The organism is Streptomyces sp. NPDC006259 (genome assembly GCF_042870975.1).
In the GTDB taxonomy this organism is placed as follows: domain Bacteria; phylum Actinomycetota; class Actinomycetes; order Streptomycetales; family Streptomycetaceae; genus Streptomyces.
In genome coordinates this window covers 54,925-153,661 of sequence record NZ_JBIAHY010000001.1, presented here as the reverse complement: position 1 = coordinate 153,661, position 98,737 = coordinate 54,925, and the positions used below count along the sequence as shown (strand labels likewise).

The 98,737-nt window shown below is 72.5% G+C and carries 89 protein-coding genes and 1 riboswitch; of the genes, 54 read left to right on the top strand and 35 right to left on the bottom strand.

Annotated elements, in window-relative coordinates; all coding sequences use genetic code 11:
* Positions 1-168: 168 nt before the first annotated feature.
* Both ACFYO5_RS00730 and ACFYO5_RS00725 read left to right on the top strand, forming a co-directional pair.
* Positions 169-525 (top strand): hypothetical protein, encoded by a 357-nt coding sequence (locus ACFYO5_RS00730; RefSeq protein ID WP_388702645.1) that lies wholly within the window; start codon positions 169-171, stop codon positions 523-525.
* A gap of 79 nt (positions 526-604) precedes the next feature.
* Positions 605-1,711, top strand: coding sequence for an amidohydrolase family protein (locus tag ACFYO5_RS00725; RefSeq protein WP_356568026.1), 1,107 nt, complete (start codon positions 605-607; stop codon positions 1,709-1,711).
* Between the two features lie 91 nt (positions 1,712-1,802).
* Here ACFYO5_RS00725 and ACFYO5_RS00720 read toward each other — a convergent pair whose 3' ends face one another.
* The 4 genes from ACFYO5_RS00720 to ACFYO5_RS00705 all read right to left on the bottom strand — a co-directional run bounded on the left by ACFYO5_RS00720 (position 1,803) and on the right by ACFYO5_RS00705 (position 5,628).
* The gene (locus tag ACFYO5_RS00720; protein WP_388704665.1) at positions 1,803-2,813 is read right to left on the bottom strand and encodes a heme A synthase; all 1,011 of its coding nucleotides are present in this window, start codon (positions 2,811-2,813) and stop codon (positions 1,803-1,805) included.
* A 61-nt stretch (positions 2,814-2,874) separates the two neighbouring features.
* Complete coding sequence (locus ACFYO5_RS00715; RefSeq protein ID WP_388702644.1) at positions 2,875-3,645, bottom strand: ABC transporter permease; 771 nt, start codon at positions 3,643-3,645, stop codon at positions 2,875-2,877.
* A gap of 180 nt (positions 3,646-3,825) precedes the next feature.
* Positions 3,826-4,749, bottom strand: a complete 924-nt coding sequence (locus tag ACFYO5_RS00710) for an ABC transporter ATP-binding protein (RefSeq protein WP_388702642.1) — start codon at positions 4,747-4,749, stop codon at positions 3,826-3,828.
* 81 nt (positions 4,750-4,830) lie between these two features.
* On the bottom strand, positions 4,831-5,628 hold the full coding sequence (locus ACFYO5_RS00705) for an aminoglycoside N(3)-acetyltransferase (RefSeq protein WP_388702641.1): 798 nt from the start codon (positions 5,626-5,628) through the stop codon (positions 4,831-4,833).
* 161 nt (positions 5,629-5,789) lie between these two features.
* Here ACFYO5_RS00705 and ACFYO5_RS00700 point away from each other — a divergent pair, with 161 nt between their 5' ends.
* The 8 genes from ACFYO5_RS00700 (at position 5,790) to ACFYO5_RS00665 (ending at position 12,349) form a co-directional block, all read left to right on the top strand.
* The gene (locus tag ACFYO5_RS00700) at positions 5,790-6,536 is read left to right on the top strand and encodes a metalloregulator ArsR/SmtB family transcription factor (protein WP_356568034.1); all 747 of its coding nucleotides are present in this window, start codon (positions 5,790-5,792) and stop codon (positions 6,534-6,536) included.
* Positions 6,533-7,954, top strand: coding sequence for a Fe-S cluster assembly protein SufB (sufB, locus tag ACFYO5_RS00695; protein WP_356568036.1), 1,422 nt, complete (start codon positions 6,533-6,535; stop codon positions 7,952-7,954). Before ACFYO5_RS00700 ends, sufB begins: the two co-directional genes overlap by 4 nt.
* A gap of 61 nt (positions 7,955-8,015) precedes the next feature.
* Positions 8,016-9,197, top strand: a complete 1,182-nt coding sequence (sufD, locus tag ACFYO5_RS00690) for a Fe-S cluster assembly protein SufD (RefSeq protein WP_388702639.1) — start codon at positions 8,016-8,018, stop codon at positions 9,195-9,197.
* Positions 9,197-9,514 carry a non-heme iron oxygenase ferredoxin subunit gene (locus tag ACFYO5_RS00685; protein ID WP_356568040.1) on the top strand — a complete coding sequence of 106 codons (318 nt, stop codon included), beginning with the start codon at positions 9,197-9,199 and terminating at the stop codon, positions 9,512-9,514. Before sufD ends, ACFYO5_RS00685 begins: the two co-directional genes overlap by 1 nt.
* 7 nt (positions 9,515-9,521) lie before the next feature.
* Entirely contained in the window at positions 9,522-10,286 is a 765-nt protein-coding gene (gene sufC / locus ACFYO5_RS00680; RefSeq protein ID WP_356568042.1) for a Fe-S cluster assembly ATPase SufC, read from the top strand.
* Complete coding sequence (locus tag ACFYO5_RS00675; protein ID WP_388702637.1) at positions 10,283-11,539, top strand: cysteine desulfurase; 1,257 nt, start codon at positions 10,283-10,285, stop codon at positions 11,537-11,539. Before sufC ends, ACFYO5_RS00675 begins: the two co-directional genes overlap by 4 nt.
* 10 nt (positions 11,540-11,549) lie before the next feature.
* Positions 11,550-12,020: a Fe-S cluster assembly sulfur transfer protein SufU gene (gene sufU, locus ACFYO5_RS00670; protein WP_356568046.1), complete on the top strand. Its 471-nt coding sequence runs from the start codon at positions 11,550-11,552 to the stop codon at positions 12,018-12,020.
* Complete coding sequence (locus tag ACFYO5_RS00665) at positions 12,017-12,349, top strand: metal-sulfur cluster assembly factor (RefSeq protein ID WP_086772100.1); 333 nt, start codon at positions 12,017-12,019, stop codon at positions 12,347-12,349. Before sufU ends, ACFYO5_RS00665 begins: the two co-directional genes overlap by 4 nt.
* 94 nt (positions 12,350-12,443) lie before the next feature.
* Here ACFYO5_RS00665 and ACFYO5_RS00660 read toward each other — a convergent pair whose 3' ends face one another.
* A complete protein-coding gene (locus ACFYO5_RS00660) occupies positions 12,444-13,280 on the bottom strand; it encodes an AbfB domain-containing protein (RefSeq protein ID WP_388702634.1) in 837 nt (278 codons plus the stop codon).
* A 626-nt stretch (positions 13,281-13,906) separates the two neighbouring features.
* Between ACFYO5_RS00660 and dapD the strand changes: the two genes are divergently transcribed.
* Positions 13,907-14,890: a 2,3,4,5-tetrahydropyridine-2,6-dicarboxylate N-succinyltransferase gene (dapD, locus tag ACFYO5_RS00655; RefSeq protein ID WP_388702633.1), complete on the top strand. Its 984-nt coding sequence runs from the start codon at positions 13,907-13,909 to the stop codon at positions 14,888-14,890.
* 57 nt (positions 14,891-14,947) lie between these two features.
* Here the strand turns inward: dapD and dapA are convergent, their stop codons facing one another.
* Positions 14,948-15,880, bottom strand: a complete 933-nt coding sequence (dapA, locus tag ACFYO5_RS00650) for a 4-hydroxy-tetrahydrodipicolinate synthase (protein WP_388702631.1) — start codon at positions 15,878-15,880, stop codon at positions 14,948-14,950.
* Between the two features lie 163 nt (positions 15,881-16,043).
* Between dapA and ACFYO5_RS00645 the strand changes: the two genes are divergently transcribed.
* On the top strand, positions 16,044-16,463 hold the full coding sequence (locus ACFYO5_RS00645) for a phage holin family protein (RefSeq protein ID WP_356568055.1): 420 nt from the start codon (positions 16,044-16,046) through the stop codon (positions 16,461-16,463).
* A complete protein-coding gene (locus ACFYO5_RS00640; RefSeq protein WP_388702630.1) occupies positions 16,460-16,993 on the top strand; it encodes a DUF3618 domain-containing protein in 534 nt (177 codons plus the stop codon). The genes ACFYO5_RS00645 and ACFYO5_RS00640 overlap by 4 nt, the downstream gene beginning before the upstream one ends.
* A gap of 172 nt (positions 16,994-17,165) precedes the next feature.
* Here the strand turns inward: ACFYO5_RS00640 and ACFYO5_RS00635 are convergent, their stop codons facing one another.
* Positions 17,166-18,992 (bottom strand): endonuclease/exonuclease/phosphatase family protein, encoded by a 1,827-nt coding sequence (locus ACFYO5_RS00635; RefSeq protein ID WP_388702629.1) that lies wholly within the window; start codon positions 18,990-18,992, stop codon positions 17,166-17,168.
* Between the two features lie 250 nt (positions 18,993-19,242).
* Here ACFYO5_RS00635 and ACFYO5_RS00630 point away from each other — a divergent pair, with 250 nt between their 5' ends.
* From ACFYO5_RS00630 to ACFYO5_RS00610, 5 genes are all read left to right on the top strand, one after another.
* On the top strand, positions 19,243-20,670 hold the full coding sequence (locus ACFYO5_RS00630) for a hypothetical protein (RefSeq protein ID WP_388702628.1): 1,428 nt from the start codon (positions 19,243-19,245) through the stop codon (positions 20,668-20,670).
* A 203-nt stretch (positions 20,671-20,873) separates the two neighbouring features.
* A complete protein-coding gene (locus ACFYO5_RS00625; protein ID WP_388702626.1) occupies positions 20,874-22,367 on the top strand; it encodes an alkaline phosphatase PhoX in 1,494 nt (497 codons plus the stop codon).
* Positions 22,368-22,532: 165 nt separating this feature from the next.
* Positions 22,533-23,186, top strand: coding sequence for a GntR family transcriptional regulator (locus ACFYO5_RS00620; RefSeq protein WP_388702624.1), 654 nt, complete (start codon positions 22,533-22,535; stop codon positions 23,184-23,186).
* Between the two features lie 19 nt (positions 23,187-23,205).
* Positions 23,206-24,222, top strand: coding sequence for a 1-aminocyclopropane-1-carboxylate deaminase (locus ACFYO5_RS00615; RefSeq protein ID WP_388702623.1), 1,017 nt, complete (start codon positions 23,206-23,208; stop codon positions 24,220-24,222).
* A gap of 68 nt (positions 24,223-24,290) precedes the next feature.
* Complete coding sequence (locus ACFYO5_RS00610; RefSeq protein WP_388702621.1) at positions 24,291-24,863, top strand: TetR/AcrR family transcriptional regulator; 573 nt, start codon at positions 24,291-24,293, stop codon at positions 24,861-24,863.
* Positions 24,864-25,103: 240 nt separating this feature from the next.
* On the opposite strand, the gene ACFYO5_RS00605 is transcribed toward ACFYO5_RS00610, so the two are convergent.
* Together ACFYO5_RS00605 and ACFYO5_RS00600 are read right to left on the bottom strand one after the other, a co-directional pair.
* Complete coding sequence (locus ACFYO5_RS00605; RefSeq protein ID WP_388704663.1) at positions 25,104-26,300, bottom strand: TerD family protein; 1,197 nt, start codon at positions 26,298-26,300, stop codon at positions 25,104-25,106.
* A 242-nt stretch (positions 26,301-26,542) separates the two neighbouring features.
* On the bottom strand, positions 26,543-27,352 hold the full coding sequence (locus ACFYO5_RS00600) for an NAD-dependent epimerase/dehydratase family protein (protein ID WP_388702619.1): 810 nt from the start codon (positions 27,350-27,352) through the stop codon (positions 26,543-26,545).
* A gap of 260 nt (positions 27,353-27,612) precedes the next feature.
* Between ACFYO5_RS00600 and ACFYO5_RS00595 the strand changes: the two genes are divergently transcribed.
* The 22 genes from ACFYO5_RS00595 (at position 27,613) to ACFYO5_RS00490 (ending at position 53,233) form a co-directional block, all read left to right on the top strand.
* Entirely contained in the window at positions 27,613-28,554 is a 942-nt protein-coding gene (locus ACFYO5_RS00595) for a 5-dehydro-4-deoxyglucarate dehydratase (protein WP_388702617.1), read from the top strand.
* The gene (locus tag ACFYO5_RS00590) at positions 28,551-29,714 is read left to right on the top strand and encodes a hypothetical protein (protein ID WP_388702615.1); all 1,164 of its coding nucleotides are present in this window, start codon (positions 28,551-28,553) and stop codon (positions 29,712-29,714) included. The genes ACFYO5_RS00595 and ACFYO5_RS00590 overlap by 4 nt, the downstream gene beginning before the upstream one ends.
* A 191-nt stretch (positions 29,715-29,905) precedes the next feature.
* Entirely contained in the window at positions 29,906-30,511 is a 606-nt protein-coding gene (locus tag ACFYO5_RS00585) for a TIGR03086 family metal-binding protein (RefSeq protein ID WP_388702614.1), read from the top strand.
* Positions 30,512-31,156: 645 nt separating this feature from the next.
* The gene (locus tag ACFYO5_RS00580; RefSeq protein ID WP_388702612.1) at positions 31,157-31,906 is read left to right on the top strand and encodes an MBL fold metallo-hydrolase; all 750 of its coding nucleotides are present in this window, start codon (positions 31,157-31,159) and stop codon (positions 31,904-31,906) included.
* A gap of 134 nt (positions 31,907-32,040) precedes the next feature.
* Positions 32,041-32,697 carry a GntR family transcriptional regulator gene (locus tag ACFYO5_RS00575; protein WP_356568079.1) on the top strand — a complete coding sequence of 219 codons (657 nt, stop codon included), beginning with the start codon at positions 32,041-32,043 and terminating at the stop codon, positions 32,695-32,697.
* Positions 32,694-33,605: a dihydrodipicolinate synthase family protein gene (locus tag ACFYO5_RS00570; protein ID WP_356568081.1), complete on the top strand. Its 912-nt coding sequence runs from the start codon at positions 32,694-32,696 to the stop codon at positions 33,603-33,605. The genes ACFYO5_RS00575 and ACFYO5_RS00570 overlap by 4 nt, the downstream gene beginning before the upstream one ends.
* Positions 33,602-35,338 (top strand): L-arabinonate dehydratase, encoded by a 1,737-nt coding sequence (gene araD / locus ACFYO5_RS00565; protein ID WP_356568083.1) that lies wholly within the window; start codon positions 33,602-33,604, stop codon positions 35,336-35,338. Before ACFYO5_RS00570 ends, araD begins: the two co-directional genes overlap by 4 nt.
* A 200-nt stretch (positions 35,339-35,538) precedes the next feature.
* Positions 35,539-36,474: a sugar ABC transporter permease gene (locus ACFYO5_RS00560; RefSeq protein WP_356568085.1), complete on the top strand. Its 936-nt coding sequence runs from the start codon at positions 35,539-35,541 to the stop codon at positions 36,472-36,474.
* Complete coding sequence (locus ACFYO5_RS00555; protein WP_388702609.1) at positions 36,471-37,373, top strand: carbohydrate ABC transporter permease; 903 nt, start codon at positions 36,471-36,473, stop codon at positions 37,371-37,373. The genes ACFYO5_RS00560 and ACFYO5_RS00555 overlap by 4 nt, the downstream gene beginning before the upstream one ends.
* A complete protein-coding gene (locus tag ACFYO5_RS00550) occupies positions 37,370-37,951 on the top strand; it encodes a hypothetical protein (protein WP_388702607.1) in 582 nt (193 codons plus the stop codon). Before ACFYO5_RS00555 ends, ACFYO5_RS00550 begins: the two co-directional genes overlap by 4 nt.
* Entirely contained in the window at positions 37,948-39,198 is a 1,251-nt protein-coding gene (locus ACFYO5_RS00545) for a Gfo/Idh/MocA family protein (protein ID WP_388702606.1), read from the top strand. Before ACFYO5_RS00550 ends, ACFYO5_RS00545 begins: the two co-directional genes overlap by 4 nt.
* Positions 39,198-40,049, top strand: coding sequence for a PmoA family protein (locus ACFYO5_RS00540; RefSeq protein ID WP_356568093.1), 852 nt, complete (start codon positions 39,198-39,200; stop codon positions 40,047-40,049). The genes ACFYO5_RS00545 and ACFYO5_RS00540 overlap by 1 nt, the downstream gene beginning before the upstream one ends.
* Positions 40,050-40,093: 44 nt before the next feature.
* Positions 40,094-41,680 (top strand): family 43 glycosylhydrolase, encoded by a 1,587-nt coding sequence (locus ACFYO5_RS00535; protein ID WP_388704661.1) that lies wholly within the window; start codon positions 40,094-40,096, stop codon positions 41,678-41,680.
* A 33-nt stretch (positions 41,681-41,713) separates the two neighbouring features.
* Complete coding sequence (locus ACFYO5_RS00530; protein ID WP_388702604.1) at positions 41,714-43,699, top strand: pectinesterase family protein; 1,986 nt, start codon at positions 41,714-41,716, stop codon at positions 43,697-43,699.
* Between the two features lie 66 nt (positions 43,700-43,765).
* Positions 43,766-45,106 carry a sugar ABC transporter substrate-binding protein gene (locus tag ACFYO5_RS00525; protein ID WP_356568097.1) on the top strand — a complete coding sequence of 447 codons (1,341 nt, stop codon included), beginning with the start codon at positions 43,766-43,768 and terminating at the stop codon, positions 45,104-45,106.
* Positions 45,107-45,238: 132 nt separating this feature from the next.
* Positions 45,239-46,033, top strand: a complete 795-nt coding sequence (locus ACFYO5_RS00520; protein WP_356568099.1) for a rhamnogalacturonan acetylesterase — start codon at positions 45,239-45,241, stop codon at positions 46,031-46,033.
* A gap of 31 nt (positions 46,034-46,064) precedes the next feature.
* Positions 46,065-47,384: a polysaccharide lyase family 1 protein gene (locus tag ACFYO5_RS00515; protein ID WP_356568101.1), complete on the top strand. Its 1,320-nt coding sequence runs from the start codon at positions 46,065-46,067 to the stop codon at positions 47,382-47,384.
* A 95-nt stretch (positions 47,385-47,479) separates the two neighbouring features.
* Positions 47,480-48,607, top strand: a complete 1,128-nt coding sequence (locus ACFYO5_RS00510) for a pectinesterase family protein (RefSeq protein WP_388702601.1) — start codon at positions 47,480-47,482, stop codon at positions 48,605-48,607.
* 1 nt (position 48,608) lies between these two features.
* On the top strand, positions 48,609-49,649 hold the full coding sequence (locus ACFYO5_RS00505; protein WP_388702599.1) for a pectinesterase family protein: 1,041 nt from the start codon (positions 48,609-48,611) through the stop codon (positions 49,647-49,649).
* Positions 49,636-50,769, top strand: a complete 1,134-nt coding sequence (locus tag ACFYO5_RS00500; RefSeq protein ID WP_388702597.1) for a dienelactone hydrolase family protein — start codon at positions 49,636-49,638, stop codon at positions 50,767-50,769. The genes ACFYO5_RS00505 and ACFYO5_RS00500 overlap by 14 nt, the downstream gene beginning before the upstream one ends.
* A 61-nt stretch (positions 50,770-50,830) precedes the next feature.
* Positions 50,831-51,943, top strand: a complete 1,113-nt coding sequence (locus tag ACFYO5_RS00495; protein WP_388702595.1) for a chondroitinase-B domain-containing protein — start codon at positions 50,831-50,833, stop codon at positions 51,941-51,943.
* 135 nt (positions 51,944-52,078) lie between these two features.
* Positions 52,079-53,233: a right-handed parallel beta-helix repeat-containing protein gene (locus ACFYO5_RS00490; protein ID WP_388702593.1), complete on the top strand. Its 1,155-nt coding sequence runs from the start codon at positions 52,079-52,081 to the stop codon at positions 53,231-53,233.
* Positions 53,234-53,325: 92 nt separating this feature from the next.
* Here the strand turns inward: ACFYO5_RS00490 and ACFYO5_RS00485 are convergent, their stop codons facing one another.
* The 3 genes from ACFYO5_RS00485 to ACFYO5_RS00475 form a co-directional block, all read right to left on the bottom strand.
* Positions 53,326-54,156 carry a pectate lyase gene (locus ACFYO5_RS00485; RefSeq protein WP_388702591.1) on the bottom strand — a complete coding sequence of 277 codons (831 nt, stop codon included), beginning with the start codon at positions 54,154-54,156 and terminating at the stop codon, positions 53,326-53,328.
* Positions 54,157-54,276: 120 nt separating this feature from the next.
* Positions 54,277-55,146: a hypothetical protein gene (locus ACFYO5_RS00480; protein WP_388702589.1), complete on the bottom strand. Its 870-nt coding sequence runs from the start codon at positions 55,144-55,146 to the stop codon at positions 54,277-54,279.
* On the bottom strand, positions 55,143-55,712 hold the full coding sequence (locus tag ACFYO5_RS00475) for a SigE family RNA polymerase sigma factor (RefSeq protein ID WP_356568115.1): 570 nt from the start codon (positions 55,710-55,712) through the stop codon (positions 55,143-55,145). The genes ACFYO5_RS00480 and ACFYO5_RS00475 overlap by 4 nt, the downstream gene beginning before the upstream one ends.
* A gap of 273 nt (positions 55,713-55,985) precedes the next feature.
* Between ACFYO5_RS00475 and ACFYO5_RS00470 the strand changes: the two genes are divergently transcribed.
* Complete coding sequence (locus tag ACFYO5_RS00470) at positions 55,986-57,437, top strand: NCS2 family permease (protein WP_388702587.1); 1,452 nt, start codon at positions 55,986-55,988, stop codon at positions 57,435-57,437.
* 220 nt (positions 57,438-57,657) lie between these two features.
* Here ACFYO5_RS00470 and ACFYO5_RS00465 read toward each other — a convergent pair whose 3' ends face one another.
* Entirely contained in the window at positions 57,658-58,128 is a 471-nt protein-coding gene (locus ACFYO5_RS00465) for a GNAT family N-acetyltransferase (RefSeq protein ID WP_388702586.1), read from the bottom strand.
* A 3-nt stretch (positions 58,129-58,131) separates the two neighbouring features.
* Positions 58,132-58,905, bottom strand: a complete 774-nt coding sequence (locus ACFYO5_RS00460; protein WP_264931833.1) for an IclR family transcriptional regulator — start codon at positions 58,903-58,905, stop codon at positions 58,132-58,134.
* Between the two features lie 144 nt (positions 58,906-59,049).
* On the opposite strand from ACFYO5_RS00460, the gene ACFYO5_RS00455 reads away from it, so the two are divergent.
* The 4 genes from ACFYO5_RS00455 (at position 59,050) to ACFYO5_RS00440 (ending at position 63,731) form a co-directional block, all read left to right on the top strand.
* On the top strand, positions 59,050-60,579 hold the full coding sequence (locus ACFYO5_RS00455; protein WP_388702584.1) for an aldehyde dehydrogenase (NADP(+)): 1,530 nt from the start codon (positions 59,050-59,052) through the stop codon (positions 60,577-60,579).
* 42 nt (positions 60,580-60,621) lie between these two features.
* Positions 60,622-61,230: a DUF1349 domain-containing protein gene (locus ACFYO5_RS00450; protein ID WP_388702583.1), complete on the top strand. Its 609-nt coding sequence runs from the start codon at positions 60,622-60,624 to the stop codon at positions 61,228-61,230.
* 603 nt (positions 61,231-61,833) lie between these two features.
* On the top strand, positions 61,834-62,550 hold the full coding sequence (locus ACFYO5_RS00445) for a DsbA family oxidoreductase (protein WP_388702581.1): 717 nt from the start codon (positions 61,834-61,836) through the stop codon (positions 62,548-62,550).
* Positions 62,551-62,678: 128 nt separating this feature from the next.
* The gene (locus ACFYO5_RS00440; protein ID WP_388702580.1) at positions 62,679-63,731 is read left to right on the top strand and encodes an aminotransferase class V-fold PLP-dependent enzyme; all 1,053 of its coding nucleotides are present in this window, start codon (positions 62,679-62,681) and stop codon (positions 63,729-63,731) included.
* Between the two features lie 156 nt (positions 63,732-63,887).
* Here the strand turns inward: ACFYO5_RS00440 and thpD are convergent, their stop codons facing one another.
* From thpD to ACFYO5_RS00415, 5 genes are all read right to left on the bottom strand, one after another.
* Positions 63,888-64,790: an ectoine hydroxylase gene (gene thpD, locus ACFYO5_RS00435; RefSeq protein WP_388702578.1), complete on the bottom strand. Its 903-nt coding sequence runs from the start codon at positions 64,788-64,790 to the stop codon at positions 63,888-63,890.
* Between the two features lie 7 nt (positions 64,791-64,797).
* Positions 64,798-65,202 (bottom strand): ectoine synthase, encoded by a 405-nt coding sequence (locus tag ACFYO5_RS00430; protein ID WP_388702576.1) that lies wholly within the window; start codon positions 65,200-65,202, stop codon positions 64,798-64,800.
* 46 nt (positions 65,203-65,248) lie between these two features.
* A complete protein-coding gene (ectB, locus tag ACFYO5_RS00425; RefSeq protein ID WP_388702574.1) occupies positions 65,249-66,520 on the bottom strand; it encodes a diaminobutyrate--2-oxoglutarate transaminase in 1,272 nt (423 codons plus the stop codon).
* Positions 66,521-66,617: 97 nt separating this feature from the next.
* A complete protein-coding gene (gene ectA / locus ACFYO5_RS00420) occupies positions 66,618-67,127 on the bottom strand; it encodes a diaminobutyrate acetyltransferase (RefSeq protein ID WP_388702572.1) in 510 nt (169 codons plus the stop codon).
* Between the two features lie 449 nt (positions 67,128-67,576).
* On the bottom strand, positions 67,577-68,677 hold the full coding sequence (locus ACFYO5_RS00415) for a pyridoxal-phosphate-dependent aminotransferase family protein (protein ID WP_388704658.1): 1,101 nt from the start codon (positions 68,675-68,677) through the stop codon (positions 67,577-67,579).
* Between the two features lie 174 nt (positions 68,678-68,851).
* Between ACFYO5_RS00415 and ACFYO5_RS00410 the strand changes: the two genes are divergently transcribed.
* From ACFYO5_RS00410 to ACFYO5_RS00390, 5 genes are all read left to right on the top strand, one after another.
* The gene (locus ACFYO5_RS00410; protein WP_388702570.1) at positions 68,852-69,703 is read left to right on the top strand and encodes a transporter substrate-binding domain-containing protein; all 852 of its coding nucleotides are present in this window, start codon (positions 68,852-68,854) and stop codon (positions 69,701-69,703) included.
* Positions 69,700-70,536, top strand: a complete 837-nt coding sequence (locus ACFYO5_RS00405) for an amino acid ABC transporter permease (protein ID WP_356568140.1) — start codon at positions 69,700-69,702, stop codon at positions 70,534-70,536. Before ACFYO5_RS00410 ends, ACFYO5_RS00405 begins: the two co-directional genes overlap by 4 nt.
* Complete coding sequence (locus tag ACFYO5_RS00400) at positions 70,533-71,321, top strand: amino acid ABC transporter ATP-binding protein (protein WP_356568142.1); 789 nt, start codon at positions 70,533-70,535, stop codon at positions 71,319-71,321. The genes ACFYO5_RS00405 and ACFYO5_RS00400 overlap by 4 nt, the downstream gene beginning before the upstream one ends.
* A gap of 14 nt (positions 71,322-71,335) precedes the next feature.
* Positions 71,336-72,433, top strand: coding sequence for an amidohydrolase family protein (locus ACFYO5_RS00395; RefSeq protein ID WP_388702567.1), 1,098 nt, complete (start codon positions 71,336-71,338; stop codon positions 72,431-72,433).
* Positions 72,434-72,555: 122 nt separating this feature from the next.
* Complete coding sequence (locus tag ACFYO5_RS00390) at positions 72,556-73,485, top strand: SCO1860 family LAETG-anchored protein (protein WP_388702565.1); 930 nt, start codon at positions 72,556-72,558, stop codon at positions 73,483-73,485.
* 58 nt (positions 73,486-73,543) lie between these two features.
* Here ACFYO5_RS00390 and cobC read toward each other — a convergent pair whose 3' ends face one another.
* From cobC to cobM, 6 genes are read right to left on the bottom strand one after another with little or no spacing between them, the layout of a single operon-like run.
* A complete protein-coding gene (cobC, locus tag ACFYO5_RS00385) occupies positions 73,544-74,599 on the bottom strand; it encodes an Rv2231c family pyridoxal phosphate-dependent protein CobC (RefSeq protein ID WP_388702563.1) in 1,056 nt (351 codons plus the stop codon).
* Complete coding sequence (locus ACFYO5_RS00380) at positions 74,589-75,521, bottom strand: sirohydrochlorin chelatase (protein WP_388702561.1); 933 nt, start codon at positions 75,519-75,521, stop codon at positions 74,589-74,591. The genes cobC and ACFYO5_RS00380 overlap by 11 nt, the downstream gene beginning before the upstream one ends.
* On the bottom strand, positions 75,518-76,120 hold the full coding sequence (locus tag ACFYO5_RS00375) for a precorrin-8X methylmutase (RefSeq protein WP_388702559.1): 603 nt from the start codon (positions 76,118-76,120) through the stop codon (positions 75,518-75,520). The genes ACFYO5_RS00380 and ACFYO5_RS00375 overlap by 4 nt, the downstream gene beginning before the upstream one ends.
* Entirely contained in the window at positions 76,117-77,799 is a 1,683-nt protein-coding gene (gene cobJ, locus ACFYO5_RS00370; RefSeq protein WP_356568154.1) for a precorrin-3B C(17)-methyltransferase, read from the bottom strand. Before cobJ ends, ACFYO5_RS00375 begins: the two co-directional genes overlap by 4 nt.
* Positions 77,796-79,046, bottom strand: coding sequence for a precorrin-6y C5,15-methyltransferase (decarboxylating) subunit CbiE (gene cbiE / locus ACFYO5_RS00365; RefSeq protein WP_388702556.1), 1,251 nt, complete (start codon positions 79,044-79,046; stop codon positions 77,796-77,798). The genes cobJ and cbiE overlap by 4 nt, the downstream gene beginning before the upstream one ends.
* Positions 79,043-79,861 (bottom strand): precorrin-4 C(11)-methyltransferase, encoded by an 819-nt coding sequence (cobM, locus tag ACFYO5_RS00360; protein WP_388702554.1) that lies wholly within the window; start codon positions 79,859-79,861, stop codon positions 79,043-79,045. Before cobM ends, cbiE begins: the two co-directional genes overlap by 4 nt.
* Before the next feature lie 95 nt (positions 79,862-79,956).
* Between cobM and ACFYO5_RS00355 the strand changes: the two genes are divergently transcribed.
* Positions 79,957-80,721 (top strand): ZIP family metal transporter, encoded by a 765-nt coding sequence (locus tag ACFYO5_RS00355; protein ID WP_388702552.1) that lies wholly within the window; start codon positions 79,957-79,959, stop codon positions 80,719-80,721.
* Positions 80,722-81,281: 560 nt separating this feature from the next.
* Here ACFYO5_RS00355 and cobI read toward each other — a convergent pair.
* From cobI to ACFYO5_RS00310, 9 genes are all read right to left on the bottom strand, one after another.
* Positions 81,282-82,031, bottom strand: coding sequence for a precorrin-2 C(20)-methyltransferase (gene cobI / locus ACFYO5_RS00350; protein WP_388702550.1), 750 nt, complete (start codon positions 82,029-82,031; stop codon positions 81,282-81,284).
* Positions 82,028-83,413, bottom strand: coding sequence for a cobyrinate a,c-diamide synthase (locus ACFYO5_RS00345; protein WP_388702548.1), 1,386 nt, complete (start codon positions 83,411-83,413; stop codon positions 82,028-82,030). Before ACFYO5_RS00345 ends, cobI begins: the two co-directional genes overlap by 4 nt.
* Positions 83,410-84,009, bottom strand: coding sequence for a cob(I)yrinic acid a,c-diamide adenosyltransferase (gene cobO / locus ACFYO5_RS00340; protein WP_388702546.1), 600 nt, complete (start codon positions 84,007-84,009; stop codon positions 83,410-83,412). The genes ACFYO5_RS00345 and cobO overlap by 4 nt, the downstream gene beginning before the upstream one ends.
* Positions 84,009-86,024 (bottom strand): putative cobaltochelatase, encoded by a 2,016-nt coding sequence (locus tag ACFYO5_RS00335; RefSeq protein WP_388702544.1) that lies wholly within the window; start codon positions 86,022-86,024, stop codon positions 84,009-84,011. The genes cobO and ACFYO5_RS00335 overlap by 1 nt, the downstream gene beginning before the upstream one ends.
* Entirely contained in the window at positions 86,021-89,677 is a 3,657-nt protein-coding gene (cobN, locus tag ACFYO5_RS00330; protein ID WP_388702542.1) for a cobaltochelatase subunit CobN, read from the bottom strand. The genes ACFYO5_RS00335 and cobN overlap by 4 nt, the downstream gene beginning before the upstream one ends.
* Positions 89,674-91,206 carry a cobyric acid synthase gene (locus tag ACFYO5_RS00325; protein WP_356568172.1) on the bottom strand — a complete coding sequence of 511 codons (1,533 nt, stop codon included), beginning with the start codon at positions 91,204-91,206 and terminating at the stop codon, positions 89,674-89,676. The genes cobN and ACFYO5_RS00325 overlap by 4 nt, the downstream gene beginning before the upstream one ends.
* Positions 91,203-92,171 carry a cobalamin biosynthesis protein gene (locus tag ACFYO5_RS00320; protein WP_388702541.1) on the bottom strand — a complete coding sequence of 323 codons (969 nt, stop codon included), beginning with the start codon at positions 92,169-92,171 and terminating at the stop codon, positions 91,203-91,205. Before ACFYO5_RS00320 ends, ACFYO5_RS00325 begins: the two co-directional genes overlap by 4 nt.
* A 99-nt stretch (positions 92,172-92,270) precedes the next feature.
* A riboswitch (cobalamin riboswitch) is annotated at positions 92,271-92,405 on the bottom strand.
* A 142-nt stretch (positions 92,406-92,547) separates the two neighbouring features.
* Positions 92,548-92,769 (bottom strand): hypothetical protein, encoded by a 222-nt coding sequence (locus tag ACFYO5_RS00315; protein WP_356568176.1) that lies wholly within the window; start codon positions 92,767-92,769, stop codon positions 92,548-92,550.
* Between the two features lie 34 nt (positions 92,770-92,803).
* Entirely contained in the window at positions 92,804-94,051 is a 1,248-nt protein-coding gene (locus tag ACFYO5_RS00310; RefSeq protein ID WP_388702538.1) for an anion permease, read from the bottom strand.
* Positions 94,052-94,272: 221 nt separating this feature from the next.
* Between ACFYO5_RS00310 and ACFYO5_RS00305 the strand changes: the two genes are divergently transcribed.
* The 3 genes from ACFYO5_RS00305 (at position 94,273) to ACFYO5_RS00295 (ending at position 98,041) form a co-directional block, all read left to right on the top strand.
* Positions 94,273-94,971 carry a class II aldolase/adducin family protein gene (locus ACFYO5_RS00305; RefSeq protein WP_356568180.1) on the top strand — a complete coding sequence of 233 codons (699 nt, stop codon included), beginning with the start codon at positions 94,273-94,275 and terminating at the stop codon, positions 94,969-94,971.
* A gap of 328 nt (positions 94,972-95,299) precedes the next feature.
* On the top strand, positions 95,300-96,433 hold the full coding sequence (locus ACFYO5_RS00300; protein ID WP_388702536.1) for an alpha/beta hydrolase: 1,134 nt from the start codon (positions 95,300-95,302) through the stop codon (positions 96,431-96,433).
* A gap of 171 nt (positions 96,434-96,604) precedes the next feature.
* A complete protein-coding gene (locus ACFYO5_RS00295) occupies positions 96,605-98,041 on the top strand; it encodes a hypothetical protein (protein ID WP_388702535.1) in 1,437 nt (478 codons plus the stop codon).
* Between the two features lie 15 nt (positions 98,042-98,056).
* Here the strand turns inward: ACFYO5_RS00295 and ACFYO5_RS00290 are convergent, their stop codons facing one another.
* Positions 98,057-98,470, bottom strand: coding sequence for a VOC family protein (locus ACFYO5_RS00290; RefSeq protein ID WP_356568186.1), 414 nt, complete (start codon positions 98,468-98,470; stop codon positions 98,057-98,059).
* Positions 98,471-98,737 lie beyond the last annotated feature (267 nt).

Genomic DNA, 98,737 nt, shown 5'->3' with positions numbered 1-98,737 from the left:
TTGGTGCTTTTGTTCAAACCACCTTGTTGGGGTTGTTGGGGGGGGGGGGGGGGGGCCCCCCGGGGGGGGGGGGGGGGGGCCCGGGCCCGGGGGGGGGGGGGGGGGCGCCCCACCCCCCCCCCCCCCCGGCCGTCGCCGTTTGATCTACCCGTCGGTAGCATCCTGGACATGGCAGACACCAAGCAGGTTGACGAGACCGCGGACGCCAAGCGGGCCGCGAAGGCCGAGCGCACCGCGGCCCGCCTCGCCAAGCGGATCGGCGCTTTCTCCCAGGCCCACGGCGGCGCCGAGGGCCAGGTCGCCCATCTCGGGGAGCGCGGCGCCCGGATCGTGCTGGTCGGCGAGGACGGCGGCTGGGGCGACCTCGTGGCGCCCAGCGTGGAGATCGCCGCCAAGGCGGTCGAGAAGTCCGGCATCACCCTCCACGAGACCTTCGACGGCGAGTTCGCCGCCAAGGTGACGACTGGGCCGTACGAGTGGACCCGGATGGCCGGCATCCAGGTCGGCGGACCGCGCAACACCTGAGCAACACCTGATGCCGGGTTCACCCGTTAGGACGTGTGAGGCGTACGCCGAGCGCACGGTCCAGCCGCGGGAGTCCCGGATGATCGAAACACCGTCCCTGGTGGACCAGTACTGCCACGGAGTCCTGAGAACGGAACTGGGCCTCGGCACGTTCGAGGCCCAGCTGGCCCGCACCGAGGGTCCGCCCGCGCCCGGCACCACCCTGTTCGACACCCAGACCGGCTTCGCGGTACGCCGCTGGTGCCCCCCGCTGCTCGGGCTGGAACCGCACTGCCCGCCCGCCCGCTATCTCGCCCGGCGCCGCGAACTCGGCGTACCGGAGGCGGGCCGACGGTTGCTGCGCGGCAGCGGCATCACCACCTACCTGGTCGACACCGGCCTGCCCGGCGACCTCACCGGCCCCGACGAGATCGCCTCCGCGGGCGACGCCGAGGCCCGCGAGATCGTGCGGCTGGAACTCCTCGCCGAACAGGTCGCCGACACCTCCGGCACCGTGGAGTCCTTCCTCGCCAACCTCGCCGAGGCCGTGCACGGAGCCGCGGCGACGGCCGTGGCCTTCACCTCCGTGGCCGGCGTGCGCCACGGTCTCGCCCTCGCGCCCGAGCCGCCCGGACCGGGGGAGGTCCGCGGCGCGGCGGGCCGCTGGCTCGCCGGTCGCAGGGTCGGCGGGGAACTGAGCGACCCGGTGCTGCTGCGGCACCTGCTGTGGATCGCCGTCGCCTCCGGGCGGCCTCTGCAACTGCACGCCGGACTCGGCGAGCCGGGCCTGCGCACCGACCGCACCGACCCGGTCCTGCTGACCGACTTCGTCCGCGCCACCGCCGGCCTCGGCACCGACCTGGTCCTGCTGCACGGCTACCCCTACCACCGGCACGCCGCCCACCTCGCGGGCGTCTTCCCGCACGTCTACGCAGACTCCGGGGCCGCCCTGGTCCGCACCGGTGCCCGCGCCGCGACGGTCCTCGCGGAGATCCTGGAGCTGGCCCCCTTCGGCAAGATCCTCTTCTCCAGCGGGGCCCGCGGCCTGCCCGAGCTGCACGTCGTGGGCGCCCGGCTGTTCCGCGAGGCCCTGGGACGGGTGCTGGGCGGTTGGGTGGCGGAGGACGCGTGGTCGCTCCCGGACGCCCAGCGGGTGGCGGGGCTGGTCGCGGCGGGCAACGCACGGCGGGTCTACGGGCTGGGCTGAGCGAAGCCCGCACCGACCGGAGCGCGCCGTACCGGTCGCGGGTCCACGGCAGGGAGTCGGGGACCTACGGCGGGGACGGATCGCGGCGGCGTCAGACGCGGGCGCCGACCGTCGCCTCCGTCGCGGGGTCCGGCACCTCGATGCCCGGCTCGGGCCGCTCGCGCAGCGCCAGCAGCACGCGGAGCACCGCGATCCACACCAGCGCCGACCCGAGCATGTGCGCACCGACCAGGAGTTCCGGGAGATCCGTGAAGTACTGGACGTACCCGATCACGCCCTGCGCGAGCAGGACCAGGAACAGGTCGCGGGTGCGGTGCAGCGGTCCCGGGGGGGAGTCGACCGCCTTGAGGACGAACCACAGGGCGAAGGTCAGCGTCACCACGATCCAGGCCAGCACCGCGTGCGCCTTGCTGACGGTCTCCCAGTCCAGCGGCATCCGCTCGACCTCGCTGGAGTCGCCCGCGTGCGGGCCCGCGCCGGTCACCACCGTGCCGACCAGGATCAGCAGGACCGTGGCCGCGACCAGGATCCGGACGAGCTGCTGCACGGAGCTGCCGACCACCGGACGGGACGGTGTGTCGCCCTCCCGGGTGCGCTGCCACATGACCACGGCGATCGCGATCAGCGCCGACGTCGCGACGAAGTGCGCCGCGACGGTGTACGGGTTGAGGCCCACCAGGACCACGATGCCGCCGAGCACGGCGTTGCTCATGACCACCCAGAACTGGGCCCAGCCCAGCCGGGTGAGACCGCGCCGGTACGGCTTCTGCGAGCGGGCGGCGATGATCGCCCAGCCCACCGCGGCGCACAGGACGTACGTCAGCATGCGGTTGCCGAACTCGATGGCGCCGTGCAGGCCCATCTCGCCGGTCGCGGTGAGCGAGTCGTCGGTGCACTTGGGCCAGGTCGGGCAGCCGAGGCCGGAGCCGGTGAGCCGCACGGCACCGCCGGTGACCACGATGATCACCGACATCACGAGCGCGGCGAGGGCCGCCCGCCGAACCGTCCGGGATGCGGGGGTCCAGCGTGCGGCGATGAAGGCGAGGGGGTTGCGCGCGGCCGCTACGGCGTCGGCGCGGGTCACGTTCGGCACGCCGTCCATCGTAAGGGGCCGCTTGTGCACGCTTTCACGAGGGTCCCGGACCGGGCCGCTCCCGGCGGGGTCACTCCCAGCGGAAGAACCGACCGGCGGCGGCCAGCGCGGCCACCGCCCAGACGGCGAGGATCCCCAGGTCGGCCCACGGCATCCCGGCCCCGTGCCGGAGCACCTCCCGCAGCCCGTCCGACAGCGCGGAGATCGGCAGCAGCCCGAGCACGTCCTGGACGCCCGGCGGGAACTTGTCCAGCGGCACGATCACCCCGCCGCCCACCAGCAGCAGCAGGAACACCAGGTTGGCGGCGCCGAGCGTGGCCTCCGCCCTCAGCGTGCCCGCCATCAGCAGGCCGAGCCCGGAGAAGGCGGCCGTGCCGAGGACCAGCAGAAGCAGCACGGCGAACGGGTTGCCGTGCGGCGACCAGCCCAGCGCCAGGGCGATCACCGTCACCAGGGCGACCTGGAGGACCTCCGTGACCAGTACCGCCAGCGTCTTCGCGGTCATCAGCCCCCAGCGGGGGAGCGGGGAGACCGCCAGCCGCTTGAGGACGCCGTAACGGCGCTCGAAGCCCGTCGCGATGGCCTGCCCGGTGAACGCCGTCGACATCACCGCGAGCGCGAGGATGCCGGGGGTCAGGAAGTCGACGGCCTTCCCGGCGCCGGTGTCGATGATGTCCACCGAGCTGAACAGCACCAGCAGCAGGGTCGGGATGACGACGGTGAGCAGCAACTGCTCGCCGTTGCGCAGGAGCATCTTCGTCTCCAGCGCCGCCTGGGACCTGATCATGCGGGGCAGGGGCGCGGCCCCCGGCTTGGGCGTGTAGGTGCCGGTGGTCGTCATGAGCGCGGCTCCTTGCCGGTCGACTCGGGGCTGTGTCCGTCCGGGGGGCAACCCCCGGGCCCCCGGCCGATCTCCTGGCGATCCCGGATCATGAGCGCAGCTCCTTGCCGGTCAACTCGAGGCTGTGTCCGTCCGGGGGGCAACCCCCGGGCCCCCGGCCGAGCTCCTGGCGATCCCGGATCATGAGCGCAGCTCCTTGCCGGTCAACTCGAGGAAGACGTCTTCGAGGGTGTGCCGCTCGACGGAGATGCGGTCCGGCATCACCCCGTGCTGGGCGCACCAGGAGGTCACCGTCGCCAGCATCTGCGGGTCGACCTTGCCGATGATCCGGTAGGAGCCCGGCGTCAGCTCGGCGGCCGCGCTGTCGGCGGGCAGCGCCTTGAGCAGGGAGGCCACGTCGAGGCCGGGGCGGCCGCTGAAGCGGAGGGTGTTCTCGGCGCCGCCGCGGCACAGCTCCTCGGGGGAGCCCTGGGCGATGACCCTGCCGGCGTCGATGATCGCGACGTCGTCGGCGAGCTGCTCGGCCTCGTCCATGTGGTGCGTGGTCAGAATGACCGAGACACCGTCGGTGCGCAGGTCCCGGACCAGGTCCCAGGTGGCCCGGCGGGCCTGTGGGTCCAGCCCGGCGGTCGGCTCGTCGAGGAACACCAGCTCCGGGCGGCCGACCACGGCCATCGCGAGCGCGAGGCGCTGCTGCTGGCCGCCGGACAGGCGCCGGTAGGTCGTGCGGCCGCAACCACCCAGCCCCAGCCGCTCGACGAGCGCGTCCACGTCGAGCGGCCGCGCGTGCAGCCTGGCGACGTGCCGGAGCATCTCCTCGGCGCGCGCGCCGGAGTAGACGCCGCCGGACTGGAGCATCACACCGATCCGGGGCCGCAGGTCGCGGGCCTGTCCGACCGGGTCGAGGCCGAGGACGCGGACGGTGCCCGAGTCCGGCCTCCGGTAGCCCTCGCAGGTCTCGACGGTGGTCGTCTTGCCCGCGCCGTTGGGGCCGAGTACGGCCGTCACGCCCGCCCCGGCCACCAGGTCGAGGCCGTCCACCGCGGTCTTCGTGCCGTACCGCTTCACCAGGGCCTCGATCCGGACCACGGGGTCGCTTCGCATGGTTTCAGAGTCTAGGTTCGCCGACGGGCGTCCGGACGGGCGGGGGCGAGAAGCGGCCGTCGGGCCGGGCGGGCCACGGCCTCAGATCTCGTCCTCGCGCGAGCGGTGCACCGCCAGCCACCGCTGCGCGTAGGCCACCGCGTCCGCCACCGGGAACAGCCGGGCCTCGGCCGCGCCCACCTTCGCGCGGACGACGGGGCGGTCCCGTTCGAAGTCGTGGCCCAGCTCGTCGAACCGGTCCGAGTCGATCGACACCTCGGTCACCACCTCCCAGCCCGTCGGCCCCGGGCGGCCCACCCGCACCAGCGGCGCCGGGATCCGGTACTCGGCGAGGTGGAAGCTGGTGCACGTGTCGTAGCCGGCGCCCAGGAGGAGCACCCTGGCGCCGAGCGCCTCCAGGCGGGCCAGCGGGCTCCGTTCGCCGAGCCGGCAGTCGCGCGCGTGTCCCCCGGTCACCTCCGCCGCGCGCGGGCCGAGCGCGGCGAACGAGGTCTGCGGGTGGGCGCTGCGCAGGGCGCCCGGCCAGGTCCGTACGGTCTCCGGGATCACGCCGACCCCTCGGGTCGGGGTGAGCAGGGGATCGTAGGCGGGCATGGTGGCCCGGATCGTGTCCCACCAGTCCTCGGGGACCGGCGGGTTTCCCCAGTGGGAGGGGTCCGAGAGGTCACCGGACTGGGTGGGGACCACGAGGGTGCCGTCCGGGCCGAGCGCGTCGAGCAGTCCCTGGACCACCGCGACAGCGCCTCCGCAGACCCAGCCCAGGGAGCTGAGGGAGGAGTGCGCGAGAAGGGTTTCGCCCGGTTCGACCCCCAGTGCGCGGAGGTCGGCCGCCAGGGTGTCCCGGGTGACAAGTGGGCCGGTGGGAGGGGGTGTGGACATGGTTGCGAAGTCTCTCGTACAGGGCTCGAGGACGCGACCGGTTTGATCGACGGATGATCGTTCGCGCAGGTCAGATTAGGTATGCCTAAGTGACGCAGGGCACCGGACGGTGATCCGGACGCGGCTTGCCTGCCCCCGATGAATTACGCAACAATGGCGTTGTGAAAAACGTCGGCGAGGCTCGGGAGACCCCCACGGGGACCCCCCAGGAAGAGATGGCGACCGGTGAGCGCTCCACGCGCAACCGCGTCGCGCGCTCGATCCTGGACCACGGGCCGTCGACCGTCGCCGAGCTGGCCGGACGGCTGGGGCTCACCCACGCGGCCGTACGCCGGCACCTGGACGCGCTGGTCGCCGACGACGTCGTGGAGGCTCGCGAGCAGCGGGTCTACGGAGCGCGGACGCGCGGGCGTCCCGCGAAGGTCTTCGCCCTCACCGACTGCGGGCGCGACGCCTTCGACCAGTCGTACGACAAGCTCGCCGCGGACGCCCTGCGCTTCATGCAGGAGCGGTTCGGCGGGGACGAGGCCGTCGTCGCCTTCGCCCGCGCCAGGATCGCCGAACAGGCCGCCGGGTACCGCGAGGCGGTCGAGGCGGCCGCCCCGGAACAGCGCACCCAAGCCCTGGCCAAGGCCTTGAGCGCCGACGGGTACGCTGCCACGGCGCGCAGCGCACCGGTCGGCGAGCAGCTGTGCCAGCACCACTGCCCCGTCGCCCACGTCGCGGAGAAGTTCCCTCAGCTCTGCGAGGCGGAGACCGAGATCTTCTCCAAGCTGCTCGGCACACACGTCCAGCGGCTCGCGACGATCGCGCACGGTGACGGCGTCTGCACGACGTTCATCCCCAAGATTTCCGATCACACCACCCATACCGCATCTGCAAGCACGGCCGGGAGGAACCCCGCATGACTCTCCCCACGGAGACTGCCCACCCCGAACTCGAGGGCCTGGGTAAGTACGAATACGGCTGGGCCGACTCCGACACGGCCGGCGCCTCTGCCAAGCGCGGCATCAGCGAGGACGTCGTCCGCGACATCTCGGCGAAGAAGAACGAGCCGGAGTGGATGACCAAGCTCCGTCTCAAGGGCCTGCGCCTGTTCGAGAAGAAGCCCATGCCGAACTGGGGCTCGGACCTGTCGGGCATCGACTTCGACAACATCAAGTACTTCGTGCGCTCCACGGAGAAGCAGGCGGAGTCCTGGGAGGACCTGCCCGAGGACATCAAGAACACGTACGACAGGCTCGGCATCCCCGAGGCGGAGAAGCAGCGCCTCGTCGCCGGTGTCGCGGCCCAGTACGAGTCCGAGGTCGTCTACCACCAGATCCGCGAGGACCTGGAGGAGCAGGGCGTCATCTTCCTCGACACCGACACCGCTCTGAAGCAGCACCCGGAGCTGTTCAAGGAGTACTTCGGGACCGTCATCCCGGTCGGCGACAACAAGTTCGCGTCGCTGAACACCGCGGTGTGGTCCGGCGGCTCCTTCATCTACGTGCCGAAGGGCGTGCACGTCGAGATCCCGCTCCAGGCCTACTTCCGCATCAACACGGAGAACATGGGCCAGTTCGAGCGGACCCTGATCATCGTCGACGAGGGTGCCTACGTGCACTACGTCGAGGGTTGTACGGCCCCGATCTACAAGTCGGACTCGCTGCACTCCGCGGTCGTCGAGATCATCGTCAAGAAGAACGCCCGCTGCCGTTACACGACCATCCAGAACTGGTCGAACAACGTCTACAACCTGGTCACCAAGCGCGCCGTGGCGTACGAGGGCGCGACCATGGAGTGGATCGACGGCAACATCGGCTCCAAGGTCACCATGAAGTACCCGGCCGTCTACCTGATGGGCGAGCACGCCAAGGGCGAGACCCTGTCCATCGCCTTCGCCGGTGAGGGCCAGCACCAGGACGCCGGCTCGAAGATGGTCCACATGGCGCCGAACACCTCGTCCAACATCGTGTCGAAGTCCGTCGCCCGCGGTGGCGGCCGTACCTCCTACCGTGGTCTGGTGGAGATCGGCGAGGGCGCCCACGGCTCCAAGTCCAACGTGCTGTGCGACGCGCTGCTGGTGGACACGATCTCGCGCTCCGACACGTACCCGTACGTGGACGTCCGCGAGGACGACGTGTCCATGGGTCACGAGGCGACCGTCTCCAAGGTCTCCGAGGACCAGCTGTTCTACCTGATGAGCCGTGGTCTGAGCGAGTTCGAGGCGATGGCCATGATCGTGCGCGGCTTCGTCGAGCCCATCGCCAAGGAACTGCCGATGGAGTACGCGCTGGAGCTGAACCGGCTGATCGAGCTGCAGATGGAGGGCGCGGTCGGTTAGGACCCGCCGTTCGAAGCAGTCGCCAGATTTGTTGACGTAGGAAGAGAGCAGACCGACAGCCATGGCTGAGGCTCAGAAAATTCCGGTGGGCAGCACCACCGCCGGCCAGATCGCGGTGGCCGCCGAGTCCACCGTCGCGACGCGCATGAGCGCGCCCCCGTCCTTCGACGTGGCGGACTTCCCGGTCCCGCACGGCCGCGAGGAGGAGTGGCGGTTCACCCCGCTGGAGCGACTGCGCGGACTGCACGACGGCACCGCGGTCGCCACCGGTGACGGAGTGCGGATCGACATCCAGGCCCCCGAGGGCGTCGTCGTCGAGACCGTCGGCCGCGACGACGCGCGCCTCGGCAGGGCGGGCACCCCGGTCGACCGCGTCGCCGCCCAGGCGTACTCGGCCTTCGAGAAGGCCGGGGTCGTCACCGTCCCCCGGGAGACGGTCCTCACCGAGCCGATCCGCATCACCGTGCACGGCGAGGGCGGGGTCTCCTTCGGCCACCAGGTGATCGAGCTGGGCGCCTTCGCCGAGGCCGTCGTCGTCATCGACCACACCGGTGACGCCGTCCTGGCCGCCAACGTCGACTACCTCCTCGGGGACGGCGCCAAGCTGACCGTCGTCTCCGTGCAGGACTGGGACGACAAGGCCGTCCACGTGGCCCAGCACAACGCGCTGATCGGCCGCGACGCCACCTTCAAGTCGTTCGTGGTCACCTTCGGCGGCGACGTCGTACGGCTGCACCCGCGCGTCACGTACGCCGGCACCGGCGGCGAGGCCGAGCTGTTCGGCCTGTACTTCACCGACGTCGGCCAGCACCAGGAGCACCGCCTCCTCGTCGACCACAACACCCCGCACTGCAAGTCGAACGTCGCCTACAAGGGCGCGCTCCAGGGCGAAGGCGCGCACGCGGTGTGGATCGGAGACGTGCTGATCGAGGCCAAGGCCGAGGGCACCGACACCTACGAGATGAACCGCAACCTGGTTCTGACCGACGGCGCCCGCGTCGACTCCGTGCCGAACCTGGAGATCGAGACCGGCGAGATCGTCGGCGCCGGACACGCCTCGGCGACCGGCCGCTTCGACGACGAGCAGCTGTTCTACCTGATGGCCCGCGGCATCCCCGCCGACGACGCCCGCCGTCTGGTGGTCCGCGGCTTCTTCGCCGAGCTGGTCCAGCAGATCGGTGTCGACGACATCCAGCAGCGCCTCCTCGTGAGGATCGACGAAGAGCTGGAGGCCACGGTCTGATGGCCTTCGTACGCGTCTGTGGGCTGAGCGAGCTGGCGGAGGACACCCCGAAACGGGTGGAACTCGACGGCACGCCGGTCTCGGTCGTGCAGACCGAGGGGGAGGTGTTCGCCATCCACGACGTCTGCTCGCACGCGAACGTCTCGCTCTCCGAGGGCGAGGTGGAGGACTGTCAGATCGAGTGCTGGCTGCACGGCTCCGCGTTCGACCTTCGTACCGGCAAGCCGTCCGGCCTTCCCGCGACGCGCCCCGTCCCCGTATACCCCGTAAAGATCGAAGGGGACGACGTGCTCGTCTCCCTCACCCAGGAGTCCTGAGGCACCCATGGCAACGCTTGAAATCCGAGACCTGCACGTCACCGTCGAGGCCGACAACGCCACGAAGGAGATCCTCAAGGGTGTCGACCTGACCGTGAAGCAGGGCGAGACGCACGCCATCATGGGCCCCAACGGCTCCGGCAAGTCCACCCTCGCCTACTCGCTCGCGGGTCACCCGAAGTACACGATCACCGGCGGGACCGTCACCCTCGACGGCGAGGACGTCCTGGAGATGTCCGTCGACGAGCGTGCCCGCGCCGGCCTGTTCCTCGCGATGCAGTACCCGGTCGAGGTCCCCGGCGTCTCGGTCTCCAACTTCCTGCGCACCTCCGCCACCGCCATCCGCGGCGAGGCCCCCAAGCTGCGTACCTGGGTGAAGGAGGTCCGTGAGGCCATGGAGCGCCTCCACATGGACCCCGCCTTCGCCGAGCGCAACGTCAACGAGGGCTTCTCCGGCGGTGAGAAGAAGCGCCACGAGATCCTCCAGCTGGAGCTGCTCAGGCCGAAGGTCGCGATCCTCGACGAGACGGACTCCGGCCTGGACGTCGACGCCCTGCGGGTCGTCTCCGAGGGCGTGAACCGCGTCCGCGAGACCGGTGAGGTCGGCACCCTGCTGATCACGCACTACACGCGCATCCTGCGGTACATCAAGCCCGACTACGTCCACGTCTTCTCCGCGGGCCGGATCGTCGAGTCCGGTGGCGCCGAGCTGGCCGACAAGCTCGAGAACGAGGGCTACGAGGTCTACACGAAGGGTGGGGCATCAGCGTGACACAGCTGCCGGGCCTCCTCGACACCGAGGCGATCCGCAAGGACTTCCCGATCCTGGACCGACTGGTCCACGACGACCGGAAGCTCGTGTACCTGGACAACGCGGCGACCTCGCAGAAGCCGCGCCAGGTGCTCGACGCCCTGAGCGAGTACTACGAGCGGTACAACGCCAACGTCCACCGCGGTGTGCATGTGCTCGCCGAGGAGGCCACGGCACTGTACGAGGGTGCGCGCGACAAGGTCGCGGAGTTCATCAACGCGCCCAGCCGCAACGAGGTGATCTTCACCAAGAACGCCTCGGAGTCCCTGAACCTGGTCGCGAACATGCTGGGCTGGGCCGACGAGCCCTACCGCGTGGACTCCGAGACCGAGATCGTCATCACGGAGATGGAGCACCACTCCAACATCGTGCCGTGGCAGCTGCTGTCGCAGCGCACGGGCGCGAAGCTGAAGTGGTTCGGCCTCACCGACGACGGCCGCCTCGACCTGTCCAACATCGAGGAGATCATCACCGAGAAGACGAAGATCGTCTCCTTCGTGCTGGTGTCGAACATCCTGGGCACGGTCAACCCGGTCGAGGCGATAGTGCGCCGCGCCCAGGAGGTCGGCGCGCTCGTGTGCATCGACGCCTCGCAGGCCGCGCCGCACATGCCGATGGACGTCCAGGCCCTCCAGGCCGACTTCGTGGCCTTCACCGGCCACAAGATGTGCGGTCCGACCGGCATCGGCGTCCTCTGGGGCCGCCAGGAGCTGCTGGAGGACCTGCCCCCGTTCCTGGGCGGCGGCGAGATGATCGAGACGGTGTCGATGCACTCGTCGACGTACGCCCCGGCGCCCCACAAGTTCGAGGCGGGCACGCCCCCGATCGCGGGAGCGGTCGGTCTGGGCGCGGCGATCGACTACCTGAACTCGATCGGCATGGACAAGATCCTCGCCCATGAGCACGCGATCACCGAGTACGCGGTGAAGCGGCTCGGCGAGGTTCCCGACCTGCGGATCATCGGCCCGGCCACGGCCGAGGACCGCGGCGCCGCGATCTCCTTCACGCTCGGCGACATCCACCCGCACGACGTGGGCCAGGTCCTCGACGAACAGGGCATCGCGGTCCGTGTCGGACACCACTGCGCGCGCCCCGTCTGCCTGCGCTACGGAATTCCGGCGACCACGCGAGCGTCGTTCTACCTGTACTCCACGCCTGCCGAGGTCGACGCCTTGGTCGAGGGCCTGGAGCACGTACGGAACTTCTTCGGCTGAGGGGCTGGCTGTGAAGCTGGATTCGATGTACCAGGAAGTCATCCTGGATCACTACAAGCACCCTCATGGGCGCGGTCTGCGGGACGGCGACGCCGAGGTGCACCACGTCAACCCGACGTGCGGCGACGAGATCACGCTGCGTGTGAGGTACGACGGCACGAGGATCGAGGACGTCTCCTACGAGGGCCAGGGCTGCTCGATCAGCCAGGCCTCCGCCTCCGTGCTGAACGACCTCCTCGTCGGCAAGGACCTGGCGGACGCGCGGCGCATCCAGGAGACCTTCCTGGAGCTGATGCAGTCCAAGGGCCGGATCGAGCCGGACGACGCGATGGAGGAGGTACTGGAGGACGCGGTCGCGTTCGCCGGTGTCTCCAAGTACCCGGCACGGGTCAAGTGCGCCCTCCTCAGCTGGATGGCGTGGAAGGACGCGACGGCCCAGGCGCTGGGCGCCGACGCCGACGTCGAAAGGAAGACGGCATGAGCGAGACCGTTGAGATGAAGCCGGCCTCCGAGGACGAGGTCCGCGAGGCGCTGTACGACGTCGTCGACCCCGAACTGGGCATCGACGTCGTCAACCTCGGACTGATCTACGGCATCCACATCGACGACGCGAACATCGCGACGATCGACATGACCCTGACCTCCGCGGCCTGCCCGCTGACGGATGTCATCGAGGACCAGGCGAAGTCCGCCACGGACGGCCTGGTCAACGAGTTGCGCATCAACTGGGTCTGGATGCCGCCGTGGGGCCCGGACAAGATCACGGACGACGGTCGCGAGCAGCTGCGCGCGCTCGGCTTCAACGTCTGAGATCCCTCAGCTCCCGCAGCACCGGAACGGCGGCGTCCTCGCGGACGCCGCCGTTCTTCTGTTCGGTTCTTCCGTTCCGTACGTCTGCCGGCCCCTAGGCCAGCCCCTCCACCAGCCGGAAGGCGGAGTCGGCGGCGTACTGGCCGCCGTACTGATACCGCTCCAGCTTCACCTGGAAGTCCTGGTGACGCAGGAAGTACCCGGGATAGTTCACCGACTCCAGCATGACCGCGCCGTAGGAGGAGTCGCGGGCGCAGAAGGTCGCGTCCTGCCGGAACAGTGCGGAGCCGTCGTCGCGCTCCGAGCGCAGGACGAAGTCGCGGTGGCGCAGATAGGTGCCGTCGGAGGCGCGGAACGAGTGACACGAGCCGCCCGCCAGGCCGTTCACGACGGTGAAGGTGGCGTCCTCGCGGAACTCCGCACCCCCGGCCGCCTCGATCCGCACCCGGCCGCCGCCCGACCGCCAGTAACGGTCGGGGTGGTTGACGGACTGCACCGACCGCCGCACGGTCACGGGCTTCGGTTCGGAACCGCCCCCGGCGGCCGGGGCCGACGTGGAGGGCGCGGCCGAGTGGCGCGGCGAGGAGGCGCCGTTCGGCGACGGTGAGGAAGAGGGGGAGGCCGACGCGGACGGCGAAGCGCTGTCCTTCGTGGCCGACGCCGAGGGGGTGCCGCTCACCGAGGGCGAGGCGAACGAGATCAGCCCCGACGAGGTCTCCTTGTCGGAGGTGGTCACGCCGTCGCGGGCGTCCGACCTCGCGTCAGGACGGTTGTCGGTGAGCGAGATGGTGGCGACACAGGCCACGACGGTGGCGACGGCGAGAGCGCCGGCCAGCCACAGCCGTCGCGTTCCGGGTGCCCGGCAGGTGTCCGGGGCCCAGCCGTTCTCCCAGGGATGCTCCTGCGGAGGCCGGGACTTGTTCTCTGGCATGCGCTGTTCCTCCAGCGGCGCCCGGGTGGGCGAACACGGCTCCGATGGCCCGGTAGGTGAACGGTGAAACATTAGTGGAACGTGTGACTCCCGAGCAGTCGTTTGAGTGATCGGTTTCTATAACGGTTTCCGAGTCCGCTTTCGAGTCGGCGGAGACCGGAACGGTGGGTCACGGGGCCGGGGCCGGCTCGGGCCTGCCGGACCTACCGGACCTGCCGGACCTGCCGGGTCGGCCGAGGTCGGCCGAGGTCGGCCGGGACTGCCGAGGTCGGCCCGGCAGGCCTGCCGGGTGGGTCGGTGCCTGCCGGTGCCTGCCGGGATCCGCCGGGATGGGTCGTAGTTCTCCGCCATCTTCCGGCCTGCCCTGGCCGGTTGGGCCTGCCTCAGCGGTTGGGCCTGCCTCAGCGGTTGGGCCGGGGCTTGTCGGTCGGGGCTCGGGCCTGTCGGTCGGGTCCGGGCCTGTCGGTCGGGGCACGGGCCTGTCGGTCGAGCCCACACCTGCCGGAATCCCTGGGGTGGGTCGCAACCTCCGCGCACTTCACCGCCCACCCGGCCATCCCGCCCGCCACCTGAGACATGGTCTCGCGGGTTGGCCTCCACCCGGCCCCGCCGGTTAGGTTTCCCTCATGACCGACACCACTCGCACCACCGGCGCCGCGGCCGCCGGCCTCGCCACCCTCGCCGCCGACGGCACCGTTCTCGACACCTGGTTCCCCGCCCCCCGTCTCACCGACGAGCCCGGCCCCTCCGGCACGGAGCGCCTGTCCGCCGAGAAGGCCGTGGAGCTGCTCGGCGAGGGAGCGGCCAAGGCGATCGGCCCGGACGCCCGCCGGGGCGTGGAAGTGGTCGCGGTCCGCACGGTCATCAGCTCCCTCGACGACAAGCCGATCGACACGCACGACGCCTACCTGCGCCTGCACCTGCTCTCGCACCGCCTGGTCAGGCCGCACGGCCAGAGCCTGGAGGGCATCTTCGGCCTGCTCGCCAACGTCGCCTGGACGTCCCTCGGCCCGGTCGCCGTGGACGACATCGAGAAGGTCCGCCTGAACGCCCGCGCCGAGGGCCTGCACCTTCAGGTGACGTCGATCGACAAGTTCCCGCGCATGACGGACTACGTGGCGCCGAAGGGCGTCCGCATCGCCGACGCGGACCGTGTCCGCCTGGGCGCGCACCTGTCCGAGGGCACGACGGTCATGCACGAGGGCTTCGTGAACTTCAACGCCGGCACCCTCGGCACGTCGATGGTCGAGGGCCGTATCTCGGCGGGCGTCATCGTGGGCGACGGCTCGGACATCGGCGGCGGCGCCTCCACGATGGGCACGCTCTCCGGCGGCGGCAACGTGATCATCGCCATCGGCGAGCGCTGCCTGATCGGCGCCGAGGCCGGCGTCGGCATCGCCCTCGGCGACGAATGCGTGGTGGAGGCCGGCCTCTACGTCACCGCGGGCACCCGCGTGACGATGCCCGACGGCCAGATCGTCAAGGCCCGCGAACTCTCCGGCGCCTCCAACATCCTGTTCCGCCGCAACTCGGTCACCGGCACGGTGGAGGCCCGCCCGAACAACGCGGTGTGGGGCGGCCTCAACGAGATCCTGCACAGCCACAACTGATCGCGCCGCCGGGCCGGGGCCCGCACCGCGGACCTCCGCGCCGCCGGGCCCCGGCCCCTAGGCGTCCACGTACGCCCGGTACGCCGCCAGCAGTCCGTCGACCGTCCCGCGGCCGGCGGGCCGCAGCGGTGCCCGGACGGGCCCGGCCGGCAGTCCGAGTTCCCCCAGCAGCGCCTTGGCGGTGACCGTGCCGGGCAGCCCGGAGGCCATCATCGACTCGATGAGTTCCATGGCGCGCCGCTGGAGGAGCGCGGCCCCGCCCGTGTCGCCGGTGTCGAAGGTGTCGAGGACGGCCCGGAGCCGGCGGGGTACGACGTTCGCGACCGTACTGACGTAGCCGGCCGCGCCCACCGCGTACAGGGCGAGGATCTGTTCGTCGCAGCCGGCGTAGTAGGCCAACTGGGTGCGGGCGAGCACCTTCTGGGTGCCGAGCAGGTCGTAGGAGCAGTCCTTGACGCCCACGATCCGGGGATGGTCCGCGAGCCGGATCAGCGTCTCCGGCTCGATGCGGACGCCGGTGCGGCCCGGGATGTCGTAGAGCAGGACCGGCAGCCCGGACGCGTCGGCGACCTCGCGGAAGTGCGCCTCCAGGGCGTCCTGCGGAGGGCGGCTGTAGTAGGGGCCGACCACCAGTATCCCGTCGGCGCCCGCCTTCTCGGCGTCGAGGGCCAGTCGGACGGTGTGCCGGGTGTCGGCGGTGCCCACGCCCGCCACCACCGGGACGCCGTCGCCGACCGCGGCCCGCACCGCCCGTACCAGCTCCGCCTTCTCGGCGTCCGTGGTGGTCGGCGACTCGCCCGTCGTACCGGACAGCACGAGCCCGTCGCAGCCCTCCGCCACGAGGTGCGCCGCGAGCCGCCGCGCGCCGTCGGTGTCGAGCGCCCCGGACGCGGTGAAGGGCGTGACCATCGCGCAGAGCGCGCGGCCGAAGGGAGCGGCGGGGGAGGCCGCGTTCGTGGAGGGCGGCTTCGTGGAGGCTGGGTTCGTCATGGGAGCAGTCTCGGCCCCACGATCGTGAAGCTCCACTTAAATCAGCTACGCGATACGGATAAGCATCGCTGTGACGTCGTCGCGCGAGCCCGCCGTCTCCCGCGGAGGGTAGCCGCCGACCGTGCGGGTACTCGGGTCACCACAACCGAGAGGAGGCGGACACGTGACCGGGACCACGGAGACCCGGCCCGTCCACGACGGGCACCGCACGGTCGGAGAACTCGTCGGACAGGCGAGCGAACAACTCTCCCTGCTCGTCCGGCAGGAGATGGCCCTCGCCAAGGAGGAGCTGGCCGAGAAGGGACGCCGCGCCGGTCGCGGCGGTGGCATGCTCGGGGCCGCGGGCGCGTTCGCGTACGCCGGTCTGCTCGCCCTCGCCGGCACCGGCGTCGCCGCCCTCTCGCTGGTGCTGCCGGTCTGGGCCGCGGCGCTGATCGTGACGGCGGTGCTGTTCGTGATCGCCGCCGTCCTGGGCGCGACCGGGCGCAGCCAGCTTCGGAAGGCCTCGCCCCCCACCCCCGAGGCCGCTCTCGGCAGCGTCAAGGCCGACGTCGAGGAGATCAGGGAAAGGGCGCACCGATGACGGACAGGGCAGCCGCGGACGGTGCGGCGGAACTGCGCAAGCAGATCGCACAGACCAGGAGTCAGCTCGGCAGCACGGTCGAGGAGCTGGCGGCGAAGACGGACCTCCGCGGTCGGGCCAAGGCCCGCGCGGCCGACCTCAGGGACCGCGCGGGCGCGATGACGGTACAGCTCCGCAGCACGGCGGCCCAGGCGGGCCACACGGTCCAGGAACGGGCCGGCCGCGCGGGCCACACGGTCCAGGAGAGGGCGAAGGACGCCGGGCACACCGTCCAGGACAAGGCGGGCCACGTCGGGCACACGGCCCGGACCCGGGTCATGGAGACCCGGCACCAGCTCCAGGACAAGGGCGCGCACATCGAGACGGACCCCCAGGACACGGCGTCCCGCGCGGAGCGCACCGTCCCGGCGCCACTGCGCGCACCGGTCCGGTTCGTCGTACGGCACCCGCGGCCGGTGATGATCGCCGCCGTGGCGGGCGCGGTGATCGTGACCGCCGGAGTGCTCGGCCGCCGACGGGCCGCACGCTAGCCGACAGCCGAGACCACCGGCAGCCCACCCTCGGCGGGTTCTGGACCCGGCACCCCCTCGGGTGCCGGGTCCTTTGCTGTCCGCGCGGGCCGGGACCGAGACGCGGCCCGAGGCTGAGCCGCCGGCCGTGTCCGCCCGCGAACTGCACCAGTGACGTCAACCGCTCACACGGTCACGGCTTGAACCGCAGCACCTGCGGGTCGTGGTCGCTGATCTGGTCGTGGAACTCCGAGTTGATGTGCACGCTGTCGTACTCGAAGTCGCAGCCGCGCCGGATCGACGGGCTGACCAGGATCTGGTCGAGGACCTGGCTGTTGCCCTGGTAGACGTACGAGTAACGCTCGCTGCGGGGCAGCGACTTGACCGCCGACCACAGTTCGCCGTCACCCTCGAGGAGCTTCGCGGTCCCGGAGAACTCGAAGTCGTTGATGTCGCCGAGCGCGATGACGTCCGCGTTCTTCTGGGTGTCGAGGATGTCCTTGACGAAGGCGTTGACCAGCGTCGCCTGCTGGTGGCGCTGGACCTCCGAGCTGCGCGGCACCGGCTGGTACTGCGCGGTCAGCCCCTGGTCGCCGCCCTTGGAGTTGAAGTGGTTGGCGATCACGAAGACCGTCCGGCCGCGGAAGACGAACTCGCCGACCAGCGGCTTGCGGCTGGAGTTCCAGGCCGCGTTCGCCGGGTCGATCCGGCCGGGGGAGACGGTCAGGGCCGCCCTGCCGCGCACCTCGGTGACGCCGGCCGCGGTGGTGGCGTCGCCGCCCGCGCGGTCGGTGAAGGAGACCCGCTCCGGGTTGAAGAGGAACACCTGGCGGATGTTTCCGCCCGGCTCGCCGCCGTCGGTGTTGTTCGCCGGGTCGATCGAGCGCCAGTCGTAGCGGGGACCGCCCGCCGCGACGATCGCGTCGATCAGCTTGGTCACCGTCCGGTCGGCGGCCACCGTACCGTCGTTCGTCGCGCCGTTGTTGTCCTGGATCTCCTCCAGGGACACGACGTCGGGGGACTTGAGGTTGTTCACGATGGCGGCGGCGTGGTCGGCGAACGTGGCGTCGGACGGGTCGAGGTTCTCGACGTTGTACGTCGCGACCGCCAGCTCGCCGTTCTTCTGCTTCTCCGTCGTCTCCCGCTCCACACCGGCGCTCCTGAGCGTGCCGATCCGGTTGGCGACGACGGTGTAACCGCCGAACTGGTTGTAGTCCAGCGGGCCCGCCGTGGCGCCGGCCAGCTTGTCGCCGACGTTCGCCGCCGGGAAGTCGGCGACGGCGCCGAGCGACTGGATCTGGAGCCGGCCGGTGTTCTGGGCGTCGTAGGAGCCGTAGACCGTGCCGCCGCGGCGGTTGCGGTTCTCCCACGGCTTCACCGTGACCCACAGCTCGGTGTACGGGTCGGAGGCGCCGACCACGCGGACGTCGGAGACCTGGACGTTCATGCCCTCCAGGGACTCGTAGCGGTCCAGGGCGTAGGTGCCGGGCCGCAGGGTGAGGGCATTGATCGAGTTGTTCGCGGCGGCGTCGCCGGACGGGGCGTACGCCGCCGGCACCGACTTGGCGTCGACGACCGTCGCCGCCGGGACCACGTTGCCGGCGGAGACCACGGTCACCGTCGGACGGACGATCTCCGTCACGGCCTGGTTGCCGGACGAGGTGCCGCCGGGCACGAACTCCGAGACCGTGCCGGAGACGCTGACCGCGTCCCCGACGGCGACCTTCGGGACCGAGCTGGTGAAGACGAAGACGCCCTCACTGGTGGCCGGGTCGGCGTCCGGGTTCGGATCCTGGATCCAGAAGCCCCTGGACGAGCCGTAGGCGCGCACGCCGGTGACGATTCCGGTCACGTCCGTGACCTGCTTGCCGGCGTACGGCGAGATGCGGGTGGTGCCCTGGATGTCGTGGATGCGCACCGAGTCGGCGTGCGCGGGCGAGGCGACGACGACACCCGACGCGGCGGAGCAGACGGCGGCGACGATGAGCGCGGCGAGGCGCGCGGAAGACCTGCTGGGCAAGGGATTCCCTCCGGGGACGTACATGAGCGCCGGGACGAGGGTGAGACGTGGGGCGCGGGTGACGCGCGTAGAAACCGGTGAACACCTGTCCCCCCAACTTCTACGCGCGTCAATCTCCAGCCTGGCCCGCCCAGTTGTCAAGGTTTCGGCCAGGTACGAGACCTGACCGGAAGGTGAACCGGGCGGCATGGGTCCAAATCCGTCTAGGCTGAGCGACTGAGTGGCACCACGCGTCCGAGGAGAACAGCCGATGTCAGACAGCTCCCCCCTGCCGCCGGTGCGGCTGCACCCCGAAGCGGAGCTGGCGCGCGACGCGCTGTCCACGCCGTTGCTCTCCCGGGCCGCCCGCCTCGCCCGCTGGGCCGGACCCGACACCCGTGTCGACACCGGCGGCGGACTCGTCGACGAGCAGCTGCCGGCCGCCGCCGAACTCCTCGGTCTCACCGGGGACGACGCCGCCGCCCACGCCAGTGAGGCCTGGCGGGTCGCCGTGGACGCGGGACTCGTCGAGATCACCGACGAGGAGGCCGGCACCGTCACCGCCGGCGAGGACCTCGCCCTGCTCACCGCGGGCGCCCCGCACGACGTGCTCGCCGTCTGGCTGGCCGCCCTGGAGACCGTCCTCGCCGACGCGACCGTGCCCGACCTCGACGACCTGGCCGACGCGCTGGACGAGAACGGCGAGATCGACTTCTCCCGACTGGACTGGGACCCGGAGGGCGAGGCCGCCTTCCTCGACGGCGTGCTCGGCAACCTCTACCTGCTCACCGTCACCGAGGACGGCCCCGGCGACGGCCCCGTCCCGCTGCCGGCCCTCGCCGCGTCCATGATCGTCCCCGGTGACCTGGGCGAGCCCACCAACGACATGCTGGAGCAGATCTCCGACGCCATGATGCGTCTCGACGACCAGTTCCGGCTCCTCGAGCCCATCGGACTGGTCGCCTACCAGCCCGTCGACGAGGCCCTCATGGGCGACCCCGACGAGGAACCCGCCGCCCCCCTCGACGACACCGACGTCTCCCGCTACGGCATGGTCCGCCTCACCCCGCTCGGCCTCCACGGGCTCCGCGCCCGCCTGCTGGAGGCCGGCTTCGACGCCCCCGCCGTCGGCGACCTCGTCGACAAGGGCGCCGACGCCCTCCTCGACGGCAGCTCCGGCTACGGACCGCGCGCCGCCCGAGCCGAGACCGAACAGTGGCTGGACCGGCGCGAACCCCTCGCCGCCGCCCGGGAACTGCTCGCCGCCGCCCGCGGCGCGGACGAGGGCGCGCCGCTGCGCCGACTGCGCTGCCAGCAGGCCCTGTCCCTGGTCGGCGCGCAGGCCGAACCCGCCGTCCGGGAGGTCCTCGACGACCCCGAACTCGGCGGGCTCGCCCGGGTCTGGCTGACCGAGCTGGGCGCCACCGACGTACCGCCGCCCTCCGAGGACCTCGTCTACTGGCTCACCATCGACACCCTCGCCGCCCAACTCGCCGCCGAGGGCAACTCCGAGGAACTCCAGGCCCTCGTCGAGGGGCTCGCGCAGCAGCACAGCGGCTTCTTCGCGGCGGCCTGGCGGGTCGGACACCCGGCCACCGCCGACGTCCTGGAGGCCATGGGGCGCCTGCACCCGGACAAGCGGATCGCCAAGGAGGCCCGCAAGGCCGCGTTCAAGGCGCGCTCGCAACAGGGCGGGTGACCCGGAGCCGGTGCGGGTGGGTGCGGGCCGGGTGCGCGGTTCCGCGCGCGCTCCCGGGCCGTGACGCCGACGCGGGCGGGTAGTTCTCCCGGAGCCCGGCCGGGCGCCGCTCCGTGTTCAGCCGGTGTTCAGGGGCGAGGGGGACGGTTGCGCCGACGGAGGTCCGCCACCCTCCACGGCACACCAGCGTCTCAGGAGACAACATGTCGCTCACCCGCAGGGACTTCGCCGGGAAATCCGCGGCAACCGGTGCCGGCGTCGCGCTGGCGGGCAGCGTCGGCGCGCTCGCCAGCGCACCGAACGCCCTCGCGTCCACGGACACCGGAAGCGCGGACACCGAAACCGCGGACGCCGCGGGCGCGGACGCCCGGAACGCGGGACGCGAGTCGGCGGCGCACCACGGCGGAGTCGGCTACGGACCGCTGCTCCCCGACCCGGACGGCATCCTCGCCCTGCCCGCAGGTTTCGACTACCGGATCATCACCTACAGCGGGAGGACCAGGCTGGAGTCGGGCGAGTCCACCCCCTCCAACCACGACGGCACGGCCACCTTCGACGGCCCGCGCGGCACCACCCTCCTCGTCAACAACCACGAGCTGAAGGGCCCGCGCGCCAACTGGAAGTACCCCGTGCCGCTCACCGAGGGCCTCGTCTACGACCCGGCCGCCTCGGGCGGTTGCACGGTCGTCGAGGTCCGCCCCGGCGGCCAGGTCGCCGAGTGGGTGGGCATCGCCGGCACCTCCACCAACTGCGCGGGCGGCAGCACCCCCTGGGGCACCTGGCTGACCTGCGAGGAGAACTCCGACCGGGCCGGCACCAACGGCATGACCAAGGACCACGGCTACGTCTTCGAGGTCGACCCCCGTGACCGGCGCGCCAACCGGGACCCCAAACCGCTGAAGTTCTTCGGCCGTTACGACCACGAGGCCGTCGTCATCGACCCGCGGCGCGGCCACGCCTACCTCACCGAGGACGCCGCGACCCCCAACGGCCTGTTCTACCGCTGGACCCCGCCGCGCGGCTTCGAGCACGGCCGCGGCCAATTCCGTACCCTCGCCGACGACGCCGGCGTCCTCCAGGCGCCCAGGTGCTTCGACTCCGGCGGCCAGTTCGTCGACGACCTCTCCCGCGCCACGAAGACCGGCACCGTGTACGGCGTCGACTGGGTGGACGTGCCCGACCGCGACGCCAGGACGGTCGCGGTGCGCAAGCAGTTCGGCGCCGACGAGATCACCCGCGCCCGCAAGCTGGAGGGCATGTGGTGGGGTGACGGCGGCGCGTACGTCGTCTCGTCGTACGCCCGTGCCGAGAGCCCCGTCCAGCACGACGGCCAGGTCTGGTTCTACGACCCCAGGCGCCGCACCCTCACCCTGAAGGTCCTCCTCGGCGTCAACCCCGATCCGTCGGCCGACGGCGCCTTCGACTGCCCCGACAACATCACCGTCTCCCCGTACGGCGGACTCGTCATCGCCGAGGACGGTGAGGGCGTCTCCCATCTGTTCGGTGCCACCGACAGCGGCCGCACCTACCCGATCGCCCGCAACGACCTGAACATCGGCACCGAGGAGGCGCCCGAGTACAGCGAGTTCACCGGCGTCACCTTCTCTCCCGACGGGAGGACCCTGTTCGCCAACATCCAGCAGCCGGGCGTCATGCTGGCGATCACGGGGCCGTGGAAGCGGCAGAAGCGCGGCTGACCGGCCGATCGACCGGCGCGCACCCGGCGGGCCGACCCTGTCCGGTGGTGCAGGAGCCCGCCGCCACCACGGCGCCCGAGCGACCTGAGGCCCGCACCTGACCGGTGCGGGCCTCTTGGCCTGCCGGTCTTCCCCCGCCCGCCACTGACATCTAACATTTCAGTCATGGAGCCTCTACGACCCGTGCCGCGCACCCTCCTCAGGGAGCGGGCGTACGCGGCGATCCGGGATGCCATCGTGGGCGGGGAGATCGAGCCGGGCGCGGTGGTGCGGGACGCCGACCTGGCGGAGCGGCTCGGGCTGTCGCGGGCGCCGGTTCGGGAGGCGTTCGCGCGGCTCGTGGACGAGGGGCTGCTGGAGACCAAGCCGCAGAGCTACACGAAGGTGACTCCGGTCGTGGCCGGTGACGTGCGGGACGCGGCGGCCGTGGTGGGCGCCATGCACGAGCTGGTCACGCGGGTGGCGGTGCCCCGGCTGTTCGCGGCGGACGTCGAGGCGATGCGTGCGGCCAACCAGAGGTTCGGCGCCGCCGTGGACGCCGGTGACGTCGAGGGCGCGCTGCGCGCGGACGACGACCTGCACGACGTCCTCGTCCGGGTGAGCGGCAACCGCGCGGCCGCCGCCACCGTCGCCCGTTACACCCCGCTCATCCGGCGGCTGGAGCGACGGCGCTTCGGCGAGGGCGGCACCTGCCGTTCGGCCGGGCTGCACGACCGGCTGATCGCCGCCTGCGCGGCCGGTGACGTGGACGAGGCGGTCCACGTCACGGCTGAGATCTGGCGCACCCTGGCCGATCTGGCCGGCACCGACGACGACTGACTCCGCCTCGGGAGGCGCCATGTCCCTTTCCTCGTACGAGCGTTACCCCCTCCTCTTCGGCCCGTCGCCCGTCCATCCGCTGGACCGGCTGACGGAACACCTCGGCGGCGCCGCCCTGTGGGCGAAGCGGGAGGACTGCAACTCCGGTGTCGCGTACGGCGGGAACAAGACCCGCAAGCTGGAGTACCTGATCGCCGACGCCCTCGCGCGGGGCTGCGACACCCTGGTGTCGATCGGCGGTGTGCAGTCCAACCACACCCGGCAGGTCGCGGCCTGCGCGGCCCGTGCCGGGCTCAGGTGCGTGCTGGTCCAGGAGAGCTGGGTGGACTGGCCCGACCCGGTGTACGACAAGGTCGGCAACATCCTGGTCAGCCGCCTCGCGGGGGCCGATGTCCGGCTGGTGCGGGCCGGGTTCGGGATCGGCTTCAAGGAGAGCTGGGAACTGGCGCTCCGGGAGGTCGAGGAGTCCGGTGGCAAGCCGTACGCCATCCCGGCCGGGGCCTCCGACCATCCGCTCGGCGGGCTGGGCTTCGCCGGATGGGCCTATGAGGTCGCCGAGCAGGAGCGGGACCTGGGCGTCTTCTTCGACACCGTGCTGGTGTGCTCGGTGACCGGGTCGACGCAGGCCGGCATGGTCGCCGGGTTCGCGGCGCTGGAGGAGGGGGGCGGACGGCCCCGGCGCGTCATCGGCGTCGACGCCTCCGCCAAGCCCGCCGAGACCCGGACGCAGATCGCCCGCATCGCCCAGCGCACCGGGCGACTCATCGGGGTGAACAGGGAGTTGACGGAGTCGGACGTCGAACTGGACGAGCGGTACCACGCCGGTGTCTACGGCGTCCCCGACGAGGTCACCCTGGAGGCCATGCGACTCGCCGCGCGGACCGAGGGCATGGTCACCGACCCCGTCTACGAGGGGAAGTCGATGGCCGGACTCGTCGACCTGGTCGGGCGCGGTGAGATCGGCCGCGACGCGACCGTGCTCTACGCCCACCTGGGCGGCCAGCCGGCGCTGAACGCCTACAGCGCGCTGTTCTGAGCCTGGACGGCGGCACGTCGGTCCTCGCTAAAATCGGGGGGAGTCCCCGACTGGCCAGGAGTGACCCGATGACGCAGGTCAAGCCCATGCGTGCGGACGCTCGCCGCAACTACGAGCGGTTGCTGAAGGCGGCGACCGAGGCCTTCGCCGAGCATGGGGAGGGCGCGTCCCTCGACGACATCGCCAAGCGGGCGGGGGTCGGCTCCGGCACGCTGTACCGGCACTTCCCCACGCGGCAGGCGCTGCTGGAGGCGGCGTACGTCGACCGGATCGAGGCGTTCGCCGTGCGCGCGGACGAACTCGCCGCGCGGCTGCCGCCGGGCGAGGCGCTGGTGGAGTGGCTGAACGAGCTGTGCGTCGGCACGATCCAGGTCCGCGGCATGAAGGCGCTGATGGGGTCCGCCGTCACCGACGGCGGCATCGCGGCGGTCACGGCCTGCGGTACGACCGTGCAGGGCGCGGCGACCCGGCTGGTCGAGGCGGCGCAGCGGGAGGGGACGCTGCGGGCGGACGTCGAACCCGTCGAGGTGCTGCGGCTGGCGCACGGTGTGGCGACGGCGGCGGAGCTGGCGAACGGGGGCGGGAGCGGCATCCGGCGGTACGTGTCGCTGATGACGGAGGGGCTTGGCCCCGCGCGGTGAGCCGCGAGCCGCGAGTCCTGAGCCGTGAGTCCTGAGCCGTGAGTCCTGAGCCGTGAGCCGTGAGCCGTGAGTCCTGAGCCGTGAGCCGCGAGCCGTGAGTCCTGAGCCGTGAGCCGCGAGCCGTGAGTCGTGAGTCGTGAGCCGTGAGTCGTGAGCGTGGTGGCTGTCGGACGGCCGGCGGTGGGCGCCCCTGCCGGAGGGGCGCCCACGCGCGTCGTGGGGGCCGGGAGGGCCCGGAGGTCAGAGCGACTGCGCCGCCGGCTTCACCATGTTCCGTACCGTGCGGGCCTTGACGAAATCGCCCATGGCCGTCATCTCCCACTCGCCGGTGAACTGACGGATCAGCTTGGCCATCATCACGCCCGTCTGCGGCTCGGCGCCGGTCAGGTCGAAGCGGACCAGCTCCTCACCGGTCGCGGCGTCCAGCAGCCGGCAGTACGCCTTGGCGACCTCGGTGAACTTCTGCCCCGAGAACGAGTTGACCGTGAAGACCAGACCCGTGACGTCCTGCGGCAGTCGCCCCAGGTCGACGGTGATCACCTCGTCGTCGCCGCCGCCCTCACCGGTGAGGTTGTCGCCGGAGTGCTTGATCGCGCCGTTGACGATGGAGAGCTTGCCGAAGTAGCAGCTGTCGACGTGGTTGCGCTGGGGGCCGTAGGCGATCACGGACGCGTCCAGGTCGATGTCCTTGCCGCGGTACGCCGGCTCCCAGCCGAGCCCCATCTTGACCTGCGAGAGCAGCGGGCTGCCGCCCTTCACCAGGGAGACGGTCTGGTTCTTCTGGAGGTTGACACGGCCCTTGTCCAGGTTGATCTTCCCGGCGCCGGGGGCGGGCGGTGCCGGGGGAGCGGGCGGGGCGGCCATCGGCGGGGCGGGCGGGGTGACCGCGGGCTGCGTGGTGGGCATGGGCGGGGTGGCCGGCCGGGCCGGGGCGGCCGCCGCGGGCTCCTCCACCGAGACGCCGAAGTCGGTGGCGATGCCGGCCAGGCCGTTGGTGTACCCCTGGCCGACCGCGCGGGCCTTCCAGACGCCGTTGCGCAGGTAGATCTCCACGACGACCAGGGCCGTCTCGCCGCCCAGCCGCGGCGGCGTGAACGTGGCCAGCACGGTGTTGTCGTCCGCGCCGCGGACGGTGGCCGTCGGTTCGATGCCCCGGAAGGTCTGGCCCGCGGCGTCCGGGCTCGCGGTGACGACGATCTTCTCGATGCCGGGGGGCAGCGCCGAGGTGTCGACGATGATCGCGTCCGGGGCCGAGCCGCCGCCGGAGCGGTAGGTCACGCCGGGGCCGGCCGGCTGGTTGTAGAAGATGAAGTCGTCGTCGGAGCGCACCTTGCCGTCGGCGGTGAGCAGCAGGCCCGAAACGTCGAGGCGCACGGGGGCGGCGACGTCCACCGCCACGCGGGTGACGGGGAGGGGGATGTTCGAGCCGGGGGTCATAGCTGTCATGTCGGGTGAACGAGCGAGGCCGTTTTGCCGTTCCCTTACTTTCGACGGCTTCTTCCCGCCCCCCGGGAAACCCTCGTGGCGCGACCGCGCATGCGCGGTCCTGGCCCGCCGTGAGCCGGTCGAGGACCCGCGCGACCGCGGCGCCGGAGACGGCCGGCGCGCGGACGACCGTACCCGGCGGTGGGCGGGTCCGTTCGGTGCCCGCCCGCCGCCGCGGTGCTCCCGCGGGGGTGTCAGTACGGCCAGATCGGCGGGTCGCTGACGAAGTGGCCGCCGAGGTGGGCGTGCGCGATGTTCTCGGGGTCCAGCTCGCCCTGCTCGGCGATCAGCTTCTCGGCGTACGGCTCGGAGTCGTCCCGCGGTTCGTAGCCGAGCGCCCGCGCGCTGGTCAGGTCCCACCACAGCCGGGTGTTGGCGGAGGAACCGTGGACGACCGTGTGGCCGACGTCCTCGGCGGTGAGCGCGGCGTGGAAGAGGCGGGCGCCGTCGGCCGGGCTCATCCACACCGACAGCATCCGCACACTGGTCGGCTCGGGGAAGCAGGAGCCGATGCGCACGGACACGCTCTCCAGGCCGTGCTTGTCCCAGTAGAACTGGGCGAGGTCCTCGCCGAAGGCCTTGGACAGGCCGTAGAAGGTGTCCGGGCGGTGCGGGGTCTCGACGGGGATGAGGGGGTCGTCGCCCTGGGGGCGCGGGGTGAAGCCCACCGCGTGGTTGGAGGAGGCGAAGACGACGCGTCGCACGCCCTCCTCACGGGCGGCCTCGTACAGGTGGTGGGTGCCGACGATGTTCGCGCCGAGGATCTTCTCGAAGGGGGCTTCCAGGGAGATGCCCGCGAGGTGGATGATCGCGTCGACGCCCCGCACGGCCTCCCGGACGGCGTCCCGGTCGGCGAGGTCGGCGACGATCGCGTCCGGCTCGCCCTCGATCGGCCGCAGGTCCAGCAGGCGCAGCTCGTAGCCGTACGCGGGCAGCAGCTCCCGCATCAGGGTGCCGAGGCCTCCGGCGGCGCCGGTGAGCAGGACGGTGCGCGGAGCGGGCATCCTCGGGTCTCCTTGGGGCGACGGGGTCGGCGGGTGCGGCAGCGAGTGGGCCGTCGGCCGTATGCGTGGACGGTATTCACATGCGTGGACACGCTAAGGATCTCCGGCCCGTCACGTCAAGTCTCTCCCGGACCCGAAGAATCCGCCCCTGTCTGGAGGTTTGTGCGCTTGACCGGGGCTTGGGGGCCTTCATAGGCTGAGTCCGTTCATAGATGTGGACATTAGTCAGAAGAACGCACGCGTCGTCCCAGGGAGAGCCCGTGACGCCAGCCCCGCTCGCCGCACGTCTGCGCGTCCCCACCGGACCGCTGTTCTTCCCCGTCACCGCCTACGGCCTCGACGGCTCCCTCGACCTGGACACCTTCCGCGCGCACGTCCGCCGAGGGATCGAGGCCGGAGCGGCGGCGGTCTTCGCCTGCTGCGGCACCGGCGAGTTCCACGCGCTCACCCCCGAGGAGTTCGAGACCTGCGTGCGAGCGGCGGTGGACGAGACGGCCGGGCGCGTGCCCGTCGTCGCGGGCGCCGGCTACGGCACGGCGCTCGCGGTCCGTTACGCGCGCCTCGCGCACGCCGCCGGCGCGGACGGGCTGCTCGCGATGCCGCCGTACCTGGTCGTCGCCGGCCAGGAAGGACTGCTGCGGCACTACCGGGAGGTGGCCGCCGCGACCCCGCTGCCCGTGATCGTCTACCAGCGCGACAACGTCGTCCTCACCCCCGAGACGGTCGTCGGACTGGCGCGCACGGACGGGATCATCGGGCTCAAGGACGGGCTCGGCGACCTCGACCTCATGCAGCGCATCGTCAGCGCCGTCCGCACCGAGACCCCCGGCGACTTCCTCTACTTCAACGGCCTGCCCACCGCCGAACAGACCCAGCTCGCCTACGCCGCCATCGGCGTCCCCCTCTATTCGTCCGCCGTGTTCTGCTTCGCCCCCGAGATCGCCCTCGCCTTCCACCGGGCGCTCGCCACCGGCGACGAGAGAACCGCGCACCGCCTGCTGGACGGCTTCTACCGCCCCTTCGTCGAACTGCGTGCACAGGGCCGCGGCTACGCCGTCTCGCTCGTCAAGGCGGGCGTACGGCTGCGCGGGCTCGACGTGGGCGAGGTGCGGCCTCCGCTGCACGAGCCCGGCGAGGACCATGTCAAGCAGCTCGCGCAGCTCATCGAGCGCGGGTACGCGCTGCTGGAGGAGGGGCGGTGAAGGCGTCGGCGTTCGTCTACCCCTGGGACGTCAACGGCGACCCGCGCTCACCCGGCCGCATCGCCGCCCTCGGCGTCGGGCAGGTCACCCTGGCCGCCGCCTACCACTCCACCCGCGCCCTGACCCCCCGCCACCCCCGCCACCGCATCGTCACCGCCGAACACGCGGCCGTGCTGTACCCGGTGGACGGCCGCTGGGAAGGCCGCGCCCTGCGCCCCTGCCCGGCGGGCGACTGGGCCCCCGGCGACGCGTACGGCGAGGCGGCCGACGCGCTCACCGAGGCCGGTCTGGAAGTGCACAGCTGGGTCGTCCTCGCGCACAACTCCCGGCTGGGCGCCGAGCACCCGGAGACCTCCGTGGTCAACGCGTACGGCGACCGCTACCCGTGGGCCCCCTGCATCGCGCAGCCCGCCACGCGCGCGTACCTCGTCGACCTGGCGGCCGAGGCCGCCGTACGGCCCGGCACGGCCGGCACCGAACTGGAGTCCCTCGGCTGGTACGGCCTCCAGCATCTGCACGCCCACGACAAGACCGGTGGAGTCGGGCTCGGCGAGGCCGGGCAGTACCTGATGTCGCTCTGCTTCTGCCCGACGTGCCGCGCCGGGTACGCCGACCTGGGCCTGGACGCCGACGGGCTGGCCGCGGCCGTACGGACCGCGCTGGAACCGGTGTGGCAGGGGCTGCCGGACGACGGGGGCTGGGCCGGAGTGGAGAAGCTGCTCGGCGCGGAGCCCGCGGCGGTCACCCGCGCGTGGCGTGACGCGACCGCACGCTCGCTCCAGGAGGAGGCCGTCGCGGCCGTCCGTGCCGCGGCACCCGAGGGCTTCCAGGTGCTGCTGCACGCCGACCCGGTCTCCTACCACGTGGGCGCCAACCCGGGCGTCGACCCCGCGCACATCCTGTCCGTCGCCGACGGCGTGGTGGTGCCCTGCGCGGGCGGTCCCGCCCTGCTGGCGCCCTTCGCCGAACAGCGCCGCGAGGCGGCCGTGATCGCGGCCAACCTCACCGTCGTGTCCGGCATGGGCGGCAGCCCCGGCACACTCGCCACGGACGCGGCACGCGCGCGTGAACTGGGCGCCACGGAGCTCCGGCTCTATCACGCGGGACTCGCGTCGGACGCCGACCTGGAGGCGGTCCGCGAGGGACTCGGCGCGCTCTGAGCCGGCACGGGGGAGTTCTCCTCCGCCACGCCGGTCGTCCATGTTTCCTGCGTTCCCTGCGTCGCCTGCCGGGGTGCGGGCTCACGAGCGGAATCGGTCCGGGCGGGCGGCGAACTCACCGCCCGTCCGGCGATGAGTTCGCGTCCCTCCTCCGGTCTTCCCTTCCGACAGCCCACCTGGAGGAGCGGAAGATGACCGACACCCACACCGACACGGCGATCCTCGATCTCGGACCCCAGACGCGGATCGTGGCCCTGCTCGCGGCGGGCGTGCGGGACGAGCAGCTCGCGGACCCGACGCCCTGCCCGAAGTACGCGGTCCGCAACCTGTTGGGCCACCTCACGGGTCTCGCCGTCGCCTTCCGCGACGCCGCCCGCAAGGATCTCGGTCCGACCACCGACACCCCGCCGGACACCGCCGTGCCCGACATCGGCCCCGGCTGGCGCGAGGAACTGTCCCGCGTCCTCGGCGAACTCGCCGAGGCCTGGCGCGACCCCGCCGCCTGGACCGGCACGACCCGGGCCGGCGGGGTCGATCTGCCCGGCGAGGTCGCGGCGGCCGTGGCCATCGACGAACTGGTCGTCCACGGCTGGGACCTGGCCCGCGCCACCGGCCAGGAGTACGTCCCCGACCCGGCCGCGCTCCGGGCGTGTCACGCCTTCGTGGCGGCGGTCGCCGAGGACCCGACGGGCGGCGGCATCTTCGGGCCCGCGGTGCCGGTCCCGCCGGACGCGCCCCTGCTGGACCGGGTGATCGGCCTGAGCGGCCGCGACCCGGGCTGGACCCGAGGGGCGTGATTTCGGGCGGGGCCTGCCCCGCCGCTTCGAAGGGGGCGCCCCCGCCCATGGAGGGCGTGCCCCGCCTTCTCGCAGGTGTCCCCGCCTAGGGGGAGGGAGGGGGTGCCTCGTGCTGTCGGTCGGCGTGCCCCGCCTCCTCGGAGGGGGCCCGATGCTGTCGGTCGGCGTGCCTCGCCACCGCCTCGTCGGAGGGCGTGCCCCGCCTATTCGGAGGGACCCGTGCTGCTGGTCGGTGTGCCCCGGCTCCTTGGAGGGGGCCCGATGCTGTTGGTCGGCGTGCCTCGCCACCGCCTCGTCGGAGGGCGTGCCCCGCCTATTCGGAGGGGGGTGCCCCGTGCCGTCGGACGGCCTGCCCCGTGCTGTCGGGCGGCCTGCCCCAGCGCGGTTCCCGCCGCCGGGCCCGCCGTGACCCGTACGCCCTGCTCGTCCCCGCGCGGGAAGCGCCCGCCCCTCGCCGCGCGGGAAGCATAGGGCCCCCGTGCGGGAAGCGCCCTGCCCCTCCCGCGCGGCAAGCGCAGTGCCCCCGCGAGGGAAGCGCCGGGCTCCTTCCCGTCCGAACAGCGCCGTGCGCGTCCTCACGCGGCCAACCGGGGGCGGACGTGATCCGGGCGCGGTCCGCCCGTGCGGGCTCGTACGCTCCCCACCATGTCCCTCACCCTCACCGTCCTCGGTACCGCCTCTCCGCATCCCGGACCGGACCGGCCCTGTTCCGGGTACCTCCTGCGGGGCGGAGGTGCCGAGGTCTGGGTGGACGCGGGACCCGGCACCTTCGCGGAGTTGCAGAAGCACACCGACCCGCGTCGGCTCACCGCGATCTGGATCTCCCACCTGCACGCCGATCACAGTGCGGATCTCCTCGCCGCCCTCTACGCGTTCGCCTACGGCGGCGTGACCCCGCCGGCCCCGGTCCCGGTGTACGCGCCGCGCGACTGCGCCCTGCGCCTGGCGGGCTTCCTCGGGCGGCCGGACACGCGGTTCCTGAACGGGATCCTCGACTTCAGGACGCTGTACGACGGTCACGCCGTCCGCCATGGCGACCTGCGGCTCACCTCTCGCGCGGTCGTCCACGACACCGAGGCGTACGGGCTGCGCGCCGAGTGCCGGGGCAGCGTCCTCGCCTACTCGGGGGACAGCGGACCGTGCGCCGCGCTCGCCGAACTCGCGGCGGGCGCGGACCTGTTCCTGTGCGAGGCGGACATCGACGCGCATCGCGAAGGCGAACAGCGCGTGCACCTCACCCCGGAGGACGCGGGCGCCTGCGCGAAGGGCGCGCGGCAACTGCTGGTCACCCACGTGGGGCCCACCCTCACCCGTGAGGCCGCGGCCGGCCGTGCCGCCCTGGTCTTCGGCGGGCGGACCACCGCAGCGCGCGAGGGCGACACGGTCACGATCTGAGAAGCAACACCGACTTCCTCTGTCAGAAGCATTGACGAAACACGGCGCCCCTCCTACCTTCAACCCGTCGTACTTCGTACGTCATATATGAGACGCGATACGCGAGATCAGATACGCGATACCGAGAGGCGCGCATGACCTCTGTGCCCACGCCGATCCCCTCCCGCACGCAGTACGTGCTGGAGGAGATCAAACGCCGCATCCTCACCGGGCGGCTGACGCCAGGTCAGGCGCTGGTCGAGACCGAGCTGGCCGCGCAGTTCGGGGTCTCCAAGACCCCGGTGCGCGAGGCGCTCAAGACCCTTGCCGGCACCGGACTGGTCGTCATGAGCCAGTACAAGGGCGTCACGGTGCGCATGGTGGACGCGGACATGGCGCGCGAGGTCTACGACGTGCGACTGCTCCTCGAACCCGAGGCGCTGAAGCGGGCCGTGCGGCGCGGCGCCTCCCTGGACGCCGCTCGCGCGGCGTTGACCATGGCCGACGGGGCGACCGACACCGCCGAACGCTCCCTCGCCAACCGGGAGTTCCACCGCGCCCTGTATCTGCCCTGCGGCAATCCGCTGCTCGGCCGGATGCTCGACGAGGTCCGTGACCAGGCCGCCCTGGTCTCGGCCGTGGCCTGGGCCGCCTCGCCCTCGTGGGAACGCGAGGCGGGCGAGCACCGCGAGATCCTGCGGCTCGCCCTGGACGGCGACGCCGACGGCGCGGCCCGCGCCCTGCACGACCACATCGCGTCGTTCGTTCGCAGAGCGTTCCCCGACGCCCAGGCAGAGGAAGGTCAGGAATGAGCAGCGTGGCGTTCGAGACCCAGCGTGCGGCCCTGGCCGACGTCGTGGCCATCCCGGTGACCCCGTTCGCCGAGGACGGCTCCGTCGACCAGGACGCCCACCGGGCCCTGGTGCGCCGTCTGCTCGACGGCGGGATCAGCACCCTCACCCCCAACGGCAACACCGGCGAGTTCTACGCCCTCACCCCCGAGGAGCGCCGTCTGGTCACGGAGCTGACGATCGACGAGGGCGGGGACCGCGCGGTGGTCCTGGTCGGCGTCGGACACGACGTGCCGACCGCCGTCGCCTCCGCCCGGCACGCCCGTGAGCTGGGTGCGCGGATGGTGATGGTCCACCAGCCCGTGCACCCCTATGTCTCGCAGAGCGGCTGGGTCGACTACCACCGTGCCATCGCCGAGTCGGTGCCCGAGCTGGGCGTCGTCCCCTACATCCGCAACGCGCAGCTCGCCGGCGCCCGCCTCGCCGAACTCGCCGACGACTGCCCGAACGTGATCGGCGTCAAGTACGCCGTGCCGGACGCCTCCTGCTTCGCCGCCTTCGCCCGTGACGCGGGACTGGAGCGGTTCGTCTGGGTGGCCGGTCTCGCCGAGCCGTACGCCCCCTCCTACTTCTCCGCGGGTGCCACCGGCTTCACCTCGGGGCTGGTGAATGTCGCCCCGTCCGTCTCGCTGAACATGATCGAGGCGCTGCGGTCCGGCGACTACCCGGCCGCGATGAAGGTCTGGGAGCAGATCCGCCGCTTCGAGGAGCTGCGCGCGGCCAACGGCTCCGCCAACAACGTCACCGTCGTCAAGGAGGCCCTCGCCTCCCTCGGGCTGTGCCGCCGCGAGGTCCGTCCGCCGAGCCGGCCGCTGCCCGAGGCGGACCGCGCCGAGGTCGCCGCCATCGCCGCGGGGTGGTCCATATGACCGAGCCCGTCCGCAGGCGTCCGGAGGACCTGCGCAGCCACCAGTGGTACGGCACGGAGGGACTGCGTTCCTTCAGCCACCGCGCCCGCACCCGCCAGCTCGGCTACCTGCCCGAGGAGCACCTCGGCAAGCCGGTCGTCGCGATCCTCAACACCTGGTCGGACATCAACCCCTGCCATGTGCACCTGCGTGACCGGGCGCAGGCGGTCAAGCGGGGCGTGTGGCAGGCGGGCGGATTCCCGCTGGAGTTCCCGGTCTCCACCCTGAGCGAGACCTTCCAGAAGCCGACCCCCATGCTCTACCGCAACATGCTGGCGATGGAGACGGAGGAGCTGCTGCGGTCGTACCCGGTGGACGGCGCCGTCCTGATGGGCGGCTGCGACAAGACCACCCCGGCCCTCCTCATGGGCGCGGCCAGCGTCGACCTGCCGACGGTCTTCGTGCCGGCCGGCCCGATGCTGCCGGGCCACTGGCGCGACGAGGTCCTCGGCTCCGGCACCGACATGTGGAAGTACTGGGACGACAAGCGGGCCGGCCTGATCGGCGACTGCGAGATGGCCGAGCTGGAGAACGGTCTCGCCCGTTCGCCGGGCCACTGCATGACGATGGGCACGGCGTCCACGCTGACGGCGGCCGCCGAGGCGCTCGGCGTCACCGTTCCGGGGGCCTCCAGCATCCCGGCCGTGGACTCGGGGCACGACCGGATGGCGGCGAAGGCCGGCATGACGATCGTCGACCTGGTCCACCGGGACCGCAGGCTCTCGAGCCTCCTCACCCGGGACGCCTTCGAGGACGCGGTGACGACCGTCCTGGGACTCGGCGGCTCCACCAACGCCGTGATCCACCTGATCGCGATGGCGGGCCGGGCGGGAGTGAAGCTCACCCTGGACGACTTCGACCGCATCGCCCGCACCGTGCCGGTGCTCGCCAACGTGCGGCCCGGCGGGCAGACCTACCTGATGGAGGACTTCCACTTCGCCGGCGGCCTGCCCGGGTTCCTCTCCCGGATCCCCGACCTGCTCCACCTGGAGCGGCCCACCGTGTCGTACGACACGATGCGCGAGCAGCTCGCCGGTGCGCGGGTGCACAACGACGACGTCATCCGGCCGCGGGACAACCCGGTCGCCGACGAGGGCGGGGTCGCCGTCCTGCGCGGCAACCTCTGCCCGGACGGCGCGGTCATCAAGCACATCTCCGCCGAACCGCACCTGCTCAAGCACACCGGCCCCGCGGTCGTCTTCGACGACTACCGGACCATGCAGCGCACCATCAACGACCCGGACCTCGGCATCACCGCCGACAGTGTGCTGGTCCTGCGCAACGCCGGTCCGAAGGGCGGTCCGGGCATGCCCGAGTACGGCATGCTGCCCCTTCCCGACCACCTGCTCCGGCAGGGCGTGCGGGACATGGTCAGGATCTCCGACGCCCGGATGAGCGGCACGAGTTACGGCGCGTGCGTGTTGCACGTGGCGCCCGAGTCGTACGTCGGAGGGCCGCTCGCCCTGGTCCGCACGGGCGACTCGATCACCCTCGACGTCGAGGCCCGTGCCCTCCAGCTCAACGTGGACGACGAGGAGTTGGAGCGGCGCAGGGCCGAGTGGACGCCACCGCCCACCCGGTACGAGCGCGGTTACGGCGCGCTCTACAACGAACAGGTCACCCAGGCCGACACCGGCTGCGACTTCGAGTTCCTGGCCCGTCCGGGAACGGTGCGGGACCCGTACGCGGGCTGACCGGCACCGCGGAACAACCGGCAGACCCCTGCCCATGGAGAAAGCGCTTCCTGCACGACGGGAGCGACACGCGCGACACGACGTGAGCGACGCGGCGCAAGCCCCGCGACGCGAGCCCGCGACGCACGCAAGACACCGGCACCACGCCGGCCCCGTGCCGGCACGACGTACGACGACGTACCCAGAAACGGAGAACAGTCATGGCCCAAGCCGCAGCGGTGGCGAAACCGCCCGCGCCGGCCCGGCGGCGCCGTGCCTCCGCCACGCCGCGCAGGCTGCCGTACCTGCTGATCGCGCCGGCGGCCCTGCTCATGCTGGGCTTCATCGCCTACCCGGTCATCAGCGTCTTCTACTACAGCCTGCAGAACTACAACCCCACCAAACCGTGGCGCAACGGCTACGCGGGCTTCGACAACTTCGTCCACGCCTTCACCGACGACCCGGTGTTCTGGGACACGCTGACCTTCAGCGCCAAGTGGGTGTTCGTCGAGGTCGGCCTCCAGCTCATGTTCGGTCTGGCGCTGGCGCTCATCGTCAACCAGACCTTCGTGGGCCGCTCGCTCGGCCGCGCCCTGGTCTTCTCCCCGTGGGCCGTCTCCGGCGTGCTGACCTCCGCGATCTGGGTGCTGCTCTACAACTCCCAGACGGGCATCACCCGTTACCTCGCGGACATGGGCATCGGCAGTTACGGCACCAGCTGGCTGTCGGACACCTCCACGGTGTTCCCGGCCGCGATCGTCGCCGACCTGTGGCGCGGTGTCCCCTTCTTCGCGATCCTCATCCTCGCCGACCTCCAGTCCGTCTCGAAGGACCTGTACGAGGCGGCCGAGGTCGACGGGGCCAGCAGGCTCAAGCAGTTCTGGCACATCACGCTGCCGCACCTGAAGGACGCGATCGTCCTGTCCACGCTGCTGCGCGCGGTGTGGGAGTTCAACAACGTCGACCTGCTCTACACGCTGACCGGCGGCGGACCGGCCGGGGAGACCACGACGCTGCCCCTCTACATCGCCAACACCTCAGTCGACGCCCACAACTTCGGCTACGCGTCCGCCCTGACCACCGTCGCGTTCGTGATCCTGCTGTTCTGCTCGGTGGTCTACCTGCGGCTGAGCAAGTTCGGAAGTGAGGCCAAGTGATCACCAAGGAGGCCACCGAGGTGGCGCCCACGCCCGTGAGCGTCCCCACCGCGTCCGAGCAGCGTCCGCGCGGTGGGAGGAACCGCGCCTGGGACGAGGCTCCGCGCTGGCAGATCTATCTGCCACTGTCGATCTACCTCGTCTTCACGCTGATCCCGTTCTACTGGATCCTGCTGTTCGCGCTGCGCCCGGCCGGTTCGACCTCGCTGGTGCCCTGGCCGATGACCTTCGAGCACTTCGAGAAGGTCTGGACGGACCGAAGCTTCGGCACCTACTTCCAGAACAGCCTGCTCGTCGGCGTCGCCACCCTGCTGATGACGACCGTCGTCGCCCTGGCCGGCGGCTACGCCCTGGCCCGCTTCGACTTCAAGGTCAAGCGCGCCTTCATGCTGGCCCTGCTCTGCTCCCAGTTCGTGCCGGGCGCGCTGCTCCTGGTCCCGCTCTTCGAGATCTTCGCCGAACTCCAGATGATCAACTCGCTGACCAGTGTCATCATCGCCGAGACGGTGTTCCAGCTGCCGCTGTCGATGATCCTGATCAGCAACTTCATCAAGAACGTGCCGTACTCGCTGGAGGAGGCGGCCTGGGTCGACGGCTGCAACCGCTTCACCGCGTTCCGCATCGTGGTGCTGCCGCTGCTGCGACCGGGCCTGATCGCGGTCGGCTCCTTCGCCTTCGTGCACTCCTGGAACCACTTCCTGTTCGCCCTGATGTTCCTCAACAACCAGAGCAAGCAGACGATCCCGGTCGGCCTCAACACCCTGATGAGCGCGGACAGCGTCGACCTCGGCGCGCTCGCCGCCGGCGGCATCATCGCCGCCGTCCCGGTGGTGCTCGTCTTCGCCTTCATCCAGAAGTGGCTGATCACCGGCTTCAGCGCGGGGGCGGTGAAGGGATGAGGCTCCGCCAGATCGACGTCGCGGCGGGGACGTCGGGCCCGTTCCGCGGCCCCACGCACGCGCAGGCCCGGGACATCGGCCGCGACACCCTGCCCGCGGGCGACGGCTGGGCGTCGTACGGCGGCACCACCACCGGCGGCGCGGCCGCCGACGACGACCACGTCCACACCGTCACCGACCGGGCCGGCCTGGTCCGCGCCCTCGACCACGGCAGCGACACCCCGGAGATCATCCGCATCGCCGGGACCATCGACGCCGACACCGACGACGACGGCCTGGACCGCGCCGACCACGCCACCGGCGGCTACTCCCTGAAGAAGTACCTGGCCGCCCACTCCCCGCGCACCTGGGGTTCCGCCAGCCCGACCGGCCCGCAGGAGGAGGCCCGCCAGGCGCCGGCGGCCCGGCACGGCTACCCGGGGGACCTCCTGGCGATCCGCAACGCCTACGACGGCGGCAGCGAGCGCGACCTCACGGCGGACGTCGGCTGGACACCTACCCTGCACACAGTGATCGACAGCGCCGCGGTGGCCGACCGCGAGGTGGCACGCGGCGCGGGCGCAGGGAGGATCCCATGAACACCCCCGAAGCGATGAACACCCCCGGACCGGCGAGCGGGCGCGAACCCGCGAGCGGTACCGGACGGACGAGCACCGGCGCTGCGGCGGGCGCGGGCGTCCCCGTCGTCCTGGCCGGTGCGCGCGGCCACGGCCGCTGGCACCTGGACAACATCCGCCGGCTCCAGGACAAGGGCATCGTCCGCCTCGCGGGCATCTGCGAGCTGACCCCGCTCACCCCGGACGAGATCCCGGAGGGCCTCGGCGCGCCCGAGCAGTCCGCCGACTTCGGCGCGCTGCTGGACTCCACCGGCGCCCGCGTCGCCGTCGTCTGCACCCCGATCCCCACCCACACCGACCTGGCCCTGACCGCGGCCCGCAAGGGCGTGCACCTGCTGCTGGAGAAGCCGCCGGCGCCGTCGTACGCGGAGTTCCGCCGGATGGCCGACGGGGTCGCCGAGGCGGGCGTCGTCTGCCAGATCGGCTTCCAGTCGCTGGGCTCGCACGCCGTGCCCGCCGTCCGCCGGATGATCGGCGACGGGGTGATCGGCGAGGTCGCCGGGGTCGGCGGAGCCGGTGCCTGGGCCCGCCCGGAGGCCTACTTCCGGCGCGCGCCCTGGGCCGGGAAGCGGCGGCTGAACGGCGTCGACGTGATCGACGGCGCCCTCACCAACCCGCTCGCCCACGCCGTCGCCACCGCCCTCGCGCTGGCCGGCGTCACCCGCGCCGAGGACGTCACCGGCATCGAGACCGAGCTGGCGCACGCCAACGCCATCGAGTCCGACGACACCTCCTGCGTCCGGATCACCACGGCCGCCGGGCGCCCGGTCGTCGTCGCTGCGACGCTGTGCGCCGAGGACCCCGACGACCCGTACGTCGTCGTCCACGGCAGTCAGGGCCGGATCACCTTCTGGTACAAGCAGGATCGCGTCCTGCTCCAGCGCGGCGGCCACGGCCCCGAGGAGTTCGAGTACGGCCGCACCGACCTGCTGGAGAACCTCGTCGACCATCTCACCGACGGCGCCGACCTGCTGGTCCCGCCGGCCGCCACGGAGGCGTTCATGCGGGTCGTCGAGGCGATCCGGGTCGCCCCCGACCCGCTCGAACTGCCCGACGACGCCTGGCGCCGGCTCCCCGGCGAGGACCGCCGGGTCGTCCCCGGTGTCGACGGACTGGTCGCGGCCGCCGCCGACAGCCTCGCCCTCTTCTCCGAACTGGGCGCCGCCTGGGCGTCCCCGACCGCGCATCCGAAAGAGGTGAGCACCTGATGGCACAGGCACCCGACGCACCCGTGGTGCTGCGTGTCGCGGGCCGCCCGGTCGGCCACTACGTCACCCGGCCCGAGCTGCCCGCCCGGCTCTCCCCACGCCCCTGTCTGCACCCCGTCACCACCCTGGCCGGCACGGTGGTCACCGAACTGAGCCCCGCCGACCACACCCACCACCTCGGCGTCGGTGTCGCCGTTCCCGACGTCGAGGGACACAACTTCTGGGGCGGGCGCACCTACGTCCGCGACCAGGGTCCGACCGAACTCGACAACCACGGCACCCAGCGGCACACCGGGTTCCCCCTGCGCGACCCCGACGGGTTCCTGGAGGAGCTGCGCTGGGTGGCCGCCGGTACCGAGCTGCTGCGCGAGCGCCGCACCGTGGCGGCCACCGAACTCACCGACACCGCCTGGGCGCTGGACTTCACCTTCTCCCTGACCAACGCCACCGCCGACCCGGTGACCATCGGCAGCCCGGCGACGAACGGACGCCCCGGCGCGGCCTACGGCGGCTTCTTCTGGCGGGCACGCAAGGAGGAGCGGGCCCCGGACGTGTTCACCGCCGACGCCGAGGGCGAGGCCGAGGTGCACGGCGGGTGCGCCGACTGGCTCGCCCTGACCGGCACCGACTGGAGCCTGGTGTTCGCGGGTGCCACGGACGCCACCCGCCGCGATCCCTGGTTCGTGCGCACCGCCGAGTACCCGGGCGTCGGCTCCTCCCTGGCCTCCGCCGAGCGGCTCGCGATCGCGCCCGGCGACACCGCCGTGCGCCGCGTCGTCACCGTCGTCGCCGACGGCCGCCTCGGCCGCGACGAGGCGGCCACCCTCGTCCGGAAGGCGGTCACCCAGTGACGGACCAAACAGTGACCGGCGAAGCGGTGACGGACGACGCAGCGATCGACGAGGCGGCGCACTCGGCGGCAGCCCACTCCGGGTCAGCGACCGGCGAGACGTACCGGAACCCGATCCTCGACGCCGACTGGTCCGACCCGGACGTGGTGTGCGTCGGCGACGACTTCTACCTCACCGCCTCCAGCTTCGGCCGCGCCCCCGGTCTGCCGCTGCTGCACTCACGCGACCTGGTCAACTGGACCCTGGTCGGGCATGCCCTCGAACACCTGGAACCGGCGGCCGAGTTCAGGTCCCCGCGTCATGACTGCGGGGTCTGGGCGCCTTCGCTGCGCCACCACGACGACCGCTTCTGGATCTTCTGGGGCGACCCCGACCAGGGCCTGTTCCAGGTCAACGCACCCGAGATCAGGGGTCCGTGGACGCGGCCGCACCTGGTGAAGGAGGGCAAGGGGCTGATCGACCCGTGCCCCCTGTGGGACGAGGAGACCGGCGAGGCCTATCTGGTCCACGCCTGGGCGAAGTCCCGCTCCGGTGTGAAGAACCGCCTCACCGGCCACCGCATGCACCCCGACGGCACCTCGCTCCTCGACGACGGCAAGCTGATCGTCGAGGGGGACCGCATCCCCGGCTGGTTCACCCTCGAGGGCCCCAAGCTGTACCGGCACGACGGCTGGTTCTGGATCTTCGCGCCGGCCGGGGGAGTGGACACCGGCTGGCAGGGCGCCTTCCGCGCCCGGGACTTCTTCGGCCCCTACGAGGAGAGGATCGTCCTGGAGCAGAAGGACACCGACGTCAACGGCCCCCACCAGGGCGGCTGGGTGCGCACCCCGTCCGGCGAGGACTGGTTCCTGCACTTCCAGCAGCGCGGCGCCTACGGCAGGGTCGTCCACCTCCAGCCGATGCGGTGGGGTGATGGGGGCACCTCCCGCTCGAGCGAAGCCGGGAGTGGGGGAAGCTGGCCGGTGATCGGTGACGGGGGCGCCCCCGTCGCCGTGCACCGCAGGCCCGATCTGCCGCCGCAGCCGGCCGCGGCGCCCGCCACCGACGACGACTTCCCCGGCGGACGGTTCGGCAGGCAGTGGCAGTGGACGGCCAACCCGCAGGACGGCTGGGCCACCCAGCACTCCGGAGACGGCCTGCGCCTGTCCTGCGTCCGTACGGCCGACGCGCACGACCTGCGCAAGCTGCCCCACGTGCTCACCCAGCGGCTGCCCGGCGTCCCGTCGGCCGTCGAGGTGGAGCTGGAACTGCACGGCGAGGAGCCCGGAGCGCGGGCCGGACTCGCGGTGCTCGGGGACGCCTTCTCCTGGATCGGGCTGCAACGCGGCACGGACGGCACGGTCCACCTCGTGCACCGCTTCGCCGAGGCGGTCGCCGAGAAGGAGCGGGACGCCGCCCACCCACGGCTCGCCCCGCACGGCAGGGTCCGCCTGCGCGTCGAGATCGGTGCCGGCGCCCGCTGCCGCTTCGCCTACGACCTCGGCGACGGCCCGCGGCATTCGGGCCCCGTCTTCGCCGCCACCCCCTGGCGCTGGGTCGGCGCGCTGCTCGGCCTGTTCGCCCTCGCTCCCGACGGACCGGGGCGAGCCGGGGCGGGCACGTTCACGCACTTCAGGATCAGCACCCTTTAACCCACCGCAGTCGGAAGCCTGTTGGGAGACGCAATGACGCACTTCCCGAGCAAGCGCTTGTCGAGACCAGGCGTCGTCATGGCCGCCGTGGCCGGCCTGGTCGCCGCGCTGGGCCTCGGCGCGGTCGGCGAGGCCCACGCGTCGCCGGCCGGGGCCGCGGCCACCGCCGCCGAGCCGCGCTGGTCCGACCGGGCCCACGGCTTCGCCTCCCTGGCCGGAGGCACCGGCGGCGGGGCCGGCGGCAGGGTCGTCACCGTGACCGACCAGGCCTCCCTGGCCGCCTACGCCGCGGCCGAGGAGCCGTACGTCATCCGGATCGCCGGATCGATCGCGGTCCAGCCGTTCGGCGCGAACATCGCCGTCGCCTCGGACAAGACGCTGGTCGGCGTGGGGGACACCGGTGAGATCGTGCACGGGGAGCTGCACCTTGCCCCCGGAACCCACAACGTGATCATCCGGAACCTGACGATCCGCGACTCGGCGGTGGCCGGCGACTGGGACTGCAAGGACACCGACTTCGACGGCATCCAGATGGACACCGTCGACCACGTCTGGGTCGACCACAACCGCTTCTCGAACATCTGCGACGGGCAGCTCGACGTCCGCAAGGACAGCGACCACGTCACCGTCTCCTACAACCGGTTCGAGAACAACAACAAGACGTTCGGGCTCGGTTGGACCACCGACGTCAAGACCCGGATCACCGTCGACCACAACCTGTTCGCCCACACCAAACAGCGCAACCCGTCCGTCGACAACGCGGCCCAGGCCCACCTCTACAACAACTACCTGACGGCCCAGACCGATCCGGGCGACCCGGTGTGGACCTACGGGAACTGGTCGCGCGGCCGGACGAAGATGGTCATCGAGAACAGCTACTACCGGGACGTCCAGCACCCCTACCAGGCGGACGCCACCGCCGAGCTGGTGCAGCGCGGGTCGATCCTGAGGAACACCACGGGCCGGCACGACGAATGGGGTGCCGCCTTCGAGCCGCGGGACCACTACGCGTACCGGCTGGACCCGGCGGCGGCCGTGCCCGCGCTGGTCACGAGGTTCGCGGGGCCGCGGAAACGGATCGGCGACGCGGTGACGCTGCGGGTGCCCGGTGACTACCCGACCGTCCAGGCGGCCGTGGACGCCGTGCCCGAGGGCAACTCCGTCCCCGTCACCGTCGCCGTCGCGCCGGGCACCTACCGCGAGAAGGTGTTCATCCCGGCGGGCAAGCCGAACATCTTGTTGCAGGGGACTGGACAGGACCGCTCCGACACCGTCATCGTCTACGACACGCCTGCGGAGTACGGGGGTTCGACCGGCAGTGCCACGGTCCGGATCGCGGCCCACGACGTCACCGCACGCCACCTCACCTTCAGCAACGACTTCGACGAGGCCGCGCACGAGCTGAAGGGCGAGCAGGCGCTGGCGGTGAAGACGACCGGCGACCGGATCGTCTTCGAGGACACGGCCTTCCTGGGCAACCAGGACACGCTGATGACCGACAGCCCCAAGCTGGACGTGATCAGCCGGGTCTACATCCGCGACTCCTATCTCGAGGGCGACGTCGACTTCCTCTACGGACGGGCGACGACCGTCGTCGAGCGGTCCGTGATCCGGGCGCTCAGCCGCGGGTCGGCCACGAACAACGGCTACATCACGGCCGCCTCCACCTGGACGGGCAACCCGTACGGGTTCCTGATCACCAGGTCCAGGATCGTGAGCGACGCGCCGGCCGGGAGCTTCCACCTCGGACGGCCCTGGCACCCGGGCGGTGAACCCGCCGCGGTGGCCCAGGTGCTGATCCGCGACACCGAACTGCCCGCCGCGGTCAAGGCCGCCCCGTGGACCGACATGAGCGGCTTCTCATGGCGGGACGCGCGGTTCGCCGAGTACCGGAACCACGGTCCGGGCGCGACGGTGACCGCGGACCGGCCGCAGATGAGCGACGTCCGGGCACGCACGCACACCGTCGCCGACTACCTCGGGGGCACCGACCACTGGGCTCCCCACGCCCGCCGCTGACCCCGCGCCCCCCACACACCCGTACAGCCCGTTGGATCCAGAAGAGAAGAAGAAGAGAGCCGACCAATGAAGATCAGCATCCACAGAAGCAGGCGCGCCGCCACGGCCGTAGCCCTGGGGGCCGCGCTCGCCCTGACCGCCACCGCCTGCGGTGACGACGGCAGCGGCACCGGCGGGGACAAGGGGTCCGCGGGCAGCGGAAAGGGCAAGATCGTCTTCTGGGACAACAACGGCGGTGTCCGCACCGACATCTGGAAGGAGGTCATCGCCGACTTCGAGAAGGCCAACCCGGACATCAAGGTCGAGTACGTCGGAATCGCCTCCACCGAGTACGGCTCCAAGGTCGACACCGCCATCCAGGGCGGCGGCCTGCCGGACGTCGGCGGGATCGGCGCGTCGATGGCGGCCGGAATCGCCGCCCAGGGCGCGCTGGAGCCGCTGGACGGCCGTCTCGCCAAGTCCTCCCTCAACGGCAAGCTCAACGAGTCCATGGTCGAGTCGCTGAAGTCCGCCGGCGGCGGCGACGCGCTCTACTCGATCCCGACCTCCGCCAACAACGGTGTCCTCTACTACCGCACCGACCTGTTCAAGGCGGCCGGGCTGGCGGAGCCGACCACCTGGGACGCGTTCTACACGGCCGCGGAGAAGCTGACGAACGCGGGCAAGAACCAGTTCGGGTACACCATCCGCGGCGGCGCCGGATCCATCGCGCAGGCGCTGGACGCGATGTACGGGCAGAGCGGGATCACCTCGTTCTGGAACGGTGACAAGACCACCGTCAACGACCCGAAGAACGTGGAGGCGCTGGAGAAGTACGCGGCCCTCTACAAGAAGGTCACCCCGGCCGCCGACCTCAACAACGACTTCACCAAGATGGTCGCCCAGTGGGACTCGGGCACCATCGGCATGCTGAACCACAACCTGGGTTCGTACCAGGACCACGTGAAGGCGCTCGGCGTCGACAAGTTCCGGGGCATCCCGCAGCCGATCGGCTCCTCCGGCAAGCGGGTCCAGGTGTCCAACCCGGTGGACGGGCTGGGCCTGTTCAAGAGCTCCAAGAACAAGGACGCCGCCTGGAAGTTCATCGAGTTCGCCACCTCGCAGGCGGAGAACTCGAAGTTCAACGAGTCGGCGGGGCAGGTGCCGTCGAACACCGGGGCGGCGAAGGACGCGTGGATCTCCAAGGCCGAGCCGACCAAGCTGGCCGCGCAGGCGCTGTCGGACGGGTCCACGACGATCGTGCAGCTCCCGTACTACCTGCCGGACTGGGGCACCCTGTCCAAGTCCGACAACGAGCCCAACTTCCAGAAGGTCCTGCTCGGCAAGCTCGGCGCCAAGGAGTTCCTGGACACCTTCGCCGACCAGCTGAACGCGGCGCAGGCGGAGTGGAAGGAACAGAAGGGCTAGGACCTCGGATCGTGGCGGCCGGCCGCGGGCCCTCTCCGCGGCCGGCCGTGATCCCGCGGCGCAGCCGCACCCGCGTACCGCCCCGCGCCCCCGCAGGGGCGCGGCTCTTCTCCTGGTGAAAGGCGCACTCCCGTGTCCCTTACCCGCAGACAGGTCACCTCCGCGGCACTCGCCGCCCTCCCGCTCGCCGCCGCGGCCACCGGCACCGCTCAGGCCGCGCAGCGGCCCCGCACCCTGTACATCGCCGGTGACTCCACCGCCGCCCAGAAGTTCGCCGACGCCGCGCCCGAGACCGGGTGGGGGATGGCGCTGCCGTTCTTCCTGCACAAGGACCGGCCGGTCGCCAACCACGCGGTGAACGGCCGGAGTTCCAAGAGCTTCGTGGACGAGGGACGGCTCGACGTCATCCTCGCGTCGATCAGGCCGGGCGACTTCCTCCTGATCCAGTTCGCGCACAACGACGAGAAGACCACCGACCCGGCCCGCTACACCGAACCCTGGTCGACGTACCAGGACCATCTGCGGCTGTACATCGACGGAGCGCGCTCCCGCGGGGCGCGGCCCGTGCTGGCGACGCCCGTGGAGCGGCGCCGGTTCGACGCGGGCGGCAACGCCCTTCCCACGCACGGCGACTATCCGGCCGCGATGCGCGCCGTCGCCGCGGCGGAGGGCGTCGCGCTGCTCGACCTTCAGAGCCTGTCGCTCGCGCTGTGGCAGAGGCTCGGGGTCGAGGAGACCAAGACCTACTTCAACTGGACCGACACCGAGCAGGACAACACGCACTTCAACCCGCCGGGCGCCATCGCCGTGGCCCGGCTCGCCGCCGCGGAGCTGCTGCGCCGCCGGGTGCTGTCGGCGCGGGACGTGCGCCGGCTCGACACGGAGATCCCGCAGTCCTGGATCACCTGGCCCCCGGCCACCGCGTAACCACCCTCCTTCCACGAAAGAGAGCCGCACAGTGAAGGTACAGAGATGGCATGGGCATGCCACAAAGTCCGCCGTCGTGATCGGCTGCACCGCCCTCGCCCTGACGGTCACCGGTACCACCGCCCAGGCCCACTCCGGCCGTGACGTCGCCCGGCAGACCCTGCCGGCCAACGACGGCTGGGCGGCGTACGGGACCGGCACCACCGGCGGTGCCGCCGCCGACGCCCAGCACGTGTACACCGTCACCACCTGGGCGGAGTTCAGGGCCGCCCTGGAGGCCGGCGGCAGCGCCCCCAAGATCATCAAGGTGAAGGGCGTGATCGACGCCGTCTCTGAAGGATGCGACGCCTTCGCCGCACCCGGCTACGACTTCGACGCCTACCTCGCCGCGTACGCACCCGAGGTCTGGGGCCTCGACACCGACCTGAGCGCCGAGCCCGCCGACAGCCCCGAGGGCCTGCGGCGCACCTCCGCCGCCAACCAGGACAAGGCGATCAAGGCGAACGTCCCCGCCAACACCACCATCATCGGCGTGGGCCGCAACGCGGGCATCAAGGGCGCCAGCCTCCAGATCAAGGCCGTCGACAACGTGATCATCCGCAACCTCGCCTTCGAGAGCCCCATCGACTGCTTCCCGCAGTGGGACCCCACCGACGGCTCCCAGGGCAACTGGAACTCCGAGTACGACACCGCCGTCGTCTACGGGTCGACGCACGTGTGGCTGGACCACAACACGTTCACCGACGGCTCCCACCCCGACAGCGCGGCGCCGACCTACTTCGGCATGCTCTACCAGCAGCACGACGGCGAACTGGACATCGTCCGCGGCTCCAACTACGTCACCGCCTCCTGGAACGTCTTCACCGAGCACGACAAGACGATCCTCATCGGCAACAGCGACAGCGAGTCCACCGCCGTGGGCGACCGGGGCAAGCTGAAGGTCACCTTCCACCACAACCTGTTCTCCAAGCTCGTCGAGCGCGCGCCCCGCGTCCGGTTCGGACAGGTCGACTCCTACAACAACCACTTCGTCGCCGACGCCTCCTACGCCTACACCTTCGGCATCGGCAAGGAGTCCCAGCTCGTCGCCCAGCACAACGCGTTCACCCTGCCCACCGGAGTCAGCGCGGCGAAGGCGCTGAAGAAGTGGAGCGAGGCCCCGGTCACCGCCGACGGCAACTACGTCAACGGCAAGCCCGTCGACCTGATCGCCGTGCACAACGCCGAGATCCCCGCCGAGACCCTCCGGTCCGGCGCGGGCTGGACGCCGACCCTGCGCACCAAGGTCGACCGCGCCAAGGCCGTCCCCGGCATCGTCACCGGACGGGCCGGCGCCGGAAAGATCTGCTGACACCCGCCGTACGGGCCGGGGCCCCGCGCCCCGGCCCGCACCCCCCACACAACCGAGGTCCCGTCCGCCGGAACGCGCCCCGAAGGAGCATCCGCATGCCCTCGCCCCATGTCCGACTCCCCCTTTCGAGAAGGAGTTTCCTGATGGCGGGCGCCGGTGCGGGCGCCGCCCTCGGCCTGTCGGCCGGCCCCGCGCGGGCCACCGCCCGACGGCCGTTCGGCCGCTTCGGCTCCCCGACCGCCCGCCTCACCCCGGGAACCCTGTACGTCGACGCGCGCGGACGCGGCGACCACACCTCCGTCCGGGACGCCGTGGCCGCCGCCACCGGCACCGGCCGGACCCTCGTCATCGCCCCCGGCACCTACCGGGAGACCGTCGCGGTCGACGTCACCCGCACCGGAGCGACCTGGATCGGCGCCTCCCAGAACCCCCGCGACGTCGTCATCGTGTACGACAACGCGGCCGGCACCCCCAAGCCCGGCGGCGGCACCTACGGCACCACCGGCTCGGCCACCACGACCGTGCAGGCCGACGGCTTCACCGCCCGCTGGATCACCTTCGCCAACGACTGGCTGCGCGCCGACCACCCCGGCGTCACCGGCACCCAGGCCGTCGCCATCAAGGTCCAGGGCGACCGCTCGGCCTTCCACCACTGCCGCTTCCTCGGCCACCAGGACACCCTGTACGCCGACTCCATGGCCCTCGGCACCTTCGCCCGGCAGTACTTCTCCCACTGCTACGCCGAGGGGGACGTCGACTTCGTCTTCGGCCGGGCCACCGCCGTCTTCGAGCACTGCCACTTCCGCACCCTGGACCGCACGGACCTGGCCGCCGCCCCCTACGGTTTCGTCTTCGCCCCCTCCACGGCCGGCGCCAACCCGCGCGGCTACCTGGTGACCGGAAGCCGTGTCACGAGCCAGGCCCCGGACGCCCACTACAAGCTGGCCCGGCCCTGGGTGCCCAGCTCCGACCCCACCGCCCGCCCCATGCTCACCGTCCGCTCCACCCACCTCGGCCCCGGCATCGACGCCGCCGCGCCCTACGCCACCATGTCGGCCTCCTTCCCCTGGCAGGACCAGCGGTTCGCCGAGTACCGCAACTACGGACCCGGCGCGGTGATCACCGTCCCCGAGAACCGGCCCCAACTCACCCCCGAACAAGCCCGCTCGGCCACCCGGACGGCCCACCTCGGAGACTGGACGCCGTGGAAGGAGGACTGCTGACATGCGCCGGCGCACCCTCCTGGCCGGCCTCACCGCGGGCCTGGCCGCCACCGCCGGCCCCGCCGTCGCCGCAGGTCAGGGCACGGGAGGCCGCCGCGTCCTGCACGTCCGGCCCGGCGACTCCGTCCAGGCCGCGGTGGACGCGGTCACCGGGCCCGGCTGGACGATCGTCGTGCACCCCGGCACCTACCGCGAGGTCGTCGCCGTCCCCGCCGACAAGGCGGACCTGACCCTGCGCGGCGCCTCCCCCGACCCGCGCGCGGCCGTCATCGTGTACGACAACGCCAACGGCACCAGGAAGCCCGACGGCACCACGTACGGCACCGCCGGCTCCGCTACCTTCGCCTCCGCCGCCCCCGGCCTCACCGTCCGCGGCCTCACCCTCGCCAACGACTGGCTGCGCGCCGACCACCCCGACATCACCGGCACCCAGGCGGTCGCCGCTCACGTCACCGGGGACCGCTCCCGCTTCGACCGCGTCCGCTTCCTCGCCCACCAGGACACCCTCTTCGCGGACACCACCGCCCTGGACGCCTTCGACCGGCAGTACTACCACCGCTGTCACATCGAGGGGGACGTCGACTTCGTCTTCGGACGGGCGCGGGCCGTCTTCGACACCTGCCGCCTCCACACCCTCCGGCGGGACGTCCCCTTCACCCCGAAGGGCATGGTCTTCGCCCCGGCCACCGCCCGCGCCAACCCCTACGGCTTCCTGGCCGTCCGCAGCCGCGTCACCTCCGGCGCCGAGGACGCGGCGTACAAGCTGGCCCGTCCGTGGGTGCCCTCGTACGAGACGACCGCCTGGCCCTCGCTCGTCGTGCGGGACAGCTGGATCGGCCCCGGCATCGACGCGGCCGCCCCGTACACCGACATGCGGGAGGCCTACCCCTGGCAGAGCATGCGCTTCCGCGAGTACGGCAACTCGGGCCCCGGCGCGGTGGTCCCCGAGCCGGACAACCGGCCCCAGCTGACGCCGGCGGAGGCGGCCGTCCACACCCCGCGCACCTATCTCGGGGACTGGCGGCCCCATGAGCGTCCCTGAACCGGCGGGCCGGCGCGCCCGCGGGGACGGGACGCGGGCGGGTGGAGACCGGGCGGCGGTCGTCGACGGCCCGCTGCCCGCCTTCCACCCCGTCCTCAAGGACGCCCTCACCTTCCCGCTCGCCTGGGGCACCTCCCCGATCCACGACTTCCGTGCCTGGCGCCGCGCCGCCCGCGCCAAGGTCGAGGAGACGCTCCTCGTCGACCGCGAGGACGGGACGCCGTACGCCCCGCGGTTCCACCGGCGGGCCGAACAGGACGGCTACACGAGCGAGTTGGTGACACTCTCCCTCACCCGGCACGCACGCGTCCGGGCCGCCCTGCTCACCCCGCACGGGCCCGGCCCCTTCCCGGCCGTGCTCCTGCTGCACGACCACGGCGCGAAGTTCGACATCGGCAAGGAGAAACTGGTCCGGCCCTGGTACGACGGAGCCCGGCTCGCCTCCGCGCAGGCCTGGACGGAGCGCTGCTTCAGCGGCCGGTTCGTCGGCGACGAACTGGCCCGGCGCGGCTACGTGGTGCTCGTCGCCGACGCCCTCGGCTGGGGCGACCGCGGCCCCCTCGCCTACGACCAGCAACAGGCCCTGGCGAGCACCTTCCACCACCTCGGCTCCTCCCTGGCCGGGCTCATGGCCCGCGAGGACGCCCGCGCGGCCGGCTTCCTCGCCCGGCTGGAGCGCGTGGACCGGCACCGGATCGCGGCCGTCGGCTTCTCGATGGGCGCCTTCCGCGCCTGGCAGGCCGCGGCGCTCACCGACGACGTCGCCGCCGCGGCCGCCGTCTGCTGGATGACCGGACTCAAGGAGATGATGGTCCCCGGCAACAACACCCTGCGCGGGCAGTCCTCCTTCCACATGCTCCACCCCGGACTCTCCCGCCACCTCGACTTCCCCGACGTGGCGAGCATCGCCGCACCCAGGCCGATGCTGTTCCTCGACGGCGGTCTCGACCCGCTGTTCCCCGCGGACGGCGTCCGCGTCGCCCACGCCAAGCTGCGCGCGGTCTGGCGCTCCCGTCACGCCGAGGAGCGGTTGCGCCTGCGGACCTGGCCCGACCTCGGCCATGTCTTCGTCGACCGCATGCAGGACGAGGTCTTCGACTGGCTCGACCACGTCCTGTGAACCCCCACCCGTGATCCTCCCCCCACGAGTGATCCCCCCATGAGCAGAAGGACCCCACTCCATGACCCGTCGCACCGCTCTCTCCACCGTGGCCGCCCTCGCCCTCGGCGCCGGCCTCGCCGCCCTCCCCACCCAGGCACAGGCCGCCACCGTCGTGGTGAGCAACTCCACCGGCCTCTCCGACGCGATCAGGAACGCCACCGCGGGCACCGTCATCCAGGTCCGCGGTGGCACCTACTACCCGACGGCCACCCTCCAGTCCACGGCCAACGGCACCTCGTCCGCGCCGGTCACCCTCACCGCGTACGGCTCGGAGACCGTGAAGATCGACGGCTCGAACCTCCCCGACGGCGGCTGGATCCTCAAACTCACCGCCGACTACTGGAACGTCTCGAACCTCACCTTCCAGAACTCCCCGGACAGCGCGGTCGTCTGCCAGTCCTGCACCGGGACGAACTGGAACAACATCAGGACCATCAACGGCGGCGACTCCGGCTTCACCCTCACCGGCGACGGCACGGTAGGCAACACCGTGCGGAACATCGACAGTTACGGCCACTACGACGCCGCGGGCCACGGGGAGAACGCCGACGGCATCGCCGTGAAGTTCGGCTCCGGCACCGGCAACCTCATCACCGGGGCCCGCCTCTACAACAACTCCGACGACGGCCTCGACCTCTGGTCCTTCTCCTCGCCCGTCACCGTCGAGCACACCTGGGCCTTCGGCAACGGCGCCAACCGCTGGTCCGACTCCGCCTTCGCGGGCGACGGCAACGGCTACAAGCTGGGCGGCGACGGCGAGGTCGTCGCCCACGTCGTCAACAACTCGGCGGCCTGGGGCAACGCCGGGAACGGGTTCACCGAGAACTCCAACACCGGCGCCATCGCCGTCAACCGCACCACCTCCTACGCCAACGCCAAATGGGGCTACTACTTCGCGACCGGCGCCGCCAAGCTCGGCAAGAACCTCGCCGTGAGCAACGGCGGCGGCCAGGTCGGCAAGGGTTCCCGGGTCACCTCGGCCGGAAACACCTGGGACTCCGGCACCGCGACGCCCGCCTTCCGGTCCACCGACGCGTCCAGCACGTACAACGCCCGGCGGTCCGGCGGCGCCCTGCCCGTGACCACCTTCCTGACGACGGGCAGCACCACCATCGGAGCGACGATGGACTGACCGCGGCGGGAGTGACGGCCTCTTTCGCGCGGTCGGCAACCTTTTCCGGCCAGGGCGGCGACTGGTGGGGGGAAACGGGCCGGGGCGGCCCCTCCGGTCCGTTCCCCCTCCATCCCCCTCCGAAAGGAACGCCCCGTGCGCTTGAGCACCGGCCGCCACCGCAGGACGCGCACCCTCTCGATCGCCGCAGCGGTGGCCGTCGCCTCAGGAGCGGGCGGCGTCCACCTCGGCCTGACGAACGACGGCGCCCGGGCCGCGTCGGCGACGGTGACCGTGTCGACCACAGCGCAACTGGAGGCGGCCGTCAGGGACGCCGCCGCCGGCACCGTCATCCAGGTCCGCGGCGGCACCTACCACCCGACGGCCACCCTGAGGTCCACGGCGGACGGCACCGCCACGCACCGCATCACGCTCCAGGCGTACGGCGGCGAGAAGGTGAGGATCGACGGCTCCGGGCTGCCGCCCGGCTCCTGGCTCGCCGCGATCCACGGCAGCTACTGGACCGTACAGAACCTCACCTTCCAGAAGTCCCCGGCCCAGGGCCTGGTGGTGACCTCCTCCACCGACGGCGTCTTCCGGAACCTGGTCACCGCCGACAACGGCGACACCGGTTTCACCCTGCGCGGCGACGACACCGTCGGCAACCTCGTGCAGAACCTCGACAGCCACGGCAACTACGACGCCGCGGGACACGGGCGGAACGCGGACGGCATCGCCGTCAAGTTCGGCTCCGGGACGGGCAACCGGATCACCGGCGCCCGCCTGTACGACAACTCCGACGACGGCCTCGACCTGTGGCAGTTCTCCACGCCGGTCACGATCGACCACGCGTGGGCCTTCGGCAACGGCGCCAACCGCTGGGGCGACCCGGCCTTCGCGGGCGGTGGCGACGGATTCGAGCTGGGCGGCGGAGGCGTCGTCGTCCCCCACGTCGTGAACACCGACGCGGCCTGGGACAACGCCGGGAACGGGTTCACCGAGAACGCCAACACCGGCGCGATCGTCCTCGACCGCAACACCGCGTACGGCAACGCCCAGGCCGGCTTCCACTTCACGACCGGCAAGGCGCGACTGGCCCGCAACCTCGCCGTGGGCGACAGGGGCGGCCCGTCCGAGCTGGGTCCCGCCACGGTGTCCACGGCCAACAACTGGGACGGCGGCGTCGGCACCCCGGCCTTCCGGTCGACCGACGCGACGACGGCGTACGGCCCCCGCGAGGCGGACGGGTCGCTGCCCGCCACGGCGTTCCTGACCACCGGGTCGACCGCGATCGGCGCCACCATGGACTGACCGGGCAGCCGAACGCCCCCGCCGGTGACCGCCGGCGGGGGCGTTCCTCCACGCGGGCCCGAGAGGGGCTCGGGCCCGCAGGTCGATGACGCCTACTTGTAGGTGATGTCGGACGACGAGAACTTGCACGTCGTGCCGTCGGCGCCGGTGCCCAGTTCGGTGGGCTCCTTGCCGGTGTTGTTGCCCTTGAAGCGGACGCAGGTCTTCGTCTTCTTCTTGGCGTCGCCCTGGATGCGGATCTTCGACAGGGTCGCGGTGTCGCCGTAGTTCGCGTTGACGCCGACGATGGCCTTCAGCGGCGCCACGATGTCGATGTCGTTCAGCACGATCGTGCGCTTGTACTGCGTCTTGCAGTTGCCGCACGAGCGGACCAGCTTGCCGGAGTTCTCCACCCGGAATCCGGTCACGGACAGCGTGCCGGCGCCGTTGAACTGGAGCACCTTGTCGGCGCCGTTCTTCGCGCCGCCGCCGATGACCTTGTACACCGACGAGGCGGACTTGCCCTTGAAGCTGGCGGCGTCCTCGCCGACGTCCAGCCACCACACGTTCTGGAGCGTGCAGGAGCCCTTGCAGTGGACGCCGTCGGCACCCGGCGTACCGATGATCACGTTCTTCAGTACGGCGCCGTCGGCCAGTTCGAAGATCGGGTCCTGGCCCTCGTCCTGGCCGCTGCCGCCCAGCTCACCGGCGCCGGAGAACTTCGTCAGCTTGCCGTCGTAGGTACCCGAGACCTTGATCGTCGACGACACGGCCTTGCTGCCGTTGGCCGTCGGCCAGGTCGACGCGGCGCCCGCGGACGAGAGCAGCGTGGTGGTGACGATCGCGGCTCCGGAGATGGCGAAGGCGGCGGAGCCCGCGATCAGCGCGCGCCGCTTGGTGACCTTGCGGCGGTGCCGGACGCGCGGTTCTGCTGGTGCAGTCATGTGCCGAATCCTCAAGTGGGTGGTGACTCTTGCGCCTTGTGGTCGTCACCGGTGAGGAAAGGGTTGCCGCTCCGTCCGAGTTTTTTCCCGGCCGCGGGATTCCCGCCGCGGCCGCGGTCCCTACGAGTCGTCCTCGTCGTCGTCGCGGGCCGCGAAGGTGCCGCCCACGGAGGCCTGTCGGTCGGGCGCCGCGCCGACGATCACGTAGCTGTCGTCCTTGGCGTCCCGGCCGCCTCGGTCGTGGTCGTACTGCCCGGCGAACACCCACTCGCCCTTGGGGACCGTGCGGCCCTCCTTGAGCGCCCAGGTGTAGACGAGGAAGCCGTCCCTCTCCGCGACCGTGAACGTGAAGTCGCCCTCGGGCAGCGAGCGCCAGGCACCCGCCGAGGACACCCCGCCGGTCTGCGCGACCTTCAACTGCACGGTTAGCGCCGTGAGTTGCTCGGAGGTCTTGAAGGTCACATTGCTCTGCGCCCAGAAGTCGTTGCTGTGCGGGTCCACCGAGCCGTCCGACCACAGCGGGCCGTCCTCGGTGTCGTCGACGGCCCGCAGCAGGGCCGGTGCGGACGCGGAGGGCCTCGACTGCGCCGAACGCGTCGGCGAACTGCTCGGCCCGGCCTCGTCCTTCCCACCGCTCCCCGCACCGGGCGTCGCCCGCGGCGAGGCCGGCGGACGGCTCGTCGCGTCCGGGGACTCCACCGGCGGCGGTGAGACGGCGACCGTCTGCGGCCGCGGCGGGTCGTCCTTCACCGCGGACGCCACCGCGTAGCCGCCGACCGCGAGCATGCCCGCGACGGCGGCCGTGGCACTCACGATCCGCGCCCAACCCCACAGGACCGGCCGGGTCGCGCGGTGACCGCCGGGCCGCTCCTGCTCCACCATGCCGCGCTCGATCCGGGCGAGGATCCGCTCGCGGTTCGGCTCGTACGCCTCGGCCGCCCCGTGCAACCGGGCGCGCAGCTCGCCCTGCACGTCCCGCTGCATCGTCATCGGTCCCTTCCTCCGGCCTCACCCGTGCGCGCCGCCATCACGGCGTGCACCTTCCGCGGACCCGCCGTGGCACCGAGCAGCCTCTGCAGCTCGGCCATTCCCTTCGAGGTCTGGCTCTTCACCGTACCCACCGAGACCCCCAGGGCGAGCGCGGTGTCCTTCTCCGAGAGGTCGAAGGCGTGCCGGAGCACCACGCAGGCCCGTTTGCGGAACGGGAGTCTACGCAGCGCCGACTGGACGTCGACCACGCCCGCGACGTCCGGATTCTCCGTCGTCTCCTCGCGCTGCGACCAGAACAGGGCGATCCTGCGGCGTTCGCGGACCGCGCTGCGGATCCGGGTACGGGCCAGATTGGCGACGACGCCACGCGCGTACGCCACCGGGTGGTCGGCCGCGCGGACCCGGTCCCAGCGGTGCCACAGCGCGAGCAGCGCGTCCGCCGCCAGATCGTCGGCCGCGTCGGACTCGCCGGTCAGGAGGTGGGCGAGGCGGGCCAGTTCGGCGTGGTGGCGTTCGAAGAAGGCATGGAACTCCACGGAGGCGGCGTCGTCGACGACTGTGCCCACGGGTGACCTCTTCTCGGTGCGGAACCTGCACCCCGGCGGGGGGTGGACTGTGCGTGTCATGTGAATGACATGGGGATGTCCCGGGAGGGGTGGCCGGGACGAGATCCGGAAGCGTAGCAGTGGCCAACCGCCTGGTAGGTACAGGGGTTCGAACGATGTATGGCGGACCGAACCACCATTCCGTAACACGTCGAAAACCTGAACCGGGTTCGACGAGGGAACAATCCAGCCAGCATCCGCCCACAGATCACCAGGTCACGAGGAGTGCCCGTCATGTCCGAAACACAGAAGCCGGCCGACCGGCCACGCCCCGCGCCCTCGGCGGTGAACGGCGTCGACCGGTTCTTCGGTATCTCCGAACGGGGGTCGACCTTCGGCCGGGAGATACGCGGCGGCTTCGCCACGTTCTTCACGATGGCCTACATCCTCGTCCTCAATCCCCTCATACTCGGCAGCGCCAAGGACAAGTTCGGGCACCAGCTCGACGCCGTCCAGCTCACCACCGCCACCGCCCTGGTGGCCGCCGTCATGACGATCATCATGGGCGTCGGCGGCAACCTCCCGCTCGCCCTCGCCGCCGGCCTGGGCCTCAACGCCGTCGTCGCCTTCCAGATCGCCCCGCTGATGAGCTGGGACGACGCGATGGGCCTGATCGTCCTCGAAGGCCTGCTGATCTGCGTCCTGGTGGTCACCGGCCTGCGCGAGGCCGTCATGCACGCCATCCCGCAACCGCTGAAGCAGGCGATCAGCGTCGGCATCGGCCTGTTCATCGCCTTCATCGGCTTCGTCGACGCGGGCTTCGTCAGCCGCGTCCCCGACGCCGCGGGCACCACCGTCCCGGTTCAGCTCGGCGCCACCGGCACCCTCGGCGGATGGCCGATTCTCGTCTTCTGTCTCGGCGTGCTGCTGACGATCGGACTGCTCGCCCGCAAGGTGAAGGGCGCCATCCTCATCAGCATCGTGACGATGACCCTGCTGGCGGTCGTCATCAACTCCGTCGCGGACCACACGTCCTGGGGCCTGACCACGCCCGAGTGGCCCGACAGGCTCGCCGGCACCCCCGACTTCGGACTGATCGGGCACTTCAGCCTGTTCGGCGCCTTCGGCGAGACCACCGTCATCACGGTCGTCCTGCTCGTCTTCACGCTGATCCTGTCCGACTTCTTCGACACCATGGGAACCGTCGTCGGCGTCAGCGCCGAGGCCGGCCTCCTCGACCACGAGGGCAAGGTGCCCAACCTGGGGCGCGTGCTGCTCATCGACGGCGCGGCGGCGGTCGCGGGCGGCGCGGCCTCCTCGTCCTCCGCGACCTCCTACATCGAGTCCGCGGCCGGCGTCGGCGAGGGCTCGCGCACCGGCTTCTCCAACCTGGTCACCGGCGCCCTGTTCGCCCTCGCCCTGTTCCTGACCCCGCTGCTCACCATCGTCCCGCTCCAGGCGGCGGCGCCCGCGCTGGTCGCCGTCGGCTTCCTGATGATGACCCAGGTCAAGTCCATCGACTGGGACAGGTACGAGATCGCCGTCCCCGCCTTCCTGACGATCGCCGTCATGCCGTTCACCTACTCGATCACCAACGGCATCGGCGCCGGCTTCCTCGCCTTCGTCCTGCTCAAGACGGTGCTGGGCAGGGCGAAGGACGTGCACTGGCTCATGTGGGGAGCCTCGGCCCTGTTCGTCGTCTACTTCGCCGTCTCCCCGATCGAGCAGGTGCTGGGCGTCAAGTGAGCGACGCCGCGCGGACGCGGCCGGCCGCGGCCGCGCCGTGACCGACCCCGTCCGCGCGGCTTCCCGTGTGCTGGCCGATCACCGCCCGCGTCACCGCGGCGCGTCATCGCCTGCGCCACCGGAGCCGCCGCGGGCCGTTCCTGCCGACCTCGGAGCGGGCCGCGTCCGACTGTTCCACGACCACCGCCACGGCACGCGGGTGCCCGACGCGTCCCGGCGGTCAGTCCGCCAGCACCAGGACGACCTCGCCGGTCTCCGCACCGCGCGCGTGGGCGTACCCCGTGGTGCGCGCGGTCACCCGGAACCCGCACTTCTCCAGGACCCGAAGGGAGCCGGCGTTGTCGTCGGCCGCGCGCGCGTACAAGGGGCGTTCGGGCACCTCGGCGAGGAGGGCCGCCAGCGCCGCCGTGGCGATGCCGCGCCCCCAGTAGGCGCGGTCGACCCAGTAGGTGACCTCCCGCTCGCCCGGTTCGCCGTAGACCGCCACGCTGCCCACCACGTCCCCGTCCGCCAGGATCGCGCGCGCCACGTCGGCGGAGGCGCGGATCCGCTTCCAGCGGGCGTCGAAGGTGTCCCGGTCGGCCGGGTCCTTCGGGGTGAACGCGGCCATCCGCAGGGACTCGGGGTCGTTCGTCTGCCGGTAGAACACCGGCAGATCGCTGTCGTGGACCGGGCGCAGGGCGATCTGCATGCCTCAGAGCCTACGGGTCGCCAGTGTCAGACGGTCACGCGCGTCGAACAACGCGTCCTTCACCATCTGTTCGTGCGCGGGCGTCAGCCGGGCCACCGGCACCGAGCAGCTGATCGCGTCCCGCGCGGGGGTGCGGTAGGGGATCGCGACGCCGAAGCAGCGGAGCCCCAGCGTGTTCTCCTCGCGGTCCACCGCGAAGCCCTGCTCACGGACCTGGTGCAGCTCCTCGATGAGCTTCTCGCGATCGGTGATGGTGTGCTCGGTCAGCGCGGGCAGTGTCTCCGGCAGCAGCTTGCGCACCTGCTCGTCGGTGCAGGTGCTCAGCAGCGCCTTGCCGAGGGAGGTGGAGTGGGCGGGCAGCCGGCGCCCGACACGGGTGAAGGGGCGCAGGTAGTGCTGCGACTGGCGGGTGGCGAGGTAGACCACGTTGGTGCCGTCCAGCCGCGCCAGGTGGATCGTCTCGGTGGTGTCGTCCGACAGCCGGTCCAGGGTGGGACGGGCGGCCGCGACCACCTCGTCGCCGTCGATGTAGGAGGTGCCGACCAGCAGGGCCCGTACGCCGATGCCGTACCGCGTGCCCGTCGCGTCCGTCTCCACCCAGCCCAGTTCCACCAGCGTGCGCAGCAGCATGTAGAGGCTGGACTTGGGGTAACCGACGGCCTCCTGGACCGACGCCAGGGAATGCATTCCGGGGCGGCCGGCGAAGTACTCGAGCAGTTCAACCGTCCGCACCGCGGACTTGACCTGCGCCCCGCCCCCCGTCTCGCCAGCCGACATCGCCCTTGACCCCTTCGTTCGACGGGAAATAGTCTCCAACAGCATATTCATCATCAGAGACAGCGTTCAGTATATCGAACATCCCTGGTGGTGAGGTAAGTACAGCGGCATTGCGATGCGGCGACGAACGTGGAGGGACCCGCGGTGGCAGCAGCACCAGTCTGGAGTGTCGACCCCCGAACCGGGAAGCAGCGTGAACAGGTCGCGGTCGAGGCCACGGCCCAGGAGGTGGACTCCGTCGTCCGCGCCGCGCACGGTACACGCGCGGCGCTCGCCGACCGCGCCGTCCGCACGGCCTTCCTGCGCGGCGCCGCGGACCGGCTGGAGGCGGCCAAGGACCAGCTCGTCGAGGTGGCCGACGCCGAGACCGCGCTCGGTCCCGTCCGGCTGACCGGCGAACTCGCCCGCACCTGCTACCAGCTGCGGGCGTTCGCCGACATCGTCGAGGAGGGCGCCTTCCTCGACGTCGTCATCAACCACCCCGACGACACAGCGACCCCGCCGGTGCCCGACCTGCGCCGCTACAAGGTGCCGCTGGGCGTCGTCGCCGTCTACTCGGCGTCCAACTTCCCCTTCGCGTTCTCCGTCGCCGGCGGCGACACCGCGAGCGCGCTGGCCGCGGGCAATCCGGTCGTCGTCAAGTCGCACCCCGACCACCCCGGCCTGTCCGAGCTGGTCGCCAAGGTGGTCCGCCGGGCCGCGGCCGAGCACGGCATCCCCGACGACGTGCTCGGTCTGGTGCACGGCTTCGAGGCGGGCGTCGAGCTGATCAAGCACCCGCTGATCGCCGCCGCCGGGTTCACCGGATCCATCCGGGGCGGTCGCGCGCTGTTCGACGCGGCGGCCGCACGGCCCGTGCCGATCCCCTTCCACGGCGAGCTGGGCTCGCTCAACCCGGTCGTCGTGACCGAGGCCGCCGCCGCCGAGCGCGCGGAGGCCATCGGGACCGGCCTGGCCGGCTCGATGACGCTGGGCGTGGGACAGTTCTGCGTCAAGCCGGGCCTGGTCCTCGTGCCGTCCGGCGCGGCCGGTGACGGCCTCGTCAAGTCGCTGACCGACGCGGTCAGCGACACCGACGCGGGCGTCCTGCTCGACCACCGCATGCGCGACAACTTCCTCGCCGGCGTCGCCGAGCGGGCGCAGCTGCCCGAGGTCGAGACGCCGGTCACCCCCGGAGCGGGCGGCGAGCACACCGTGAGCGCGGGCTTCCTGACGGTTCCGGCCGAGAAGCTCACCGACGAGGGGGCGTACGACCTGCTCCTGGAGGAGTGCTTCGGCCCGGTGACCGTGGTGGCGCGCTATGACGACGACGAGCAGGCGCGGTCGGTCCTGTCGCGGCTGCCCGGCAACCTCACCGCCACCGTGCACCTGTCGACGCGGGAGTCCGCCGGCGAGGGCCGCGGCGCCGAGATCCTCGCCGAACTCACCCCGCTCGCGGGCCGCGTCCTGGTGAACGGCTGGCCGACCGGCGTCGCCGTGGCCCCCGCACAGCACCACGGCGGCCCCTACCCGGCGACGACCTCCACCTCCACCTCCGTGGGCGGTACGGCCATCGAGCGCTGGCTGCGCCCGGTCGCCTACCAGAACACCCCCGAGGCGCTGCTGCCGCCCGAGCTGCGCGACGACAACCCCCTCGGCGTGCCCCGGCGCTTCAACAACCGCCTCGAGCGCTGACCGGCACCTGGCGACGACAAGAGAATCCGGGAAACACTGGGCATGGACCTCGAAATCGGCGAACTCCCGTTCCCGTTGCGCACCTACGGGCCGGACGGGCACTGGAGCTATGAGGACGGGGTCCTCACCGCCTGGGCCGGTCCGCGCCAGGACCGGTTCGTGTCGCCCACCGCGGAAGCGCTCGACCCGGCCGCCGACGCGCCCCGGCTGCTGGGGGCGCCCGAGGGCGACTTCCAGTTCATCGCCCGGGTGACCGTCGGCTTCAACGGCGGCTTCGACGCCGGGGTGCTGTACGTCCACGTCGGCGAGCGGGCCTGGGCCAAGCTCTGCCTGGAGTACTCCCCGGACGTGCCCACCGTCTGCACGGTGGTCACCCGGGGCCACTCCGACGACGCCAACTCCTTCACCGTCGACGGCAGTTCGGTCTGGCTCCGGGTGAGCCGGACCGGCCGCGCCTTCGCCTTCCACGCCTCCCGCGACGGCCGGCACTGGATCTTCGTCCGGCTGTTCACGCTGGGCGACGAGAAGGAGACGGGCGCGGCCCTCGTCGGCTTCATGGCGCAGGCGCCGATGGGGGAGGGGTGCGTCGTCACGTACGACCACCTGGAGTTCCGACCGAGCTGGCCGGACGACCTGCGCGACGGCAGCTGACCGGGGCCGTCCGCGTCCACACCGCACCGTACGGGGCCTCCCGGGAACCGTGCCGCGGGCGCGGGCACGTCCTGCGGGGCGTGATCGGTGACCGTGGCCGAACGGCGGGTGACCGCGGGACGTACGTCGGCGGCGCGCGGGACGTACGTCGGCGGCGCGAGCGATCCGTACCGGGCGTGCCCGCCGAGGCGGAGACCTCGCCGCGCCGCACGCCTGTGCCCGCGCGACGTACCCGCCCGGAGGGCATGCCGGGGGACGGCGCCGACCGGCTCGCCGCCCGTGCGGGGCCGTCGCGCGGCCCGACGGGCAGGTGCCGTGCGTCGTCGAGGAGGGCCGGATCATCGGCGTCCCCCCGTTCCGCACCCCGAGGGCGTACCGGCGGACACGGGCGGGCCTTTCCGCGGCCACGCCGGCCCCGGCCGCCCGCCCGCGCCGGTACCGCGCCGCACGCGGCGTGCGTGGCGCGGTGGCGTGCCGACGGCCAGGGCACGGCCCTGCTCGACTCACACGTTCCGGTGAGCGGGGAATCAGCCCGGCCGCTTGAACGTTCACATAAAGCCGGAGGGAGTCTCCGTACCCGCACGACCTGGAGAGAGCCGAGACATGCGCGTCGAGATCTGGAGCGACATCGCCTGCCCGTGGTGCTACGTGGGCAAGGCCCGCTTCGAGAAGGCGCTCGACGCCTTCCCGCACCGTGACCAGGTGGAGGTCGTGCACCGCTCCTTCGAGCTGGATCCCGGCCGCGCCAAGGACGACGTCCAGCCCGTGCTGGCCATGCTGACCGAGAAGTACGGCATGAGCGAGGCCCAGGCCCAGGCCGGCGAGGACAACCTGGGCGCCCAGGCCGCCGCCGAGGGCCTCGACTACCGCACCCGCGACCGCGACCACGGCAACACCTTCGACATGCACCGCCTGCTGCACCTCGCCAAGGAGCGGGGCCGCCAGGACGAGCTGATCCAGCTTCTGTACCGGGCCAACTTCGCCGAGGAGCGCTCGCTGTTCGGCGAGGGCGACGAACGGCTCGTGGAACTGGCCGTAGAGGCCGGCCTCGACGCCGACGCGGTGCGCGCGGTCCTCGCCGACCCGGCCGCCTACGCCGACGAGGTCCGCGCCGACGAGCGCGAGGCCGCCCAGCTCGGCGCGAACGGCGTCCCCTTCTTCGTCCTGGACCGCAAGTACGGCGTCTCCGGCGCCCAGCCTGCCGAGGTCTTCGCCCAGGCGCTCACCCAGGCGTGGGGCGAGCGCTCCCCGCTCCGCCTCGTCGACCAGGGCGATGCCGGGGCCTGCGGCCCGGACGGATGCGCGGTGCCGCAGCACTGAGAAGCCGCGGCGCTCCACCGCGGCACGGGGCGAAAGCGCAGGCAACCGCCCAGCTATAAGCGATCCTTGGGGAAGTGGCGCAAAAACGCGCAATGGACTTTTACTTCGCCGCGCCGCAGAGTGGAGCCATGGACACCTTCGAGACTCTCGTCCGCGCGGAGTTCACTCCGGGGAACACCTACCTCAACACCGCGAGCAACGGACTGCTGCCCGCCCGCACCGTCGCCGCCCTGCACGAGGCGGCGCTGCTGCGGGCCGCGGGCAGGCCTCTCACCCCGCTGTACGACGACGTGGAGGCGAGCCGGGCGGCCTACGCCCGGCTCGCCGGCGTCCCGGTCACCCGGGTCGCGGCCGGCGCCTCGGTCGCCGCGCACACCGGCGTCATCGCCGCCTCGCTGCCGGCGGGCGCCGAGGTCCTCACCGCCGAGGACGACTTCACCTCGGTGCTGAACCCCTTCCACGTCCGCGGCGACCTCAAGGTCCGCGCGGTCCCGCTGGAGCGGATCGCCGAGGCCGTCCGGCCCGGCACCGCGCTCGTCGCGGTCAGCGCCGCGCAGTCCGCCGACGGACGGATCGCGGATCTGCCCGCCCTGCGCGAGGCGGCCCGCACCCACGGAGCACGCACGTACGTCGACTTCTCCCAGTCCGCCGGCTGGCTGCCCATGGACGCCGGCGCGTACGACTACTCCGTCGCCGTGTCCTTCAAGTGGCTGCTGGGCCCGCACGGGGCCGCCTTCCTGGTCGTCCCGGAGGACTTCGGCGGGCTCGCGCCGGTCCTGGCCGGCTGGGTCGCCGCCGAGGTGCCGTGGGACAGCTGCTACGGCCCCGTCGCGGAACTGGCCCACTCCGCACGCCGGTTCGACCTGAGTCACGCCCTGTTCACCTACGCGGGGCTGCGCCGCTCCCTTGAGCTGATCGAGGAACTCGGTGTCGCCGCCGTGCAGGCCCACGACCTGGCCCTCGCCGACCGGTGCCGGGCCGGGCTCGCGGCACTCGGCCACGAGCCCGTGCCCGCGCCCGGCTCGGCGATCGTCTCGGTGCCCGGACTGGGGTCCCGTCAGCCGGAGTTGAGCCGCGCGGGCATCGAGGTCTCCAACCGCGCGGGCAACCTGCGCGCCGCCTTCCACCTGTTCAACACGGTGGCGGACGTGGACCGGCTGCTGGACGCGCTGTCGGACTGAGCGCGTCCGGTGCGCCGGGCCGGGAGCGCTCGGCGCACCGGGGTGCGTGTGCTCGGCGCCGGGTGGGCGTGTGCTCAGCGCACCGGTGCTCGGCGTCCCGGCGGGCGAACTCGGCGCATCGGGATGCGTGTGCTCGGCGTCCCGGCGGGCGTGTGCTCAGCGCACCGGCGTGAAGTCGCGGGCGCCGATGAACTCGGGCCGCCGCACGGGTGCCGCGAACGGCTCCACCGCCGCGTTCTCCACGCTGTTGAACACGATGAAGACGTTGCTGCGCGGGAACGGCGTGATGTTGTCGCCGGACCCGTGCATGCAGTTGCAGTCGAACCAGGTCGCCGAACCGGCCCGGCCCGTGAACAGCTTGATGCCGTACGCGGACGCCATGTCGGTCAGCGCCGCGTCGGAGGGCGTGCCCGCGTCCTGCATCTGGAGCGACTGCTTGTAGTTGTCCTTCGGGGTGGCGCCGGCGCAGCCCAGGAACGTCTTGTGCGACCCCGGCATGATCATCAGACCGCCGTTGGTGTCGTGGTTCTCGGTCAGCGCGATCGACACGGACACCGTGCGCATCCGCGGCAGACCGTCCTCCGCGTGCCAGGTCTCGAAGTCGGAGTGCCAGTAGAAGCCGGAGGCGCCGAAGCCGGGCTTGACGTTGATCCGCGACTGGTGGACGTACACGTCCGAACCGAGGAGCTGCCGGGCGCGCCCGACGACCCGCTCGTCGCGCACCAGCCGGGCGAAGACCTCGCTGATCCGGTGCACCTCGAAGACGGAGCGGATCTCCTGGGTCTTCGGCTCGACGATCGACCGGTCGTCGGCCCGGATCGCGGGATCGCCCACCAGCCGGTCCAGCTCCCGCTTGTAGACGGCGACCTCGTCGTCCGTGAGGAGCTGGTCGACGGAGGCGAAGCCGTCCCGCTCGAACGAATGGAGGTCGAGCGGCTCGAACGGGCCGGGCGCGTCCGGGGCGCCCCAGACGACCGGGTCCTGGCGGGGGACGGTCACCTCGGTGGCGCCGCGGCTGGGGTACAGATCGGTGATGTGGGTGCGGGTGACAGTGGTCATGGTGATGTCACACCTCCTCGGGCTCGGTGAGCAGGGGATAGACGCCGTTCTCGTCGTGGTCCTCCCGTCCGGTGACGGGCGGGTTGAACACGCAGATGCAGCGGAAGTCCTCCTTGACACGGAGCGTGTGCCGCTCGTGCCCGTCGAGGAGGTACATGGTCCCGGGCGTGACGGTGTGCGTCAGCCCGCTCTCGTGGTCGGTGAGTTCGGCCTCGCCCTCCACGCAGACCACGGCCTCGACGTGGTTGGCGTACCACATCGACGTCTCGGTGCCGGCGTACAGGATCGTCTCGTGCAGCGAGAATCCGACCCTTTCCCCGGCGAGGACGATGCGCTTGCTCTCCCAGGTGCCGGACGCCGACCTCACGTGCCGGTCGGTGCCCTCGATCTCCTTGAACGAACGGACGATCACGGTGTCGCGATGCCTCCTATATAGGTGGTGTCTGTCGCCCGAGGGGTCAGGCGGTTTCCCGTACGGCGCGGGCGAGGACGCTCATGCCCTCGTCCAGCTCCTCGGGCGTGACGGTGAGCGCCGGCAGGAGTTTGACGACCTCGCTCTCCGGCCCGGACGTCTCGATCAGCAGTCCGAGTTCGAAGGCGCGGTGCGCCACCCGTGCGGCCCGCCCCTTGTCGTGGAACTCCAGGCCCCACACCAGGCCCCGGCCCCGGTACTCCTTGATGTCGGCGAGGTTCTCCTCGGTGATCGAGATCAGCGCCTGCTCCAGCTGCTCGCCGCGCCTGCGGGTCTGCTTCTCCATCGCCGAGCCGTCGGCCCAGTACGTCTCCAGCGCGGCGGTGGCCGTGACGAACGCCGGGTTGTTGCCGCGGAAGGTGCCGTTGTGCTCGCCCGGCTCCCACACGTCCAGCTCGGGCTTGAACAGGCACAGCGACATGGGCAGGCCGTAGCCGCTGATGGACTTGGACACGGTGACGATGTCGGGGGTGATCCCCGCCTCCTCGAAGGAGAAGAAGGCGCCGGTGCGCCCGCACCCCATCTGGATGTCGTCGACGATCAGCAGCATGTCCTGCCGCTCGCACAGATCCGCCAGCGCCCGCAGCCACTCCGGGCGCGCCACGTTGATGCCGCCCTCGCCCTGCACCGTCTCGACGATCACGGCGGCCGGCTTGTTGAGCCCGGAGCCCTGGTCCTCCAGGAGCCGCTCGAACCACAGGAAGTCCGGGATCTGGCCCTCGAAGTAGTTGTCGAACGGCATCGGTGTGCCGTGCACCAGCGGGATGCCCGCCCCGGCCCGCTTGAAGGCGTTCCCGGTGACGGCGAGGGAGCCGAGCGACATCCCGTGGAAGGCGTTGGTGAACGACACGATCGCCTCGCGCCCCTTCACCTTCCGCGCCAGCTTCAGCGCGGACTCCACGGCGTTGGTGCCGGTCGGACCCGGGAACATGACCTTGTACGGCAGGTCACGGGGGCGCAGCACCAGGTCCTGGAAGGTCTGCAGGAACGTCCGCTTGGCGACGGTCGACATGTCGAGCCCGTGGGTGACGCCGTCGCGCATCAGATAGTCGATCAGCGCCCGTTTCAGCACCGGGTTGTTGTGGCCGTAGTTGAGCGACCCGGCACCGGCGAAGAAGTCGAGGTACTGGTGTCCGTCCTCGTCGTGCATCCGGCTGCCCTGCGCCCGGTCGAAGACGACGGGCCAGCCACGGCAGTAGCTGCGCACTTCGGATTCCAGGGTCTCGAACACGCTGAGGTCGGGCTGGGTGATGGTCACGGCGAAACGCTCCTCGATGCGGTGGGGGGAGTCGTGCGGTGGGGGAGTCGTGCGGAGGTGGGCGACGGGCAAGGCCGGGGCGGCCGGGGATGCCGCCTCAGGCCGAGGTCAACGGGCCGATGCGGTACAGGACTTCGGGGTCGTGCGGGCCGTCCGGGAACAGGTCCGTGCCGAACAGGACCTCCCGGGTGACGTCCGCGCCGTGCCGGGCGGCGTAGGAGGTGAACAGCCGCTCCGAGGCGGTGTTGCCCGGCGTGATCGTGGTCTCGACGGTGGCGAGGGGGTGCTCGGCGGCGACCCGGTCGGTCAGCGCGTCGAGCAGCGTGGCGGCCAGGCCCCGGCCGCGGTACGCGTCGTCGACCGCCACCTGCCAGACGAGCAGCGTCTCGGGTGCCTCGGGGCGGATGTACCCGGTGACGAAACCGACCGGTTCGCCGTCCTCGGCGCGCGCCACCGCCGAGGTGGCGGCGAAGTCCCGGCACCACAGCAGATAGCTGTAGGACGAGTTCAGATCGAGGGTCCCGGATTCTTTCGCGATACGCCAGAGAGCGGCCCCGTCCGCCACCGAAGGGCGGTCGATCCGCAGGTCTGCTTGTGTGGCAGTCATGCGGATTGAACTTACCGAGCGGCTTTCGGAAATGCATGGAGAGGTGACGGCGGTTTGGTGATGCACCCGTGATCGGGTTCCGTTATGCCCGCTTATGCACCGCCCATAAGCGGGCATAACGTCCCGTCTGTGCAATGCGTCACGCGTACGCAATGCGCTCCGAAATCTCTGCGTTTGGGCGCGGGAGATCCGGGCAGAAGAACTCGGGAAGCCATTCGTGGAATAGGTGAGGAAAAGGCAACGAGAAAGCGGCTTCGGAATTACTTCTAATTCAACGGCCGGTAACCCCGTCGATGCGCTCCCGCGGAATGCTCGCGTGGCCGGGGTGCCGGTCGCGCGAATCCGGCGGTCCCCACCGCCACGGTCCCGCCGGTCCCCACCGCCACCCTCCGTCGGTCGCACCGGGTCCCCACCGCCACCGTCCGTCGGTCGCACCGGTCCGGCGACCCTCACCGCCAGGCCTGCTCCGCGGCCCGCAGTGCGCCCGTCAGGTCCACGTCCAGGCCCCTCTCCGCGAGCGCCGAGCCCAGTGCCGTCAGGCTGCCCCGGACCGCGCCGGGCGTCGCGTCCGCCCCGTAGTGGTTGACCCGGATCATCTCCTTCGCCAGCGCACCCCCGCCCGCGGCCAGCGGCAGCGCCGGGTCGCTCGCCAGCGCCCGGGCCACCAGCTCCGAGGCGACGACACCCGACGGCGTCCGCAGCGTCGTGGCGACGGGCGCCGCCTCGCGCGCCTCGCGGACGTACGGCTCCAGGCCGCCCCCCAGCGCCAGGACACCCGCGCGGGTCGCCGCGGCGGCGGACGCGTGCCGGGCCGTCACCGTCTCCAGCCCCTCCGCCTCGATGCGTTCCAGGCACGCCTCGAGCGCCAGCATCTCCAGCTGCGCCGGCGCGTGCAGCAGCGCCTTGCGGCCGCCGTCGACCCACCGCTCCTTCCAGTCCAGCAGCGACAGGTAGGAGCGGCGCGGCGCCTTCTGGTTCGCCGCCATCCGGGCCCACGCCCGCTCGCTGACCGACACCGCCGAAACGCCGGCCGGCCCGCCCATCGCCTTCTGCGCGCCGATCACGCACAGGTCGACGCCCCAGGCGTCCGGCAGCACGGGCTCGGCGCCGACCGAGGCCACGGCGTCCAGGTAGAACAGGGCGCCGTGCTCCTTCACCACCTCGCCGATCTCCGCGACCGGGTTGGTGTTGCCGGTGGCCGCCTCGGCGTGCACCAACGACACGAAGTCGATCCCCGGGTGCTCGGCGAAGGCGGCGCGGATCCGCTCGGCGGTGACCGCCGTGTGGAAGGGCACCGCCAGATCGATCACCGTGGCGCCGCAGTCGCGCAGCCAGTCCCCGAAGGTCTGCCCGTACGGGCCGGTGATCACGTTCAGCGCGGTGGTGTCCGGCCCGGCCGTCCCGCGGATCGCACCCTCCAGCGGCAGCAGCGCCTCGCCCTGCGTGATCACGACGTCCTGCCGGGTGTCCAGCAGCCGTGCCACCCGGTCCTCGACGGAGGCGAACCGGGCGGCGGTCAGCGGAGCGAGATCAAGGAAGGGGTGATTCACGGCGGTGCTCTCTTCACTCACGGGGTAAGGGTGACGAGAGTAACCGGCGTGATCCCGACCCCCCGGACCGGCGACTTCTCAGTCCGAAGGGCCTCGCTGTCAACGGTTTGATTTGAGAGCCTCAAACTTCTCCTTATAATCGGAACCTACAGTTCTCCCACAGGAAGGCCCGCCGTGAACACGCTCCTCGGGCGTCGCACCCGTGTCCTGGCCGCCACCATCGCTACGGCCGGGCTCATGCTCGTGGCCGCCTGTACCTCAAGCGACGACGGCGGCAGCGGCTCGAAGACCGCCGCGGGCGGTGTGGAGCTGGTCAAGGCGGGTCAGCTCACCACCTGCACCCACCTGCCCTACCCGCCGTTCCAGTCGGAGATCGACGGCAAGGTGCAGGGCTTCGACGTCTCCGTGATCGATCTGGTCGCCAAGGACCTCGGCGTGAAGCAGGAAGTCCTCGACACGCCGTTCGAGAACTTCAAGACCGGCGCCTTCCTCAACTCCGGCGAGTGCGACCTGGCCGCGGCCGGCATGACCATCACCGAGGAGCGCAAGAAGAACGTCGACTTCTCCGACCCGTACTTCGACGCCACCCAGGCCGTCCTGGTGAACAAGGACGCCGGGGTGAACTCCCTCGCGGAGATCAAGTCCAAGAACGTCAAGCTCGGCGCGCAGGCGCAGACCACGGGCGAGGACTACGTGACGAAGCAGGGCTTCGACCCGGTCTCCTTCGAGTCCTCCGACGCCGTCCTCAACGGCCTGCGCACCGGCCAGGTCAAGGCCGTCGTCATCGACTACCCGGTCGTCCAGGGCTGGCTGAAGGACAAGGCCAACGCGGACGCCTTCGAGGTCGTCGACAACCTCAACACCGGTGAGCAGTACGGCTTCACGGTGAAGAAGGGCAACACGAAGCTGGTCGGGGCCATCAACAAGGCGATCGCCGACGCCAAGGCCGACGGCACGTACAAGAAGCTCTACGAGCAGTGGATCGGCCCGTACGACGCGTCCGCGGCCTCCCCGTCCGCCTCATGAGTGACACCACCGAGCTTGAGGCCCCGCCCCGCAGGAAAGGGCTGAGGAGGAGCCAGAAGCGCAGGCTGTCGCGCGGCGTCCAGTACGTGGTCTTCGTCGCCGCCCTGGTCGCCTTCGCGGCGTCGGCGGACTGGGACCGGTTGCAGAACCAGTTCGCGCAGGCGGACATCGCCCGACAGATGTTCCCGGACGTCATCACGCTGGCGCTGAAGAACACCGTGCTCTACACCCTGTCCGGCTTCGTCGTCGGACTCGCCCTCGGCATGGTCGTCGCACTGATGCGGCTGTCCTCCGTCGGCCCCTACCGCTGGCTCGCCGGCATCTACATCGAGATCTTCCGCGGCCTGCCCGCCCTGCTGATCTTCATCTTCATCGGCGTCGCCGTGCCACTGGCCTTCCCGGGCACGGAGATCGTCGGCGGCACCTACGGCAAGGTCGCCCTGGCCCTCGGCCTGGTGGCGGCGGCGTACATGGCGGAGACGATCCGCGCGGGCATCCAGGCGGTGCCCAAGGGGCAGATGGAGGCGGCCCGGTCGCTGGGCTTCTCGCCCGCCCGCGCCATGATCTCGATCATCATCCCGCAGGCGTTCCGCATCATCCTCCCGCCGCTCACCAACGAACTCGTGCTCCTGTTCAAGGACTCCTCGCTGGTGCTGTTCCTCGGCGTCACCCTGGAGGAGCGCGAACTGTCCAAGTACGGCCGCGACCTGGCCAGTACGACCGCCAACTCCACACCGATCCTCGTCGCCGGCCTGTGCTACCTGCTGGTGACGATCCCGCTCGGCTTCGTCGTGCGCCGTATGGAGGCCAAGGCCCAGGAGGCCGTGAAATGAGCCGACCGGAGATCGAAGTCCGCGGTCTGCACAAGTCGTTCGGCGACAACGAGGTGCTGCGCGGCATCGACCTGGAGATCGGCCAGGGCGAGGTCGTCTGCGTGATCGGCCCGTCCGGCTCGGGCAAGTCGACGCTGCTGCGCTGCGTGAACCTCCTGGAGGAGCCCACCGAAGGGCAGGTGGTGGTCGGCGGCGTCGAACTGACCGACCCGGACGTCGACATCGACGCCGCCCGGCGCCGTGTCGGCATGGTCTTCCAGCAGTTCAACCTCTTCCCGCATCTGACGGTGACCGAGAACCTGACGCTGCCGCAGCGCCGGGTGCTCCGGCGCGGCAAGGCCGAGGCGGGCCGTGTCGCCGCCGAGAACCTGGAGCGGGTCGGCCTGTCGGAGAAGGCGACCGCCTACCCGTCCTCCCTCTCCGGCGGCCAGCAGCAGCGTGTGGCCATCGCCCGCGCACTGGCCATGGGCCCCCAGGTGATGCTCTTCGACGAGCCCACGTCGGCACTCGATCCGGAACTGGTCGGCGACGTCCTCGCGGTCATGCGGATGCTCGCGCAGGAGGGCATGACCATGATGGTCGTCACCCACGAGATGAGCTTCGCCCGCGAGGTGGCCGACCGGGTCGTCTTCATGGACGGCGGAGTGATCGTCGAGGACGGCGCGCCCGCACAGGTCATCGGCGCCCCCCGCCACGAGCGCACCCGCCACTTCCTCTCCCGCCTCCTCGACCCGGCGATGGCCGAGGTGGAGGAGACCTCGGACCGGGTGGGCGGCGACGCCTGACTAAGGTGCCGTGCATGAGCGACGACACGGTGCTGCACGTGAAGGGCAGGGTCCTCACCGGACCGGGCGAGGACGAGGTCCGTGACGAGTTGTGGGTGATCGACGGACGCGTCTCCCACGACCGCCCCGCCGGCGCCCGTGACATCCGCACGGTGGCCGGCTGGGCGCTGCCCGGCCTGGTCGACGCCCACTGCCATGTCGGCCTCGGCGCCCACGGGCCGGTCGACGCCGACGTCGCCGAGAAGCAGGCGCTCACCGACCGCGACGCCGGGGCCCTGCTGATCCGCGACGCCGGCTCGCCCTCCGACACCCGCTGGGTCGACGACCGCGACGACCTCCCGAAGATCATCCGGGCGGGCCGGCACATCGCCCGCACCCGCCGCTACCTCCGCGGCTACGCCCACGAGACCGAGCCGGACGGCCTCGTCGCCCACGTCGCCCGGGAGGCCCGCCGCGGCGACGGCTGGGTGAAACTGGTGGGCGACTGGATCGACCGCGAGGCGGGCGACCTGACGGCCTGCTGGCCGAGGGACGTGGTGGAGGCGGCGATCACCGAGGCCCACCGTCTGGGCGCCCGGGTGACGGCCCACTGCTTCGCCGAGTCCTCGCTCCGCGACCTGGTCGAAGCGGGCATCGACTGCGTCGAGCACGCCACGGGCCTCACCGACGATCTGCTCCCCCTGTTCGCCTCCCGCGGCGTCGCGATCGTCCCGACCCTGGTCAACATCGCGACGTTCCCGCAGCTCGCGGACGCGGGCGAGGCCAAGTACCCCACCTGGTCCGCCCACATGCGCCGCCTCCACGCCCGCCGCTACGACACCGTCCGCAACGCCTACGACGCCGGCATCCCGGTCTTCGTCGGCACCGACGCGGGCGGCACCCTGCCCCACGGCCTGGTCGCCGCGGAGGTCGCGGAACTGGTCAGGGCCGGCATCCCCCCGCTGTCGGCCCTGGCCGCGACGACCTGGTCCGCCCGCACCTGGCTCGGCCGCCCCAACCTGACCGAGGGCGCCCCGGCCGACCTCGTGGTCTACGAACAGGATCCCCGGGCGGACGTACGGGTGCTGGCGGCGCCGTCACGAGTGGTGCTCAACGGGCGGATCGTGGGCTGAACCGATCGAAGGCGTGTGCGGATGCGCCACGTTGGGGTGAACTCGGGTGAGCGCGCTGTCGAACGGGCGGCGGTGCGACATCCTTTCGACGTCCCAAGCAGTCTCTCTGGGGGTCCCCCACCTTGAACGGCTACACCTTCCGCATGCCCGCACGCCGGTGCGCCACCGTACTGGCCGCCACCGCCCTCGCCGCCGGTCCCGCGACGCTGGCCGGCGCACCCACCGCGCACGCGACCGAGGAAGGGAACGCCAGTGCCGTGGTGCTGCGCACCGCCCTCGACGTCGCCCTGCTCGACAAGACCGTCGACCTGCCCCTCGCCGCCTCCCTGAACGAGGTACGCGCGCCGCGCAGCGCCGAGAGGACCGCGCTGACCGTCGAACTCGACGGCGTCGACGGCGGCCGTCCCGTCAACGTGCTGCGCGCGGACGTGGCCGAGTCGCGGGCGACGGTCGAGGGGGGCAGGGCCGAGGCCTTTGCCCGCCTCGCCCACGCCGAGCTGCACGTGCCCGGCCTGCCTCTCCTCTCCCTCGTCGAGATCGAGGCCGTCTCCTCCAAGGCCGTCTGCGAGGCGGGGAAGGCCCCGGTCGCCACCTCCAGCCCGATCGGCGCGGTCACCGTCCTCGGCAAGCGGGTCTCCCTGTCGGCCGGCGGGCCCACCGACGTGAAGGTGCCGGGCGTCGGCGAGGTCCGGCTGGAGTTCGGGCAACGCGAGACGACGTCCCGCACGGCCGCCGCGACCGCGCTCCGGCTGACGGTCGCCATCGACCCGGCGAACCTCAACGTCGCCGAGGTCACGGGCACGGTGACCCTCGCCGGGGCGGCCTGTGAGACGCCGGCGGCGCGGAGCGAGGAGGCTCCGTCGAGTGCCGGGCCCGTCCAGGACGCCGCGCCCGTCGGGGACGTCGAGGACGTCGAGGCACAGGGCGCCCCCGCGCAGTCCGGCCTCGCGGAGACCGGCGGCAGCTCGACGACGCCGTACGTCGCGGGCGGCGCGGTGGTCCTGCTGGCGGCGGGTGCGGGAGCGGTGGTCCGGACGCGACGCCGGGGCTGAGGTCCGCAGGACCGGGGCGCGGGAAGGGGCGCCGGGAGCGAGACACGCCCCCCGGGCGTCACCCCGCCCCCACCACCACCCCGACCGCGCGCAGAAACCCGTCCACCGTGTCCCGGTCCCGCACGGCGATCCGCAGCCACTCCTCACCCAGCCCCGGAAACGTGTCCCCGCGCCGCACCGCGTACCCGAGAGCACGCAGCTCCCGCCGCACCGCCCCCGCCCCGGGCACCCGCACCAACACGAACGGCCCCTGAGCGGGAGCGGCCACCCGCACCCCGTACCCCGCGAACTCCGCGAGCCCGTCGACGAGATACCCCCGATCGGCAGCCACACGGCGCGCCGCACGCTCCGCCTCCTCGAGCGCCGGAGGCGACACGCACGCCTCCGCCGCCGCCAGCGCGGGCGTGGACACCGGCCACAGCGGCTGGGCCCGCTCCAGCTCACGGATGATCCCCGGCGCGGCGAGGACGTAGCCGACACGCAGCCCCGCCAGCCCCCACGTCTTCGTCAGGCTGCGCAGCACGACCAGGCCCGGCACGTCCGTCCGCCCGGCCAGGGCCTCCCGCTCGCCCGGCACCGCGTCCATGAACGCCTCGTCGACGACCAGGGTCCGCCCGTGCCGGGCGAGCCCGGCGATCGTGGCGGCGGGGTGCAGCACCGACGTCGGATTCGTCGGGTTGCCGATCACCACCAGGTCGGCGTCCTCGGGGACGGCCGCCGGATCGAGCCGGAAGCCGTCCTCCTCCCGCAGCAGCACCCGGTCGACGCTGTGCCCGGCGTCCCGCAGCGCGGCCTCCGGCTCCGTGAACTGGGGATGCACCACGACGGGCCGGCGCACCTTCAGGGCGCGGGCCAGCAGCACGAAGGCCTCCGCCGCGCCCGCCGTCAGCAGCACCCGCTCCACGGACAGCCCGTGCCGCGCCGCCACCGCCGCCCGCGCGGCCCGCCCGTCGGGATAGGCGGCGAGTCCGGTCAGGGACGCGGCGATGTGCTCGCGCAGCCACGCGGGCGGCGTGTCCGCGCGCACGTTGACGGCGAGGTCCACCAGCGCCGAGCCGTCGTCGCGTACCTCCGCGTCACCGTGGTGGCGCAGATCGTGCCCGTCAGTGTGCATGGGAATGCGCGTGCCCTCCGTGATGGTGGCCGTGACCGTGGTCGTGCCCCTCGTCGTCGGGGTGGAAGTGCGGCTGCTGCGGCAGCCCCACCTTGTCCTCGAAGCCGGGCAGCGCGATGCGGTACACACAGGAGTCGCAGTTCATCCGCAGATCGCCCTCGACGGCCTCCGCGTACCGTTCCATCACCAGGTCCAGCAGCTCCGGCTCGGGCCCGATGACGTCCGCCGACCGCACCTCTACCTCCGGGTGCGCGGCCGCCCAGTCCCGCGTCTGGTCCCGTACCCGGTCCGGCAGGATCCCGGTGAACAGGAAGTAGGGCAGGACGACGATCCGCCGCGCGCCGAGCCTCACACACCGCTCGAGGCCGCTCGGCACGTCCGGCGCCGCCAGCGACACGAACGCGGTCTCCACACCGGCGTACCCGCGCCCCTCCCACAGCAGCCGGGCCGCCTTGTACACCTCGGCGTTGGCGTCCGGGTCCGTCGACCCGCGCCCCACCAGGAGCACGGTCACGTCGGCCCGGTCCCCGGGCGTGCGCCCCGCCGTGCCCAGCGCCTCCTCGAGCCGCCGCTCCAGCACGTTCAGCAACGCCGGGTGCGGGCCCAGCGGGCGGCCGTACGTGTAGGAGATCCCCGGGTGCCGCTCCTTCTCACGGGCCAGCGCCGCCGGAATGTCCCCCTTGGCGTGCCCCGCGGACACCAGCATCAGCGGTACGGCCGCGAACCGCCGTACGCCGCGCTCCACCAGCTCCGTCACCGCCTCGCCCAGCGGCGGCGGGGACAGCTCGATGAAACCGCCCGCGACGGGCAGTTCGGGGTGGCGGCGGCCCAACTCCCGGACGAAGTCGCGGAACGCCTCGGCTCCGGCGTCGTCGCGGGTGCCATGGCCGGCGATGAGCAGGGCGGGCGGCGGGGTGGTCACAGTTTCTCCTCGGGGTGCGCGTCGGGGTGCGAAAGGGGGGTGTACAGCAGGGCGTTGAGCGCGGCGGCGGCGACCGCCGAACCGCCCTTCTCGGAGACGTTGCTCACGGCGGGCAGGCCGCTCTCGCGCAGCGCGGCCTTGGACTCCGCCGCACCGACGAAACCGACGGGCAGGCCGATGACGAGCGCGGGGGAGACGTCGAGGGCGAGCAGCTCCTCCAGGGCCGTCGGCGCGCAGCCGATCACCCAGAGGGCACCGGGCCCGACCTGCTCGTACGCCAGCCGGACCGCGTGCGCGGAACGGGTCAGCCCAGGGCCGGCCACGGCGTCCTTGAGCCGGCAGACGGTCTCCCGCCGGGTGATGCCGGCGGCCACCATCTCCACGTCCACGACGACCGGCGCCCCGGCGTGCAGCGCGGCGTGCGCCTTCTCCAGCGTGCTCTCGTCCATGACGAGGTCGTCGGCGTACTCCAGGTCGGCGGCGGAGTGGATGACCCGCTCCACCACCGCCCGCGTCAGCGGCGCGAGGTGCGAGGTGTCGAGGCGGGCGCGCAGCCGCCGGAAGGACTCCTGCTCGATCGGGTGGACCACACGGTTCACTTGGGCTCCTCCTGCCAGCGGTAGCCGCGCGGCGTCACCATGCGGCCCGCGATGTCCCGGGTCGCGGTGTTGCCCACCGTCACGACCGTCATCATGTCCACCGTCGCCGGGTCGAGCAGCGCGAGCGTCGTCACCCGCGCGGTCCCGTCCGGCCGGGAGGCGTTGCGCACGACACCCACCGGCGTCGTCGGCTCCCGGTGCCCGGCGAGGATGGCGAGCGCCTTCGGCAGCTGCCAGTCCCGGCCCCGGCTGCGCGGGTTGTAGAACGTCACCACCAGGTCCGCCTCGGCCGCCGCCCGCACCCGCCGCTCGATGACCTCCCACGGCGTGTGCAGGTCGGACAGGCTGATCGACACGTGGTCGTGGCCCAGCGGCGCGCCCAGGATCGCCGCGGCGGCCAGCGCGGCGGTCACCCCCGGCACGCCCACCACGTCGATGTCGTCGGACGCCTCGGCGAGCGCGGGCGAGGCCATGGCGTACACGCCGGCGTCCCCGCTGCCGATCAGCGCGACGGCGTGCCCGCGCCGGGCCTCGGCGACGGCCGTGCGCGCCCGCTCCTCCTCCGCGCCGAGCCCGGACTCCAGGATCCGGGTGCCGGGCCGCAGCAGGTCACGGATCTGGTCGACGTACTGGTCGAGCCCGACGAGCACCGAGGCGCGCCGCAGTTCGGCCCTCGCGCGCGGCGTGAGCAGGTCGCGGGCGCCGGGCCCGAGCCCGACCACCGCCAGCCGGCCGCGAACGGGCCGCCGTACCACGGCACAGGTCGCCGTCGCCGGGACATCCGCCGACCTGCGCTTGGGTACGAGGAGTTCACCGCCGCCGACCAGGGCGGCCGCCTCGGCGACCGAGGGCGTGCCGACGGCGGCGAGCGGCGCGGCGGACGGGTTCGGCACCTCCACGCCGGCCAGCTCCTCGGCGGAGTACGTCACGACGGGCACCCCGAGCCGGGCCGCGGCCCGCACGATGCCCGGCTCGTCCGCCTTGGCCTCGACGGTGGCCAGTCCGGCGACACTGCGGGGGGACAGCCCCGCGTCCCGCAGGGCGCCCTCGATCATGTCGAGGATCTCCCCGGCCGGCGCCCCCCGGGACGCGCCGACGCCGACGACCAGGGACGGCGGACGCAGCAGCACCTCGCGGTCACCGGGCTCCACGGCCCGGTCCGTCAGACGCACCGTGTAGGCGCCCCGCCCGGCGAACGGCACCGGCGGCAGCGGCCACGCCACCTCCGCGTCCAGCGCGACCGGCTCCCCGTCCAGCAGGGCCCGCGTCACGCCCGCGACATCGCCCTCCACGGGCAGCCCGAGGGTGTCCAGACCGGGGATGCCGACGGCGTCCGTAGCCGTCGTCACCACGGGCACCGCGCCCAGCCACTCGCCCACCTCGCCGGCGAGTGCGTTGGCGCCGCCCGCGTGCCCGCCGACCAGCGGGACCGCGAACCGGCCCGCCTCGTCGACGCACACCACACCCGGATCGGACGCCTTGTCGGACAGCAGGGGCGCCACGAGCCGTACCACCGCGCCCGCCGCCAGGAAGCACACCAGCTGCTCGCACTCGGCGAACGCCCGCCGGACGGCGTCCCCGACGGGACCGTCGTACACGCGCGTGCGGTCCGGCCACGCCGCGGCCAGCCGGTCGCGTGCCGCCGCCCCCGCCGCGGTGGCGGAAATGAGGCCGATCACTGAGTGACTCCTTCTTCAGGGACGGGGGTTCTGGACCCCCACAGCAGAAACACGGGATTGGTCGCCGCCAGCCGGGTCACGTCCCCCGGCAGCGGCGCCAGCCGCGAGGACTGGAGCAGTACGCCGTCCACGGCGAACCCGGCGTCCGTGAGCGCGGCCCGCGCCGTCGGCACCCGGTCCAGCGCGGCCATCGCGACGACCACGGTCCGCCGGGCCCGACGCGCGCACGCGCCGACGATGGCGGGCAGTTCCCGCCCGCCGCCGCCGACGAACACCGCGTCGGGATCGTCGAGTCCGTCGAGCGCGTCCGGCGCGCTGCCGTGCACCACGTGGACGTCGACCTGGTGCGCGGTGGCGTTGGCGCGGATCCGGCCGACACCGTCCGCGGTCTTCTCCACGGCGCTGACGGCGGCGCCCAGCCGCGCGCACTCCACGGCCACCGACCCCGAGCCGGCGCCCACGTCCCAGACCAGGTCACCGGGGCGCGGCCCGAGCCGGGCCAGGGCCAGCGCCCGCACCTCGAACTTGGTGATCATCGAGTCGCGGTGGGCGAAGTCGCCCTCGTCCAGCGCCCACCCGGCGGGCCGGCGCGCCGGCCCCGCGAGCGTCCGCACCGGACCCGGCGTCCGCGCCTCGTCCAGACAGAGGACGACACTCACCGCGGGCCCCCAGTCGCGGGCCGCCGCCTCGGCGGGCGTGACCCGCTCCACGCGTTCACGCGCCGGGTCGCCCAGCGCGGACGCGACGACGAGCACCCGGCCGGGAGCGGTCCCGGCCAGCGCGGCACCCAGCTCGGCGGGCCCGGCACCGGGCCCGGTCAGCACGGCCACCTTCGGATACGCCCGGCACACCTGGACGGCCGTCCGCGGGTCCCGCCCGTGGGCACTGACGACGACGGCGTCCTCCCAGGTCAGCCCCAGCCGAGCGAAGGCCGTGGCGACCGAGGACACCCCCGGCACCACCTCCAGCCGCTCCGCCCCGAACCGCTCGGCGAGCGCCCGCACGATCCCGAAGAACCCGGGGTCGCCCGACGCCAGCACCACCACCCGCCGTCCGTCGGCGACGTACCTCTCGACGGCGTCCAGCGCGGACGCCAGCGGCCCGAGCACGATCCGCTCCACGCCCTCCGGCAGCGCCACGGCGTCCAGATGCCGCCGCCCGCCGACGACGAGGTCCGCGCCCGCCGTCACCTCCGCGGGAACGGGCGCCCCGGTCCCCGCGCCGACGACGGTGATCGGACGGCTCACGTACTGGCACCCCGCTCGCGCAGGGCCCTGCGGGCCTCGGGGTCGGCCTTGCGGTAGCCGTGGAAGTGACCGGGGTGGTACAGGTGCGAGCGGGTGCCGTGCGCGGCGAGCGCCGGTCCGACCAGGAACAGCGTGTGCTTCCACAGCTTGTGCTCCTTGACCGTCTCCTCCAGCGTCTCGATCGTGCACCGCACGATCAGCTCCTCCGGCCAGGTGGCCTGGTGGGCGATGACGACGGGCGTCGACGTCGGGTAGCCGCCCTCCAGCAGCTCCCGCACCAGCTGCCCGCTGCGCGCGGCCGACAGGAAGACCGCCATGGTCGTGCCGTGCTTGGCGAACTCCCGCACCTCCTCGCCGGGCGGCATCGGCGTCTTGCCGCCGCCGAGCCGGGTGAGGATCACCGACTGCGCGACCTCCGGGATCGTCAGCTCGCGCCGGGCGAGCGCGGCGACCGCGGAGAAGGAGGACACCCCGGGCACGATCTCGGTGTCGATGCCGATCTCGTCGCAGCGGTCCACCTGCTCCTGCGTACCGCCCCAGAGGGCGGGGTCGCCGGAGTGGATCCTGGCCACCTTCATGCCGTCCCGCCGGGCCCGCCGGTAGACGGCGACGACGTCCTCCAGGGACATGGTCGCCGAGTCGAGGATCTCCGCGTCCTCGCGCGCGTGCTCCAGGACCTCCGCCTGCACCAGGCTCGCGGCCCAGATCACGACGTCGGCCTCGGCGATGGCGCGCGCGGCACGAAAGGTCAGCAGGTCGGCGGCGCCGGGACCGGCGCCGACGAAGGTCACCTTGCCGGTGGGGGCGTCGGTCATGGGTTCGGGTCCTCTCATGACGGGGTGGGGTGTGGGACGTGACACGGGTGATGGCGAAGGTGCGTGGCCGGGGCCCGATCGGATACCAAGGGCACATGGCGGTGTTCGTCGCGCTCGGCGCGTTCCTGATGACGTTGGCCGGCGGCTGGACGGCGCAGCGCGTGACCGACCGCCGCCACCTGGTGCTGGGCCTGGCCGGAGGCCTGATGCTGGGGGTGGTCGGCCTGGACCTGCTGCCGGAGGCCCTGGAGGCGGCCGGCTCGGAGGTCTTCGGGGTGCCCGCCGCCCTGCTGCTGTTCGTGGCGGGCTTTCTCCTCGCCCATCTGGTGGAACGTCTGCTGGCCCACCTCCCCCGCTCTCGACTTCGCTCGAGCGGGGGGACCCCCATGGCCTCGCACGGCGCCGGCGAACACAACGGCCGCCGCCCCGAGGTGGGCCTCACGGCGGCCGCGGCGATGGTCGGTCACAGCGCCATGGACGGCGTCGCGATCGGCGCGGCCTTCCAGGTGGGCGGCGGCATGGGCACGGCCGTCGCGCTGGCGGTCATCGCCCACGACTTCGCGGACGGCTTCAACACGTACACCATCACCAGCCTGTACGGGAACGCCCGCCGCAGAGCACTGACCATGCTGTTCGCGGACGCCGCCGCACCGGTCGTCGGCGCCGCCTCCACGGCGTTCGTCACCATCCCCGAACCACTGCTCGGCGCCTACCTCGGCTTCTTCGCCGGCGCGCTCCTCTACCTGGCGGCGGCCGAGATCCTCCCCGAGGCCCACCACGAACACCCCGCCCGCTCCACGGTCCTGTGCACGATCGCGGGCGCGGCCTTCATCTGGCTGGTGGTGGGCCTGGCGGAGTGAGCCGCCGACGGCGGGCCGCGGGTGGGTGGCGCCGACCGGGCTGCCGGTGGGCTGGTGCCGGGTGGCGACGGGCATGGTGCGGATGGGCTGCGGGTGGGCGTCGACGACCGGGCCGCGGGTGGGCTGCGGGTGGGCGTCGGCGACCGGGCCGCGGATGGGCTGCGGGTGGGCGTCGGCGACCGGGCCGCCGGTGGGCTCGTGTCGGGTGGCGACGATCGAGCCGTCGGTGGGCTGGTGCCGGGCACCGGTGGGGGAGCCCGATGCCGGCCGACGGTGGGGGCCGACGAGCGAGCCGCGGGTGGGCTGCGGGTGGGCGTCGACGACCGGGCCGCGGATGGGCCGCGGGTGGGTGGCGCCGACCGGGCCGTCGGCGGGCTCGTGTCGGGTGGCTACGGGTGCGCCCGCGGCCGCCCCGTGGCCGGACCGGGGGGCCGAGTTCGCGGTCGGCTGCCGGCGGGGTCCGGTGGCCGGGTCCGCGGTCGGCTGCCGGCCGGTGTCGAGGGGCGCGCCCCCGGTCGGCCGGGGAGCGGCGGCGGCCGGCCGCCGCGTCGCGGGGTCTCTCACAGCTTGCCGCCTCTTCCGCCGTCGCGGCGGGCCGGGGCGATGAGGGTGGAGAGGTAGGGGAGGGGCTCCCCGTCCAGCTCGGCGGCGGGGCGGATGGACTCCTCGGAGAGGCCGAGCGCCGAACCCCACACCGCGTCCGCCAGCCGCCCGGTCTCGCGCAGCGCCTCGGCGACCTCGGCGGCCTGCCGGCCGAACTTGTAGGCGACGACGGTGCCGGGACCGGCCAGCGCGTCCTTCAGCACCGCCGACCCCGCCGTCACCGGCACCAGCGTCAGCGGCTCGGTCCCCTCGGTCAGTACGGCGCCCGACCGCGCCGCGAGATCCTGCATGGCGGTGATCCCGGGCACGGTCTCCACGACGGTGCCCGGCACCAGCTCCCCGATGGTCTGGGCGAGATACGTGAACGTCGAGTACACGTTGGGATCGCCGATCGTGGCGAAGGCGACGGAGCCGTACTGCCCGAGCAGCTGCGCCACCCGCTCCCCGGCGGCGTCCCACGCGGCCTCCCGCCAGGCCCGGTCGGACCGCTCGTTCAGCGCGAACACCACCTGGACGACCTTCTCCTCGGGCACGTAGTGGAGCACCGTCGTCTCGGCGCGCCCCCGCTCCACGCCCGCCGTCCCGTCGGCCGCGGCCATCACCGGGACGACGACCACGTCGGCGGCCCGCAGAGCGTTGACGCCCTTCACGGTCACCAGCTCCGGATCCCCGGGACCGACCCCGACTCCGATCAGCCTGCTGCTCATGACGTCCGGCACCTCTCCACGAACCGACGGGCCACACCGGGCGACGACGCCCAGTGCGTGTGCAGATAACTCGCGTGCACACCGCGTTCCACAAAGCCTTCGACCCGCTTCACGGGAGCGAGGACCCCCCAGGCGGGAGCCGTCCCGGCGCCCGGTTCGACGACGGTGCGGTGGAACTCGTGCCCCCGCATCCGGGTCCCCGCCCCGGCGAGCACGCTGTCGCCCACCGCGACGGCGTCCCGGTACCCGAGGGTGAGCCGCTCCGTCATCCGGGCGGTGGCGTCGAGCACCCCGCACATGGGCAGCCCGTCCAGCTCACGGCAGAGATAGAGCAGGCCCGCACACTCGGCGGCGACGGGCGCCCCGCTCTCCGCCAGCGCGGCGACCTCCTTGCGGAGCCCCTCGTTCGCGGACAGTTCGGCGGCGTACACCTCGGGAAACCCGCCCCCGACGACCAACCCGTCCGTCCCCGGCGGGAGTCGTTCGTCCCGCAGCGGATCGAAGGTGACCACCTCGGCCCCGGCGGCGGCGAGCAGCTCACCGTGCTCGGCGTAGGAGAAGGTGAACGCGGCCCCGCCGGCGACCGCGACGACGGGCGCCGGCTGCCCGGCCGACCGGGCCGGACGGTCGTGGGTGGGCGACGCCGCGGCCTCGGAAGCGTCCCAGGCCGCACCCGACAACGCGCCGGCCCCCCGGGCCAACGCCAGCAGCCCCTCCAGATCACAACCGTCGGAGACCTGCGCGGCCATCGCCGCGACCGCCGCCACCGCGGCGGCCCCCCGCTCGGCCACCGGCACCAGCCCCAGATGCCGTGACGGCGTCTCCACCGGTGCGGCCCGCCGCAGCGCGCCCAGCACCGGCACCCCCACCGACTCCAGCGCCTCCCGCAGCAACGCCTCGTGCCGGTCCGAGGCGACCTTGTTGAGGATCACGCCCCCGATCCGCACCTCCGGGTCCCAGGACACGAACCCGTGCACCAGCGCCGCCACCGACCGCGACTGCGACGACGCGTCCACGACCAGCACCACCGGCGCCCGCAGCACCTTCGCCACCTGCGCCGTGGACGCCAGCTCACCCTGCCCCGCGGCCCCGTCGTACAGCCCCATCACCCCCTCGACGACGGCGATGTCACACCCCCGCGCCCCGTGCAGGAACAGCGGTGCGACCAGCTCGGGACCGCACAGGTACGCGTCGAGGTTGCGCCCCACCCGCCCGGTGGCGAGCGCGTGGTACCCGGGGTCGATGTAGTCCGGCCCGACCTTGTGCGGGGACACGGCGAGCCCCCGCGCGGCGAGCGCGGCCATCAGCCCCGTGGCGACGGTGGTCTTGCCGCTGCCCGACGAGGGCGCGGCGATGACCAGCCGTGGGACGGAGGACGTCACCACTCGATGCCCCTCTGCCCCTTCTGCCCCACGTCCATGGGGTGCTTGACCTTGGACATGTCGGTCACCAGGTCCGCGAACCCCACCAGCTTCTCGGGCGCGTTCCGCCCGGTGATCACGACGTGCTGGTTCCCCGGCCGCTCCCGCAGCACGGACACGACCTCGTCGGTGTCGATCCACCCCCAGTGCAGGGGGTAGGCGAACTCGTCCAGCACGTACAGCTGGTACGTCTGCGCGGCGAGGTCCCGCTTGACCTGCTCCCAGCCCTCGCGGGCCTTCTCCTCGTTGTCCATCTGCGAGTCCCGCTGCACCCAGGACCAGCCCTCGCCCATCTTGTGCCAGACGACGGACCCGCCCTCGCCGGAGTCCCCGAGCACCCGCAGCGCCCGCTCCTCGCCGACCTTCCACTTCGCCGACTTGACGAACTGGAACACCCCGACGGGCCAACCCTGGTTCCAGGCCCGCAGCGCGAGCCCGAACGCGGCGGTGGACTTGCCCTTGCCGACCCCGGTGTGCACGATCACCAGCGGCCGGTTGCGCCGCTGACGCGTCGTCAGTCCGTCGTCCGGTACGACACTCGGCTGTCCCTGCGGCATTACGCGGCCCTCCTCGAAGTTCCCTGCACGTCCCTGACCAGCCCGGCGATCGAGTCCGCCCGCAGCTCGTCGAGCGTGACGGCGCTGCCGCCCAGCTCGCCCGCGAGCTGCCCGGCGAGCCCCAGCCGTACGGGCCCCGACTCGCAGTCCACGACCACGGAGGCGATCCCGTCGGCCGCGAACAGCCGGGCCGCGCGCCCGGCGAGGGCGACGGGCTCCGGGCCGCCGGTCGCCCGGCCGTCCGTCACCACGACGACCAGCGCCCGCCGGGCGGAGTCCCGCAGCCGCTCCACCCGCAGCACGTCGTGCGCCCTGAGCAGCCCCGCCGCGAGCGGCGTCCGCCCCCCGGTCGGCAGCGACTCCAGGCGTACGGCCGCCGCGTCCACGGACGAGGTCGGCGGCAGCGCCACGTCGGCGGCCGACCCGCGGAACGTCACCAGCCCCACCTTGTCCCGCCGCTGATAGGCGTCGAGCAGCAGCGACAGCACGGCACCCTTGACCGCGCCCATCCGCTGCCGGGCCGCCATGGACCCGGACGCGTCGACGACGAACAGCACGAGGTTCCCCTCGCGCCCCTCCCGTGTCGCCTGCCGCAGATCGTCCCGGCGGACGACGAGACCGCGCCCGGAGCGTCCGCGCGCCCGCTGGTGAGGCGCCGCCGCCTGCACGGTCGCCGCCAGGTGCAGCTTGGTCAGCGCCCCGCGCGGCCGCCGGGCCCCGGTGGTCCGCCCGTGCTCGGTCCGGGCCCGCGAGCGTCGCCCGGCGGCGCCCTCGCCGAGGCCGGGCACGCTCAGCACCTTCGTCCGGAAGGGCTCGGCGGCACGCGCGGGCTGCTGCTCACCGGCGCCGCCCCCCGAGGTCTGCGGCTCACCGCTCTCCCCGGCCTCGGGACGCGCCCCGGTGTCACCGTCCTCGGGCCCCTCCGACGGCGGCTGCCCGCCACCCCCGTCACCGCCGCCCGGCCCGTCCGGGCCGGGATCGGGGTCGGGGTCCTCGTCGTCGGAGCCGCCGAACTCCTCCAGCGTCTCGTCGAGCTTGTCCTCGTCGAGGCCCGGCGCGTCGAAGGGATTGCGGCGCCGCCGGTGCGGCAGCGCCAGCAGCGCCGCCTGCCGGACGTCCTCCGCGAGCACGTCGGTCCGCCCCGCCCAGGCCGCCAGCGCCGTCGCCGTCCGCGCCATCACGATGTCGGCCCGCATGCCGTCCACCTCGAACGCGGCACAGGTCGCCGCGATCTGGCGCAGCGCCGCGTCGCCCAGCCGCACCGACGGCAGCAGGGTCCGAGCCGCCACGATCCGCGCCCGTAGGGAGGTCTCCTCGTCCTCCCACCGCGCGGCGAAGCCGGCCGGGTCGTCGTCGTGGGCGAGCCGCCGCCGCACGACCTCCACGCGCTGGTCGGGCTCGCGCGAGGCGGCGACCTCGACGGTCAGGCCGAACCGGTCGAGCAACTGCGGCCGCAGCTCGCCCTCTTCCGGGTTCATGGTGCCGACCAGCAGGAACTTCGACGCGTGCCGTACGGAGACACCCTCGCGCTCGACGTACGACGCGCCCATCGCCGCCGCGTCCAGCAGCAGGTCCACCAGGTGGTCGTGGAGGAGGTTGACCTCGTCGACGTACAGGATCCCGCGGTGCGCGTCGGCCAGCAGGCCGGGCTCGAAGGCCTTCACGCCCTCCGACAGGGCCCGCTCGATGTCCAGCGCGCCGACCAGCCGGTCCTCGGAGGCGCCGACCGGCAACTCGACCATCCGCGCGGGCCGTTCGACGCCCGCCCCCGGCTCGTGCGGCCCGTCCGGGCACGCGGGGTCGGGATGGGCGGGGTCGCAGGAGAAACGGCATCCCGGGACGACGGGAACCGCCGGCAGCAGCACCGAGAGGGCGCGTACCGCCGTCGACTTGGCGGTGCCCTTCTCGCCGCGCACCAGCACTCCGCCGACCGCCGGGGACACGGCGTTCAGCAGCAGCGCGAGCCGCAGGTCGTCCTGGCCGACGACGGCCGTGAACGGGAACGGGGTACTCACTGGTCGTCGCCCTCCAAGTCGCCTTCCAGCTCCAGGTAGGTGGCCCGGAGCCGCTCGATCGTGTCCGCGTCGGGCTCGGCCCACAGTCCGCGCTCGGCGGCCTCCAGGAGCCGCTCGGTGATGCCGCGCAGGGCCCACGGGTTGGACTTCTTCATGAAGTCCCGGTTCTCCGCGTCGAAGACGTACTCGGCGCTGAGCTTCTCGTACATCCAGTCGTCGACCACGCCCGCGGTGGCGTCGTAGCCGAAGAGGTAGTCGACGGTCGCCGCCATCTCGAAGGCGCCCTTGTAGCCGTGCCGCCGCATCGCGGCCATCCAGCGCGGATTGACCACCCGCGCGCGGAACACCCGGTGGGTCTCCTCGCCCAGCGTGCGGGTCTTCACCTGGTCTGGGGTGGCCGAGTCGCCGACGTACGCCTCGGGGGAGGCGCCCGTCAGGTGGCGGACCATGGCGACCATGCCGCCGTGGTACTGGAAGTAGTCGTCGGCGTCGACGAGGTCGTGCTCGCGCGTGTCGACGTTCTTCGCGGCGACGGCGATCCGCCTGAACGCGGTCTCCATGTCGCCGCGGGCCGCCCGCCCGTCGAGCCCCCGCCCGTAGGCGTAACCGCCCCACACCGCGTACACCTCGGCGAGGTCGGCGTCCGAGCGCCAGTTGCGGGCGTCGATCAGCGGCAGCAGCCCGGCGCCGTACGCGCCCGGCTTGGAGCCGAAGACGCGGGCCGTCGCCCGGCGCCGGTCGCCGTGCTCGGCGGTGTCCTCGTCCGCGTGCGCCTTCACGTAGTTCACGTCGGCGCTCTCGTCCAGGTCGGCCACCGTCCGCACCGCGTCGTCGATCAGCCCGACGACGTGCGGGAAGGCGTCCCGGAAGAACCCGGAGATGCGGACCGTGACGTCGATGCGGGGCCGGCCCAGCTCGGCGGCGGGCACGACCTCGAAGCCGGTCACCCGTCGCGAGGCGTCGTCCCACACCGGCCGGCAGCCCAGCAGCGCGAGGATCTCCGCGATGTCGTCGCCCTGGGTGCGCATGGCGGACGTGCCCCACACGGTGAGGCCCACCGACTTCGGGTACTCGCCGGTGTCCTGGAGGTACCGCTGCACGAGCGAGTCGGCGAGGGCCTGCCCGACCTCCCAGCTCAGCCGGGACGGGATGGCCTTGGGGTCGACCGAGTAGAAGTTGCGGCCGGTCGGCAGGACGTTGACCAGCCCGCGCGTCGGCGAGCCGGACGGACCGGCCGGGACGTAGCCGCCGTCCAGGGCCTTGAGGATGTGCCCGATCTCGTCGGTGGTCCTCGCCAGCCGGGGCACGACCTCGGTGCAGGCGAACTCCACCACCGCGACCGCGTCGGGCAGTTCGGTGCCCAGGACCTCTCCGACGAGCGCGCGGCTCTCGCCGGCCGCCCATCCCCGCGCCTCCATGCCCTCCGCGATCCGCCGGCACAACTGCTCCAGCAGGTCGATCGCGTCGGCGGCCGAGCGGGACGGCCCCGCCACGAGGTCCGTCAGCTCCACCGGGACCTTGACCGGCGCCCCCGGCTCGGCGAGCAACTCCTTCTCGACCAGCCCGAAGTGTTCCGCCAGGCAGGCCCGCAGGCCGGGCAGCGCGTTCGCCTGCCCGCCCCACACCTGCGAGGCCCGCAGCACGGCCAGCACCAGGTTCACGCGCGGTTCGCCGACCGGACCGCCGCCGAGGATGTGGAGGCCGTCGCGGATCTGCACGTCCTTGATCTCGCACAGATAGCCGTCGATGTGCATGACGAACTCGTCGAACGCCTCGTCGTCCGGCTGGTCGTCCACGTGCAGGTCGTGGTGGAGTTCGGCCGCCTTCACCAGTGTCCAGATCTGTGCCCGCACGGCCGGCGCCTTCGTCGGGTCCAGGTCGGACACGAGCGCGTACTCGTCGAGGAGCTGCTCCAGCTTGGCCAGGTCCCCGTAGGTGTCGGCGCGCGCCATCGGCGGCACCAGGTGGTCGACGACGGTGGCGTGCCCGCGCCGCTTGGCCTGCGTGCCCTCGCCGGGGTCGTTCACGATGAACGGGTAGATCAGCGGGAGTTCGCCGAGGACGGCGTCGGGGGCGCAGCCGCGGCTGAGCCCCAGCCCCTTGCCCGGCAGCCACTCCATCGTGCCGTGCTTGCCCATGTGGACGATCGCGTCGGCGCCGAAACTGTTCTCCAGCCACCGGTAGGCCGCCATGTAGTGGTGCGAGGGCGGCATGTCCGGGTCGTGGTAGATGGCGATCGGGTTCTCGCCGAAGCCGCGCGGCGGCTGGATCATCACGACCACGTTCCCGAACTGCAGGGATGCCAGCACGATGTCGTCGCCGTCGACGTAGAGGCCGCCCGGCGGCTCGCCCCACGCGTCCAGCATGCCCTGCCGGAGATCCGGGTCGAGCCTGTCGAACCAGGCCCGGTAGTCGGCCAGCGGCACCCGCGCGGGCGCGGCGGCGAGCTGCTCCTCGGTGAGCCATTCGACGTCGTGGCCGCCGGCGGCGATCAGCCGGTGGATCAACTCGTCGCCGTTGTCGGGGTAGTCGGTGAGCGAGTAGCCGGCTCCGGCGAGGGCGTCCAGGACCCGGATCGCCGAGGCGGGCGTGTCGAGGCCGACCGCGTTGCCGACCCGGGAGTGCTTGGTCGGGTAGGCGGTGAAGACGAGGGCGAGCTTCTTCCCGGCGTTCGCCTTGTGCCTCAACCGGGCGTGCCGTACGGCGATCCCGGCGACGCGCGCGGCCCGCTCGGGGTCGGCGACGTACACCGGAACGTCGTCCGGGCCCTGTTCCTTGAAGGAGAACGGGACGGTGATCAGCCGCCCGTCGAACTCCGGGATCGCGACCTGCATCGCCGCGTCCATGGGGGAGAGGGCGGCGTCGGAGGCGTCCCAGGCGGCCTTCGACGAGGTCAGGCACAGGCCCTGCAACACCGGCACGTTCAGGTCGGCGAGGGCCCCGATGTCCCAGGCCTCCTCGTCGCCCCCGGCCGAGGCCTGCGAGGCGTGCGTGCCGCCCGCGGCGAGGACGGTGGCGACCAGGGTGTCGGCCGCGCCGAGGATCTCGTACAGACCGGGGTCGGCGTCGCGCAGCGAACCGCAGTACACCGGCAGGGCGTTGGATCCGGTGGCCTCGATCGCGTCGCACAGCGTGTCCACGAAAGCGGTGTTGCCGCTCAGTTCGTGGGCGCGGTAGAAGAGCACACCGACGGTCGGACGGCCGTCCCGGAGCACCCTTTCCCCGTGCACGCCGTATCCGGGCATCGTGCGCGGCTCCTCGAACCCCTCACCGGTCAGCAGGACGGTGTCGGAGAGGAACCGCGCCAGCTCGGTGAGGTTGGCGGGCCCGCCCTCCACGAGGTACCTGAGCGCCTCCGCGACCACACCGGCGGGCACGGACGACTCGGCCATCAACTCGGCGTCGGGCACGGCCTCCCCGCCGAGCAGCACCGTGGGGATGCCCGCCGCCCTCAGCGCGGCGAGCCCGTCCTCCCAGGCCCGCTTCCCGCCGAGCAGCCGTACGACGGCGACGTCCGCGCCCTCGATCAGGCCGGGCAGCTCCTCCGCCACGTCCACGCGGGTCGGATTGCCGATCCGGTACGAGGCGCCGGTGGCGGCCCGTGCCGCCAGCAGATCGGTGTCGGCGGTCGACAACAACAACACTGTGCTCATACGGGCGCTCCCGGTGGAATGAAAGGCAGTCCTTGCGGCGCGCCCGACTCGATGAGCCGCCACAGCGCGTCCGTGTCCGCGTGCTGTTCGATCAGGTCGCCGAGCCGGTCGAGCTGCTCCTCGCGCAGCGCGGCGAACGAGGTGTCGGCGGCCGGCACGAAACGGCGGCCCGCGGCGGCCGCCACCTCCCGCAGGAACGCCCGGCGGAAACCGTCCGACTCCAGTGAGCCGTGCCAGTGGGTGCCCCAGGTCTGACCGACCCGGCAGCCGTCCAGGCTGTTGCCCAGGCCGTCGGAGATGAACGCCTCGCCCCCGCTGACGTCGGCGACCCCGTGATGGATCTCGTACCCCTCGACACGCTCGCCGAGGGCCTCGCCGACGGGCCGGGTGAGCGTCTTCTCGCGCGCGAACCGCACCCGGACGGGCAGCACTCCGAGCCCGTCGACATGGCCCTGCCGGCTCTCGACCTCGTCCTCGATGTGTTCGCCGAGGATCTGGAAGCCGCCGCAGACGCCGAGGACCGGCCGGCCTTCGGCGGCTCTGCGCCGCAGTGCCTCCGCCAGTCCGCGCTCCCGCAGCCACTCCAGCGCCCGGACCGTCCCCCGGGTCCCCGGCACGATGACCAGATCGGCGTCGGCCAGCTCCTCGGGTCGGTCCACGAACCGGACGACGACGCCCGGTTCGGCGGCCAGCGCGTCCACGTCGGTGAAGTTGGACATGAGCGGGACGGCGCACACGGCGACCCGCAGCACGTCCTCGCCGACGGGCGGGGAGACGTTCGACTCCCGGACGGTCCCGCGCAGCGACACCCGCAGCCCGTCCTCCTCGTCGATCCCCAGCCCGTGCCGGAACGGCAGCACCCCGTAGGTCCGTCGCCCGGTGAGCCCGTGCAGCATCTCCAGGCCGGGCTCCAGCAGCGAGACGTCACCGCGGAACTTGTTCACCAGGAACCCGGCGACCAGCTCCTGGTCCTGCGGCGAGAGCAGCGCGACGGTCCCGAAGAAGGAGGCGAAGACGCCGCCGCGGTCGATGTCGCCGACGACGAGCACGGGGAGCCGCGCGTTGCGGGCGATGCCCATGTTCACGATGTCGGTCCGCCGCAGGTTGATCTCGGCGGGACTGCCCGCCCCCTCACAGATCACCGCGTCATACGTGCCCCGCAACTCGGCGAGACAGTCGAGAACGGTGCCGAGGAGTTCGCGCTGCCGCCCTCCGTGATAGCCGCGCGCGCTCATCTCACCGACCGGCTTGCCGAGCAGCACGACCTGGCTGCTCCGCTCGCCGCCCGGCTTGAGCAGCACCGGGTTCATCAGCGCGGTCGGCTCGACCCGGCAGGCCTGCGCCTGCATGGCCTGCGCCCGCCCGATCTCGGCGCCCTCACGGGTCACGAACGAATTGAGGGACATGTTCTGCGCCTTGAAGGGCGCGACCCGGACCCCCTGCCGCACCAGCCACCGGCAGATCCCGGCCGTGACGACGCTCTTGCCGGCGTCGGAGGTGGTGCCGGCGACGAGGAGACCCCCACTCATGACGTACGCCCCTTCGCTCCCGCGGCGACGGCGCGCGCGGTGATGACGCGCGCGGCGACCGTGACGCCGAGCGCGAGCAGGCCGACCCGGCGGGAGAGCCGCGCGGCACGTTCGATGTCGTGGGGCTCGACGGGCCGCCCCCGCTCCCCGTTCAGCACGGGCCGGTGCTCGACCCGCCCGCCGTACGACAGCGTCCCGCCGAGCCGCACCCCGAGGGCACCGGCGAACGACGCCTCCACGGGACCGGCGTTGGGGCTGGGATGCCGGTGCGCGTCGGCCCGCCAGGCCCGCACCGCCCCCCGGGGATCGTCCCCGGCGACGGCGGCGAGTACGGCGGTCAGCCGCGCCCCGGGCCATCCGGCGGCGTCGTCCAGCCGGGCGGACGCCCACCCGAACCGACGGTGGCGCGGCGACCGGTGGCCGACCATGGCGTCCAGGGTGTTCACGGCCCGGAACCCGAGCAGCCCCGGCACCCCGCCGACGGCCCCCCACACGAGGGCGCCCACGACCGCGTCGGAGGTGTTCTCGGCGACGGACTCGACGACCGCGCGGGCGACCGCGTCGGCGTCCAGAGCCTGCGGGTCCCGCCCGCACAGATGCGGCAGCCTCGCCCGCGCGCCCTCGATGTCCCCCGCCTCCAGGGCCCGTCCGACGGTCCGGGCCTCGCGCACCAGCGAGGTCCCGCCGACGACGGCCCAGGCGGCGGCGCCGGTCAGCGCGACGGAGGCGGCGGGGGAGCGGCGTACGGCACGGGTGGCGGCGGCCCCGAGAGCGACGGCGCCGCCGGCGCACACGGCGGTGTACAGCGCGCCCCACCCGCGGTGGTCCCGCCACAGCACCCGCTCGACGGCGGCAGCGGCCCGCCCGAACAGGGCGACCGGATGGCCCCGGCGCGGATCGCCGAGGATCAGGTCCCCCAGGAGGCCGGCGGCGGCACCGTACGCGTAGCGGCGATCGGCACCCACCGGCTCAGCCGGCCGACGGGTCGGGCAGCGACCTGGTGGCGGACCTGGAACGGCAGCCGAGCATGGCGATATGTCCTCACTCAGGGTGTCCACGCCCTGGTTCGACGAGACCGGCGACGAGAGTTCCTGGCTCCCGGGGTTTTCACCCCCGGTGACAGTGGCGGGACCGCGCCGGATTCACACCGGCTTCCTCTTCTGACGCCGTACATGGCCCCGGCAGTCCACCATGGTCCCGGAAGGGCCGTCAACTCGCCGTTGACCTGCGACAGCACAGTGTGCAGAACCCCACATGCCTCCGGTCACGGCCGTCACGCACACGTGGGGCGCGGGACGGTGATCCGTCCCGCGCCCCACGTGTGCGTGTGCGTGCCGTCCGTCAGGCAACGATCAGCGAGATCCCGTACGCCACCGCCGCGGCGCACGCCGCGAAGCACGCGTAGGCGCCGGTGACCGCCAGGGTGGCGGAACCGCCCTCGGCCGTCGCCCGCTCGCGGCGGGACAGGCCCATGATGCCGAGCGTGAACAGGGCCACGAGGGCCACCGTGATGAGGAGGCTGACGCCGAAGACGGAGCCGAGAGCCGCCCAGTCGATCTTCATGCTGCTTCTTCCTTCGTACCGGTGGGGGCGGGGCTCAGACGGCGGTGACGGTGGGGGTGGCCGGCAGGGCCGGTTCCGCCACGGGCGCGGGGATGGTGGCCGTCAGGTCGTCGGTGACGGTGCCCGCCGGGGGCGGGGCCACGGCGGCGATGGCGGCGGTCACCACGCCGGCCGGCTCCTCGTCGACGTCGACGACGTTGGTGTGGTCGACGACCTCACGGCGCGAGAGCTTCCAGATCGCGGCGCTGGAGGCGATGAGGAACACCGCGACGAGCGCCGTGCCCCAGCTGCCGAAGCCGGTCACGTACTCGGCGAGGGCGGCCACCAGGGCCGCGGCCGGCAGCGTCAGGCCCCAGGCGACGAACATCCTGGTGGCGGTCGACCAGCGGACCACCCCGCCCTTGCGGCCCAGACCCGCGCCCATGACCGAGCCGGAGACCGAGTGCGTGGTGGAGAGCGAGAAGCCGAGGTGGGAGGAGGCCAGGATGACGGTGGCCGCGCTGGTCTGGGCGGCGAAGCCCTGCTGCGGCTGGAGGTCGGTCAGGCCCTTGCCCATGGTGCGGATGATGCGCCAGCCGCCGAGGTAGGTGCCGAGCGCGATCGCCAGACCCGCGGACAGGATGACCCACAGGGGCGGGTCGGAGTCGGGAGCGACGGCGCCGCCGGCGACCAGGGCGAGGGTGATGATGCCCATCGTCTTCTGCGCGTCGTTGGTGCCGTGGGCCAGCGAGACCAGACCCGCGGAGGCGATCTGGCCGGTGCGGTAGCCCTTCGCGGCGGCCTTGCCGTCGGCCTTCCTGCCCAGCGTGTACGACAGCCGGGTGGCGAGCATCGCGGCGACGCCCGCCACGATCGGCGCGGCGATCGCCGGGATCAGGACCTTGGTGACCAGCACCTCGCCGTGGACCGCGCCGACACCGGCCGAGGCGATGGTGGCGCCGATGAGACCGCCCATCAGGGCGTGCGAGGAGCTGGACGGCAGCCCGACCAGCCAGGTCACCAGGTTCCAGAGGATCGCGCCGACCAGGGCGGCGAAGATGACCTCGGGACGGATGCCGGTCTCGTCGACGAGACCCTTGGAGATCGTGTTGGCGACCTCCACGGAGAGAAAGGCGCCTACAAGGTTCAGAACGGCGGACATGGCCACCGCGACCTTGGGCTTGAGCGCACCGGTCGAGATGGTGGTGGCCATCGCGTTGGCGGTGTCGTGGAAACCGTTCGTGAAATCGAACGCGAGTGCGGTTACTACCACAATCGCGAGGATCAGCGAGAAGCTTTCCATGTACCCAGGCAATCGTTCGAGGTCATTGGCAGGATGAACGTAGGGAACCCGAGTGAACGGAAGGTGAACTGGGGCGGGCATCACGGTGTCCACAATCGGCGGGAGGGATTCCGCTCCGCCTCGACACCCCGGACGCCGCACGGGCCGCGGTCCCGGGCCCCGTTCTCCGAGGGTCCCGAGGGGCCCTGAGTGAGACGTCGGTCACCTGGCAGGATCGGGGCATGACCGACCAGCGGCGCGCCACCGGCGACAGCACCCGAGACCTCCGCGGCGAGGACGTCGCACACGCCTGGGAACAGCTCGTGGCGACGGCCCGGCGCACCGTCGCCGACCGGCTCGTCGTCGGCACCTCCGGCAACGTCTCCGTCCGCGTGGGGGACCTCGTCCTGGTCACGCCCTCGGGTGTCCCCTACGACCGCCTCACCCCCGACGACGTCACCGGCGTCGACCTCGACGGCCGACAGGTCCTCGGCACCCTCACCCCGACCAGCGAACTGCCCATGCACCTCGCCGTCCACCGCACCACCGACGCCCGCGCCGTCGTCCACACCCACGCCGTGCACGCCACGGCCGTCTCGACCCTGGTGACCGAACTCCCGCCGGTCCACTACATGACGGGCGCCCTCGGCGGCCCCGTCCGCGTCGCCCCCTACGCGACCTACGGCACCGAGGAACTCGCCCGCAACCTCCTCCACGCCCTCACCGGCCGCACGGCCTGCCTCCTCCAGAACCACGGCACCCTCACCTACGGCACCACCCTCGACCAGGCCTACGACCGCACGGCCCAGCTGGAATGGATGTGCCACCTGTGGCTGACCGCGGCGTCGGTCCCGGGCCACACCCCGAACCTGCTGACGGACGCCCAGGTGAGAGAGGCGGGGGAGAAGCTGAGCGGCTACGGCCAGACAGACGCGAGGTGAGGCCCTCGGGGGCAAGCGACGGGGCGACGGGCGGCTCCGCGGCGACCCGGTGGCTCCACCGTGTCGCGTGCGGGCCGGTGCGTGGCGTCAGGCGTGTCGCGGGCGGGCCGGTGGCGGCGCGTGTCGTGGGCGGGCCGGTGGCGTCAGCGTGTGGCGGACCGGCAGGTCGCGGTCAGCCACGGCGCCCCGGCCGGGGCGCACCGGTTCATCCGCCCGTGAAGGCCGCACCCCGGGCGCGACGGCCCGGCACCGCGCCGGCGGCCGCCCACCCGCGCCCCTCGGCTCTCCACCACTGGCCCTCAGGAGGATCGGCCAGGACACTGGACGAGTGCGCCCTGTCACCGCAACCACCGTCACCGCGACCGCCGTCACCGCAGCCGCGGCCCTCGCCGCCGGCGCCGCGAGCGTGGCCGCGGGCCGCCTCGCCAGCGACGCGGCGCTGAAGGCGTCGCCCGGCCGCCCCCTGCCCACCGAACCCCGGCTCACCGTGCACGGCACGGCCGCCGGCCAGGTGGTCCTCACCCGCCACCTCGCCGCCCTGCGCCCGGGCACCTACGGCCTCGCGGGCGACGGCTCCCAGGCGGTCGTCGGCCCCGTGCTCGCCACCGCCCCGCACTCCGCCGACACGGTCGTACGCCGTCTGGAGCGCGTCACCCACGGCACGCTCGGCGCGGGCGACGCGGTGTGGTTCACCCCGAACCTGTTCGTCGGCGACCCGAGCACCGCGCTCGGCCTCGACCACGCCGACGTCGACGTGCCCGGCGAGCTGGGCGCGCTGCCCGCCTGGTTCGTCCCCGGCGCCCGCTCCACCTGGGTCATCGCGGCGCACGGCCTGGGCACCACCCGCGAGCACGCCCTGAACCTGATGGGTTTCCTGCACCGGCGCCGCTTCCCGGTCCTCGCCCTCGCCCACCGCGGCGACCTGGGCGCGCCCCGCTCCCCGGACGGCCTCAACCACCTCGGCGAGACCGAGTGGCGCGACCTGGACGCGGCCATGCGGTACGCCGTCCGCTACGGCGCCGAACGCCTCATCCTGCTCGGCTGGTCCACCGGCGCCACCATGGCCCTGCGCGCCGCCGCCCGCTCGGGGCTGCGCCATCTCGTCTCGGGCCTGGTGCTGGACTCCCCGGTCCTGGACTGGCAGGCCACCGTGCGGGCGCTCGCCTCCGCCCGGCACACCCCGGGCGCGCTGCTGCCGCTGGCCGTCCGCGCCGCCGAGGGCCGTGCCGGCCTGAGTGCCGACGGGGTCGCCGACCCGGCCGTGCCCGCGGTGCCGACCCTCGTCCTCCACGGCCCCGACGACACCGTGGCCCCCTGGGAGGCCTCCCGTCGCTTCGCCGCCCGCAGCCCCGGCCTGGTCACCCTGCACCCCGTCCCGCACGCCCCGCACGCCGCCATGTGGAACCCCGACCCGGCGGCCTACGAGGAAGCGCTGCGACGTTTCCTGACCCCCCTCATGTGAGGCACCGCGGCGCACCGCGGCCGAGGCGGCCCCCGAAGTTCCGTTCACGGCTGTACCGCTGGCCTGAAAAAGCCTCCTCGCCCTTCCCCGGAGCCCCTGCCTTGGCCAGTCCCTTAGCCCCCCGTGACGTTCCGTTTGGGTTTTCGGACCGTCAACCGGAAGACTGCACCCGTGACGTCCCGTATCCCGCGCGACTCCAGGCTTCGACTCGTCCGCCCACGACCCCTGGCCGCCGCCCCCTCAGCTGTGAACCAGCGGCGCCCACGCCGCCCCGCACCCCGCCCGCCGGAGGGCACCCCCGCCCCGGCGGAGCTGGCCAGAATGGCGCGCTCCGGTCTGGCGCCCGCGGCCCGTGTCGCCCGCTGGGCCGACAACGCCCTGGGCCCCGGCCGGGACGCGGCCACCGACGACGGCAAGGCCACGCTCTCCGAGGCGACCGCCGAACGCGCGGCGGCGGACCTGGGTCTGAGCGCGGCTCAGGTCCGCGCCGACTGGGACACCGCCCGCCTGGCCGGCCTCGTCGAGGTGCACGGCGACAGTGCCCGCCCCGGCTGGCGGCTGCGTGCCTGGAACCGAGACGACAGCGCCGTCCTGCGCGGCTGGGTCGCCCTCTTCGACGCCTGGTCGCTGGCCACCCCGGAACCGCCCGACCAGGAACCCGGCGCGGTCGCCGAGGTCGTCTCGGCGATGCCGCAGGTGCTCTCCTTCCTCCAGCTGTCCGCCGGCCCCGTCCCCGTGGACCAGCTCCTCGACCTGCTGAGCCAGCGCGTCACCGAACTGCGCACCGAGCGCTGCGAGGTCCCCTACGGCCCCGTGGGCGCCGACACCACGACCCCCGGGCCGCCCGGTCCCTCCACCGACGCCGACCCGGCGGAGCCCGCCCACGCCGCCGCACTCGCCCCCCTGCTGGACTGGGCGCTGCACGCCCTCGCCTCGGTGGGCGCTCTCACCTGCGGTGACGGCCACGCCACCCTCACGCCGCTCGGCAGCTGGGCGGTCTGGGTCAAGCTGGAGCAGATCTGCGTCGCCGCGCAGAGCCCCGCCGGCAACATCGAGGTCTCCGCCGAGGAGATGCTCCGCGGCTGCGCCCAGCTCCGCCCGAACGCGGCCCGCGCCGAGTACCGCGCCTGGCTCGCCGCCCGCACCGTCGGCAGCGCCGTCGGCGAACTCCTCGCCGCCGCCCGCGGTGAGGACGCCCTGCTGCGCGGTCTCGCCTTCGAGGCGCTGCGCGTCGTCGGCGCGCCCGCCGAGCCCGACGTGCGCGCCGTCGTCGACGAGCCCGCCCTGCGGCCGTACGCCCTGCTGTGGCTGGCCGAGCACGACGGGGTGGACCCCGAGGACGCCCACGAGGTGCTCACCCGCCAGGAGGCCACCTGGCTGTGGGTGGACACCGCGGCCGCCGTCGCCGACCACGGGGAGGCTCCCATGCTGGTACGGCACCTGGAGTCCGCGCTCCAGCCGACCGTGCCCGCGCTGCTGGCCGAGGTCCGCTCCGTCGGGCACCCGCGCACCGTGCAGGTCCTGGTGGCGCTCGCCGCCGCGCACCCCGACCCGGCGCTGGCCAAGGCCGTCCGCCGGGCCGCCTTCCAGGTCCACACCGGGGGCTGATCCCGGCGCCGGACGTCAGCCCTGTATCTCGGGCGCGTACGTGCCGAAGCTCCAGATGTTGCCCCCGACGTCCCGGGCCATGTAGTCCCGCGAGCCGTACTCCTGGTCCGTCGGGGGCATCAGGATCTCCGCGCCGTGCTCCACGGCCCGCCGGTGGTGGGCGTCGACGTCGTCCACGACGACGTACACGCCGGCCGGGCCGGCGTCCCGCATCGCCGCGTCGAAGAGACCGCCGCGGCCCTTCGAACCGAGCATCACCGCGCCGTTGCCCTGCACCAGCTCGGCGTGGAGCACCGAACCGTCCTCGCCCTCGAACACCGACAGCTCCGAGAAGCCGAAGGCCTCCGTGAGCTGCCTGATCGCCGCCTTCGCGTCCCGGTACAACACCGTCGGGTAGATGCTCGGGCGCCCGCCGCTCGTGCCTGCCATGCCGACCACTCCCTTGTGACGCAGCGCGATTCCTGCCGGAGATGTCACTCACGGCCCAGTCTGGCAGCGACCACCGACAACGCCCCCGGAGCGGACCCGCGAGGTCGGCGCAAGGCGTCGGCCCTGTTCTCGTACAGCTACGGCGAACGGACATGTAGCGCGGGGTGAGGCTCGCGGCTGGACGGGGCGCGGCCGCGAGGCGGGGAACGAGCCGAACGCAGGCGACCGTCCCGACGGTCCTCACCGAGGTCCGGGGCGCCACGACCG

Coding starts and splice junctions, on each gene's coding strand:
- ACFYO5_RS00730 (WP_388702645.1), top strand. CDS start 169: ATGGCAGACACCAAGCAGGTTGACGAGACCGCGGACGCCAAGCGGGCC.
- ACFYO5_RS00725 (WP_356568026.1), top strand. CDS start 605: ATGATCGAAACACCGTCCCTGGTGGACCAGTACTGCCACGGAGTCCTG.
- ACFYO5_RS00720 (WP_388704665.1), bottom strand. CDS start 2,813: ATGGACGGCGTGCCGAACGTGACCCGCGCCGACGCCGTAGCGGCCGCG.
- ACFYO5_RS00715 (WP_388702644.1), bottom strand. CDS start 3,645: ATGACGACCACCGGCACCTACACGCCCAAGCCGGGGGCCGCGCCCCTG.
- ACFYO5_RS00710 (WP_388702642.1), bottom strand. CDS start 4,749: ATGCGAAGCGACCCCGTGGTCCGGATCGAGGCCCTGGTGAAGCGGTAC.
- ACFYO5_RS00705 (WP_388702641.1), bottom strand. CDS start 5,628: ATGTCCACACCCCCTCCCACCGGCCCACTTGTCACCCGGGACACCCTG.
- sufB (WP_356568036.1), top strand. CDS start 6,533: ATGACTCTCCCCACGGAGACTGCCCACCCCGAACTCGAGGGCCTGGGT.
- sufD (WP_388702639.1), top strand. CDS start 8,016: ATGGCTGAGGCTCAGAAAATTCCGGTGGGCAGCACCACCGCCGGCCAG.
- ACFYO5_RS00685 (WP_356568040.1), top strand. CDS start 9,197: ATGGCCTTCGTACGCGTCTGTGGGCTGAGCGAGCTGGCGGAGGACACC.
- sufC (WP_356568042.1), top strand. CDS start 9,522: ATGGCAACGCTTGAAATCCGAGACCTGCACGTCACCGTCGAGGCCGAC.
- ACFYO5_RS00665 (WP_086772100.1), top strand. CDS start 12,017: ATGAGCGAGACCGTTGAGATGAAGCCGGCCTCCGAGGACGAGGTCCGC.
- ACFYO5_RS00660 (WP_388702634.1), bottom strand. CDS start 13,280: ATGCCAGAGAACAAGTCCCGGCCTCCGCAGGAGCATCCCTGGGAGAAC.
- dapD (WP_388702633.1), top strand. CDS start 13,907: ATGACCGACACCACTCGCACCACCGGCGCCGCGGCCGCCGGCCTCGCC.
- dapA (WP_388702631.1), bottom strand. CDS start 15,880: ATGACGAACCCAGCCTCCACGAAGCCGCCCTCCACGAACGCGGCCTCC.
- ACFYO5_RS00640 (WP_388702630.1), top strand. CDS start 16,460: ATGACGGACAGGGCAGCCGCGGACGGTGCGGCGGAACTGCGCAAGCAG.
- ACFYO5_RS00630 (WP_388702628.1), top strand. CDS start 19,243: ATGTCAGACAGCTCCCCCCTGCCGCCGGTGCGGCTGCACCCCGAAGCG.
- ACFYO5_RS00625 (WP_388702626.1), top strand. CDS start 20,874: ATGTCGCTCACCCGCAGGGACTTCGCCGGGAAATCCGCGGCAACCGGT.
- ACFYO5_RS00620 (WP_388702624.1), top strand. CDS start 22,533: ATGGAGCCTCTACGACCCGTGCCGCGCACCCTCCTCAGGGAGCGGGCG.
- ACFYO5_RS00615 (WP_388702623.1), top strand. CDS start 23,206: ATGTCCCTTTCCTCGTACGAGCGTTACCCCCTCCTCTTCGGCCCGTCG.
- ACFYO5_RS00610 (WP_388702621.1), top strand. CDS start 24,291: ATGACGCAGGTCAAGCCCATGCGTGCGGACGCTCGCCGCAACTACGAG.
- ACFYO5_RS00605 (WP_388704663.1), bottom strand. CDS start 26,300: ATGACCCCCGGCTCGAACATCCCCCTCCCCGTCACCCGCGTGGCGGTG.
- ACFYO5_RS00600 (WP_388702619.1), bottom strand. CDS start 27,352: ATGCCCGCTCCGCGCACCGTCCTGCTCACCGGCGCCGCCGGAGGCCTC.
- ACFYO5_RS00585 (WP_388702614.1), top strand. CDS start 29,906: ATGACCGACACCCACACCGACACGGCGATCCTCGATCTCGGACCCCAG.
- ACFYO5_RS00580 (WP_388702612.1), top strand. CDS start 31,157: ATGTCCCTCACCCTCACCGTCCTCGGTACCGCCTCTCCGCATCCCGGA.
- ACFYO5_RS00575 (WP_356568079.1), top strand. CDS start 32,041: ATGACCTCTGTGCCCACGCCGATCCCCTCCCGCACGCAGTACGTGCTG.
- ACFYO5_RS00570 (WP_356568081.1), top strand. CDS start 32,694: ATGAGCAGCGTGGCGTTCGAGACCCAGCGTGCGGCCCTGGCCGACGTC.
- araD (WP_356568083.1), top strand. CDS start 33,602: ATGACCGAGCCCGTCCGCAGGCGTCCGGAGGACCTGCGCAGCCACCAG.
- ACFYO5_RS00560 (WP_356568085.1), top strand. CDS start 35,539: ATGGCCCAAGCCGCAGCGGTGGCGAAACCGCCCGCGCCGGCCCGGCGG.
- ACFYO5_RS00550 (WP_388702607.1), top strand. CDS start 37,370: ATGAGGCTCCGCCAGATCGACGTCGCGGCGGGGACGTCGGGCCCGTTC.
- ACFYO5_RS00545 (WP_388702606.1), top strand. CDS start 37,948: ATGAACACCCCCGAAGCGATGAACACCCCCGGACCGGCGAGCGGGCGC.
- ACFYO5_RS00540 (WP_356568093.1), top strand. CDS start 39,198: ATGGCACAGGCACCCGACGCACCCGTGGTGCTGCGTGTCGCGGGCCGC.
- ACFYO5_RS00530 (WP_388702604.1), top strand. CDS start 41,714: ATGACGCACTTCCCGAGCAAGCGCTTGTCGAGACCAGGCGTCGTCATG.
- ACFYO5_RS00525 (WP_356568097.1), top strand. CDS start 43,766: ATGAAGATCAGCATCCACAGAAGCAGGCGCGCCGCCACGGCCGTAGCC.
- ACFYO5_RS00510 (WP_388702601.1), top strand. CDS start 47,480: ATGCCCTCGCCCCATGTCCGACTCCCCCTTTCGAGAAGGAGTTTCCTG.
- ACFYO5_RS00505 (WP_388702599.1), top strand. CDS start 48,609: ATGCGCCGGCGCACCCTCCTGGCCGGCCTCACCGCGGGCCTGGCCGCC.
- ACFYO5_RS00500 (WP_388702597.1), top strand. CDS start 49,636: ATGAGCGTCCCTGAACCGGCGGGCCGGCGCGCCCGCGGGGACGGGACG.
- ACFYO5_RS00495 (WP_388702595.1), top strand. CDS start 50,831: ATGACCCGTCGCACCGCTCTCTCCACCGTGGCCGCCCTCGCCCTCGGC.
- ACFYO5_RS00485 (WP_388702591.1), bottom strand. CDS start 54,156: ATGACTGCACCAGCAGAACCGCGCGTCCGGCACCGCCGCAAGGTCACC.
- ACFYO5_RS00480 (WP_388702589.1), bottom strand. CDS start 55,146: ATGACGATGCAGCGGGACGTGCAGGGCGAGCTGCGCGCCCGGTTGCAC.
- ACFYO5_RS00470 (WP_388702587.1), top strand. CDS start 55,986: ATGTCCGAAACACAGAAGCCGGCCGACCGGCCACGCCCCGCGCCCTCG.
- ACFYO5_RS00465 (WP_388702586.1), bottom strand. CDS start 58,128: ATGCAGATCGCCCTGCGCCCGGTCCACGACAGCGATCTGCCGGTGTTC.
- ACFYO5_RS00460 (WP_264931833.1), bottom strand. CDS start 58,905: ATGTCGGCTGGCGAGACGGGGGGCGGGGCGCAGGTCAAGTCCGCGGTG.
- ACFYO5_RS00450 (WP_388702583.1), top strand. CDS start 60,622: ATGGACCTCGAAATCGGCGAACTCCCGTTCCCGTTGCGCACCTACGGG.
- ACFYO5_RS00445 (WP_388702581.1), top strand. CDS start 61,834: ATGCGCGTCGAGATCTGGAGCGACATCGCCTGCCCGTGGTGCTACGTG.
- ACFYO5_RS00440 (WP_388702580.1), top strand. CDS start 62,679: ATGGACACCTTCGAGACTCTCGTCCGCGCGGAGTTCACTCCGGGGAAC.
- thpD (WP_388702578.1), bottom strand. CDS start 64,790: ATGACCACTGTCACCCGCACCCACATCACCGATCTGTACCCCAGCCGC.
- ectA (WP_388702572.1), bottom strand. CDS start 67,127: ATGACTGCCACACAAGCAGACCTGCGGATCGACCGCCCTTCGGTGGCG.
- ACFYO5_RS00405 (WP_356568140.1), top strand. CDS start 69,700: ATGAGTGACACCACCGAGCTTGAGGCCCCGCCCCGCAGGAAAGGGCTG.
- ACFYO5_RS00400 (WP_356568142.1), top strand. CDS start 70,533: ATGAGCCGACCGGAGATCGAAGTCCGCGGTCTGCACAAGTCGTTCGGC.
- ACFYO5_RS00395 (WP_388702567.1), top strand. CDS start 71,336: ATGAGCGACGACACGGTGCTGCACGTGAAGGGCAGGGTCCTCACCGGA.
- cobC (WP_388702563.1), bottom strand. CDS start 74,599: ATGCACACTGACGGGCACGATCTGCGCCACCACGGTGACGCGGAGGTA.
- cobM (WP_388702554.1), bottom strand. CDS start 79,861: ATGACCGACGCCCCCACCGGCAAGGTGACCTTCGTCGGCGCCGGTCCC.
- ACFYO5_RS00355 (WP_388702552.1), top strand. CDS start 79,957: ATGGCGGTGTTCGTCGCGCTCGGCGCGTTCCTGATGACGTTGGCCGGC.
- cobI (WP_388702550.1), bottom strand. CDS start 82,031: ATGAGCAGCAGGCTGATCGGAGTCGGGGTCGGTCCCGGGGATCCGGAG.
- cobO (WP_388702546.1), bottom strand. CDS start 84,009: ATGCCGCAGGGACAGCCGAGTGTCGTACCGGACGACGGACTGACGACG.
- cobN (WP_388702542.1), bottom strand. CDS start 89,677: ATGAGCACAGTGTTGTTGTTGTCGACCGCCGACACCGATCTGCTGGCG.
- ACFYO5_RS00325 (WP_356568172.1), bottom strand. CDS start 91,206: ATGAGTGGGGGTCTCCTCGTCGCCGGCACCACCTCCGACGCCGGCAAG.
- ACFYO5_RS00315 (WP_356568176.1), bottom strand. CDS start 92,769: ATGAAGATCGACTGGGCGGCTCTCGGCTCCGTCTTCGGCGTCAGCCTC.
- ACFYO5_RS00310 (WP_388702538.1), bottom strand. CDS start 94,051: ATGGAAAGCTTCTCGCTGATCCTCGCGATTGTGGTAGTAACCGCACTC.
- ACFYO5_RS00305 (WP_356568180.1), top strand. CDS start 94,273: ATGACCGACCAGCGGCGCGCCACCGGCGACAGCACCCGAGACCTCCGC.
- ACFYO5_RS00290 (WP_356568186.1), bottom strand. CDS start 98,470: ATGGCAGGCACGAGCGGCGGGCGCCCGAGCATCTACCCGACGGTGTTG.